Genomic DNA, 115,001 nt, shown 5'->3' with positions numbered 1-115,001 from the left:
TTGAAGTGCTACAAAGTTATTTTGGGTTGGACTTCGATCAGGCCAGTCAGGTGATGTTAACAGTTCATTATGAAGGTAAAGGCACTGCGGGTATTTATCCACGAGATATTGCTGAAACAAAAGCAAATCAGGTGAATAACTATGCCAGAGCTCAAGGTCATCCTTTGTTATGCCAAATCGAGCCTGAGCAGCGTTAATAAAAGCAACGCTTTTTAGCTGTGCAAGTCGAACAGCTATGCTGTGAGTGAAGGCGTTAATAAAAGCAACGCTTTTTAGCTGCGCAAGTCGAACAGCTATGCTGTGAGTGAAGGCGTTAAGAAAAGCAACGCTCTTGCGGAATATATTCCTCATGCGCAAGACGAGCAACTACGTTGCGAGTAACATCGTTAAGAAAAGTAACGCTCTTGCACACCATAGTATGGCTCATAAATTACGAGTGAAAGCGTAAGAAAAGCTGCGGAATATCAACTTTGGGAAATCATATATTGCGAGTGGGTCTTGAAAAAGTAAGGCTATCTTTCGATATGTGATTTAAGCGGTAAATTAAGGCATATCTTGTTTTGTGCTAAAAACATGAAACAATATACTGAATATCAATATATTAAACTTATGAATGATTTGTTAGGCTTTAAGCAAGATCATGCAGTATTATAATTTTTCATAGGTTTAATATTGTTTCATAAATGAATAACAAATTCGCTGTCTTTTTGAGCGATTAGATAAGTCTTATTCTCTTTGTAATTGAATTTTTACAACAATACTTTGTTTTGAATCTTGACCAAGATAGTCAACTAATGCTAACAGTAGATTATGAAGCAAAGAGACTTGTAGACGTATATCCAATCACGGTTACAGAAGCTCAGCGGATCAAGTCAATAATTCGCTTTTTCATAAAAAGATTTTCTTTTTTTGATAGAGCCCAAGATATAAGGGGGTTACATGCTCAGTCGTCAATTAGAAGTATCGTTACGTTTGGCTGTTAGCATGGCTCGTCAAAAGAGACATGAGTTTCTGACAGTTGAACATTTGTTGCTTGCCTTGCTCGATAACGACTCTGCCGTAAATGCATTAAAAGCATGTGGTGCGGACATCGTTACCTTGCGTAAAGAATTAGAGGAATATGTAGAGCAACATACCCCAAAACTTGGTGATAATAGTGAACAGGCCCCTCATCCAACTGAGAGCTTTGATCGAATTTTGCAACGTGCAATTTTCCATGTTCAATCGAGCGGTGGTGATCGTACGGTTGAAGGTGCAGATGTTTTAGTTGCGATGTATTCAGAACGAGATTCGTTCGCGGTTTATTTACTTAAACGTCATCAAATTAACCGTTTAACTTTGACTCAATACCTATCTCATGGCACACGCAAAGATGAGATTCAGGTTGAAGAAGAAGTGGAAGATATTGAAGGTGAAAGTGCGGCTTCAGCAAATGCTGGACCACTTGAACAATATACGTTGAACTTAAATATCGAAGCACAAAAGGGTAAAACCGATCCTTTAATTGGTCGTGAAAAAGAAATTGAGCGTGCAGCACAAATTTTATGTCGTCGCCGTAAAAATAATCCGTTGCTCGTCGGTGATCCGGGTGTAGGTAAAACCTCGATTGCGGAAGGCTTGGCTTGGTTGATTGTCAATGGCAAGGCACCGAAACCACTTGCCAATGCTGAAGTTTATAGCTTAGACATCGGTGCATTGGTTGCAGGGACTAAATATCGTGGTGACTTTGAGAAGCGCTTAAAACAATTGTTGAATGCGTTGAAAAAGAATCCAAATGCAATTTTATTCATTGATGAGATTCATATGATCATTGGTGCAGGCTCAAGCATGGGCAGTACCATGGATGCATCGAATTTAATCAAACCTGCTTTGGCAAATGGCAGCCTACGTTGCATTGGTTCAACAACTTTCCAAGAATATCGTCAAGTATTCGAGAAAGACCATGCTTTATCGCGTCGCTTCCAGAAAATTGACGTGAATGAACCAAGCATCAATGAAACAATTGAAATTTTACGTGGCTTGAAAAACAAGTTCGAAGATTTCCATCATGTTGAATATGATGATAAAGCATTAGTTGCTGCTGTTGAGTTGTCAGCTAAATTTATCAATGATCGTTTCTTGCCAGATAAAGCGATTGATGTGATTGATGAGGCTGGCGCGCAACGCCGCTTGAAAGCAGAAGTGGATGGTACAACGATCTCAGTTGAGAATATCGAAGATATCGTTTCCAAGATTGCCCGTATTCCACCGAAAACTGTGTCTAAAGATGACAAGTCTGTACTTGAGAATCTGGAACGTGATCTTAAACGTGTGGTATTTGGTCAGGATGAGGCGATTACAGCGCTTGCATCAGCGATCAAATTATCTCGCGCAGGCTTAAAAGCACCAGATAAACCAGTGGGTAGTTTTGTCTTTGCTGGTCCAACAGGTGTAGGTAAAACCGAGGTCACTAAACAACTGGCTAAATTGCTCGGTGTAGAGTTGGTTCGTTTCGATATGTCTGAGTATATGGAGCGTCATGCGGTTTCTCGTTTGATTGGTGCACCTCCAGGCTATGTTGGCTATGATCAAGGTGGTTTGCTAACCGATGCGATCCATAAAAATCCACATTGTGTACTGCTGTTGGATGAGATTGAAAAAGCCCATCCAGATGTATTCAACTTGTTATTGCAAGTCATGGATCATGGTGCTTTGACTGACAACAATGGTCGTAAATCTGACTTCAGAAATGTGATTATTGTGCTTACTACAAATATCGGTGCGGAAAGTATTGTTCGTGCAAGTATTGGTTTCACTGAGCAAGATCACAGCGCAGATAACCAAGATGCAATGAAACGCGCATTCTCACCTGAGTTCCGTAACCGTTTGGATGGTGTGATTCAATTTAAAGCACTTCCGACGACAATCATCGATTCAGTGGTAGACAAATTCTTAACCGAATTGCAAGCACAGCTCGACGAGAAACAAGTAGTTCTCGATGTTGATCAAAGTGCTCGTGACTGGTTATCTGCTAATGGTTATGACCGCCTCATGGGTGCTCGTCCGATGCAACGTCTGATTCAAGAACATTTGAAAAAGCCGCTTGCTGAGATGATTTTATTTGGTGAGCTTGCAGAGCATGGTGGCAATGTTGCAGTTTCTGTGAAAACAGAAAATGGCAAAGACGTCGGCTTAAAATTGGAAGTGTTTGAAGATCATATTAACCCGAGTGCTGAACCTGCTTAATGTTTGAATTGTCTTTCTCAATAACCCAAGTACTTAAAGTATTTGGGTTATTTTTCGTTACGGCGATTGCCGAAATTCTAGGTTGTTATTTTCCTTATCTTATTTTGAATCAAGGAAAATCACATTGGTTGTGGATTCCGACTGCATTAAGTTTAGCGGTCTTTGTTTGGTTACTGACATTGCATCCTGCAGCATCAGGTCGTATTTATGCGGCTTATGGTGGTATCTATATTTTTACTGCTTTATTGTGGCTGCGCTATGTTGATCAAGTGATGCTGACACGTTGGGATATTCTAGGTGGTCTTGTGGTTTTGTGTGGGGCTGGCTTAATCATTTTGCAGCCGCAAGGATTGGTGCGGTAAATTATTTATAGATTGAATTAGAATGGAAAAAAGCGAGATTTTCTTTGGTGAAATTAAAGTTGGTGATTTCATATTGAATGAAACTGATTTTCCAAATATTTTTGGGACTATTGAGTGTTCAGAAATCATTGACCCAGTGCTAAAGCAAAAGTTAATGAATTACATTGCTTTTTGGGTTGAAGTTGAAAAAATTGGAACGGATGATGATTTTGGTGATTGTTGGTTGACTTATATTGAACAGCATGAAATTGAGCATTTGAATTTAATTGACTCTGATCAATGGCGCTTGATTAAACCAGATGGAGTGATTTTTTCGATTACGGCACCTGTTTTTCATACAGAAAATCAAATTTCATTCAGATAGTTCTTGTCCAAATTTTTATTAGGGCTAAGAGCAATGCATAACCCTCAAGTGTGCTATACAAACTCAAGACAGAATGATATAGGCACAAAGAGGCTACATTTACGGCCTGTTATGAAAATCAGGCCGACAGAATACTGCTACGATTGATAATGATTTTTATTTTCATTGTTACAATCGAGTGTGTTCATGGAATCCTTAGTTTCCAACAGAAAATTATTTTCTCCCAGAATTTTAGTATCAGCGATTTCCTTGGTAATTGGTTCAGATGTGTGGGCAGCCGACATAGCCAATACATTGCCTACAATAACGGTTAAAGCGGAAAACAATCGTGATCGTTATACTGTTCAATCGAGCCGTAGTTCAGCCAAACTTGATTTAAATTTAAAAGATACTCCACAGAGCTTAACTGTGTTTACTCAACAACAAATAGAGGATCAAAATTTAACAGATATCAGCAGAGTTTTAGAGGAAACACCTGGGGTAAGTAAAAGTCAGCATGGACAAGAAGGCGCTGGATTTTCAGATTATTATGCTCGTGGTTTTAAGATTAATAATTTTATGCGAGATGGTATTCCAACCAGCGCGGCATCCTTTGGTGGAACTTATAACATTGGTATGGAAGACACGGCTATCTATGACCGTATCGAAATTCTAAAAGGTGCGTCAGGTTTGCTTGGTGGTTCTGGTAATCCGAGTGCAAGTATTAATTATGTACGTAAGCGCGCGGCCGAAGATACACAAGGTTCCATTAAAGTTCAAGCGGGTAGCTGGGAACGATATCGTAGTCAGTTTGATGTATCGGGTGGATTGAACGCAGATAAAACGCTTAAAGGGCGATTGATTGCGGCACATTCGTCAGGAGGTAATCAGCAAGATCGTTATCATAAAGATTCAACCTTACTCTATGGTACGGTAGATTATGATCTCAGTGATCAGACGACATTAACAACCGCACTAAGTTTGCAACAAAATAAAATCCATAATGCTGCACAACATGGTTTTCCATTTGTGAGTGGAGATGGTTTGAAGCAGACGACCTTTGGACCAAGAGATAATCCAGCAACTCACAACTCAAATCTTGCGGTAAATAATCTATATGCATTATTGGGTGTAGAGCATCAATTTAATTCAAATTGGAAAGGGGCGATTAACTATAGTTATTCCAAAACGGACAGCGATCAAATTAGAAACATAGCAGGCTATATTTTAAATTATCAAGATGAAAAGTGTATCGTGAATGGTACTGACTGGGAGGGTAACCCGATTATCTTAAAGCCTGGGGAAATGAGTGTTCATGGAAGTAAGTTTATCAATACACCAGAAGTTCATGCAATTGATAGCTTTGTTTCAGGGCAGTTTCAAGCACTTGGCCGCGAGCATGAGTTAAGTTTTGGGATCAACGGATACAAAGTAAATGCCAATGACCCTGCATATAAAGTTTGGCAGTTTTCATCTAGACCGATCCAAAACTACCATGGTGATGTGGGAGACTATATCAACTTGACGCCTATTGGGCGGACGATAACCGATGAATATCAGATTGGTGGATTTGCCTCGGCCAAACTACAGTTAGCAGATCCAGTAAAACTGATTTTAGGCTCACGTTTGAGTACTTGGGAACGCAAAAATACAGGTACTGAACAAAAACAAAGTAACATCTATACCCCTTATGTGGGTTTGATTTTAGATATGAACGATCAGATCTCTGCCTATGCAAGTTATACCTCTATTTTTAATCCATCTACTCGAAAAAATGTTACAGGCCAATTCTTAGACCCAGAAGAGGGAAATAGTGCAGAAATAGGCTTAAAAGCAGAATTCTTTAATCAACGCTTAAATACCAGCCTTGCTTACTTCGAAACCAAGCAAGATAATTTTGCTGTTCGGGATGGTGAAAAGTTTACGACCGATGGTGATTTTGCTTATATTGCAGTGAATGGCGCTAAGGTAAAGGGTGTGGAGTTATCGATTGCTGGTGAATTGAGTCCTGATTGGCATATTTCTGCTGGATATACTTACACAGATGCAAAAGATCGTGATGGAAAAACCTTAACAACAGCTACAGGAAGTTCACTTCCACGGCAGACTCTGAAATTGTTCACAAATTATCAATGGGATAAATTGACATTAGGGGCTGGGGTGAATTGGCAAAGTGAAATTTTTGATACACGTGCACGCGGCATAGCAACTCAGTTTAATCGACAAGATGACTATGTTCTATTGAACCTAATGGGAAGATATCAGATCAATCCAGATCTCAGTCTTGCGGTCAATGTTGATAATGTCGGAAATACCGTTTATAAAAGAACGGCAATCAATACTTGGGGGGAGCTACGTAACTTTATGGCGACCCTTAATTATAAATTTTGATTTAACTTTTTTGAATTGTAATGCAATTGTGTTGATTTAAATGATTGTTTTATTCAGGCATGAACATGGTTTTGTTATGCCTGAATTTGAAAATAAAAACCTATGTCAAGACATAGGATGTGGTCATCCCGCATGCTTCAACAAAAGTTTCATCATGTGATACCAGTATCACAGCACCGTTAAAAGAATGAATTGCTTGAGCCAGTAATTCACGAGATTCGATATCGAGATGATTTTCGGGTTCATCTAAAAATAACAATTCAACCGCTTGTAGCTTTAAAGCAAGTAAAGCCACTTTTAAGCGCTCACCACCACTTAGGGTAGAGATGGGCATCAGTGCTTTATCTCTCCTAATTTGAAGATTGCCTAATAAGGTTCGCCCTTGCTGTTCTGTTAGTTTGGAATCAATAAGCTGTAAATATTCAACTGCTGAAATAGTGTCATCAAGTAGTGAAAGTCTCTGGTCAAGATAAGTAGAAGTTACTTTGCAATAAACCTCACCTGTAAGTGGTGGAATTAAACCTTGAAGGGTTCTTAATAAGCTTGATTTTCCAGCTCCATTTGCACCACGTAAATGCAATTTTTCCCCGACCTTAACTGCAAGATCAATAGGGTTTGTCTTCGCATAAGCGAGTTGTAGCTGCTGGCATCGTAAGATTTCTCCTGACTTTCTGGCTGTATGTGCAAATTCGAAAGATTGTGATTTGAGATGTTCCAGTTGGATTTGCTTCTGTTGTAATTCATCTTTTGCATCTGCAAGCTGCTTACTTTGTTGTTTGCGTAGATGAGAAAGGGATTGCTCCGATTGTTCTTTCTTGGCATCCAATAAGATGGGTGCTTGGGATCCTGAGGCTCTTAACTTTTCACCAGTTTTTTGACGTTTTTGAGCTTTCATCTGACTTTGATGTTGCTGCTCTTTCAGTTGTTTTAATTCACGTTTTTCTTGCTGTACTGCGTGTGATAATGCTTCGACTTGTAATTGATGCTGCTGCTGATATAGCGCATAATTGCCACCATAATAATGTAGTCCGAGTTGATTTAAGGAAAAAATCCCCTGTACGTGAGACAGTAGTTGCCGATCGTGGCTAATGATGAGCCCGCCTGTAGGATGTTGAGACATTTGCTGGATTAACCATTCTCGTCCTCGAGTATCTAAGTGATTACTCGGTTCATCCAGTAATAGATAATGATCTTTGAGTAGAAATAAGCGACACAGTGCGAGTTTGGTTTTTTGGCCTTCACTCAAATATTGAATGGGGGTATCAAGATCTATTGGTAAATCCGCACTTTGCAAAAGCTGTTGCCATTCTGTTGGTAAATGCCACAGATGTTCGACTTGGTCATAATCGGCAAAAGCTGCAGTACCGTGCTGGATGCGTTTGAAGCATTGGTATAAATCCTCAATATGCAAGGCTTGAGCGATTGTATCTGATTGTACGCGCTGAAGCTGAGCCAGATATTGATGCGGACATTGCCATGAGATTTGGCCTGAATAGGGCAGTTTGAATTTTGTCTGTTCATGCAGAAGAGACATCAATAGCGATTTCCCTTGACCATTGCATCCAATCAATCCTGTGAATTGATGTAATGGAAGTTGAAAGCAAAGTGAGTCAAAGTGTATGAGCTGTGCGAGTTCAAGGGATAAGTTGGAAATAATACATGCCTGTTGAGTCATAAGAAGCCTCGTAAACAGGATATGCAAAATAGAGAGATCGAGATAAGTTTTAGAATAAAGCAGCGCTAAACGATAGCTAAGTCTATTTTGCACATCAAAAAGAAAAATGAACTTTGATGATGGAAATAGAACTTACTTCATTGGCGTGACCTCAAATTGGTTTATTTTTACACTATTCTATGGGGGAAGTGATGAAAGGTCAAATTTTAAGATTTTGAAGAGATGATTAAAAAAACATAAAAAGTGCTTGTCAAATGCTGAAATAGTGCGTAATTTAATAGTTAGACACCTTTTTTTAGATATTTGAAATAAATATGTTAAAGCATACTGTAAACACCAACGCATACTTTTACTTTTGGCAATATTGATCGTTGCCTGATGCGTTTCGGGCAGCAAAAGAGTTGCCCAACCAGTTAATACCTGATCGGCAACACCGATCAGGTTTTTTTATGCTTTAACAATCAGGATTTTAGGAGAAATACCATGTATACATTTAATTATTCATATTTTAGCAAGATTTCTTGGTTTTACTTTGCAAAAAAATCAACATCGCTTAGATCACACTTGCTCAAATAAATGATAGGACTGCGAAGAAGGCCAGTCCAAAGGAATTGAAAATGAATGCTTTAAATACTGCTTTGACACAACCACAAACACATACAAAAGAATCAATGCTTAGCTTGCCATCACAACTCAAAGCGCAGTATCCCTTGTCTGCCACTTTAGCGCAGCAAATTTCAAAACATCGTCAAACGATTCAGAATATTTTATCTGGACATGATCATCGCTTAATGGTGATTACCGGTCCTTGCTCGATTCATGATCCTATTGCAGTACTTGAATATGCTGATCGCCTACAACAATTACAAGAACAGGTTAAAGATCAGATTTTCCTTGTTATGCGTGCATATATCGAAAAACCACGTACAACCGTGGGTTGGAAAGGTTTCTTATATGATCCAAATTTAGATGGATCATCAGATTTACAACTCGGTTTAGAAAAATCTCGTCAGCTTTACTTGCAGCTAATCGAGAAAGGTTTGCCAATTGCAAGCGAAATTTTAAGCCCAATGGCGACAGGTTATTTTGATGACCTATTGGCTTGGGGCGCAATTGGTGCGCGTACCAGTGAGTCTCAAATTCATCGTGAAATTGCCAGCCATATGCCATACAGCATTGGCTTTAAAAACGGTACTGATGGTTCGATTCAAATTGCGTTGGATGCGATTCAATCAGCACTGCATGGTCATCAATTCTTGGGGATGACTCAGCAAGGTTTGCCTGCGATTTTACATAGTGAAGGTAATCCATTACCGCATTTAATTTTACGTGGTTCAAATCAGGGTACCAACTATGATTTGGCTTCGATTCAAGCGATGCATTTCAAGCACAAGCAATTACCTGCGTTAGTGATCGATTGTAGTCATGGTAATAGTGGTAAAGATCCATTATTACAGCCTCAGGTTTTACAGCAAATTATTACAGAGCGCGCTGAATCGAAAGTGCGTGGTGTGATGATTGAAAGTCATTTAGTGGATGGCAATCAAAAAATTTCCTGTGAGATGACCTATGGTCAGTCAGTTACCGATGGTTGCCTGGGTTGGGATAAAACAGCTCAAGCCCTATTGGATGTTGCTGAAAAAATGCGACATAAAAAATAAACCAGACATAAAAAAGCCAATCTCAATTGATTGGCTTTTTTCTTTGCGGTCGACTTAAGCTGCGTGGGTCGATTGAGCCGCAAGGAAGTGGCCAATCTCTTGGCTGAATTTTCTAGGTTCAGTAATCAGTGGTGTATGTCCAGAGCGTTCAAAATAAATCGCTGTAGCATTGCTTAAGCTTTCAGCAATCAATGTTTGTCCCGTTTCTGGATAAAGCGTAGATTCGCGACCAATAAAGAAGGTGGTTGGGCAATTCAGTTGACTGATGGCTTCACGATAGTCTTCATCATGGTTGAGATAATTTTCGACATACCACAGTAAATAGTCTAAACGCTGAATTGGCAGTAAGTATTTTTGCAGGAATGGGCGGTTTAGAGCGAGCTTGAGGATTTTAGGGCTATAATTATTGCTACCTTGCAGTTCAATAAAATCACCCCATAAGCTGACCAGCTTATAGCGGATATCATCGGGTAAGTCTTCTAGTTTCTGAGCATGTTTATAATCGAGTAATAGCGTTTGAATCTCAAGCAATAAACTTTTAAATTGAGGATGCTTTGGACCAAACAATCCGTATTGCCAAGAGTCATCAACTGCAATTTTAGGCGTTTGATCAATATGCAGATAGGCCTTAAGTTTCTCAGCTAAGCCACCATGCTTCATACCATGCATAGCTGTAGTTGCACCCATGGAATAACCCATCAGGATGAATTGATCGAGCTTTAATTGTTGGATTAGCGAGTCTACATCATTCCAATGACTTGAGATCGCATCGAGCTCTGGAATCGCACAATTCTTTGAGCCACCAAAACCACGCCAGTCGGGAATGATAAATTCATATTGTTTACGGTTGGCAAATAAGAAAGGGAGCCATTGCCAGCTTTGCATGCCCAGTCCGGATAAGACGAGCACAGGTTCGCCTTCGCCAACGCGTCGCACAAATAATTTTTCTTGATCGGGCATGCTATAGAACGGCATTATTTTTCTCCACTATTGTTGGCTTCTTCAAACTTTTTCAGTTGAGGAATCATTTGTTCCAACCATTTTATCCATTCATTTTCCTTAATGATACCAAGTTCCAGAATCATCTTATGGATAAACAAAACGCGATTGGTTGGTTGGTTATCTTTAAAATCTTTATCATGAATGGCTTGATAAAGGCTTAATTTTTCCTTATGTAACGACAAATGGCGTTCTAATTCAGGCAAAATATTATTGCCACCGAGTTGAGCTTCAGCTCTTAGCCTGACCATGAGGTCATCGCGCAATTGCGCGGGTTCACTTTGTTGTTCAATCCATGAAGCCAGTTGTATTCTTCCAAGTTGTTCAACTTGATAAGTTTTTTTACGGCTGTTGGCAGTTTGTTCTTCTAATGTCGAAATCCATCCTTTTTTCAGCATCCCGTTGAGTTCACGATAAATCTGCTGATGAGTCGCATTCCAAAAGAAGCCCATTGAACGGTCAAAGCGACGAGCCAAGTCAAAACCTGTACTTGGTTTTTCCAATAAGCTGGTCAGTAAAACATGGGCGAGTGACATGATGTTCCATAATAAAAAAATGACTCATCAGAATTATGCAATATGTTGCATAAAAATCAAATCTTGTTTATAACTTTATGCAACAAGTTGCATTAGCTAGCAGAGTGCGAGCCAAAGGAGAAACCATGTCAGCTTATCCACATTTATTAAAGCCGCTTGATTTAGGCTTTACCACCTTAAAAAACCGTGTCTTGATGGGGTCTATGCATGTTGGCTTAGAAGAAGCACCACAAGGTTATGAACGTATGGCTGCATTCTATGCAGAACGTGCCAAAGGTGATGTTGGATTAATCGTCACAGGTGGTATTGCTCCAAACGATGCAGGTCTTACCTTTGCCCATGCTTCTAAACTGGATAGCATTGCAGAAGCAGAAAAACATAAAGTGATCACCCAAGCGGTACATGATGCGGGTGGTAAAATTGCGATGCAGATTTTGCATACAGGGCGCTATTCTTATCAGCCTGAGATTGTTGCACCTTCTGCGATTCAGGCTCCGATTAATCCGATCAAACCAAAAGCATTAAGCTCTGCCGAAGTACAGCAAACCATTGATGACTTTGCCAACTGCGCCAAGCTGGCACAATATGCGGGCTATGATGGCGTTGAGATCATGGGCTCGGAAGGTTATCTGATTAATGAATTTATTGCTGCACGTACCAACCATCGTGATGATGAATGGGGGGGTAGCTATGAAAATCGTATCCGTTTCCCGATTGAAATCGTTAAGCGTACCCGTGATCTAGTCGGTGAAAACTTTATTATTATTTATCGCTTATCGATGCTGGATTTGGTTGAAGGGGGTTCAAGCTTAGAAGAAGTCATTCAACTGGCGAAAGCAATTGAAAAAGCTGGTGCTACCATTATCAATACAGGGATTGGTTGGCATGAAGCACGTATTCCAACCATTGCAACCAAAGTACCACGCGCTGCATTTACTTGGGTTACAGAGAAGTTAAAAGGTCAAGTTTCGGTTCCATTAATTACCTCGAACCGTATTAATACCCCTGAAATGGCAGAACATGTATTGGCCTCTGGTCATGCAGATATGGTGTCTATGGCGCGCCCAATGCTGGCCGATCCTGAGTTTGTATTAAAAGCCAGTGAAGGTCGTAGCGATGAAATCAATACTTGTATTGGTTGTAACCAAGCTTGTTTAGACCATATTTTTTCAATGAAAATTGCCACCTGTTTAGTCAATCCACGCGCTTGTTACGAAACTGAGCTGATCTTTAAAGAAGCCAATGCGGTTAAAAATATTGCGGTGATTGGTGCAGGTCCAGCAGGCTTGAGTTTTGCAGTATATGCAGCAAGTCGTGGGCATAAAGTCAAAGTCTTTGATGCGAGTAATCAAATCGGTGGTCAATTCAATATTGCCAAGACCATTCCAGGCAAAGAAGAATTCTATGAGACTTTACGTTACTTCAAGCGTCAAATTGAATTACAGCCAAATATTGAGCTAGTACTGAACCACACAGCGACTTATGAAGAACTTAGCAACGCAGACTATGATGATATCGTGGTTGCAACAGGGGTAACGCCGCGTCAGTTGCAATTTGAAGGCATTGATCATCCAAAAGTATTGAGCTACATCCAAGTGTTGAAAGAGCGTGTACCTGTAGGCAAGCGTGTTGCCATTATTGGTGCGGGTGGTATTGGCTTTGATACGGCAGAATATTTAACCCATGAAGGTGATAGTGGCAGCTTAAATCCTGAAAAATTCTATGCAGAATGGGGGATTGATACGGCTTATGAGCATGTAGGTGGCTTAAAACCAGCTGAGTTAGAAAAGTCTGAACGTGAGATTTACTTATTGCAACGTAAGAGCGCGTCAGTTGGTGCAGGTCTGGGTAAAACCACAGGCTGGATTCATCGCACAGGCTTAAAACATCGTGATGTAAAAATGATTGCTGGCGCAAGCTACGACAAGGTAGATGATCAAGGTTTGCATATTACCGTTGATGGTCAAAGTCGCGTACTTGAGGTTGATAACGTGGTGATTTGTGCAGGTCAAGAGTCGTATACCGCAATGTTTGATCAACTTAAAGCGGACGGTAAAAGTGTTCACTTGATTGGTGGCGCTAAAGAAGCAGGTGAGTTGGATGCTAAACGAGCAATTCGCCAAGGTGCTGAGTTAGCAGCAACATTGTAAACATGCTAGGGGGCATTTTCTATTGAGGGCGTGCTCCCAACTTATCCATTAAATCTCAAGGGAGAATAACAATGACATTGGAAACAACAAAACAAGCTTTAGAAAACTGGCATCAGATGATTAAAACAGGTGACCTATCCAACTTAAATGATTTGTTGGCAGACGATGTGGTGTTTCGTTCACCAGTTGCTTATAACCCTTATGAAGGAAAACACGTGGTTTTCTTTATTTTGACCAATGTGATTCAGGTGTTTGAAAACTTTACCTATCATCGTGAATTTTACACTGAAGATGGTGAAAATGTGGTGTTGGAATTTAGCGCCAATGTCAGCGGAAAATCACTTAAAGGCATTGATATGGTTCGCTTTAATGAACAAGGCAAAATCATTGATTTTGAAGTGATGATTCGCCCAATGAGTGGTTTGGCCGCATTGGCAGAAAAAATGGGTGCACGTTTTGCCAAGTATCAACCGAATTAATGTCTGCAAAATAGCCTAAGTAATATTAAGAGAATTAAAATGTGGTTAAAGCTTTCAACTTTTGCATTACTACCTGTATTAGTCATACAGGGTATGAAAGTTCGTAACAATACACCACGTCTTTCTGAAGCAAGTGGTGACCGCCACGGTATCGTAGGTCAGGGTCAGCCACTTTCTTTACTTATTCTTGGTGATTCGGCTGCGGCGGGTGTAGGTGTTGAAACCCAACAACAGGCTTTATCTGGGGCGATTATTGCTGAGTTACAGAGCGAATATCAGTTGCAATGGAAATTGCATGCTAAAACAGGCGATAGTACTCAACAGGTTTTTCAAGCAGTACAACTATTAGAGCAGCAGTGCTATGATGTTGTTATCACTTCAATTGGTGTCAATGATGTGACTAAACTGACTTCTGCAAAATCTTGGCTCAAACAACAAAAACAGCTATTCACTTATATACAGCGTCAGTTTCAACCTAAACTCATTATTGTATCGGGTGTGCCACCAATGCAGCATTTTCCGGCTTTACCTAATCCGTTGGCTTGGCTGTTTGGAAAATATGCGGAACAAATGAATCAGGCATTACAGCAATGGCTGGCGCCACAATCTCAGTTTCGATTTATTCAATATGATATTGAAGCTTTTCAAGCAATGGATTTGCCGATGGCAAGCGATGGTTTTCATCCAAGCAAAGAAATTTATGCCATCTGGGGACAACAGGTCGCAACTTTGGTGCGACAAACATTTACTCATGCTTAGATAAAGGCGGTTATTGAATATGGGTATATCTGCTTTAGATAAAATCAAAGTGCTAGGTTCAGAGCTTCTTGATTCAGTGCTCGGTGCTGAGCAACCCAAAATGTATTATGACCCGAAAGGGAAAATTAAAGATGTTTTGGAAAAATTACCGCAGTTAAAGCAAAAATATCGTCCTACGCCTTGGCTGAGTAATACACATCTACATTTATTGTATTTTGATGTGATTCGTAAGAAAACCATTAAACTTGAATATGACCGTGTTGATCGTTTGATCATGCAGGATGGCGGGATTACCGCCGTTGCGTGGTATGGATATGACTTGCCAGCAGAAACACCAACCGTTGTAATTATGCATACCATTACAGGGACACCTGAAAGTATGCGCGAACTGGTCAAAGATTTGCATGAATATAATGGTTGGCGAATTGCACTGTGTTTGCGCCGTGGCCATGCAGGACTGCCAATGCCAGTGCCTCGTATTTCACTGTTTGGTTCAACCAGTGATCTGAAAGAACAACTTGCACATATTCAAAACCTGTTTCCACAATCCGATCTATATGCAGTTGGCTCTTCCGCAGGTACTGGGCTCTTGGTCCGCTATTTAGGCGAGCAAGGGGTAGATACGCCATTCAAAGCTGCTTTTGCAATGTGTCCCGGTTATAACACTGAAATCGGTTTTAAAAATGTGCATCCTTTTTATAGCAAAATGATGACCAAGAAGTTATTTAAATACTTCATTTATCCTTATCAGAATACATGGAATCAAATTGCATCTGTAGAAAAAGTGCTAACGACCACAAGCTTGGAAGAGTTTGAAAAAGAATATTTTGAAATGGCAGGATTTCAGGATTATCAGAGTTATTGCCAAGCAATTAATCCAATCTATGTGTTCGAAAATGTCAAAATTCCATTGATGATTCTCAATGCAGAAGATGATCCAGTCTGTTCAATTAAAAACTTAGAACCTTATAAAGATGCCATTCAGCAAATGGACAATATTGCAGTTGTAACAACCAAAAAGGGAAGCCATTGTGGTTTCTATGAAAGTTTGACGGTGAAGTCTTGGGCTTCCCGTTTGATGGCAGACTTTTTTAAAAATTACTAATCTATAGGCACAAAAAAGCCAGTTGAAAGCAACTGGCTTTTTATTATTCACGAATGAATTAGTTATTTAAAGCAGGTGTTGCGGCAGCGATTGCAGCAGCGACAGCGTCATCTTCACTTTGAGCTGGTGCTGATGGTTTTGCAGTTTTCACAGGTTGTTCTGCTTTAGGCTGTTCTGTCTTTGCTGGTTTTTGTTCAGCTTTTACAGGTTTCGGCTCTTCTGCGCGCGGAGCTTCAGTTGGTGTTGCAGCAGGCGTTTCTGTTTGAGCCGGACGAGTCTCACGACGAATCTCGGTCGTTGTATTTGGTGTTTCTTCACGCGTTGTTTCTACAACTGGTGCTGGAGCTTCGTGTTTATCGACACTTTCTAAAGACTCGAACTCTTGGATTTTTTCAGGCTCAGGCTGGGTTTGAGTCTCAGTTGCGGTCTGTTCTTGCTGCTCTTCGTTTTTTGGTTCTTCTTTTTTCACACAAGCAGTTAATAAAAGACCAGTCGCAAGTGCTGCACAAATTAAAAGTTTTTTATTCGCCATTGCTAAAACAACATATTAAATAAGGACAGCAGCAATTATAACAGTAAATCTATGTGAAGAAATCCCTGTGAATTGTTGAGTTTGTTTATATTTTATAAATGCTTGCAATTAAACAGACGAGCAGCAAAGAATTTAAAAGTGATGAATGCAAGATTTTAGGTATCGCTTTAATTGATTTTGGCCTGTTAAACGTAATTTATGGATGAAAAATCCACAAAACCCGTAAATTTTTATCGAAAATGCTGATAGAATAGCCAGTTGTTTATAGTTCTTTGAATTGATGCGGTTTGACTTTGCTTTATAGGGGCAGAGTACAGTAAAATTGCCCAACATTGTAGGCCGATTTCGGCTCGATTGTACGAGAAACTCAATGACCCATTTTATTTTTGTCACTGGTGGTGTGGTTTCATCACTAGGTAAAGGTATTTCTGCTGCTTCTGTTGCTGCACTTTTGGAAGCTCGTGGCTTAAAAGTCACTATGGTAAAAATGGATCCATACATTAATGTCGATCCAGGTACCATGAGCCCATTTCAGCACGGTGAAGTTTTCGTCACAGAGGATGGTGCTGAAACTGACTTAGATTTGGGATATTACGAACGTTTCTTACGTCGTGCGAAAATGACCAAACTGAATAACTTTACCAGTGGGCGCGTATATCAAGACGTTTTAAATAAAGAACGTCGTGGTGACTACTTAGGTGGTACGGTTCAAGTTATTCCACATATTACAGACAACATTAAAGAACGTGTACTTCGCGCAGGTGAAGGTTACGACGTTGCAATCGTCGAGATTGGCGGTACAGTTGGTGATATTGAATCACTTCCATTTATGGAATCAGTACGTCAATTGATGGTAGAGCTTGGTCATAAACGTACCATGCTGATGCATTTGACTTTGTTGCCATATATCAAATCTGCGGCTGAATTAAAAACCAAGCCAACTCAACATTCTGTGAAAGAACTTCTTTCAATTGGTATTCAGCCAGATATCTTAATCTGCCGTACTGAATATGATGTTGACGTTGATACTAAGCGTAAAATTGCATTGTTCACGAATGTGGAAGCACGTGCCGTTGTGGTATGTAAAGATGCGAAAACGATTTATCAAATTCCACGTACATTCTACGAGCAAAACGTTGATGACTTGATCTGTGAGCGTTTTGGCTTTAATGATCTTCCAGAAGCAAACCTTGAAGATTGGGACAACGTTGTTGAAGCATTACTGAACCCTGAATACACAGTTCGTGTTGCGATGGTAGGTAAATATGTAGAACTTCCAGATGCTTATAAATCTGTAAATGAAGCACTTTTACATGCAGGGATTCAAAACCTTGTTAAAGTCCAGATTGATTATGTCAATGCTGAAGAGCTTGAACAGCAAGACATTAGCATTTTAAGTACAGCTGATGCGATCTTGGTACCAGGTGGTTTTGGTGAGCGCGGTACTGAAGGCAAAATGAAAGCCATTCAATATGCACGTGAAAACAAGATTCCATTCCTTGGTATTTGTTTAGGTATGCAATTGGCGGTGATCGAATATGCGCGTAACGTTGCAGCGATGCCAGAAGCAAGTTCAACAGAATTTAATCGTTCAACAAAATATCCATTGATTGGTTTAATTACTGAATGGTTAGATGAACGTGGTGAATTACAGCAACGTAGTCTTGAGTCTGATTTGGGCGGCACAATGCGTTTAGGTGCTCAAAAATCAGAACTGGTTGAAGGTACCAAAACTCGCGAAGTCTATGGTAAAGCTGAAATTACTGAGCGTCATCGTCATCGCTATGAAATGAATGACCGTTTTATTCCAGCACTTGAACAGGCCGGTATGAAAATTTCAGGTTATTCATCAGTACAACATTTAGTTGAAACTGTAGAAATTCCTGAACATCCTTGGTTTATTGCTGTACAATTCCACCCGGAATTTACAAGTTCACCACGTGATGGACATCCATTATTTGCTAGCTTCATCGAAGCTGCAAAAAAACAGCATCAAAAGTAAGTACTAAGTTTTAAATAAACTGGGAAAGTTTAAATGTCACAATTAAAACCACAAGAAGTTGTACGTTTAGGCGATATACAAATGGCAAATCATTTGCCATTTGTATTATTTGGCGGAATGAACGTACTGGAATCAAGAGATTTAGCATTTGAAATTGCTGAAACTTATGTTGATATTTGCAAACGCCTAGACATTCCTTATGTATTCAAGGCAAGCTTTGATAAAGCAAACCGTTCAAGCCTAAACTCTTATCGTGGACCAGGTTTGGAAAAAGGGATTGAATGGCTTGCGGACATTAAAAAGCATTTTAATGTGCCCATTATCACTGACGTTCATGAGCCTTACCAAGCAGCACCTGTTGCTGAAGTTGCTGATATTATCCAACTTCCAGCCTTTTTAAGTCGTCAGACTGATCTTGTTGAAGCAATGGCGAAAACTCAAGCCATTATCAATATCAAAAAAGCACAGTTCTTAGCGCCACACGAAATGCGTCATATTTTGCATAAGTGTTTGGAAGCTGGAAATGACAAACTCATTCTCTGTGAACGTGGTTCAGCATTTGGCTATAACAACTTGGTTGTTGATATGCTTGGCTTCGATACCATGAAAGAAATGAATGTGCCGGTATTCTTTGATGTTACCCATGCATTGCAAACACCAGGTGGACGCGCTGATTCTGCTGGTGGTCGTCGTGCCCAAATCACGACTTTAGCGCGTGCGGGTATGGCAACAGGATTGGCTGGTTTATTCTTGGAAGCACATCCAGAGCCAGAAATCGCAAAATGTGATGGACCATGTGCATTGCGTTTATCTCAGCTTGAGCCATTCTTGGCGCAATTAAAAGAATTGGATACTTTGGTTAAAGGATTCAAAAAGTTAGACACCCATTGATGCAATTATTTGCATCTTGTTTTTCATTCAACAGAGGAATTGTTCATGAGCCAAATCGTTGACATCCGCGCACGTGAAATTTTGGACTCTCGTGGTAACCCAACCATCGAAGCAGACGTTATTTTAGAATCTGGGGTTGTTGGTCGTGCATGTGCACCATCTGGTGCTTCAACTGGTTCTCGTGAAGCTTTAGAACTTCGTGATGGCGACAAAGCACGTTATTTGGGCAAAGGTGTTAAAACTGCGGTTAATAACGTAAATACTATTATCCGTGACGCTTTAGTGGGCAAATCAGTATTTGAACAAAAAGACATCGATAATACGATGATCGCGCTTGATGGTACTGAAAACAAAGAAAAATTAGGTGCTAACGCAACTTTAGCTGTTTCATTGGCTGCTGCGCGTGCTGCTGCAGATGAAAAGAAAATTCCTCTTTTCCAATATATCGCTGATCTTCGTGGTCAAACGACTTTGACGATGCCAGTACCAATGATGAACATCATCAATGGTGGTTCGCATGCAGACAATAATGTTGATATTCAAGAATTCATGATTGAACCTGTAGGCTTCACTTCTTTTGCTGAAGCATTACGTGCAGGTGCTGAAATCTTCCATTCACTAAAATCAGTTTTAAACAAAAAAGGTTTAAACACTGCTGTGGGTGATGAAGGTGGTTTTGCACCAAACTTGCGTTCAAACGAAGAAGCAATCACTGTTATTCTTGAAGCAATTGGTCAAACGGGTTACAAAGCTGGTTCTGATATTATGTTGGCACTTGACTGTGCTTCTTCAGAATTCTACAAAAATGGTCAGTACATCCTTGCTGGTGAAGGTAATAAAGCATTCACAAGCAACCAGTTCTCTGACTATTTAGCGGGTCTTGTAAACCAATACCCAATCATTTCGATTGAAGATGGTCTAGATGAATCTGACTGGGAAGGTTGGAGCTACTTAACCTCAATCCTTGGTGACAAAATCCAATTGGTTGGCGACGATTTATTCGTAACTAATCCTAAGATTTTACAACGTGGTATTAATGAGAAAGTCGGTAACTCTATTCTGATTAAATATAACCAGATTGGTACATTGACTGAAACTTTAGATGCGATTTACCTTGCAAAAGCAAATGGCTATAGCACTGTAATTTCACACCGTTCTGGTGAAACTGAAGATTCAACAATTGCTGACTTGGCAGTGGGTACAGCAGCTGGTCAAATCAAGACTGGTTCACTTTGTCGTTCTGACCGTGTAGCGAAATACAACCAATTACTTCGTATCGAAGAATTAACGAATGCAGCTTACCGCGGTAAAGCTGAATTCAAAGGTCTAAAATAAGGTCAAATTATCTATGTTGAATACTTCTGATCATCTTTCTTTACAAAAGAGAGAAACTCTGCAAATTCATAATCATATAGAATTTGCAGATGATCTTCCTTGTAAGAAGGATGTAGGGAATTTTTCATGATAGAGATGTTTCGATCGACCTCGAGTAAATTGATTCTAGTGCTTGTCATCGCTCTGGTGGCAAGCCTACAGTATCAATTTTGGCTAGGTGAGGGTGGTTATTTTCCTCACCAAGCTTTAACTCAACAAATTACGCAACAAGCAGAAATTAATACTGAGCTAAAAGAACGTAATCGTATTTTAGCGGCGGAAGTTTTTGATTTGAAAAATGGCAGCGAAGCCATTGAAGAACATGCACGTTTAGACTTAGGTCTGATTAAACCGAATGAGACGTTTGTACAAATGAGTACCATTAGTACCCATTACAAACCGATTTATATCGATCCAAACGCAAAAGAAGACACTGCAACCAATGAAAACCCAGACTAAGCTATGGGCGGTTGTACCAGCAGCAGGTTCGGGCAGTCGTTTTTCAAAAACTGAATTAAAACAATATCAGTATATTCAAGATCATACTGTACTTGAACATACGGTTAATCGACTGAATTCCTTAGATTTAGCAGGTTGTGTACTCGCCATTGGTGAGCAAGATAATTTCGCGAAAACCCTCTCTTTTCAGCACAAAGATAAGCTACATTTTTGCATTGGTGGCACTGAGCGTGTTCATTCAGTTTTAAATGCCTTGATCTATTTATCTGACATTGCTCATGAAGATGATTGGGTGTTGGTCCATGACGCTGCACGTCCATGTGTTACTTCGGATTGTTTAATCCGTTTGGTTGAATCTGCCCAACATTCAAATCAAAGTGCAATTTTAGCGATTCCTGTACGTGATACGCTTAAACATGTCGTAAGCCAAAATCAGATTGAAAAAACTGTCAGCCGTGAGTTTTTGTGGCAGGCACAGACACCACAAATGGCTCGATTACATGTTTTAAAAAGTGCAATTGAACAGGCCTTAGCAGACCATATTGTGATTACAGATGAAGCGAGTGCTTTAGAATATGTGAATGAACCTGTACAAGTGGTACAAGGGCGTTCAGACAATATCAAGATTACCTATGCAGATGATTTAGAGCTTGCTCGATTAATTCTGCAATCTCAAAGCCCTTCTTAATTTTCTTAAATTGATGCAATTTTTTTGGGTTATTGTAAAATAGCCTAAGTAAATTTAGATGAAATTTCTTATTTTTACACCATTCTAAATGACAAAATTTCTACTATTTGTTAAATTTGAATAACATACTTTATAACGGATCAACAAATGAAAAAATTATTAATTGCGGGCCTTTTTACTTTTTCTTTAGTTGGCTGCGCAACAACACCTCAACAGCCACAAGATACTGTACAGGAAACAATTCGCTATTCATCTAGCCCTTGTTTTGGTGCATGCCCAATTTATTCTGTTGAGATTACACCTGAAGGTGCTGTCCATTTCGATGGCAAACAATATACCAAGGTGACAGGTACTCAAGATTTAACAGTTGATCCTTCTGTTTATAAGAAACTGCAACAAGAGTTAAAAACTTATCGTCCTGCAACGGGTGCAAATGTAAAAACAACTGGTTGCCAAGAAACAGCAACAGACCAACCAAGTGCTTATTTCTCATGGAAAAAGCCTGATGGAACTGTAACAAAGCTTAGCCATTACACAGGTTGTATTTCACCAGCAAATACTGAGTTGAACAAAGTAATTGATAAATTACCAAAACTAATCGGTATTGAAGATTTAGTTCGTTAAACTCGCCGCTGCAAAAATAGACAAAACTAGCAGTTATGCTAGTATAGGTATAAGCGCAATCTAGCGGAGGAGTCTTTAATGACAGCTTTTACAATCATGAAAATGAGTACGCAAGAGGAAAGTCTTCTTCCTAAGCTTGCTGTAGAAGCATTTCGTAACGCGTTTGAAGAAGCAAGTGAATCCTCTACTGTGGTTTATGCTAAAGGTCATCAACTGTTAAAACAGCATCCAACTGGCGAGATTGAAGTGATCAAGGATATATCAGGCGCTTATACTACTATTGAAGCATCGCGTACTCTATTGAAGCGTAAAAAAAAGCAGGCTGTTGTATAGGTTAATGCGACAGTCTACGCCTAGAATTCGCATGTTTGCTGGTCCAAACGGTTCTGGTAAAAGTACGATTAAAGAATATTTATTGCCCGGACATATTGGGGCATATTTAAATGCAGATGAACTCGAAAAAACCTTAAATCAAACTCATCGCTTAGATTTAAAGATTTATCATGAGTCTCTAGATGCACTAAAATTGATTGCTTTTTTAAAAACCAAAAAGAAAAAATTGAATCAAAGAACCTGTAATTTATTAAGTCAAGAACCCGAATTGCTCGGTGAGCATCATATTCTTTTTGCTATTCAAGATATTGATTCATATCTTGCTGCCAGAATCATCGACTTTATCCGTTTGGAATTTCTAAGCTTGAAAATTAGTTTTACCTTTGAAACTGTCATGTCGCATATCAGCAAAGTTGAGTTTCTGAAAATGGCTCAGGAGCAAGGGTTTAAAACTTATCTGTACTATGTTTCAACGATTGACCCTGAAATCAATATTGCGCGGGTACAGTATCGGGTAAGTACAGGTGGACATGCTGTAGCAGAACCCAAAATTCGTGATCGTTATTACCGCAGCATGAACTTACTTATGCAAGCCATTGAGGCGAGTGATCGAGCTTTTATATTTGATAATTCTTCGAATGGTGAAAAAGCAGCTTTTTTTGCTGAAATTGAACAGGCTGATCGACTAAGAATCAATCCGATCGTGACAGTCTTTCATGTTTGGTTTGCAGAAAGAGTACTTGCTGAATTCGAGTAGTCACTCAGTTCAAGAAATAAGATGCTTGTTCAAAGCATGTTTTTATGCTCAATAGTCAAATTAAATGACTTAATTTTAGGAAATGCTTACCAATTTATGCCATTTTTCGTAAAAATAAGCGATTAAGCGCTAGTATTGAATAGATTTATTTAATTATTATTTAAAATGATATATTATAAAAATATATATTGATTAGTGAGAGGATGATGGCAAGTATTATTCTAGCTTTAATTGGTGGCGCGTTAATTGGATTAGCGGCTGTTGGTTATTTATATGTCAATGGGCGTGTCGCGGGTGTGAGTGGTTTGATTGCCCAATTATTACAGCCCAAAACATTTTTGCGTAGTTCGGCTTTTTGGTTTTTATTAGGCCTGATTATTACACCCTTTATTTATCAAATTTTTGTCAAGCCTGAAATTATTATGCAGTCGTCTCCGCTCGCTTTGATCATTGCTGGACTGTTGGTAGGCTTTGGGACACGTTTAGGTTCAGGTTGTACCAGTGGGCATGGGATCTGCGGGATTAGCCGTTTATCGCCACGTTCAATGGTTGCCACAATTACATTTATGATCGCTGGTTTTGTTACGGTGTATGTGGTGCGTCATATTCTGGGAGCAGCGTAATGAAGAATTTATTTGCATTGATTTTCGGTAGCCTATTTGCACTAGGCCTCTTGGTTTCTGGAATGTCAAATCCTGAGAAGGTATTAAGTTTTCTAGACATTTTTGGCGTGTGGGATATTAGCTTGATGTTTGTGATGATTGGTGCAATTGCAGTTGCATTTCTCCCATTTCAGAAAGCTTTACGCAATCCAAAAACATTATCAGGTGAGGCGATTGCTTTACCAAAGAATAATCAAATTGATAAGAAGTTGATCATAGGTGCGATATTATTTGGTATGGGTTGGGGAATTGCAGGCATTTGCCCAGCACCCGCAATTACTCTGATCGGACTGGGTTATTTTGAAGTTTGGTATTTTATTGGAGCAATGCTGCTCGGCATGTTGATCCATCGTCTTTGGGCCAAACAGTAGGAGAAATGCAGTGCAATATCCAGCAGTCAAAGCCTTTTTTGATGAGCAAAGTAATACCTTTAGTTATGTTGTACATGATGCTGAAACAAAGCATTGTGCAATTATTGATAGTGTTTTGGATTATGATGCTGCCTCGGCATCAACATCCACACAGCATGCAGATGAGATCATTGCTTATATTGAATCTCAAGCCCTTACCGTTGAATGGATATTGGAAACCCATGTTCATGCCGATCATTTAACGGCGTCGCAATATCTGAAATCTAAGCTTGGTGGCAAGATTGCCATGAGTGAGAAAATTGCCATTGTTCAGGAAACATTTAGTGCAATTTATCATATGGATATAAAATATTTTAATACGCATCAAGTGTTCGATTATCTGTTTAAAGACCATGAACACTTCCGTATCGGAAACTTAGCGGCATATAACCTACCGACACCAGGACATACACCTGCGTGCTTAAGTTATGTGATCGGTGATGCTGTTTTTATTGGTGATACCTTATTTATGCCCGATTATGGAACGGCGCGTTGTGATTTCCCAAAAGGCAGTGCGAATATCTTATTTGATTCTGTGCAAAAACTGTATCAATTGCCAGAACTTACACGTGTCTTTTTATGTCACGACTATAAACCAGAAGGTCGTGATACATATAGTTATGAAACAGATATTCGAGCACAGAAGCATAGCAATATTCACTTAAATGCAAAAACACTGAAGCATGAGTTTGTACAAATGCGTCAAGCACGTGATGCGACTTTGTCGATGCCTAAGCTTATTCTACCGGCAATTCAAATCAATATGGATGCAGGCCGATTCCCAGAATCTGAGTCTAATGGAATCCGCTACTTAAAGTTGCCTCTGAATTACTTTAATCAATCATAGAATACTTAATTGCTCAAAAGGATTTGAGCGATGTCTTTTTCACGCACATTAAGAATAAAAAATGAAGCTTAGGTTTTGTTTGAATACCCAATTGTTATGTTATAACATAACAATTAAAAATAAGGAGTTCAATGTGCGTTATAAAGCCTTGGCAATAGCCATTCTATTCATTCATCAGCAAGCATCTGCAGATGAGCAGGACAGTTCTGTCATTTTGCCAAAAATCAGTTTAAAAGCAGAAACAGATCTTTCAATCGGGAACAATATTGTTGTAGAGAATCGAAATACACAAAATCAAACTTTAGGGGATGCACTCAAGCAGGTGTCAGGTGTACAGAGTAGTGCTTTTGGTCCCAATGCAGGAGCACCAGTTATCCGCAGCTTAAGTGGCAATCGTGTACAAATTCTTGAGGATGGACTATCGATTTATGGCATGAATGCTATCAGTGGTAATATTGCCATTCCATTTGATCCTTTATTTAATCAATCTATTCAGGTAAATAAGTCATCGGATAGTGTGCGATACGGCGGAAATGCCATCGGTGGTAGTGTAAATGTAGAGAATGGTCTGATTAGCAAAGAAATTCCCAAGAAAGATCATAATTTAGAGTTGGCTGTGCGAAAAGGTTGGAATAATACAGATGCACATGGTTTTAAGCTGAATTTAAATAATCAAAGCAACTTTTCAACCAATTTTTTATTTTCTAAACAAGACATTTCTTCTTATAAAATTCCAGGTGACAGCAAGGCTGAGCAATGTAATAGCGCAGTATTTCCTGCAACAGGTGGTGTGAATTCAGCGTTGGCAGATGCTTGTCAAAAAGATACGCGCATACAGCAGATCTATAACACCGCATCGCAAAAATATATTGACCAATTTATGACTGAAAATCCAGATTGGGCAGATGGGAAATTTTCATTCTATACCGATAAGCCGTCATCTGTTTGGAGTGGTAAGACATATATCAACCCAGCAAATCCTGAATATATTGCTGATACACCCAAGTTTAAAGAAAACAGAATTAATAACGATGTGACACCAAATTACAATCGAAAGCTAGGCAATAGCTATTTGGAAAATCAGCATTATGCGATCGGAAGTACTTACTTTCTGCAAAATGGCTATATTGGCTTGAGTGCAGATTCCCAGAAAAATGCATACGGTGTACCAGGCTTTTCTTTAGAAAATAAGTCGTTTCAATCTTCTTATGATGATGGTCTACCTGTAGGAATAAAGACGGATCAACGAAAATATACATTGGATAGTCAATATAATTTTGATACACCATTTTTGAAGGGAATCGACTTCAAAGCGAATCAAGTGATCAATCGTTCAGGTGAATATCTCGGGACACAGTTAGCAAATGATTACCGCTTTGATACCAAACAAGCTGAAATACTATTCAGACATCAACCTTTGCCGTATTTAAATGGTCTACTTGGGCTGAGTCAGAGTAATCGAACTGTTGAAGGACAGGGGAAACTACGCTATTTACCCAATGTAAATACCAAGACACACGCCATTTTTGTTCAAGAGAAAATTGATCTAGATTGGCTTTCTTTCGATGCAGGTTATCGCCAAGAACGTATTGATCACTCGATCAAAGACAGTGATTTTAAAGTCTCTCGCAACTCGCCGAATTCTAAGTTGCAAGATACTAATTTCGATTTAGAAAGCTATAGTTTTGGTTCATATCTCAGAATGAATGACTATCTAGGCATGAAGCTTAGATATTCAGTATCAGAGCGTGCGCCTGAGCTGAATGAACTTTATGCCAGTGGTAATCACTATTCGATCATGGTTAATGAGCAAGGAAATCAAAAGTTAGCGCCTGAAAAATCTAAAAATACAGAGCTGACCGCTTTATTCAATTATCAAGATTTTAATCTTGAGGCTACCGTGTATAAGATGAAATTTGAAAACTATCTCTATCTCACTCATTCTGGCATGCAAACGGCGAACCGCTTACCACTCAAATACTGGACTCAAACAGATACTGAAATCACAGGTTTTGAAGTTGATCTAAAACAAAAAATTAATACACAGCATTTGGGGCTTTTTACCCTAGGCGTGTTTGCTGATTTTGTGAAAAATAAAAATTTAAATCCGAATCGAACGAGCTTGTTTAATGATGGCAATTATTTACCAAACATGCCAACCAGTCGCTACGGTGCAAGCGTAGAGTGGAGTAAAGGGGATTGGGCGGCACGTCTCTCAAGTATTTATTATGATAAACCGAAATACCTAGGCAAGAATGTTTCGGAGGAAGAGCCATTGCCAGCCTTCAATATGGTCGATATGCAGATTAGCAAGCATCTAAAATTTAAGAACTCTGATATTGACGTGTTCCTGAACGGTTCAAATTTACTGAATGAGGAGGCGAGACCGCATAATTCGCCTTTGAAATACATTGCACCATTACCAGGGCGAGGTTTTCAGCTTGGTGTAAGTATGAAGATATAAGGTGATAAAATCTGGCCACTGAAAGAAAATCGCTAGAAGCGCTTTCAGTGGTCGCCACTTAACACGATTGATTTAAATTTTTTAATGAATTTTTGACGATTAGATCATGTACTAAGGAGACCGGAAGCATATAAATCTTTCCAAAAAGATTGTAAGTAATCACACTGGTTGTGACGGTCAACTCATTCTCTTGTTCATTATGTTCCTGAAGCTGTAATGCGACCAATACGCTGAGATGTTTATCTGTAGATTGTAAATATAATTCCTTGTCCGTAATTTTCACCACATCAAAAAAATCCAACTTTTCATTGATCTGAACATTTTCGGGTTTAACTGAATTAAAGCCTTTGATCGGTTGAACGCCTCCAAACTTTAAACTTAAAAAATCTCTAATCCTAAAGGCGATACGTAGCCAAAAAGGTGGATGACCTGTCATTAAGTTATAAACTTGTATCACTGTCAGATTCTTGTCGATGTATTGATGTGCTTCATGCAGGTAGTTAAGCGATGCTAATGGAGCAACCAAAGGATGAAGATCATTCTGATGTTCCATTGCACTTATTCCTAGACTTATAGATATATGAAATTTATATTAATTTATAGGTGAATTACTGAATGTTTGTCAATTACATTATCTGACGATTATTTTAAATTTGGCTTGATATTCTAGTATAAAATGGCTTTTCTAATTGATATTTATTTTGCTAAGCTAAATTACATTTCACATAATTTATAGAAATTTAAGTACAGTAAGATTGATTTTATAAGATAGAAACTAAGTGCTTACTACGATAAAGACAGGCTTTTTTCGTGAAGTAGGCTTTTCAATTCCACATTTTAACGATTTATATTAAAAAGGAAAAATCATGCATCAACACAACTTCAACTTATCTGATCACTTTAAATTAGGCATTTTTGCCTCTAATTGTTCTGGAGGTTTAACACCTTCGACTCTAGATGATGGTTGGGATGCGAGTTGGAGCCAAAACTTGGAATTGGCACAAATGGCCGATGATGCAGGAATTGATTTCATGTTATCCGCGGCACGTTTTATTGGTCATGGTGGCAAAAAGGATTTTCATGGAACAGTATTAGAGACCGTGACATGGACATCGGCATTATTGGCAAAAACTAAAAAAATTCAGATTTTTGCGACATTGCATACAGTATTGAATCATCCAATTGTGGTCGCAAAACAAATTGCTACTATGGCTCAAGTCAGTGACAATCGTGTTGGTCTAAATATTGTTGCAGGATGGAATAAACATGAATACGATGCGTTGGGGCTACATTTGCCTGATGATCATGAAACTCGATATGGCTATGCACAAGAATGGTATGAATTAATTAAAAAAACTTGGCAAAGCACTGAGCCATTCAACTGGGACGGTAAATTTTTTCAAACACAAGGCACTTATGGAAAACCAGCTCCTCAAGTTTTTCCACCCATTTTTAATGCCGCTGGTTCAAAAGAAGGACGTGAGTTCGCCATTAAAAATTCAGATTTTTTATTTACGCCTGCTGCCGATCTAACACGTTCAATGACAGAGATTAAAGAACTTAAAGATGAAGCCGAAACCTTAGGTCGGAAAATTAAAGTCCTGACCTTTGCCCATGTGATTTGCCGTGCTACTGAAGAAGAAGCCAAAGCTGAGTGGGATCGACAATTAAATAATGCAGATCACGGTGCTATAGAGCAATTGATGGATACTTTATTTTCGTTTTGCAAATCTTTCCCAGCTGATTTACGTGAACAATTACGCCAACGTATTGCCGTAGGTCATGGTGGTTTTCCGTTGGTCGGGACGCCTGAACAAGTAGCAGAAGGGCTGATACTGTTAGATGAAACAGGTTTTTCAGGCAGTACCTTATCTTTTCTCAACTACACCCAAGAATTTCCATATTTTAGGGATCATGTTTTACCGATTTTAAAGGACAGAGGCTTACTGAAAGCTTAGACTGATGGGGTTTGAGATGATCTTTTGATGTATCAAAGATCATCTCAATTTGTTGTGAGTCCTTTATTTATATGAAAAAAATGATGGATTTTGAGTAAGCATCTTTACTTTTTATGTTATAAAAATAGCTCAATAATTAAACTTGAGAATAACAAATGTCTGAACAGAAATATCATTGGTACTTAATTGCTTATACATTTAATGATAAGAGTAATAATGGCAATACAAGAAATTTCAGTATTCAGTTGCCTTTAGAAACATATTTACCTCCTGTTTCAAAGTCAAAGCTTAATGAATTGAATATCATTGGCGCCGAGTGGATCCAAAAGAATGATCCCACGACTCAGCCAGAGAATTTATTTGCGATCTCAATTTGCTATTTAGGTGAAATGACTCAATCACAATTTAATGCTTAGGTTAGATGTAAAAGAAGGCCCTTAAGGGCTTTCTTTTTATAATTAAAACAAATTTTTAAGTTCTTAAAAGGGTAAAAGATGAGTGACTATATCAGTATCAATAAGCATGCTTGGAATTTAAAAACAAATGCGCATATCAAGAGCGAGTTTTATGACAATATTTCCTTTCTAAGAGGAAGAAACACGCTAAACCCAATAGAACTGGGTATTTTAGGAGATATTTCAGGAAAATCCATACTACACCTACAATGTCATTTCGGACAAGATTCTATGTCTTTGGCTCAACTTGGAGCTAATGTTACAGCTATAGATTTTTCAGAAGAAGCCATTAAAAAAGCAAAAGAGTTTAACGATGAATTGGGTTTAAATGTAGAGTTTATTTGCTCCAATATTTATGAACTACCCAGTATTTTAGACAAAAAATACGATTACGTATTTACAAGTTATGGCGTTATAGGATGGTTAGAAAATTTAGATTTATGGGCCAAGGTGATATCCAATTTCTTAAAAATTGGAGGTAAATTTTTAATTGTTGAATTTCATCCAGTCATATGGATGTTTGATGATGAAATTAAAAATATAACATATAGCTACTTCAAAAATGACCCTATAAGTGAAACATCTACAGGCTCTTATGCGGATAAATCAGCAGAAATAAACTATCAAGCCATCACTTGGAATCATAGCCTGAGTGAAATATTTACAAGTTTAATCAATCATGGAGTAAATGTTCTGGAATTCAAAGAATATGATTACTCATTCTATAACTGTTTTGCCAATATGACGAAAGAGAATGAAAAATATAGGGTTGAGCATTTTGGTAAAAAATTACCATTGATGTTTTCGATACTGGGTGAGAAGAACCAATAAATTTATTAAATATTAATAACTTATTCTTTAATTTTTTTAATGTTTTATGAAAAAAGTGATGGGTTTTGAGTAAACCTCTTTACTTTTTATGATATAAAATTAACTTAATAATTAGACTTGATAATAACAAATGTCTGAACAGAAATATCATTGCTACTTATTTGCTATTTAGGTGAAATGACTCAATCAAAATTTAATGCTTAAGAAAGTAGATGTGGTAAGCCTCTAATTTAATAAAATGCCAGTTTTAAAGATTGCTGTTTTATTTGGTATAAATAAAGACTATGAGGCAAGTTCGTTAGTAAAGAAAGATTTTTTAAGGTTAATTCACCTAATTTTAAAATACTTGATAAATAAAGGTTAGATTAGTAATGTTGATTTGAACAATAGAGCCTAGATAGGTTTTCATTAATCAATAGATTCAATAAGTTGCTGTGGAATTCAATGGATGTGACTTAGGTTGTATCGGTGTATATTTCAAAAAAAACAGAAGAAAAATTTTTAGTTGGCCTAGAAGTAAAAAATATTCCATCCATTTTAAATATTATAAGTAATTAATTTTATACGGAACTGGTCACTGGCCGCTCTAAATTACAGAATATCTATCCAACAAGAGTAAAAGATATTTGTGGAAATATTATCTAGGTATAAACACTTAATCCATATCATCTAAACTTTAAAAATGTTACATTTCCTTAAAAATGATCGTGTTTTTAGGATAAATTAGATGAATGCAAAATTTAAAATTTTAATGATATTAGTTCTATTCATGGCTCAGTCGAGTTATGGTAAAGAAGAATTTACTAAAGATGAGTTTTTTATGAAATCAGAATTAATAAAATTAGCTTTTAGTTGTTCAGAATTAAATAATATTGCAAAAAACGATGATAATGCAAAAAGGTTAGGTGTAATAGCTATGGCTCACGGATTTGAAATTTCTAAATTTACAATTAAAGAATTAAAAAAAGATGAAAAAGTTGATCGATTTTTAATGGATTTGAATACACACTATAAGATCAACAATGATGTATATGCTGGTTTTTTGCTTGGTAAACAACAAAATGAGATAGAAAATAAAACCAATCAATTAGTGAATGACTTGAGCGAAAATAATTATGATAAAAGAGAAAGTGTGGCTAAGCAGTTGATTATTCATAAACAATGTAATTTACTATAATAAGTTCAAAAGTTTCTTCACTCAATTTAAAATTTGGCTCTTTGTATAAATGACTGATATAGAAATAGAAACACATCCATTACAACCTTTTTTACCTGCGACTGCAAAGCTACTAATGTTGGGCAGTTTTCCGCCGCCGCAAACTCGTTGGAAAATGGATTTTTACTATCCTAACTATCAAAATGTAATGAAGTAAAATTAAATTAAAACATTGATTTATATCAATTATAGCTATAAAAAACAGTTCTTTTTAACGCAAAAATGGGACTTATAGAAATCATAGAAAACAATAACTTATAAATCCCATTTGTTAAAAGATTTTATGTCATTCCAGCAAATGGCAGAGCGATCCCCACATCTACATCATTCCAAACAATTTCATGTCCTGCTTCATAATGTTCTGTCATTTTTACTGAGCTGTGTCCAGCCAATGCCTGAGCACTACGACCTGCTTTTTTATGCAGAAAATGATGCGCGCCGAGATAATTTACCCAAAATATTGAGATAAATCGAATAAATAATAGTTTCACCATTTGAAACCATTTTTCATAATTCAACCCATCACTATGCAGTACGTCGCCAGCGTAAATCAACAATAGATGGCTGGACAATATTATGAGCCACTCCACCACCAATCGTTTTAGATTTCATCGTACCGTAAGAATCTGACGTGCTATCATTTGCAAACCCACTTGTTTCACCTCCATAAGTCCAGTCACCTTCAGATGCTACATAACCAGCTCTAAACATTGTTGTTTCAGCTTTATGTTCAGGTAACTCGTTAACTGATAATGTATGTTGATATTCTCCAAATACTGTACCGATAACCTTAGTCCAAGCTGGATCGTTCGCTTGCGTTGATAAACCAACTGAAGCTTTACCTTCACCGTGTCTGACCCAAGTCGTACCGCTGAAGTGGCTGTTTGGATTAAAGTTCACAGCGAACTCAATGATTACACCAACAGGGTAAATTCGATCAATGATCGCACCAGCAAAGGTTTCGAGCGTAGAGATGCGCTGAGATAGTTGATTATCAGCTGTGGCTCTCGTAGTTGCCTCGTTATCAATTTTCTGTTGCGTAGCAGCAGCCAAAGCCACCACATCATCTTCAGTCGATAACAACTGAAAAAGCTGATCGCGTTGACCAGAATTTAATGTACGGCCATTCTTTTCAAGTAAAGCACACAGCTCTTCCTGAATGTGGTTGAGCCAGTCTGGTGTCAAGTATGTGGCATCTTGTCCAGAGATATCATTGTTGTCATGAAAACCTGTCTTACCAGCTCCATTGACGTTTGGACGTGCATTGATGCTATCAATTCGTTTCATTAGATCACCTCGATGTCATAGCGGATGTACGCTGGTAAATAGTTTTCGATAATGCAGTTGATGTCTGCATTAACTGGCGCTTTCAGCTTGAGTTTGACTTTGTAGCGAAGCACGTCTGTATTGACTGGAGAAGTACAAGGTGCTGTACATTGCATCGGCTTGTAGTTCACCAGTTCAAGCAAAGTAATGCCAAACTGCGCCAAAAGCTCTTTGACATACAAACGATTTAAGACGTTCTTCTTATCCATTACCCACTTGAGTGTCTGTATCCGCTCTTGCACGGTCTTCGTTGCGTTTACTGTGCATTTAAGTGGTAAACCATAATCACGCTCATACTCGGGCAATAACTCGACTGGAATATCCGTAATGACATTTAGCAAGCGCTTTGCATCCAGATCAGCTTGCGCAAATGCCAATGCATGCGCGTATATATCCTTTGCTAGTGTAGTTTTAGCAGAAGTGTCATATACACCAGTTGGCAACAATTGGCGTAAAACTAGGGCATATTGGTTTGCTGACTCTTGTAAATTCATCATGAGCCTCGTGTTACATTTAATGTGCCAAGTCTTAACCAACCTGTATGAAAGACATTGAGTGTCGGATCGACGTTATGGCTTGGGGTTAATACTAGGTCTGTAACACCAGATAAACTCAAGATACGGCCAAACAATTGACTATATGAATACTCAGCAACAGGCTTTAATTCAGCCATGTAGTTTTTAATCGTTGTCTTCACAGAATCTAAATCAACATTACCAGTGACCACTGCGGATATGTCAATAAACTCTTTGTCCAGTACATAAGCAACTGAATCAAAATAATGATCAGATACGTCATCTAAAATTTTTTGTACTTCAATAATTTGATTTGTGGTGGGCAACATTGGTGGATTGCCCTTTATTGTAAAAGCAATATCAACAGAGCCAAGACCACGCCGCTTTTTATAGATATAAACATCCTTCACATAAGAACGCTTTTTAATAGCTTCTTCCAAGTCTGCTGAACGATCACGAAAATAACCCAAGCGTTTACGCTCAAGCATTCTTGTGCGCCAATCCTCTAGTTCTTCACCATCCACACCACCATTAATAGTGACTTCAGTTGCAACACCGCTAAGACCAGCTTGTGGACTCACCCATAATAATGAGCCTGAAAAGTTCCAGCTTGCACCAATCTGCTCAGCCACAACTTCGATTGTTTTTGGTGTATTGGCTGATAACTCTGTTGTTGCTACGACAAGCCAGAAATGACCTTTACCATCAGTCAACTTGCTGCCAGCTTGAATGGTTAAGGTGATATTAGATGAAGCTGTTATTTGTCCTGAAGCTTGCGAACCGCCCAAACGAGGCACACCCAACACTTCAGCATGAATATAAAGGTAAGGCTCGTCTGCTGTTTCAACAAAAAGCTGCTTCTGTATATAGATTTGATGATGATACAAGCCTTCAACCACTGAGGCTTCGCCATCAGCGCGAATCGCGGCATCAGAGTCATCTGGTGCTGTGATACCCGTTGAATTTCGGATTTCTTGGATGATCAGATTACGAATCTGTTCAAAGTCTTTAATTGGATAAGCCATATCAACCACCTACAGCCACAAAATAAGGAATTGTCTGCTTTTCACCAGTTAATCGTATAATTTCAATATTTAAATCGACTCGACTTTTAACTGTTTGAGTTGCCGAGACTATAAGTGATTGTAGGCGCTCAGGGACTAAGTCTTCTAAGGCTTCTTCAGCATACTGTCGTACTGTTTGCAGCATACGAGGCACATCTTTAGAGCGACGCAGAGTAAAAAAACGACTACCTTTATTTGGATTTGCCCAATAACGACGACGACGCATATTCAAGCGAAAATAAACGGATTGAATGACATCATCACCAAATGCATCATTGAGACTACTCAGGACATAGTCTTTTGTTTCTAAATTAATATTGCCCATGTTCATCACTCCATTGGTTCAGATGGCGGTGGACTGCTGCCATGTGTATGTGGGTTATATGCATCACGCATTGCTTGCATTGAGCTTGTTTTGTCTGTGATCTCAGCTTTTGATTTAATGTCCTTCTCAACAGTCAAACCGCCTCCAACGATTTCAACGTTGCCAACCATTTTTATGCCGTTTTCATGTAGCAAGACTTGATGGCCAAACTGGTCATAGACACAAGTTTCGCCTTCAGCCACGTTGACAAGCACTGCACCTCCAGTGGTTGCGATAACGACTGATTTAGCGGTTTTTCCCTGAAGCGGAATCACAACAACTTTTGCATCTTCTGGGATGTATGAGCTGAAGCCGACTTGTTGAATGAGTTCAACTTCATTGAGTGTTTCATCAGTTAAGCCTTTGACTTGCAGTAACTTAGAACTGCCACGTGCAATAATTCCCAAGATTGGGAAGCGCAATTGACCAAGAGCTTTTCTAATCGAGGCAGCGGTGATCATTGCTGTTCTCCCTGAGTTGTTGCCTTGGATTTCTTGCTGCGTCTTTTTTTGGGTTGTTGTTCTTTATAGATCAGTGGTTGCGCCCAATCGCCTTGGCGTTTGAGGTTTAAGCGCGTGGTTTTCCCTTCAGCACGTGACAGCTTCAAAGTACGGCCATGAACCGCCCACTTTGCTGTGGCACGACTTAATGCATTAGTCTCAAGATTCACATACCAGCCAGCACGCCAAACCTTGCCATCGATAACCCAATCATTCACAGTTGCAGTGAGGCTATAGGCTTCCAGATCGTTATCTTTTTTGATTTTTAGAAGTGCGGCTTCAGCTTCAGCTTGTGTTTCAACATCACCCAAAGTAATGATTTTGAGTCGATTAAATTTGTACTGAGTTTGCGCTGTGGTTTGTGCTAGTAGGCTTTGCGCATCGGAGTCTTGGCTCAATATCTTTAGATCAGTAAAAACATTAGACACATCATTGTCATACTGAAGACTAAGCACGTTATTTTCGTTATTAAGTGGCTTAATCAAGCGCAATGACTCTTGCACCTGATAGGGGTTTGCAAACGGATCACCAATGCTGAGCGTACCATCTGGCTCAAACCAAACATGCTGGCCAGTGACCTGAGCTGCTTTAATAATCGCATCCCAAAGCGCCTCGCTTGGCTCGACAGATACTTTATTCTTCAGCCAGCTATTATTTTGGATACGCACATCATGAATGATTGATCCAAAGTCACCAGCCAATACATATTGCTTTAATAACTCTTCTAAAGTGACTTGACGACCATTGAAAATAGGGACTGAACAATCAATCAATTGACCAGCTAAATCGCGGCCAGAAATTTCAAGACCATAACCATCACGATTGACCGCTTCAGAAATACGGTCAGCAATACCTGTTAAAACAACCTCATCACCATAAAAGAGCTGGACTTTTGCAGCACCTTGTACGCTGTCAGGCAATGCCTGACCGCCTTGGCGAAATAAAGTTAAATTCCAGCTATCGGCTGGAGTATCGATCTGACTGTCACAACTGACATTGTCCCAAGTATTGATTTCAATATCACCAATCACCAGCCGAATCGCTTTGCCTGAATTATCTTGCATAGACTGTCAACTCCATGCCGATCTGAAGTACTGCTGGATTAATCAAATCAGGATTTAAACGACGGATTTCTTCAGCACGATCCATGTCGCCATAGAGCGAATGAGCCAAATAATGCAAGGTGCAAGGCACTAAAATTGTGGTCTTGGTAATCGGTGGACGTACTTCAATCAGTTCTTGAATCTGCAAGTGAATCTGGTCAGCAACATCCCTAAAAACCTCAATTTGATGCACGGCTTCAAAGCCAAGCCCCAAACCTGTATTTGTTGATTCAGCAGCCTGTTTACGCTCAGTCTTAATGGCTTGTTGAATCTTAATGCGGCTTTGTTGGCGGATAATCGCAAGGTCAACTGGTGTAAAGCTGACTTGCTTATTTTCAGACATTTCCTTGCGTACTGAAGCTACAACTTGTTGAGTGATCGCAACCGTACTGGCAATTTGAGTTGCTCGCCATGTTTGCTTGAGTTCTGGCAAATCATCATCATTTTGAAAAAGCATTTCAAAACGCTGTACACGCTTAAACAGATCTCGCCATTTTGAAATCGCTGAAATATTGGTATTAAAGGTCGCCAAACGTGTGACATCATCAACAAGACCAACAATTGCATCGACAGGCGATAATGCTGACTCAATAGTATTTTTCACCATGCCAAGGTACTGACGTGCTGTATCTACACCATTTTGAATATTGTTGACGACATTAAAAAACTTGTTTGGGTCAGCTTTTTCTAGCTTTTCAAGTGCGGCTTCCAAAGCAGACGCTGGAGTATCTGAAATTGCACCAGTATCGATGGAGGTAGGTGTAGAAACGGGAATAAATAAAGGACGTTCTTTGTCTTCAGCTTGAATAAAATCAATCGAGATTTTGCAGCTATCAACGTCTTCAGCGCCATGCACAATATTGTAATTCTCAGCATGGACTTGCATCACACCATGAATCGGATGAATCAGTTCACCTGATCCAGTTGCTACGAGTGCTGCCCAAAGTGCATCCATCTCTGTTTTATAGTTTTCACCAGCAAAAACCGCCTCAATATTGATTTTAAGAGGATTGTTGCCCATGTCTTCGACTGAAGCTTTATTTGAATATGGTGCTTGCTTGATCGCTAGTGATTTAGAGCCAGCTTCATTGGTAGTCGTACATTCAAAATGTACACCACGAAAACACGCATCTTGCAGATCATCTTTCCAGCCCATAACAATAAACCTCACTTTTGTGAGGTTTATTGTGCAAAAACAGACTGCTTTATATTAGGCGGAAAGGCTTCCATTTATTTTTGACCGTAGGTGAGTAAATCTACACCATGTCGTTTTTGCTCAGTCTGAGCATGTTGTGAAATTTGTTCCATCAAACCACCGCCACCCATGATCACAGGTTTGTTTTGCTGGGTGACTGTAATCAACGTGCTCAATTTACTACTCAGGTCTTTACTCCATTGATTTTGTTCATCCATTTTTTTATTCTGCTCTTCTAAGGCCGCTTGCTGTTCTTTGCTTTTTTCCATTGCCATCTCGAAAAAGTCTGGGCGGTCTTCAGATGCACCAAAGAAACTTGCAATTTTTCCATAAAAGAAGTCATCCATTGGTTTAAAGGCTTCAAAACCTAAATAACCAGCGGCAGCGACTCCAGCAGTTTTTAATGCGTTGGATGCAACAGAACCACCATTAGGCGCAGGCGGTAATGGTGGTATATTACGTCCGTTCCGCATTGCTAAAGCAGCAATGCCACCAGCTGCACCTACAGCTGTTAAGCCTACAACAGCAGCGGATGCAGCAGCAGCGACATCAATATTTGATGCTGCATAATCTGCCAGACCTTGTTTAAGATCACCTAACCAACCAGAGATACCATTATAGTTTTCAACACGGGCATTAAATCGTGCAGTATCAAAAGAGCCATCTTTAGCATATTCCTGTGCTGATTGACGCTCATGTGACATTTGAATAGCACCTTCAGAATTATCAATCCCTTTTTCTACATATTCTTTAAATCCGCCTTTTTCCATATTCATGGTGATACCCATGAACGCCATCAAAGCTTGTTTATTATGGAAAATCTTACCGATTTCGGACTGTGCAGCAATTTGAGTAGCAGCTTGAACATTTTCTAAATACTCAGCATTATTGCCAGAAATCGCTGCTTTCTGCGCCTTGTCTCGATATTCCCGATACAAAGGACTCTTTTCCATTTGACGATTCATAAGTATTGCTGCTGCATCAACTTCACCGATACCTTTTTCACGCATATTGGCTGCGTAGGTTGTCCAGTCAAAACCTTTGCGCTTCTTACTTACGCCATAAGCTGCAATTGGATCACCATCGTCTACTTTGATGTGTTTAGCAAAAGACAACCCTAAGTGATATTGACTAAATGAACCAAGCAGATCTGATAAATTGACAGCTGCACCATCAGCTGTACCAGCGGTCTTTTTACTGAGCTGCATCATGACAAGTAAGTCTTTATAACCTTTCTCACCTATATATCCAGCTCCTTTACCTTGTGTGAGTAAGTCTGGCATATGCCGTGCCATGTCCCGCAATTCAAATGAACCGAGTTGACCAGCTTTCATTGCCTGATCATTGGCTCTGGTCAAATCAGTAAGCCCAAAATTACGTTGAGCAATAGTCATTGATGCTATGTGATCTGAATCTGCACCACTAGCGAAAGCAGTACGACTAACTAACATCAGGACATCTTTTAATTCTTTAAAGTCATAAACGTTGGAAGCAGTAAGGGTATTTAAAGCTGGCACCATTTGCTGAGGCACTGAACCACCACCAACAGTGGAGGTACGAACAAAACCCTCCATTTCTGCGACTTTGCTATTGAACTCACTAATCGGCATTTTTTCACCAGCGAGCACAGTATCTGTCGCCAATGAAATCTGCTTCATGTATTCGCGTGGGTCTTTTAGATAATTAGAACCAATCATTCCAGCTGCATAAGTACCGCCAGCAACAGCCGCAGCTGTCCCAAAGGCATTACCGCCAACACCTCTGGTTGCGTCCCGTTGAGCATTACCAGCTTGCTGTAACTGTTGACGCAGACGTTCAGCTTCACGTACTTGTTGACGTAATGAATTGATTTGTACTTGATAAGAGCGTTCTTGCTGTCTTAGCTGCTGGCTGATTAAGCTTGATGAGCGTTGTTGTTGCTGTAGCAACTGTGCAAGCAAACGATTGGTTTGCACCATGCTTTGACCAGTGCGCAACTGTTGTTGCCCATAGCGTCCGCCTTGCTGGACAGAAGCATTGATGCTGTTTTGGGTGCGTAAAATTTGATTAAGATTATTCTTTTGCTGCTGTTGACCTTGATTGATATTCAAGTTCAGACGTTGCATCTGTTGCTGAGCTTGTTGACCAACAATCTGCAACCGCAGTTGAACTGTACTTGTTGTCATTGGCACACTCGCTTAGTTGAAACATATGTTTTTGAGGTGGGTGGTGATGCTGCATGAGTTTGCTGTGGCCGCTCATGTTCGAGTCTAGCTTTTACTTTCTGCAAAGCATTCATTTTCTCTGACAAAAATGCCAATGCGTATTGCATTGGCATTTGTTCCGCAGTCTCTAAATCAATGCCTGCATTATGTAATATTGCAATCAGCTGGATTGGCTCTCTAAACTCTCGGCATTGAGCTTTGCTTGAAGTTGATAATCTAAATCTTCAAGTTTCTTAAAATTGGCTGAAGACATATCACGCAACATTTCATAAGTCACAGCATGTTGATTGCCTTTGTCATCCAGCAATTTTGCTTTAGCAACAAACTCAGCGATGGCAATAAATTCATTTTCTTTCGCTTGCTTACGTGCTTCAAAAAGCTCACCAGTAGTTACATCTGTCAATTCAACGCTTTTACATTTCACCGCCTTATTTGCAACTAAGACTGTCATCGCCACAGGGAGCAAACCACTAACACTTAATCTCATTTTATTTCACCTTAAAAAGTTTCGTTTAAATAGTCCATTGCAAATATGGTGAGATCACGCAGGGTTTCACCATCAACCGCATAGGCTTCTGATACCGTCATAACATTGCAATCGATGTATGTTTCACGGAATCCACCCGTTGGTGACTCAATCGAAATCCGTGCATCTTCAACATCCAACCAACTCACGGTGTCTTTGCCATCAGGAATTACAACAGAACAAGTAATGTCATAAACGCTAATACCTCTTGATTTGAATTTCGCTTTAAGTTTGCGATTCATAGTCAAGATACGTTTTATGCCTTTTGTTTTTGTGGGGTTAAACCGTGCACAGTCATATTCAAGACCATCGACACTCATCACAATCGTGCTTACTGCTTCTTCAGCCATTTCATAGACCTCAATAAATCATAAGGCTATTGTGCAAAAGACAATTTTTATTTATTAGGCGGAAAGACTTCCATAAATATTAAAGGCCGCTATTTGCGGCCTTTAATTTAGTGATTAAGTGTTAGTACACATCTAGCGTTCCAGCAATAACATGCATACCGCGTACCCAATTTGCAGGGATTTTTGCATTGGCACGGTAGCGATCATTCGCATCTTCAGTGACAAGCAATTGAGAAGCGCTTTCACGAACGTTCTGCAAAATCTCGGCATCATCAAGCTGTACCAAGCGCTTCAAAATAATTGAACGCACATTTCGACGCTGTGGTGCAGTGTTTTTGCGGCGACGTTCTTTTGCAAGATCTGAGCGAACAACTTTACGGGTGTAATCAATGACCAATGCGCCATTAATGTCAAGCATTAAGTCATCATCTGCGCCTGAGTCTGGATTGACACGGTAGCTCGATACAGCTCGCACGATTTCAGGAAAACCATCCGCACCCGTGTCGATCATGCAGACACCGCGATTTAATGCCAGTTCAATACGTTCAAATTTAAGCTTGTACTGGTCAGCCACTGGCGTGATGCCACCAAGATTGACACCGTTAAACGGCAATGCTGGATCATTAGAATCCGCTAAGGCCGCAGCCATTGCGCCAGAAAGTTCAGCTTCTTGACCAGTTGCACCGTGATAGCAAACACATAAAACGCGATAAGAGCTTTTCACTGGCGCTTGCGCTGCAAACGCTTCAGCCGCTTCAATATCAGAAAAAGGCACAATTAAAATTGCTGGTTTGTGATTGATGGCATCACTCACTGAATTTAAGTGCGTGATCCAAGCCAAGGTATCAGCACCAGCAGCTGGAGGCGCTGACACTGCGATGATTGTATGTCCCAATGGGGCGATTGTGTCTAGAGTTGTTTTAAGCGTCATATTGATATCCTAAGCATTTGCTTCTATAAAAACCATGATTGGGTCATCTTCTTTTTTGCAGACCACTTGATATTCGTATTGCCCATCTGTAATGAAGCAGATTTTTTGAATACGATCTCCAGTTGCTTCTTCTCTGCAAGATACAATTTCAAAATCTTCATAATTCATAAGACATTACCTTTAATAAGATAAGATATCGTCATAGCTGATCCAGTCTGGTTAGCTATATAAATTTTTCCATCCGTGTGAGTTGAGACAATGAGATTTCCAGCAGGGCCATTTGTTCCATCCATCACTCCAGTTGTTACCGCGAAATTTGCATGTCCGCTAATTTTTGAAGTGTTTGGACTTGTTCCAGCTCTAAACTCGGCTTTACCTTTCACACCTGCATTTGCAGCATTAAAGATTTCGATCTCACCAAAAACATAAGCGAGAGAAGTACTTTTAGATAATGTAATCACACCGCCATTTGATAGCGCTGTGTAACCTGTATGAATCGCGCCATTTAATTGAGCTGACGGTGTCGTGCCAAACCCAGTGACAATTCCTCCATTCGATGTAACGACATTGTTCGGGCCATAATTTCCTTCAGCATAACCACCAACACCAATCACCTGAGCAAGATGCTGCGAACTCACACCTGATTGACCATTTTTACTTGTATAAAAGTTTCTCGAAGCAACTCGTGCACCGTCTAGTGCCAAAAGTCCCGTGCTTGGGTTTCCTGTTGATGTCCCTGCAAACAATGCGACTTGTGAGTTGTTTGCAACTGTGCCAGATCGACCAGTTAATGCGCCTGAGCCAGAACCTGTTGTCCAGCATTGTCCTGCTTCAACTACAGATGCAGTAAATGACATGCCATGATTTTTATTACATCCAGCCAATAATCTCGTATAACGTCCTGATCCACCATTTTGCGTATTAACTCCATTGCCGCCATTACACAGAGAGAAGCCATCCACAAACTGACCACCACTAATATTGACAGCCATAATTCCATGACTGCCATTACCATAAATGAACCCTGAATCAGAGTAATAATTGCCTCCAGCATCTGAACGTAATGCTTGAGATTTAGAACCAATTAGACGACAAGTTGATAATCTGACATAGCCTCCAGCAATGAATACACCCATTCCGCCTGCGCCAGCGACAACTGAGCCTCGTAGATACCCTGAACCACCATCGCCAAGATGCACAGAATGCGAATTTGAACCCACGAAGTGGGCGGACGGGGAATGAATATGTGATTTATTAAACCCCCACACGGAGAAATTAAATCCGCATACTGCAACATTTGCTCCCAAGATGATATTTGAGTTTTTCGCATCATAGGCAGCACCTTCACCCTTAAGTAAAATTCCAGTGCCAGACACTGTCCCATCCAGCACAATATTATTAATAAACTGTACTTGTCCGCCTTGTTCTCCAGCAAAGCCATGTCCACCATATTGGTTTTGCTTCAATACAGTTTTCATAACTTTAACGTCTGCACCTTTCCAACCTTTGACCGTTGGTGCAAAGCCTGCAAATTTATTTGCGACTGTATTCGTTTCAGGGTGATAACCATTCCAGCACTTGAGTTTAACAGTGACGTTATTTCCTGATTTTGCGGTTACTTTCCAAGTTCCCTCATGAGCAATGAGTCCAGCTTTAATGACGGAATAATCCGTCAAAGCAATATTATGCATGCTCAGATTGATCGTTAATTGAGTGTCACTTTCAACTGATTTGACTTGAACCATAGAACCATCGACTAAAATAATGTCTCCATCATTTACAATCGCTGTAAAATTTGTATCAACGCCAGTTACATTAGACCCTGCGACACTAATTTTCCCTTGATTAGGTTTAGTTACATACCACCACTGGTAACGGATCGAATCAGTATCAAACTCATCTTCAGCGCTTCCAGAATCAAATGCAGTTGCTACGGTAATTGTGCGTAATGCATCGTCGAATGCTGTGATTTTTCGAGTTTGGCCTTTAAAGTGAATTAGGTCGCCAACATCTAGCCAGTTGCTTGGAAATCCATTCGGGCCAACAGAACTAAGCGTGATTTTATTTCCGCTGGTGGACGCTGTACCCATTTTGTTCATGCCAATATTCAACTCGCCCAACATAGTTTTACGGATTGGACTTGACTCAAACCATGCCGATCCACAAGCGACTTTATCCAACTTTATATAATCGTTTAGTTGGATATTTGAAGCATCTGCAAACTCATACGTTACATCCCAAAGGCCATCACCACCTGAAGCGCTGACTACAGAGTTAATGGTTGCAGCAATTGGTTCAGTTCCAACAATTTTTAAAAGTGCATGGTCTTTTGTGTACTTAGCGATGTAATTCGAGTTGAACTCGACAACCATTGGAGGAAGTGTAATTGTCGTTGGAGCACACACAATTAAATTTTCAAGTTTGCTTAGAACACGTCTGGCTTGATCTGTAGTCGTTAAATTGACTAAAACGTTTTCACGAATCTCGATTAATTTATCTGTAGAAAGTGCATTGTAGAGCTGCTCGGCGGTATCAATACCAGCAAAGTCTTTAAGCGTAGCAAATTCTAAATTTTTCTCACGTTGAGATCTGTGGTTAACTGTTGATACAAGTAAATCAGTCCAGCCTTGACCATCTGCAACAATATCAAGTAACTCTTCAATAAATTGATAAATTGCATCAAAACTTAAACCTTCGACCACTTTCTCAACATATTTCTTCATGCTTTCTGTAAGAATGAATAAGTCAGGAAGCTTGAAGAAGTTACGTCCATCGTAGTGATATTGACCATTAATGTCGTTTTTTTCAGCATCGTTGGATGGGTCGTCTACAACAGCAGTGATGCTATCGGCAGGGATATTAGCAGCGTCTTCCATCATTAAAGCTTTGGTACGATAAGCCTTATAAACACCATTGTTTCGCATTAAATACATCGAATATTCAATACGTTCAATACGTTCATTTTGCTCGTCAGATTTATTATCTACATGCTCAGTCAGCTCATTGAGTGCCCCAGCACCAGCAAAATCACTCACTGAAGACAGTGCAGCAGAACCCAAATCTTTAATAAAAGCTTCAAAAATTTTTGATCTTTTAATTTTACGGGTCATGCCTCCTTGGACGACAGGCATAACATCATTTGCACCAAAGCTTGCCGTCTCATTCAGTTCACTGATTTTAATGCCAATATCCACATCGATAACATCCGTCATACATTAACCCTCAGTATTCAGATTTTCGTCATCTTCAGTATTTAAACCTTGGCCTGATTCAGTAGTGATCAGCTGTGGAGGTACTGATTGATTCAATGAATAACCCTGCACATCAACAAAACGATTGGTTTTGATAGCAGCAGTGATCATGCGTCCAGCTTGACTGTTTTCACCATAATGCGTGTCTGCCTGCGCTTTGTCATAGAGGTTGACTGGCATGTCTTCAGTTGCATTAGGGTCAGTTGTAATAAACAACACGCGATGATCGTTGGGGGGTAAACCCAAACGGACGGTATTGATATTTACTTCCAGATAATTCCCTGGCGTCTTGATTTGAGGAATAGTCATTAAGTATTTTCCTTTAATTCAATTAAATCAGACTCATCCTTAAAGCCGTCATCAGGCTCAAAGTGATAGTCGACATTAATTCTGATCAAATCAGCATCTATTTCTTCTTCTTCGCGCACGCGATCTGAAGCAGTAATGGTGAAATGAGTATGAAATTCTTGAGATAGAACGCTCATCGAATGACTTCGCGTTTTTGAGTTAAAAATGGTTTTAGTACGCCCAAGGCTGAGTGATGCAAGGCCAGTTACACCAACTGAAGACAGGTCATTTCCAATCAAGAGCTTTTGGATGTGCCACAACATGAGATATGTGCCAATGTCACGACCAGCGCCATGCCGCTGAGCTTCTTCATTCCTTAGTGAACGAGCACCGGCTAAAACCACAAAAGTGACTGGATACTTGGTCTTATCATTTGAGATTTTTTCAGGCGTACCAGAACCTTGAAAGGTCACCCAAATTGCTGGAAAAGTTTCAACCCAAGCAAGCGTCCCATCATCAAACTCACCACCATAGGTTTTGATTTCCCGAATCCAATCCCAGATTTTGTTTTTAACTTGTTGAGCTAAGACATCCTTGATGCCTTGTTCAACAATTGAAAGATTAAGGTCTACCATCCACGACCTCCAAAATCACGACGACCAACGCTAAAAATAACGTTATTCGATGAAGACTCAGTTGGAGCAGACTCGCCAGCTGGCGCACCACCTAAACCAATTTCACCTTTACTAATGGCTTTAAGTTTTTTGCAGCCATCTTCATAGCGAACCTTAATAGGATCGTTTTCAACAACTCCACGTGTACAAGCGTAGTAACGAGCCAAGTCACAACCAAGACTGATTAAAAATGGTGGAACAACTTGTAACGGCAGTTTATAGCGCCCCATAACAGATCCATCTATTTCACTGTTTGCTGCATTCATTGCCGCATTCAACTTGTCATAGTTGATTACGTCTTGATAAGGAGCCTCATTGTCAGTGAGCTGAATGATTTCACGCTCACCAAACTTGGCAATCATTGCCTCTGCCGTTACATACATGGTTTATGCCTCCGCGCCAGTCGATCCATAGACCGTTTGCCAGAAACCATAACCAGCTGCACCACGTGACTCGACACCAAAGTAGAAAACGCCTTCCATAAATACAGAAGGTGATTCCATGCTGGTTTGCTGAACGAATACTGGTTTTTTACGCACCTGATAAACAAATGGTTTCACTGGCTTGGTGGTGTCCAACAAGAACCATGCATTGTCATCAGTCAAACGAGCAGACACTTGAACCTTAGCTGTGCCTTTGTACGGGTTTGGCTTGCCATCTTCAAGACGATCTACAGTGACCAAAGCGTTAGCAATATCTTCAAGCGCAGCTGGCACTAATAGCGTTGTTGGAGTGATATTAAGTGGTCGACCTGATTCATCCTTAAATTTGCGCATTGCTGTACGAGCAGCACCAAATGAAGCTTGAGCTTTGGCTAAAGTTTCAATTGAAAGTTTTTTTGTGCCTTTGTTGCTGACGGTGGTTTTACCCACTTTATGACTGGTCGAAATCATGGCTTGGCCGTCATAGCATTTTGCAGAAAATGCTTTATTTACAGCTTCAAAAACCAATTCGTCAGGGTGTTGCTTAGCCGACCATGCAGCCGATTCTGCTTGAGGCTTGTAGATGCCAAGTTGATCATCTTCAATATCGTTTCGACGCACTTCAATCGTTGCGGAGAAATCTTTGTTGCGGATGACATAGTCATATTCTGCAAGCTTAGTAATGTGTTTTTTGCCGATCCATTCTTTCATCTGTGGAAAGTTTTCTAACCAGCGATAATCAACATAAGCACCATTACTAGGCACTACCATTGCAATAGCTGGATATTCAACAACGACATCATTTAGTGCATTGTTATAAACTGTCTTCAGGTTTAAAAAGATTGCGTTAAGTGCTGCACCGTTTACGTTCATTCTACCCATACTCCATTTTCATCAATACCAACGACACGACCAGCTGGAGACAACGTTCCACCAGCATCCGTTTCAGCAACTGTTTGCCCATCTTGTAAAAAGCAAGGCTTACCAAAGGAAGCTTGCGTTACAGGGTCAGATGTACTGTTAGCAAACTGGAAAGCACAATCATTACGCACCAACACATACACATCGCCATTTGAACCAGCAGTGTTGTCGACGCTGTCTTCATAACGACCTAAATAAGTCAGATCAGCATTGACAGTGACTGGCACGGCATAACCCGTAGCATCTACAGCAGCGGCAAAGCCAGCTACAATGACGGCACCAGCTTTGACTGGTACACCAAACAAACCCTTTTCACGGAACGGGGTTTGACGTTCTTCCTGATTTAAAATGCTGCTCATTATGTTGTAGCTCCTAAATCAATCCCCATTTGTGCTGCAACGGCTAAAGCTTCAGGGGAATGTGCTTGACCACCACCTTGTTGGTTATTGCCAGCGAGGTTCACAGTTGTTGTTTGTTTTTGATTCAAAGCTGCAATTTTTGGCAGGCTTTCAATATGTTTTTTAATAAACTCAGGATTGGTCTTTGCCTGATCTTTTGCCCAATTAATGGTTGCATCACCCGTCAAACGACCATCCGAACAAGCGGCAACAATGAGGTCGTCTAATTCTTTGCTGGCAGCATTCGCAGCTACAGCTGTCGCGCTGGCAATTGCTTCTTGATAAACCGCAATCGGTACATATTGAGTCAGATCAGGTGCTTGGCTATTGGCGGCAGTCTTTACTTCAATTGCTTTTCCAAAAGCATCAGTAAAAGTTTGACCAGCTGACAGAGTTGTTCCATAAGCACCATCAATCTGTGCAAATGCACTATTGGCGGCAGTAAAAATCTCTTCTTCTGTGGCTGTTTCAGGCAGCCCTAGACGCTTACGCATGAGTTCTAAAAACTCTTTCATTGTTGAGTCCTCGTTGGAGTGTTGAGACAAAAAGTCCTGAGCCGCAGCAGCAAGACGTGCTTCGGGCAAGGTGTCTAAATTCGGAGTATTGGTTAAGGCGAAGCTATGAAGTCCGAGGACTTCACCAGCTTGGTTGTAGAAGAAAACAGGCGAAGTGTATTTATATTCCTTAGCCTCGATATATCCCTTGGCTTTTTCAGTCCATTCAAATTGAGTGCTACATAGTCCAACTCCATCTACATATTGGAATCCAGCAGGCTTGAGCCAACCAGACGCTGGTGCAGGATCACCAGACTCTTGAGCTTTTAAAGTCGCGTGTTCATAGTCCACCACTAGATCGATAGAACGCTGATTTAATGCAGCAGCAATTTGACGACCACGTTCTGGAGTAAGTTCCCAGTGTGGGGCATCGGTAGGACGACCATCGATACCACGAAAGATTCCTTCAGGAATCAAAACGAGGTAAGTCGATGTCGCATCAATGGCGAATGAGCACGCGGCTACTAATAAGGTCTTTTTCATGCTGGCAGCATCGCACTGCCAGTTTCTTTTTATTAGGCGGAAAGGCTTCCGTTTATTTTTTAGGGATTAAAAATCTTTTGCCAATAATGATCTACATCAAAGAAAATCTCTTGTTCAGCTTCAGTTTGCAAATTTCCTTCAGTATCCATCGGCATAAACATCCTTGGCTCAATATCGCCGAATGGAATTGGTGCACCACGCTTTGTTCTTCCTGAAGCGCCTTTTTTAATACCGAAATGCATGGCAGCGGCATAAGGCATATTGTTGCTAATGATGGCTTCATCTTTGGTATGGCTGGTTACAACTCTTGATCGAAGATCACCAGAACGATGCAAGATACCACCGTAGCTGTAACCTTTATATTCATAAATTTTAATTGTTGACGGTTTGCGGCCAGCCCACTTGGGGCGACCTTGTTGTTCAAAGTTTTCATCAACAACCGTTCCCAATGATGCAGCAATTGCAGCCGCCAAAGGACTCGCATTAGTCAAACGACGACCTACTTGCAGCAAGCGATCCGCCAACATCTCATCATTGATTTTGATAGCAGTCATTCATTACCTCGGATCAATTCAAAGTTTGTCATCAGTGACTTGCTTGATACTTTTGCAATGTCGGTCACTTCCATAACGCCATCTTTGGATTGTACTGATACTCGAATTACTTTCTGTCCAGCGTCATCCAAAACGGGTACAACGAACGCCATCTGACGTTTTTTACTATCCCATAAGACTTTTTGAATCTGCTGAAGTAGCTTTGGTAATGCCAGCCATTCTTCAGTGCTTAGTGCATTTGTAGTTTGACCAACTAACAAGCGATCCGAAACCGTCATAATTGGACTTTCAACTGCAATATTTTTTGCAGTCAGAGTTTTAATATCATCCATGCCAACAACACCAACCGTGCTGGTCATATTTTGGGGTTTGGCAAAGTTTAAACTGTTTTTGACAAAAGCCTCATGCGCCTTAATTCGTGGCGGACTCAATAAAATCTGTTGAACTTGCTGAATTGCTAACTGTGCCCCCACGAGATCAGCCGCACGTTTAGTCAATTCTGTATCAAGTAAATAGCTCGACGCTGGATGACTGTTAAAGCCAGCTGCTGGAGAGAAGTAAGTCACTTGACCATCATTTTGACGAACACGAATGCGTGTCCGGAGAGCCACCGCATCCTGACCTGTAAAACTACTTTTACCAATCACGACTTGGAGCTGTTCAATATCTTCAGGCAAAGTTTCGACTTGCCGTAAACCTAAACGCTCAACGTCACTTACGCGACGGCCACGTACTGTACATTTACAACCAAACTCTGTTGGTGGGTAGGCATAGAGCCAAAACGGATCATCGTAATAACGTGTCTCACCATTTCGTGCTAAGTGTGCTTTGCGTGGGTTTGTAATCGAAATATGCACCCATTCCCAAAGAGGACGAGTGTCAATTGATGCCATCAATCCTTTATAACGTCCAGCCGCCAAGCTCTTATGCACGTTGGTATCAAAGATGGTTTTTAAACGTCGTGGACTACCAAGCTGCACTGTTTGCTCGATACCAGCTGGATTGATTACGGTCTGTTTTCCCCACCAGCCTTTTTCGCGTAGTGTGGGAATAATAGATGCTTTCCATTGCTCCAGACCTTGACCTTTTTCCAAGGCGGTAATCAATGAGCTTTTAATATCTTGAAGTAAATCCACCCGTGCAACTTTGGCAACGGTGAACGCTCGACTATGTGCATGATCAAGGGTTTCGTGCCAGTCCCAGCCAATCTTAAAACCTTTCGATTCCAAGTATGCAATCGCATCTTTAGGGGGGAGTTTAAACAGCGCATTCAGCTCTGGCCGTTGCGGTACTTTAGCCATTTTCAGCCTCTGCACTTAAACGCCCAAACACTTCAGCAGCAAAAAACAACTTCGTTAGTTTGCCTTGCAAGGCTGGTTCGTCATCACTCGGATATAACTCAGCTAAGACAGCCAACACATCTTCATCATTCTGACCTGCTTGGATTTTAGCAATCAGGTCTTGTGTCCAATCTTCAGCGGTTTTTTGCGCTTGCTTAGTTTGATCATTGAGCAGCAACTGAATTGCTTGTACATCCAGTGGCACTTGATTATTGGCTGCAATCAATCCATTCAACAATTGAGGCACATACATATTTGCAGCAAGGTTTGGTGTTGCTGGTGCAACTGGCACTGTATAGGCCAACACGTCTTCTTTATCATCCGCAGGCTCAGGAATACCAAGTTTTTTGTGTCCCCAAGCACGCGGGATCTTGAAGCCAATTTCAACCAACTTCGGCAAAGCTTCACTAAAGACTTCTATATCTTCAGTATCAGTGGTATCAAAATAAAATGATGGGTATCGATCTGGTGAAATGTTCGGATAATTCAGACGCATCAAACTGCAAACCAAACTATCTGTAATTGAGCGTGCAAGCTGCTTAGCATCCGACTTGACCAGCTTATCAAACTGTCCCTCATGGGTTTTACTTTGCGCATTGGTACTAGTTTTACCATCTGCTTGAGAGAGCAACGTACCACCGACAATAACTTTGGATTGGGTTTGTTCACACCATTTGACTAAATCAAAATGATTTTTTGTGTCCCCGTCAGTAGCGGCTTCAAAATCAATACTCATACCGTTGGGGATGATACCGCCAGCATTGCGCCCAATCGACATCACAGCACGAAGCAAAGTTAATTTTTCTTTTTCTGTTGCTCCAGATGGATATTTACCAATCTTGCTTGGTAAGCCATAAGACTCCAAAAATTCCAAGACATCACGAATACCATAGTTTTTAAATAAGAACGGCCATGTAAGAACACGGTGCAAACCAGCGCGAGGAATATAACCAGACTTGGCTTTGTGCCGATGGATAAACCAGCCAAAATCCCAGAAGTCTGCGCCATCGGGCGAACCATCATTGAGCTTGAGTATATTCGGCTGATTATATGGGGTCATAAAATTGCGAGGGTTTACATGCTCAAAACTTTTAGGCAACCACAAACTGCCAAGTTGATGCCACTCAATCTCTTGGCACGAATAGCCATGACCAACACCGTCCATTGCATCAAATAAGAACATCTCAAAATCAGCAATATCATCAATCCACTCCGCAACTTCTTCAGCATTTTTGCGCTCAGCTTCGCTGGCATTTTTGGGAGGGTTCACACCCCAAGGTAGACCATTGACACCTTTCTTGCGCTTATCCATTTCACTAAAGATGTGACCATCACGTTCTTCCATGTCACAGAACAAGTCTGCTTGAGCTTGAAGGTTGCCTTGTTCTGCATCAGTCATCAATTGATGCAAACGCCTTGGGGTTAAGCCTACAACTGGATGGTCTTGCCACTGATTGGTCAGCCAAGCGATTTCTGCGGTTTGGTTTGATTCAAGTGCGGTTCGGTCTTGAGTTTTGGATTGGGGTTTTTTCTTAGCCATAGTGCAAATACAATTTGAGGATTTTGCACCATTATTGTTTTTTGACTTATTTAAAATTAGGCGGAAAGACTTCCATTTATTTTTGATTTTTTAATTGCCACAGAATGGGCGATTTTAGCGATCTAAAAGCAAACACGGCTCATTGTTGCAGAATTGCCTTTAAATCGCTAAAAACGCATTTATAAACGTTTATAAATCTATAAATCCGCCCGACTAATAATTGGTGATGATGAGTTCCTGTTTTTCGCCGCGACTCGCTCCAACTTTACCGACGGAGTAATTAATTTTTGTGGTGCTGATATTCAGGTCTGCAAAAGCATCTCGAATATCAGGATGATCATTAATTGATAGCATGACTTTACTTTGACAAGTTTTCATCAGCTCAGCCATTTTCAAATAATGCTCCCATCCGAACTCTACACCATAACCTGCAAGCTTCCAGTAAGGCGGATCAGCGTACATAAAACTATGGGGTCTATCATACTTCTTCAAGCAATCATCCCAGCTTAGGTTCTCAACAGTGACACCTGAGAGCCTGTAATATGCATCGGTCAAGTGGTCTTCTATTCGCAGAAAGCTTGGTGCTTTCGCTGTTGTAGCAGTTCCAAAAGTTTGACCAGAGTTCTTTGCACCAAATGCGGTATGTTGCAAATAATAGAATCGTGCAGCTCGCTGAATATCAGTCATTAAATCAGTGCTGGCAGCTTTTAACCACTCAAACATCTGGCGGCTTATGATTGCCCATTTAAATTGCCGAATAAATTCTTCAAGATGGTGCTGTACGACACGGTATAAGTTCACCAGCTCACCATTTACATCATTAATGATTTCAAATTTTGATTGTTGTTCACGCATAAAAAATAATGCTGCACCGCCAGCGAACAACTCCACATAACATTGATGCTCTGGCATTTTTTCGATCAATTGCGACACCAGACGACGTTTACCACCCATCCAAGGAACGATTGGCTTGGTTTTCATGTTTTCACCCACTGCAAAAGCTTTTCATTTTCTGATAGCCTCGAATTACTCTGTACAGGGTAACGAGGCTAAGCCTGCGGTAGTCACTTACCAAAGGGGGCGGTTTCTTGTAGGGCAAGAGGCCGTCACCTCGTTTTTAATGATGACCTTTTAATACATTAGCTATTAGGGGGAAGGAGTTCCGATGAGCGAGTTAGTTAATACAACACTTCCAGAAATCACCAAACAAATAAGAGAAGGTGAATTTGAAACAATATTTGGCATCAATATTTGGAGTAGATATGACGATGATACTGAGCTTTATCAAATGCTCCAATTTTGCAAATATGTTAATAAAATCGGACTGACAGAATGGGTGGATGAAACTTTCTATGATTCTAAGGCCAGTCTTTGTTTTATAAAATTAATTGAAATTGATGAAGATTCAAATTGTAGCTATGAGATTGATGCAATTAGGACTATGGCGGCACTCACAATCGAACAATTTGAATTGGAAGGTATCATTGGACATCGAAATCCCTACTTAAGCAGTGCAATCAAATTCCAACTTTAGTTATATACAACCAGCTTCACTAAACCAGCCATCATAATCATCACTATTCATTTCCAACTCTTCACGAGTTGGAAGTCCTATAAACTCAATAGGACTTGATAGGTGTAGACTAGCAAACCATCCAAGAATCATTGCAACTGCACCATCGCCATGACGGTATAAATCTGGGTCTTTTAAATCTTTTTTCCGTGCTTTAGATACCATGTGAATACCATCAACTTCCTCAATCGCTGAGCAGTCATTTTTGAGATTGTCATCACGTGGCAGATCAATCATATCCTCTTCAAATGCGGTCACAAGCTTTGGAGTCCACAGGCTGTACCAGTTACGACTCAATTTAATTTGATGAACCATGTGCTCACCAAACTTCTCAGCTGTATCTTCAGCCAGCGTTTCACCCGTACCAGTTGCATCCATTGCAATGCCACCAAATCGAGGTAATCGCTCCAACATATACCAAAGGATTTTTTTCTGCATACGTGCTGGCACGTTATGCATCTCGATGGCAAACGGTGCGATCCGACGTAAATCTGGTGCAATATAGAATGGCAGAATAAAACTAAAGTCCCGATGCCGTGCATAGTCTTGACCAGCACAATGCTGGCGACGCTTATCCAGTTTTTGCAATTCAGGCTCTAAGTTCTGCTGAATCCATTCATCAATATATGCGTCACGTTCCTCGCTAGTCTTTTCAGTGAAGTCATCTCCAAGCGTTAATCGCAAGACAGTGCGCACTTCTGGCATTGCACGTTCAACCCAAATACTTGGCAGACACACAGATGATCCATCGCGTGGAATGGCATCAAGTTCCTCACGCATTGCAGCCTTGCGGCTCCCATATGCACGACGAATTTTTTTGTACCATTTCTCTTTACCTTCAGCAGTTGCTTTTTTTCCCTGCATAAAGCAGACACGCTCATAAAGACCATTAGCAACAGCATCGTCAAAAGTGACTACAAGGGACTGAGCATCCTCACCATAGACACCATTCTCAATATCATTCACCAATTGGTTGAATGCATTGTTTTTGCCGTTGTGTGAACTAATGATGGCAATACGACCACCCCAAATCAGCAAAGCCGTAGCCGCTTCGATTACCCCTTGGACATTAGGATGGAAGGCAGCCTCATCAATGACGACTTTACCTTGCAGACCACGAATGTTTTCAGGTCGACTGGAGAGAGCCACAATCTGGAAACCGCTTGAATATCGAATACGGAAAGCCGTGATCTGCCGTGTATCACCTTTGTCATTTTGATCTTCAAAAAGAAATTCTTCAATTTGTGAAATGCCTTGACCTTGGGCTTCAGCAATTACACGCGAGAACTTGGCGCAATAACCAATAAATTCAAGACCTTTTTCTTTGGTATCACCAATATAATAAACACTCATTCCGCCAGCTTCTTTGCTGGCAGCAGCAAGTAGTACATCATCAAAACTTTCGGCAAATGTGATGCCAGTACGTCGACCTTTCGGACAAACTTTAATATCCGACTTAATCCGTAGCCATTCGACTTGATGCTTCATCAGAACACCAGCATCGAATGGATTTAGATTATTCGGGATATTACGTGCGCTTTCAGGAAGTTCATCCCAATCAACCACACGAACAGTATCTTGCCGAGGTTTTAATGCTGTCATTATTTAATACCTAATACTTTTTCACGCCAGAACTGAATTTGCTCAGCACCCATACCTTGTGAGACGGCAGCTTTCTGTAGGTTTTCATCTTGTTCTCGAAGCAATTCTTCACGCGCTTGGCGACGAATCTCATCACGGTTTTCCATTGCCTTTGACTTGGTCATGATGGCTGCACGGGCAGCACGTGCCAAAGCACCGACATCATCAATGCCCATCTGCGGCTTGAGTGGATCATCACCGGTATTGGTCAACTCATCCATTGCACGTTTAGTGACTACAGCTTGAACAGCCTGAGCCAACAACATGCCGCCCTTGTCATCGGGGTCTTCGCCAAATTCTTTGACCAAAACTTCAGACATTGCAGCGATCTGCCTAAACTCTTTAGCTTCAGCGATATAGTTCTGCTTTTCACGACCTAAAGCGGATCGACTGGGAATACAGTCCGATGGAAACTCAGCACGAATTTCGTCCAGCATTTCATTCAGTGTTAGCTTGTCTTCCTCAAGCATCTTGTAAATGAATTGACGTTGTTCATCGGTAAGATTACGCATAAATGATTTGCTCATGCTTCACCCAATTATGCCGATGGGCGCTTTACGCCATGAGTAACAACAAGACCTTTAGCAACATCAGCGCCTCGTTCTGTGAGCTTTACAACAAGCACTGTGTCCAAGTTTTCTTCAATGACCAACAAGCCTTGCTCAGTCAACCAATGCAATTCGGTACGCAACTGATCACGGCTGAAGCTATGTCCATAACGAGTGACAAAGGCATGCAGCACTGATGAGTTTGAGCGATACGTGGGTAATTCTGATAATGAGCGCAACACAACGAGGCGCATGTCTTCTTTTAAATGATCTGCAAAGCTCATATTTATTAATCCTTGTGGTGCAGCAGATAATCATTAACGCGATCCACTGCCTTGGCTAAAGGGGCTATCACGTCTTTTAACCCCGCTACTGATTCTTTAAGGGCTTTCATATCACCAGCCATATCACTAATCACTTGATGATCAGGCATGTTGCTGACACGCTCTTCTAATCGACTTAATCGCTCTTTTGTTTCTTGCAACTCTTTATCTTTTGCGGCCTGTCGATTTGAAATAAAAACATAGACCGCGAGTCCAAAGTTAAAAAGAAAGCTGATCAAAGTAATACCAATAACGATATAGCTGGGCTGCATTATTTCCCTCGGCTTTGATTGATAAAGCGACCAATAAAGCCAAGTATGGCAATGGCTGCCGTGACTTTTCCTTGTGATGCTTCAGGGATTAATGCAAGTACTTCTGGTGGAACACCTGAAATTGACACATATGCAATCGCTGCAAATGCCCAAGTGGATAACCACTTCCAGAACGTATGAGAATTTTTAACCAATAATCCTGTGTGCTTTACTTCTTCCAAAGTGCCAACCACATACTCAGGGACTATTGATGCTTCAGCTTTGAGTTCTTCAACTCGTTTTTGATGACGCTTGGCTTGATCTAAAAGCTGTTGTTTTAACTCAGCAATAGTTTCAGGATTATCTACTTTTTCTTGATCCACTGTTTCGGTAACAACAGCAGAAGTACCAACATTTTTCGGCGATGGCACTAGGTTACGAGGTCGTTTAAATTGAGTTTTTTTCATCGCATATCATCCGCAGCATAACGTAGGTTGCCAGAAACACGACTCATCCAACCTTTACCAAATGTGTTAAAGGTTTTGATGCGTGTATAGAATTGAATGCGCTCAGCATTGAAAAGATTGATCAAAGCAAACTGCGGTTGTTTACGAATTTCATTGAGTGTAATTGCGCCAACAATACCGTCATCTTTTACACCCAACGCACGTTGCAGAATCTTTCGAGCATTGACTAAGCCATGATTAACACCAGCATCGAAATATTGGTATGCGAAAGAGTATGGGAAGCTATCGCAACTTAAAGCATCCCAAAATTGATTTTTATAAATACGTTCAACCATATCCATTGGGATATTTTTCATTGAGCCTTTGTACCCATAATTTTGCGCTGTAGCTTTGGTGATACCGTAATTAGTTTCCCCACCCGGATCAGAAGGATGGTTTACATAACCACCTTCATGTTGAAGCACTCGCTTTAGTGCAGTTTGAAAAGTCTTGTTCACAAAAAAACCTCATCAAATGATGAGGCTAGTTTGTCTAGTTGGTACTTGTAATATTAGGCGGAAAGGCTTCCGTTTATTTTATTGCTTAGACTTAATTTCAGCTATGCAATCCTTTTTAGCTTGATTGTAGGAATCTAAAAACATTTGTTGTGCGTGATCTTTATATTCTTGAGAAGTGGATGCCTTTGAATATTTCCCCCACCATAACTCTCGTGCAAATGACACCATAGAAGTACAATACCGATATTTATTTGAAATATCCATCGAACCATAAACCGCTTCAGCCTCTTCAACCAAAGCATTGTATTTTCGGCTTTGACGAGCAACATCTGGGGTATATTCCAAATTTACACTTGAGTCAGTGGCCTGAAGCTGCTCAACACGATCAATAAATTTCTTAGTTTGATTTAGACTTAGTGCTTCATAAACAGGTGGATTATCTTTAACTTGTTTAGCCTCTATTTCACCTTCAATGATTGCTAGAGTAGCCTGATTAAGCATTTCATCATATTTTTCTTCCTCAGATAGATTCTGAGAATTATGTGAAACTTGATTAAGTTCGCTGTTAACATTAATTTCAGTTCTATTGTTTTGTCGAAGATAGGCTATGGCAACTAAAATACCAACAATAAAGAATAATCCAACCCATTTTAACCATTCAAAATCTTTATTCACACCCATCCTCCCAATACAGTCCTATAGATTAATAAAAAGTACCACGACTTGGGGGAATCCATTTCCCCATAATTTCGATATCTGAAGCTTCATTCAAATCAAGTGGCATTGGCGGATATGTTTTATTATCTGAAATTAACAAAATAGACCCATCTATTTGACGCTGAATACGCTTCACCCAAAAGTGCTCTCCAGTGCGAATAACGTAAATAAAACCATCTGTTAAGGAGTGATCTAATGTATTTACAAGTAAAGGTTCCTTATCTTGGATTGTAGGAAACATAGAGTCTCCAGTCGCATAAACAATTATTAGATCTTTTGCGTAAAAACCATGTCGATGTAGCCAGTCTTTTCTAAAAGCCAATCTACTAACTGGTTGAGCTTCGCCAGCACAGATTGATCCATGACCAGCCGAGATAGCCACATCATAGACATTGACTAAATCAAACTCATCAGCAAAGTCATTTTTCATATTCACGGATTTATTTAGCCGATTACCAGTAATCACATAGGTTACGTCAACACCAACCTCTGATAGTGCAGATAACTGCACTGCGGTTGGTGATGAATTGTCTTTTTCCCATTCAATCACTGTACGCTTTGATGCGCCAGCTATTGCACCGAAATCAGGTTGATTTAGGTCAAGTCTTGTTCGCTCTTCTTTGATTCTTGCACCAATCACGCAAAATACCTCACCAACATGTTGAATAGTGCTTAAATCTGCACTATTATTAACTTAAATATGCACCTATATGTGAATATAATCGCACTTAAGAGGTTAGAGACATGCAATTAAAATCACTTAATGAAGTTAAGAACACCTTCGAGTCTTCAGGTAAAACCGTTACAGATTGGGCTTCTGATCATGGTTTTGACCGTAATGATGTTTATAAGGTGCTTAACGGTCAGCTCAAATGCAAACGCGGCAAAGGTCATGTAATCGCAGTTGCTTTGGGTATCAAAAAAGACACCAACCAGACTGCTAACACCTAGCAATCTGCACATTTTTGCACATTTCTGCACACAAGGAAAGAATCATGAAAGCAGATTTTCTCACCATACTATTTCTTATAACGACAATTTTCGCATTCACTCAATGGTGCTTCGCGGAAAACGACAACGAGATATTGCTACAAGAAAACAAAATTTTGTCCATTCAACTTGAGGGCATGAAGAATGAGCACCGTTAAATCAGCCTCGAAAGTTCTCAAAGTTTTAAAGGCTTTACGTGGGCATAGCTTGCAAGGCGTAAGTAATCAAGAGCTTGCAAGACAATTGGATGAATCACCAGCACAGATTCACCGTCAATTACAAACCCTTGTTGCTGAAGGCTTAGCCAAGCAAGAAGAAGACGGTTCATACACATTAGGTACGGCAGTTGTTCAGATCGCCAAGGCGCATGACACAGAAATGGAACGTGCAAAGGCACGTATTGCTGAAATTGAACAACGTACTAGAGTTTTTTAAGAGGTCATCATGGATTTAGAACACGCAGCAGAAGTCATTCCTTCTGATTTTGCAAAGAAAGTTGGTGGCTTAGCCACATCTCTTGGCTATGAAGGTGCTTTAACCGTTGGCGCACTTGAAGATGAAATTCGTTTTTACCAACAACGTTCAGTTGAAGCAGTGCTGGAGCTTGGTAAACGCCTTTTGATTCTGAAAGAGATTACTCCACATGGAGAGTTTACCAAACGCATTGAAATGCTTGGTATTAGCAAACGCACAGCACAGCGTTTTATGTCTGTTGTCCTAAAATTTTCAAAAACGACATCGATGTCGCTTTTAGAAAAATCAGGCAACGGATCAAAATTGCTTGAGTTGATGGTTCTAGATGATGATGACATTGATGTCATTGAACAAGGTGGAAGCATTGGTGAAGTTTCTCTAGACAGCATCGAAACCATGTCTGTACGTGAGTTAAAAAAAGCTTTACGTGAGGCAAAGGCCGATGCTGAGAACAAAGCTCAATCTCTTCAAACCAAAGATCAAATCATTCAGAAGAAAGATCAAAAAATAAATGAACTTGATGAGAAAGTCACCAAAGCTTATAGCCCACCTGAAATCCAAAAACGTGAAGCGACTGAAGCTGAGCAGCTACGCCAACAGGCATTGCAACTCATGCAAAAGGCTGTACTTACGTTTTTAGATGCAGCAAATCAATTCAATGCAGACATGAACGCAGCTGTTGATTCATGCATGGATTCATTTGTAGTCGAGCAATACGAAGCAAATATTCGTATGACTTACCAAAGCATGGCTCAACGTTGCAATGAAGCTGGACTACCTATCGACTTTACACAAATGGTCACACCAGATTGGCTGTCTGAAGTCTTATTGGAGAATGAAACTCTAGACACTGAGCTTCAAGGAAGTGAGGTGTAAGTCATGGCTGCCAAAATAGATACTGTTGAATTGGCGCAAGCCGAATATTTAAAGGAAGTTAAGCAAAAACTGGAGACTTCAGGTTTTGGCAGCAAGGATGAAATTGTTTCTGAAGCAGCGGCATTTTTGTCGATTGGCCGCAATGAGCTATATCGCAGACTTAAAGCAATTGGTTACACCACTGGTCGCAAAACCCGAAGCGATAAAGGTAAAAGTGTAGTCGATGCTGATACAGCAAAGCTTATTGGTGGTTTGGTTTATGAAGCGACCCGTGCAAATGGTAAGCGTACAACCAGTATCAAAGGTGCTTTAAAAATTGCGCAGGCAAATGGCGTTGCACCCGATGTGAGTGCGGCAACCATTGGCAGACGCATGAAGCAAGAGCTATGTCATCCGACCATGCTTGAAGCACCAACACCACATCAAAACCAACGCAGCTTGCACCCGAACCATGTATGGGAGCTAGACGCATCAACTTGCATTTTGTTCTACCTTCCCAAAGAAGGTGGTGTGCGTGATATGCATCCTAGCGAGTTCAATAAAAACAAGCCAGAAAACCTAAAACGCATTGAGAAAGACATGGTGACTCGCTATGTGATCACAGATCACTACAGTGGCAATGTCTATCTTGAATATGTTCGTGGAAGTGAGTCGGCTCAAAACCTGATCAACATTATGTTGAATGCTATGCAGCGTCGAGACAATAAGAATCCTATGCATGGCGTACCAATGATCATCTACACCGACAAAGGTAGTGCGATGACCAGTGGCTTATTTACGAATTTACTTGATCGTTTGGACATCCAAATTATTGACCACGCTAAAGGTAATGCACGCGCCAAAGGTCAAGTTGAGAAGCACCAAGACATTATCGAATGCGAGTTTGAAGGCCGTATTAAGTATATGAAAGACAAGATCACAACCTTGTCTCAACTCAATGCCTTCGCCTCGAAATGGACTGCTCATTTTAATGAGACCAGTGTTCATTCTCGCACGGGTAAAACACGCAATGCCGTATGGCAAACAATTAAGCCTGAAAAATTACGAATCGCTCCACCAATTGAGTTATGCAAAGAACTGGTGACAACGAAACCTGAATCTAAAACAGTCACTGGCAACTTACGTGTGAAACACACAATCAATGGATATGGTTCGTATGAATATGATGTAAGTCATGTATGGGGCGTGCATGTCAAAGCAAAATTTGATGTGGTGGTGAACCCATTCCGTGCGCCTTGCATTGACCTATTAGGTACAGATGAACATGGCAATCCAATGGTTTACACCATTGAACCTGATCAAATGGATTTAATTGGTGGCTGGAATGAATCAGCAACAATCATTGGTGAAACACCACGCGCCAAAGCTGACAGCCAACTAGACAAAGTGCGTAAAGAAATTCGCCAAAAAGCATACAACGTCAACACAGATGAAGAAGTTGAAAAAGCCATCAAGCAACGTAAAGGCGCTTTTTCTCACATCATCGATCCGATGGCAGATGTAAATCAAACCGTAGTACCAGATTACTTGCCACGAGCTGGTGAGCAAATGACTACACCTGATCAACGTCGTCAAGTTGCACCAGTCAATTTAATCCAAGCAGCAAAACAAATTCGAGGTGTTGTCGGTGATCTCTGGACACACGACCACTATAAGGCACTTCAAAAATCTTTCCCTACAGGTGAAGTGCCACAGGAAGTCATTCCAGAAATCATTGCTGGCATCCAAAACGAATCCACAAAACCTAAATTACGTGTGGTTGGAGAGTAATCATGAGCGCATTAAAACAACTGCTTAAACAACACAACGTTGCCCAAAGCTCACTCTGTAAACCACTAGGAGTCAGCACAGCAACGGTCAATATTTTTGTTAATCACGGTCAACGACCAAAAAAGAACCCTGACCAATTCCAGTCAAAGTTCATTGAGCTTTTAGAAGCGAAAGGAATTGGATCAGATCAAATTTCACAAGCATTAACTACTGCACAGACTCACACCAATAACGACCAAGCCTTGGACAGTGAGTGTGCAGCAGACCCATCAGAGGACGAGCAACTTATGCTACTACGTAAACAGACTCTAACACCAGCAGCCAAAAAACACTTCAAGCTGTTCAAGAACCCATTCACTGAAAACATCCGTAGTTCAGATGAATTATTCACCAATGCAGACATTAATTATGTTAGCGAATCAATGTGGCAAGTCATTAAAGGAAACTCTTCCTTTGTTGCGGTTGTCGGTCAGTCAGGATCAGGTAAGTCTACTTTACGTCGTGGACAGATTGACCGCATTGAACGTGAGCGTGAACCAGTCATTGTGATTGAGCCTTATGTACTTGCGACTGAAGATAACGACATTAAAGGTAAAACCCTTAAATCACTACATATTGCTGAAGCAATATTGGCGGCATTAGCACCAAGTACCAATGCAAAACGTTCACCTGAAGCACGCTTTCGCCAAATACATGAGCTACTCAAAGAAAGTATGCGTGCTGGACACCGTCATGTCTTGATCATCGAAGAAGCGCAAAGCCTACCGATTCCAACACTGAAGCATCTCAAGCGATTCCTTGAGCTTGAAAATGGATTCACCCCCTTAATGGGCATCCTATTGATTGGACAAGATGAACTCAAAATCAAGCTTGCTGAGAACAATCCAGAAGTTCGAGAAGTGGTGCAGCGTTGTGAGATTGTCACGCTTGAACCGTTCACACAAACCAGCCTAGTTGATTACCTCAAACACCGCTGCAAGTCGATAGATCGCAAGCTTGAGGACTTTATTGATGAATCTGGATTGGATGCTATCTGCACCAAGCTTACTCGCAATGTTGGGCGTAAAAATCAAAACGAAAGCCTTTTATATCCTTTGGCAGTTGGCAACCTGATCACAGGTGCAATGAATGTGGCGGCTGAGTTAGGTGCACCAGTCATTACTGATGACTTGGTAATGGAGGTCTAACCATGTCAACAGAACGAGTTTTTCTTATTGGGCTAATCATTTACTTCTGCATTGACACAATTTGCGGCCATTTAGCAAAAGTTCTAGGAGCATGTCATGGCTGATTTTGCAGATGTAGCAGCAGATATTGCTCAAACCGATCTTGACCACGCTTTGCACAATGCAAAGCGAGTGGAATTTACAAGCTACTTCGATTGCGAAGAATGCGGTACTGAAATTCCAGAACAACGACGCAGACTTGGCAGCGTGACTTTATGTATTGGTTGTCAGTCTGCACTCGAAGCAAAACAAAAACATTTCCGAGGCTAATTATGAAAACTAATTCAAAAAATAAACCTGAGCTTAAACGTGTTCAGTTCAATAAAGATTTAGACAAATTACTTAGTGGTGATTACGTCCTTGTGCCTAAACAACCAACAGCTGAAATGGAAAGAGCTGGTATGGCAGTTGGTGGCGGCTTCTTAGCAATCAAAATCTTTAAAACCATGTGCGCAGCCGCTGAAGGAGCAAACGCATGAAAACTAGATGCCCAGCTTGCGGAGCAACTTGCAGTCTTGATGCATTGCTTGGTCATAGTGATGCAAGTAAAGCATTTGTTTCAGCACTAAGCGTAACTGGTGATTTACAGCACCCATTGATCAAGTACTTGGCAATGTTCCGCTCTGAAAGCCGTGACCTGACTTTTGAGCGTACAGCAAAACTGATCAGTGAAATTGCGCCTGATATTACTGCAAAGGAAATCAAACGAGGTCATCACACTTATCCAGCGCCTCGCGCTGCATGGGTGTGGGCAATCGCCACAATGCTAGAACGTCGAGATCAAGGCAAGTTGCAATTGCCACTCAAAAATCATGGCTATCTATATGAAGTCATTACTTCATTTAAACCTGAATATGTACCAGCTCAAGATGCTACTCCACGCCACGGATTATCACGCACAAAAACCGAATCTGAGCGTGCTGCGGATCAAGCTGAGCACGAACGTCAGAAGCATGAGCGTCCAGCTTTCTCCCTTTCGGAACTGATCAATAAAACCAATGCCGAACGCAAAGAGATCGAACAAAGCTCACTTAAAAACATTCCACAAGAGCAACTATTTGCGTATGTCGCACAGAACAAACGCGATGGTGAAACTCACAAACAATGCTTTGACCGCTTAAAAGCTGCGGAATTAGCACAAGAACCAACAACTCAAGGAGCAACACAATGACAACTCACACCAAACCAGAAGGCTTTTGGGAAAACTCACAAGGCGCATTTGTTCCTGAAGCAAACGTCAAAGAAATTGACAAATTGCGTGATCAAACCGTTCGCAAGCTTTTTGAAAAAGTTAATGAACTACATGAACTCTTGAAAGATTTCAAAATCCAAAGTTTTGAAGATGTAGCCAATTTTTGCGCCATTTCAGCTGACCAATACGGTGTAACTGTTGGTGGAAATAAAGGCAATGTCACTCTCATGAGCTATGACGGACGTTTAAAAGTCCAGCGCAATATCGCACAGACCATCAACTTTGATGAACGTCTTCAGGCTGCTAAAGAACTGATTGATCAGTGTCTTGAGGAATGGACTGAAGGCAGCCGCGATGAAATTAAAGTCATTATCAGTGCCGCATTTAATGTGGATAAAAAAGGAGAAATCAGCACAGCCAAAGTACTCGGTTTAAAACGCCATGAAATCAATCACCCCAAGTGGAAGCAAGCAATGCAAGCCATTTCGGACAGCATCAACATTATCGGCAGCAAAGCTTACTTACGCTTTTACAACCGTGATGACGCAACTGGTGGCTACTTACCACTTTCACTCGACATCGCATCCATTTAAAGGCTTAGCAATGAAAGAACTTTCTATTGCAATTGTTACCTGTGGATTTATCGCAGGAAGTTTACACACAACAGGCTGGCCAGAATTTTTATATGTGCTTTTTGCAATTCTGACAGCTAGTTCAACTCACTTAAAAGGTTAATACACCATGAATAAATCAGAACTTATCAACCACATCGCGGCTTCAGCTGGCATTTCAAAAACTCAAGCAACAGCTGCTCTTCAGGCAGTTGAAACAGGTGTCATTGATACCTTAGCAAATGGCGGTCAAGTCGCGCTTACTGGCTTTGGGACATTCAAAGTTACTGAACGTGCAGCGCGAACTGGCCGCAACCCTAAAACGGGTGAAGCGCTTCAAATTGCAGCATCCAAAGTACCAACATTCAAAGCTGGCAAAGGATTAAAGGATGCAGTCAATGGATAAACAGCAAGAGGAGTTTGTGGCTGTCATCAATAACTTTAAAGAGTGGTTTGATGAAGTAGTTAACACCATTACTGGTGCAGCAGACTCTGGTGCCAAAACCATTTCTTTTACAGCCAACGGTGGTGATGAGGTCGCCAATATTGAAGGTCGTGATAAGGACATGTTTCTTCTCGGTATGAAATCAGCAGTTCAATGTATTGGTAAATTTCCATTTTCACTGACTGATGCCGACGATGTGTCACTTATTAGTACAAATGACTCTAATAGATTGGAATTCCTCATCACCAACCGCCTACGTGTTGAGAAATGGTGTGTAGGTCAAGGTACAGAAAAATACTTTGTCTATAACGATGAAGATGAGCTAGTTGCTCAAGGTTTCACAAGTCGTGAGGCTATTGATCTTGCAATTCAGAAGTATGAAGCACCTGAAGAGACATAAGCGAAACACAGGCATCCGTGCCTGTGTCTGCTGGATGTCGTGATCCAGTACTGACGAGCAGCGAGGAAACCATGTTGACACACGAAGAACTTGAAAATTTACCTGAAGAAATAAAGTTTAGCCTTGGAGAGATTTCATGAATAAAAAAGAAGTTATTGAAAAAATTAAAAAGTGTTTAGCGTTGAGTAAGTCAGCAAATCAACATGAAGCAGCAACAGCATTGCGTCAAGCTCAAGCATTGATGGAAAAATTTAACATTGATGCAGACGATGCCGAACTGTTAGGTATTATTGACGCTGAAATCACTGGCAGCGGCTCTCATAAGCCACCTGTATTTGAATCAATGCTTGCTCAAGCAGTAGCAAAAATTATGGATTGCAAAGTTTTTCTTAGTTACCGAGCAGTTAGAACTCCAACCATCAAAGTTGTCACTGTCTGGAACTTTGCAGGCTTTGATCCAGCACCTGAGATTGCAAGCTATGCTTTTGATGTGCTTTATCGCCAACTCAAGAAAGCTCGTACCAATTTTATCAGCACAAAACTCAATCGAGTTCAAATCCGTAAAAATAAAATCAAACGTGCTGATTTGTTTTGTGAAGGTTGGGTCATTGAAGCATCGGAACAAGTTCGGCGCATTAAACCTGATGTGGAAAAACTTAAACAAATTGAGGCTCATATTAATAAAACTACCGAACTAACTAAATTTCAGCCTAAAAACCGTAATGAAAAAACCAACCTTGAATCTAGTCGCAGTCGCAATGATTATTGGTCAGGTCGTCAGGCTGGTAAAGATGCCAAAATCAATCATGGTATGGATGCAGGTAAACAGGTTGAAAAGCTAGGAGCAAGTTCATGACAGAAATTATGAATTGCTTAAGCGTATTGGCTTTGTTTGCAGTTTTTGGCATTGGTTTAGTGACTTGCTGCACTGAAGCAAAAAAGGCTTGGTCAGCACGAAAGATTACTGGTCAGACAGTCTTTGAACGCAAAGCTTATGGCCTTAAAGCTGGATCATCTTTGTGTCTTGCAGCACTGGCTTTGATTGGACTTGCTGATGCAGCTAAAGGAGTGTTCTGGTAATGGCTAAATTCAATAAAAAGCTGAATTTGATCAAGCTCATTCATGTAGCTAAAACAAAGCTCGGTCTAGACGATGATGTATATCGTGACATTTTAAAAAGTACGACAGGTAAAGACAGTTCTAAACTTTTAACTCCAGCACAACTTGAAGCTGTACTGGATCGTTTAAAACAACTTGGCTTTGCTGTTGTACCTAAAAATAAAGACGATATTAAAAACTTGGCAAGCGACTCACAAAGTAAATTAATCCGTCATTTATGGCTTCAGTTGCACGAAGCTGGTCACGTTAAAAATGGCAGTGAAAAAGCACTGGCACAATTTGTTGAAAACCGTGTTGAAGTGAGTGCATTACAGTTTTTGAGCAGCAAACATGCAGACATGATCATTAATCACTTACGCCAGTGGTGCAAACGTTGCGGCATTGAGCGTGTCACTTTAGAAGTATAGGAGGTATAGATCATGGCTTATCGTCCGCACATCACCGATGCACAGCAAGTTTTCACAGACGATGAGATCATTAACCTGATGCCTAAAAATTTCATCTTCATTGCACGTTTGATTAAGGTCGAAAATGCGCTGAATTTAATTGATGCCTTCGGTGGTACTAAAATCTACATTCCAATTCGTCAGGCTTTAAACGTAAATTCTGAGCTTGCGCAAGTGATAGGCTTGAGTAAGCTTCAGTTGCTTGCAGATCAGCTTGGCAATGATCACATTGAAATTCCAATGGGCACACCGATCACTGTTGCCATGCGCAACAGAGCGATCCGTGAACAAGCACCAACAATGTCTAAAGAAAAGCTTGCTCGTAAATTCAGCGTGACACTGCGGACGATTCGCAGTATCGTAAACTCTGAAGAGAAGCTTAATGTTCAGGAAGACCCCAATCTTGACTTATTCGATGAATAAGAAAAGCGGACAAATAGTCCGCTTTTCTATTTCATAGGATGTAAAACCTTTTCAAAACTCATCCCATTCAATCCCACAATATCCCGTCAAATCCCACAATTATCTCGTTACTCTTATATATTTATATTATTAGGTATCAAGAAAAATAGCCAATGCTCGTATTTCATGAAAAGTTGGAATTTGCCTACCTTTCAGTTCTGGATATGCCTTAGCACGTTTAACAATCCTCAAAAACTCTTCGGATAAATATTGAGGGAGAATTTGGGTCCAATGCTCTTTATTTACATTTTTGGTTTTACGCTTAGGGATTTGATGAATTACAAACGGAGTAACGACTTTAGCGGACTTACATCGATCTAAAACCTTTTGCAGTTCTGCATCAACTTTAATTCGCACATACCCAGCACCTTCCATCACCTCAAATTCATCGAATGAATCAGTCGTGGTTTTCTGTTGTGCAATATGAATATATCCATCATAAATATCATCCCAACGTAGAGCCACAATATCCGTACGTCTTTGTGTGGTTAAAAGAGATAGGTCAATTGCGTTCTGAAGCCACAATGGGGAATGAGCCCTAATCTGTTGTAGTCCCGCAACTGTATGGCGCTTTCGTTGTCTCTGAACGTGCTTTGTCAAAGTAATTCGGGCAGGGTTATCAGGGCAGATACCTTTACTCATCGCAACATCAAAAATATTACAAAGCAAGCTTCTAAGCGCCTTTCGATTTGATGGTGTCAGCTCATCTAATTGATCATTTACCATTTTTAAAGTAATGGAGTCTAATGATTTATTACCCCAAACTTTGAAAATTCGGTTCAACTGAATCTGATAATTCTTCTTTGTATTGTCTGATATAGGCCGCCCATCTTTGCGTCTTTTTTCTTCAAGAAACTCTTCGCAAAATTCTTTGAAAGAAATAGTTTTACCTGTGACGCTAGAAACATAATCTTCTTCCTGAATCAGTAATGAGTTAAGTTTACGTGCTGCTTGAATTGCTACAGTCTTATCACACCCCATAGAGTGAAATTTTCCAGTGACAGGGTGGCGATACCTCCATGAATTGCCATTAGCCGACTGCCAATTTATGTGCACGATGATGGTAAAGAAGTTGGGTTTGATGCTGCTCAGGCAGTAGGAAAGATCAGCTCTTTAAATGCGGAAGCTAAAACTCATCGTGAAGCAAAAGAAGCAGCTGAAAAATCACTTAAAGTCTTCGAGGGGCTAGATCCTGAAAAGGCTAAAACCGCATTACAAACAGTGGCTAATCTTGATGCTAAAAAGCTTGTGGATGCAGGTGACATTGAGAAAGTCAAAGCTGAGCTTACTGATGCACTGAAAAAATCATATGAGCCACAGATTCAGCAACTTACCCAAGAACGTGATTCAGTTCAGGCTCAACTACATAAAGAGCTGATCGGTGGTGGATTTGCTCGTTCAAAGTTCATTCAAGAAAAAATTGCAGTACCTGCTGACATGATCCAGGCAACCTTTGGCAATAACTTCAAAATTGAAGAGGGCAAAGTGGTTGCTTATGGCATTGATGGCCAAAAAATCTATTCACGAACTAAGCATGGTGAAGTTGCCGATTTCGATGAGGCCTTGGAAACATTAGTTGGAGGATACCAACACAAAGACTCAATTCTAAAAGGCAATCAAAGCTCTGGTGGTGGGTATGGTGGTCAAGGTGGCGGGGGAAATAACAACAATGTCGGCAACATGGGCGGAACAATCCAAGAACGCCAAGCCGCCATTGCAGCCAAATTTAATTTAGATAAGTAATTGGAGAGATTATGTCTTTAACTCAAATGCAGGTGTTCAATGAATACATCATGCCTGCCACAATTGAAACCTTAGCCCAAATGGTGCAAAAGTTTAATGCTGCATCAGGCGGTGCAATTCGATTGACCACAGAAGGCTTCACTGGTGACTTTTTACAAGAGTCATTCTTCGCATCACTTGATGGTGCGCAGCGTCGTGTAGATCGTTATGCAGCAAATGGAACCGCAACAGTGACTGATCTTTCAGAGATTAAACACTCAAGCGTAAAAGTTGCCGGTGGTATTGGCCCTGTGCGCTATGAACCATCTCAAATGACTTGGTTGCAGCGCCCAACTGCACAAGGCATTGAAGTTGCATCACGTACCTTTGCAAGTCTAATGCTTAAAGATCAACTGAACACCGCAATCGCAGCTCTAGTCGCAGCAATTTCGAACCAGCCAACAGCAACCAATGATGTTTCGGCAACAGGTGGACTTACATACAGCGCCATGAATGGTGCACATGCTAAGTTTGGTGACCACTCAGGCAACATCATTACTGATGTGATGAATGGTACTGCGTATCACAAATTGATTGAGAAAAACTTGAGTAATGCTCAGCAGTTATTCCAATCAGGCAATGTCCGTGTCATTGATATTCTTGGCAAGTTGGTTGTTGTTACTGATGCACCTGCTTTGTATACGGCAGGGACGCCAAATAAGCTTAAAGTGCTTTCATTGACTGATGCAGCTGCAATCGTTTCAGATGGTGGTGATGTAATCTCAAACATTGAAACCACAAATGGTAAGGATCGAATTGAAACTACACTTCAAGTTGATTATTCATTTGGTGTTGGTTTAAAAGGCTATACATGGGATGAAGCCAATGGTGGTAAGTCACCAAGTGATACCGAGTTGGCAACAGGCACCAACTGGGATAAAACAGCAACTAGCATCAAGCATACAGCAGGTGTAATCACCATTGCGGATGCAGCACAGTAATGAATAGGCAGCCTTCGGGCTGCTTTGTTTTTGGAGTTGAGAATGAGTAAAGAGCAGAAAGTAATTTACGAACCACATCCCGTTAGCCCAGAGCGAAAGGCTGAACTTCGTGGACAAGGCTATAAAATCCTTGATGCAGTGTTTAAACCAGAAGAACAAACTGGAAAGCGAAATACACGCACTCCTGAGCAACCAAAGGAATAACCCATGACCTTTATCACCATTGCGGATGCAGAAACAATCTTAGGGGCTGACTTTGCACCAGATGGTGATAAGGCTAGATTGGTTCTACTTGCAAATACTTGGATGAAAAACGAGATTGGGTACGTACCTGATCCAGTAACAGACAATTTAAAGCTTGGTTCTTGTGAGATTATCAAAGGCATTCTGGCAAATGAGATTTATAGTGGCAAAGAACAAGAACTAAAACGCAAGAAAGTTAAAGCTGACACTGTAGAGTCAGAGAAAGAATATCAGGATGGAAGCTATTCATTATCAAGCTTTGAGCAGATTGCTTTAGCTCTGATTGAAGCTGAAGGGCTGCCTAAACATAAGTTCTTTACCATCCCTTTAATAAGGAACTGATATGGGCCTACGTGATGAAATTCAGACTGATATTGCAGAAGCCTTCAATACTGATCTAGCTGATGCGGTTTATTCATTCACCTGTGAAAGAGTCACTCAATCAGGATGGGACCCAGTCACAGAAACGTCTACTGAGGTTAAAGTGAATTACTCGGGGCGTGGTGTTCTTTTTGGCAAATACAGTGCTTATGAGATTGCCAATTTAGGTATCGAAGCAACAGATAAGAAAGCTACCTTGCTTCAAAACGAAGTGACAAATATACCTCTGATCAATGATGAATGGGTAACGCCTCAAGGTAAGTTTAAGGTGATTCATGTTGCTCAAGATCCTGCGAAAGCGACATGGGTTTGCCAGTTGAGGATGGTTTATTAGTTTATTTTATAAAATTTATAAGGCTATGCCTATTTTACAAATAAAAAATTTAAAATATTATTGACTAAATTTAATGATGGATTTTAAGGATCTCATGGCACTTTTAGGATTTAATTTAGAGGAAGCTGAACAGGCTAATAAACAAATAAAAAAATTGAAAAACCTTATTAAAAAAAATAAAGATTTTAAGGAAAGTCTATTAACAGATTCTGAAGAATATAAAGAAGTAAAACGTTACTTTAAAATCCTATGTTCATATTTAATGTATAGATGCGATTCAATAAAACAGGGAACTAATTTCTATCGAGTCAGACCATTGGGGTTGGATGAGGAAGTAACTAGCAAATCGGGATTACTCTATCCAACTTTAGATGTGGCAACTTCGGGCAGGATGAACAACAAAATCTTTAATGTTATGTATACCTCGTTTAATGAATTCACTGCATGTATGGAAACAGGTATTTTTAAGAAAAAAATAGGTGATAGATTTCAGTTAACAAGATTCAAATCTAATAGAGATCTAGGTGTTTATAGGTTAGGTACGTTTTCAGAAATATATTTTAATCTGCCAAGAGACTCGGAGGCTTTTAATGCTAAAATGGAATATTATAAAATCCCAAGTCAAAGTACACTTAAGGGATTTTCTGCATTAGAAAACTTGTTATTAGGAGTATTGTATTCTAAAGATGATTCCTCTTATTTATTATCTTCAATATTAGCACATGCTATATTTGAGAAAAATGAAGAGTATAGCCCTAACCGTATAGATGCGATACTTTATCCATCACAACAAAGCACGCATGGAATAAATTTAGCTTTCAAGACTAGCGTTGCTGATGAACTAGAAGTTACCTTTACATGTTTGAATAAGTTAGAAAAAAAGTATACCAATAAAATGATCAAATATTACACTCTTAAAGAGTGTATGGAAATCACCTCAGATGAAATTCTTTATGATGACGTTAAATCGAATTGTATCTGGCGTTAGAGTTTTATATTACTTTTGAGGTGATCTATGACTTGGAAAGGGAAGAGGCCGACTAACTTTGCTTTTCAAGTCAAAGATGCGTCAAAGAACCTTGTTCAAGATATTGCAATGGATATGGTACAAGGTTTGATGGTCAGTAGTCCTGTTATGGATGGAACGTATAGAGCTTCACACATTGTTTCAATCAATAGTCCTTCATACTCCATAAGCAGCTCATCAAGTTCGGCACCCAAAGGTAGTATCGATCCTAAAGCATTTAGTGATGCTGCCAAAGCAATAGCCCCTCTTAAGCTTGGCGATATTGTCTATGTGCAGAACAACTTGCCTTATGCAGAACGCTTGGAAAATGGACACTCAATGCAAGCAGCTGAAGGTGTTTATGGTGTGGTCTATAATTACATAGTACAAAAATACGGTGGCTAACATGGCAATGACACTAGAACAGACAAGACAAGCCATTGTTGGGCGAATGCAGTCATTTACAGGCATCACTCAAGACCGAATTCAGTATCCTAATGCACCAAACTTTAATGTGCCTATTGATGGGTTATGGTGCCGACTGAATATTATTGGTGGGCCTAGCATTATCGCAGGGTTAACTGATTCCCCATGTACACGCAGAACAGGAACTATCAATATTCAGTGCTTTGCCAGACCTCATAAGGGCGAAAAGTCGATTACTGAATTATGTGATTCATTAATTAGTCACTTTGAATACTTTACCTCTGTCCATCTTGAGTGCCTACAAGGTCAAGTGATTAATGCAGGAACGGATAAAGACTTCTTGCAGTACAACGTCACAGTGAGCTACCGGGTAAACTAAACGATTAAATTCAATATACACCACCTTTCGAGGTGGTTTTTTTATGCCTATAAGGAGTAAAAACCATGTCGAGTGGTTCAAAGATTCGCCTCTATTATGCAGAGGAACAAACCCCTGAAGTATTACCAACAACACCGGTATGGAAAACGGTACGACGAGTTACTGATGGACTAACTGAAAATGTCACAACTGAATCATCAACAAGTGTAGTTGACTCTCGTTTTCGTCAGGGTGGTATTGCAACCGAAGCGGAAATAACAGGTTCACTTGAAGTTGAATTATCAGTAGGGCTGTTTGATGACTTCTGGTCAGCTGTTGCTATGAATAACTGGGCCAGTGATGTTCTTAACTTTGGTGGTGATGTTCGCAAGACTTTCACTTTCGTTAAGGTTTACTCTGACATTAACCAGGTATTTATTTACCGTGGTGTTCGTATTAACGAAGCAACCATGAACATTGCGACAACGGGCAAGATCACGGCTACATTTGGACTAATGGGAACCTTGTTTGAGAAGACCACAACAAATCCAGTAACTTCGCCTTTGCCAGTACCAGACTTAGCACTTGTATCGTCACTGAATGTTGGCGACTTGAAAGTTAATGGTGCAACTGTAGTTGGAACGGCTTGTATGCAAACACTCGCTCTAACTATTAACAACAATATGGAAGCTATTCGCTGTATTGGCTCTCAGAAGCTCTCAGCAACGACTTACTTAGAAAAGATTGTAGATATCACAGTCAATACTCAATACATGTTCTCAGCGCAATCTGCGGGCTATATCGACTTTATTAAAACACGGGACACGATGCCTTTAGAGTTCTCTATTGAAGATTCTGCTGGTAATGGCTATGCATTCCAATTCCCTCAGTTAGAAGTTTCTGAGGCAGCACATCCTGATGGCGGTGGTGAAGACACCATCACAATCGATATCAACTATAACCACATTCGTGTTTCACCAGTTATCACTCGTGTGATTGCCCCATAAGAAATATGGCAGCTTTAGGCTGCCTTTTATTTGGAGAACACCATGGCTTTAGAAGTCAACATTCAAACAAACAAAGACGTCAGCCTATGGCGCGAATATAAAGATAGTGAAGGAAATGTTCTTGCTGAATTTAAGGTTCGAGGAATTGGGTATAAGCCTTATCAAGTAGCATTGGAGCGAGCAAATCATCAAATTACGTCAAAAGGCTTTGATGTTAAAAATGCTACTAAGGAAGATAAGCTATATCATGAATTAATCCTTGAAGCTTCTGCATGCCATTTAATTGAAGATTGGAAAGGCGTGGTCTTCGTTGAAGAAAATACTGGTGGAGAGTTAATTAAGACAGAACCAAGCTATGACAGTGAAAACGCTGTAAAACTTCTCGGAATGGGTGATGTAGGTGTTTCTATCTGGTTATTTATTAAAAGTGAAGCTGAAAAAATCCAGTTAGAAGCGGATGCATACAAGGTTGAAGTTGTGGGAAAGTCACAACCCTCTATAAATACTCCAGTCAATACGCACGTCTCACGGACCACGAAAAAGCGCAAAGAAAAGCCTTAGGCCTTCCTGAGATTGAACCACCTGAATATTCATTCACAGCAAATGCCATTCTTTCAGCTTACAACACCATTGCTCGTTCTAGACGATACGAGCAGGGTGTTCCTTTGGCTTTAGACATAGCAGCTATCAATGCGTATGTTGAGCAGTACGATCTGCCAGTAGAAAGATACATCTTCAATGAATGCATCTTCACACTAGACAATCTATTTCTTGATGAGTCGCATAAGAAGGCTAAGGCAGAAGCAACTAAGAGGATTACATGATGAGCATGGTGGGGAGGTAATAAGCCATAAAATATGGCTATTTATTGATAAAAAATAAATTTAATTGTAATATTTTGTAAGTAAAATAAAGTTCAAAAAACACGGTTTTTGATCATTTTGATCATTTTGTTTATTTTGGCAATATTTCGCAATAAATAGCAATAATAAAACAGTGCATTGAAGGTGCTGGGCGACAAGATTTAACGCACTTGATTGGCAAAGAAGTAGCCATTTAACCTTAACTCAATTATGATCAACTTATTCAATGAATTCATAACGATTTTAATGAGTCATTGATAAGTAAAAACCCGATGTTGACGCATCGGGTTTGGGAAGTGAAGTTGACGCTTCACTGAATGTTTTTAATCGCCGCGGATGGCACAAAACTAAAGAGACTTTAGAAATGTAAAACAGTTAAAAACAAGTTTTATCGGAACTCCGATAGGTAAAGCTGGCTTTACCCTATGGGTAAAACTATAGATAGATTTATCTATGTATGCAAACAAAATGTTTACTTTTTTGAACATTGATTGTGTGCATAACTCTATTAATTAGGTTTATTTCATTGTTTTTAATAAAAATATTTATAAAATCTCAAATAGTTGTGTCTGGCGAATCTCATAAGAGGTACGTTTAGATGACTACATCTAAGAATAATCAAGTTGAACCACGACTAATCCGTCGTAAAGAAGTGCAAACTAAAACTGGCCTAGGGGCTTCTTCAATCTACGCCATGATGAAAAGTGGTGAATTTCCACAATGTCTAAACCTATCTGAGCGTCGTGTTGCTTGGATTGAGTCAGATATTAATCAATGGATTGCCAACCGCATCGCTGAACACAAAGCAGTGCAGGGGGTAGTTTAATGACTGCAATAGTAAAATTAAAGTTTGAAGAATTTGAACAATCATTTGATAGCCATGGTTGGTTTAATGCAACAGAAGCAGCTAAGCGGTATAGTAAAAGACCTAACGATTGGCTAAACCTTGCGGAAACTAAAGAGTATATCCATGCTTTGGCTGAAGTGATGGAAATTCCAATTACCAGTAAAAATGGTAATTGCACCAACTTGATAAAAACAAAACGAGGTAAAGAGGATGGTGGTACTTGGCTACATCCAAAATTAGCTGTCCCATTTACACGATGGTTAGACGTTCGTTTTGGGGTATGGTGTGATGAACAAATTGACAATCTTATTCGCACCAAACAAGCGCCTATATTTATTCAAGATATGGTTCGACTAATGATATTACCTAAAGCTACAGTTTGGGAAAAACGCTTTCCAGACTCATTTTATAAAGCTTTAGCAAAAGTTACTGGCACCAAGTTCAACAACCATATTGGTGGAACACCCGCGATTTTCGGCGATCTAACAAATAAGTGGGTCTATGGGGTAATAATGCCAAAAGATGTGTTGATTGAGTTACGTGCTAATAAACGAGATGGAGAAAAAATGCATCAGTGGCTTACAAATGGTGGTGAGAAGTTGCTTACTGATCAGATTAATAAGGTCGAGGCGATTGCTAACTCATCAAATGATTATGCTGATTTTATTAGTCGGTGTTTTCAAGCTTTTTCAGCAGCAAAAGGGCAATTAAGGTTGATATTGCCACAAAGCAAATATTGTTTAAGTTAAGCCTAAACACAATATATCTGCTGCATCGAGTTTTTTAATACCTAACTGTTTATGTTATAAATACCCTCAAATAAGAGGGTATTTTTTATGCCACAACAAAAAGATTTCACTCGACCAGAATATGCTAATCCAATAATGGATATGTGGGAGTTCTTTGCTGAAAACCCACAGTTTACGCTAATAAGCCATGAACCTGTTAAAGGTGGGGTTAGAGCATTTTATACGGTGGTGGGTTAAATTATTTATATCCTTCTTCATAGTTTTTCACTAAAAAGTAAAATAAACTATATGAAAATAAGGGGGAATAAATGAAAAAACTATTTTTATTAGCAATATTATTGGGTTTGTCGGGGTGTGGTGATAATAACCAGAGCGATACTCAAACCAATACACAGACAAGTACATTACAGAAAGCAGAAGCGACTCCAATTGTAGCAAATTATAGTTTAGCTGCTTTACCACGAACGTTTGGGGCCATTGCACCACTAGCTGGATGGAATGTTACTAAATCAACTGTAATGGGTGCTTCAACATTAATCGATGCAGCAAAAGGGAGTATGACATCAGCAGCATTAATCACACCAAATGCAAAACAAGTTGCAGAGGTATTGAGAGGTGGGGCTGCTGGGATTGCTTTAAGTATCGCAGTTGATCAATTACTTGATGCTGTTGATTGGGTGTTAGATCCTGAAAATAATCAGATTAAATATCACGAAAGAGATCCAATTAAGCCGCCAAATCTGCCATTTTATTATAGAAGTAGTTTTCCACTCGAAGGCAATTATGTATACGGAGCTACTAAAGTCCAGTTATGTAACAAAATGGTTGCTATAGCAAACGGCATTAATAATGGATATAGCTATGAACTGACTGGTATAAATGGTCAGAATTCGGGACAGTGTGTTGTCAAAATGACTCGAATTCGTGATGGTGAAAAATCTAATGGTGCATTTAGTTATACTTCGATAGATAATAATTCCTATGATCCAAAAAAATTAGATAAGGCTTTATCCCTTGAAACTGTTGCTGAACAAGTAATTTCCAATGCAGACGCAGGCAGCTTAGATGCTCAAGTTGCTACTAACCTAGCCGCTCAAAATATTCTTAATGATGTGGTTCAAGCTGAGCCAGTTGTTCAGGAGTTGGAGAATAATGCTGATGATAAATGTCCTAGTGGAATAGTAAAAAATGGAAGCTGTTGGGTATGTGAAAGAGATCAATATTATCCAATGAGCAGAGCGACCAGGGATGCTAAAACAGCCACAAGAGGAAAGAGCTGTAAGGATGTAACTGATACAGCAACTAAAACTGCAAATGCAGCACTTTTTAGGAATTTAATAAATGCAAGAATACAAGAAAATGCTTGTTGGTCACCTCCTGATCCTAACCATGCTATAGCACTTGTTGATGCGCAAAATGCATTAAGTCTATGTGAAAATTAATTATGGGTATCAATATTAAAGAGCTTCTTGAAAGCGTTTTCCCTCCGTTCCAATTAGGGGAAATTCGGACCCTACTAGAATGTGATTTTTATGACACTCATTATAGATATTTCGACGAAATAGATGACGATTATTTATTTGCTATCGAAATGTTAGCAGAAGATCTACTCCTTGAATTTGGTTTTGATTGGCCTGACTTTTACCTTCAAATTGGACTAGAAGCAGCTCGTTCACGTAGTAGACCACAAGAAGGTATCCAGACTTGGAAGGATGTAAGTTATGAATACTTATATTATTTTGGGATAGATTGTAGCTACTTAAGCTCGAATGGTTTTAAATTCTTTTTAGCAGCTGCTATTTATCACTTCCTAACAACAGATAAAAACAAAGCTTTTATAGATAGCTTTGTTTTTAGATTGCAAACACGATGGGAAGAAGATAATCACGTTTTTAATGATGATCAAAAAGAATTTATTGAAGAGTTCTTAAGAGTAAATAGTTAAGCCATAAAAGCCCCTCGTGGCTTTTTTACACCCAAAATCTAACGCGCCTTTAGGCGCTTTTTTATTGCCTAAAGGAAAGTGATATGACTCAAGAATCGCGCTTAGTTATTGTGATTGACTCAAGAAACGCAGAAAGAAATGCCCGCAACTTAAGCGATGAACTAAATAGCATTGAACGAAATGGAGACTTTGCTACTCGTTCTATTGACAGACTTAGTGTAGCGACACGTCAACTTGCTGGCTATATAGCTGGTCTAGTAACTATAGGAACGGCAGTATCGAAAATGGATACTTATACAGGCCTGCAAAACAAACTTAAATTAGTCACAGATTCGCAAATTGCTTTGAATAAAGCAATGCAAGATACGTTTAAAATTGCCCAAAATACAGGGCAGGCTTGGGAATCAGTATCACAGATTTATCAACGCTTTTCAGATAATGCAAAAAGACTTAACTTGAATCAAGCCAAGACTGCAGAGTTAACAGATACTGTTTCAAAAGCTATTGCAATTAGCGGTGGATCGGCATCATCTGCCGAAGCAGCTTTAATTCAATTTTCTCAAGCACTCGCTTCAAATGTACTCAGAGGTGAGGAACTGAATTCTGTTATGGAGCAAGCTCCTGGACTTGCAAAAGCTATTGCTCAAGGTATGGGTATCACAGTTGGTCAATTAAGATCTGTAGCTGCTGAGGGGAAAATTACAGGTGACGTACTTGTTGATGCATTGGGTAAAGCTAAGGCATCTGTAGACGATTTGTTCGGTAAAACAGATTTTACAATTGCTAATTCTTTCACTCAGTTAAGTAATGCTATTACAAAGTTTGTGGGAGAAGCTGGGAGTGGTAGTGGCGCTGCACAAGCAATTTCTGCATCCTTAAGTGGGCTTGCCAAAAATCTCGAGACTGTGACAAACATCGCTATGATTGGTGGTGCATATTGGGTGGGTACATTAATCCCTGTAATGTATAAGTCTGTTGTGGCGAGTGGTGCAAAAGTTAAAGCCTTATTTGAAGAGATTCAGGCAACCAATGCAGCCATTGTTCAGATTCAGCGAAAAGCACAAGCTGAATTTAATGCAGCACAAGCAGAAATGTCGTCTGCGCGGGCTGCTGTTTTAGCTGCTGAGATAGAAGTAAACGCAAATCGTGCAGTAATTCAGTCAGAAATTCAAAGAATGCAGGCGACTATTGCTGCAACGAATGCGGAAAAAGCCCAAGAAGCACAGCGATTAAAATCACAAATTACTGATCAAGGTCGAGCAATGTCTATTAGCCGTATGGCAACATTGCAACAGACTCAAGCCTTAATGACTGCTGAACTGACGGCCTTAGAGCAGCGCTTAGCATCAACAACTGTTGCTTCTTCTGCTGCATATACATCTGCTAGAAATGCACAAACCGCAGCCACTGGACGTTTAACAGCTGCAACTTCAGGGCTCAATGTTGCCAACTCTTTGACAACAAGATCAACTTTTGGATTGTTAGGTGCTTTAGGTGGTCCAGTCGGTTTAGGTCTAACAGTCGCAGGTGTTGCAGCATCTTATTTACTACTTCGTGATAATACAGAGAAGGCTACAAAATCACTAAACGAGCAAGGTAAAACAATTGATGAAATTATTAAGAAGTATAGAGAATTAGATGAGGCTCAAAAACGTTCGCAATTACGTGTTGAGACAACTAGCTTAAGCGAGCTTACCAAGAAATATCGGGAAGCTAGCGATACTTTATTTAAGTACACAATCAATATTGAAAAGTATGGATATGTGTCAGCTGAAGCATCTGAAAAAATAGGAGCATTGGCTCTACAGTATGAGCAGGGTAAGATTTCCGCATCAACTTTAGCTTCAAAAGTAAATGCTTTAACCGGCGTTAGTGAGAAGGCTAAAGCGAAAATTGATGAACAAACAGGTGTTGTTGCTAAACTAAGAAATGAACTTCAGTTACAAAAGAACGTTACTGAAGAAATGATTTCACAGTCTAAGAGATCAACACAATCAACTGACGCAGAAACCAAAGCCATAAATGCTAAGCGAATTGCACAAGAGATGTTAACTACAGCTCAAAAAACGGCATCGTCTGAAAATCTTAAAAACCAGTTCTTAATTAACACTATTCAGCGAAATGGCAGTAATAAAAGTGCTGTGGATTTTGCAAATTTTATGGCTAGTTTCCGCGAAGCCAATAAAATCCCATTCTCAGAAACTCTTTCTGCAGAAATGCTTAAAGTAGCGCAAGCTCAGTATGCTATTGAACAGCAAAGGAAGAAGCTGATTGATGGTATCACTGATTCTGAGAAGGACAGAACTAAAGAACTAGAGAAACAACTTAAGGTGTTACAGGTAAATGCAAAGGTTCAGGCTAATGCATCCAAATATAACTTTGGAGGGTTAGAGAACAAGTATGGCTTGCCTAGCGGGATGTTATCAGCAATTCATATGATTGAATCACGAGGTAATACTAAGGCCTATAATAAGGATACGGGCGCAAGTGGTGGATTCCAATTCCTGTCAGGAACAGCAAAACAGTATGGGGTTAAAGATCGATTTGATTTAGGTCAATCTGCTGAAGGTGCAGCAAAGTATCTTCAATATCTTCTAAAATTATTTAATGGTAATGTCGAGAAGGCAGTCCGAGCTTACCATGCTGGTGAGGGTAATGTTCAAAAGGGCAAAAACCTAGGTAAATATAATAATCAATATATCAAAGATTATTATGGTTATATGGGTGGCGCTATCGGTTATTCAGGAGATGAGAAAGACTTTATTTCTCTAATGAATGATCAGGTCAAAGAACGCCAAAAAACACTTGCTGAAATCAAACAACTGCAAGCTCAATTTGATACAGAAACCATTGCTAGAAGCAAAGCCCGTGATGAACAGATCGAAATGGCAACTGCTTTGGGCCAAAAACAACTTATTCCTGAAATCAAATTACGCTATGAAACTCAAGAGAAGATTGCAAAACTGCAATTGGACAATGAACTAAATGGCTATAAGTGGACGGAAGAACAGAAGCTTGAATTTTCAAAGCAGATCAACATTCTACGCTTAGATGCCGAAGGTAAACTTTCTGATGATCAGAAGGCTATTGCTAAGAAGGCTTATGATGAGGGCTACTCATACCAAGCTGGATTGATTAAGTTGGCAAGTGAGCAACGTATATTTCAAGCAAACCAAGTTATGTATTCAGAAATGGATCGAATCAAAAAACGTTATGAGTTTGAACGTTTAGAGATTATGAAAAACTTGGATTTGAAAGAGCGTAGTGCATTACTAGCTGCATCGTACATTAATCAAAGCCAAGAGGAATCAAAACTTAGAGATAGTGCTATTGGCGATTATCGATCAGTGATGGGATTGGAAAATTCCCCACTTGTAGAGCAGTTTAAGATTATTGATAAATTGCGTGAAATAGATCTAGGAAATGAAAAGATCTATCAGGAGGCAAAATTACAACTTCAAGCCAAATATACATCTTCTTATTTGAGTGGCATGTTTGGTGGTTTTGCTGTGCTGGTAGATGAAAACTCGAAAACCTATGCTGTTTTGTTTGCGGCTCAAAAAGCATTTGCAGTTGCGCAAGCAATGTTAAACATCCCACAAGCATACTCAAAAGCCTATGATGCTGTAGTCGGCACCCCTTATATTGGCCCATATATAGCTCCAGCAATTGGAGCAGCTGCAGCTGCATTACAAGTAGTACAAGCTGCAAGTATTAAGAATATAAGCATGCCTGGTTATTACAAAGGTGGCTTACATTCTGGAAGCGGCTATGTTCGAGGAGCTGGATCAACTACTAGTGATTCAATTAATGCATATTTATCTGATAAGGAGTTTGTAACAAACGCATGGGCGACTGATAAAATCGGGTTAGCAAATATGCGCTATATGAACCGAACCGGCGAGTTACCACCAAACCGTGAGGAGGCTCAATTAAGTGCAATCCAACGGCAACAGCGCCAAACTGATTTAATCAATACATCGATTAGTCAGAGAAATACAGGCGCCATTCAAAATGCTGTGCCAACAGTAGTTGATAATCAGATGAAGGTTGTAATTCTTGATGATCGATCTGCAGTTGAACAGGAGCTAATGGGTCCATCAGGAGAAAAAGCTTTCTTGTACCATTGGAACCGGAATAAAAGTAAGCTGCGATAAATATTGGACTAAAGCTATCTATATGGTAGCTTTAATCTAATTTAATTATTAGTAGTAGCAAAATAATGAAGAAAATTATTCTTATGGGGATCTTGTTTGGATTAACTGGTTGTGCTTCGGATTTAATGTCAAAAGCAAACGTAACAACTAGTAATTTTGATAATTCTAAAAATATTAGTGCACGAGAAATGCCCGCATTAGCACAAGATAAATGGCATCCTAGTAATGTTTTTTTTGGTGCACGATGGACTGATAGAGTACCTGACTTTGTGGTTTTAGAGGTCAAATATATGCACGATTATCAGAACTTAAATAAATTAGATTTTAACGTTGATGGGCAATTATTTTCAGCTAAACGTATGGATGTTTTAACAGATTTAGAGCGTAATGCTTACTATAGAGCTAGTAAAGCACCTTTTGTTATTACAGTCGATCAGGCTAAGAAAATCCTTAACTCAACAAATGCTAAATTTAGAATTACAACGCTATCTGGGCAATATACAGATGGTGCAATTGTGCTAAATGGCGATAAATCTATGGCATATAAAAGTATTAAAAATGTAGTTGATCAAATTCAGTAAAAGTAGGTAAGTAGCCAATTTTATAGATTAAGAGCACGAAAAATGACAATGTGTGTATTGATAAGAAATGCTGGTTCTTTAGTGATGGCAGCAGATAATAGATCTGTTTACATGCAAAATGGCAAAGTAATTCAGGTTATTTCTGATGAAGTAAAAAAAGTTATTGAATGGAATGGTGGTTACATTTCTGGATGTGGTAGTGCAGACATACTAGAGGATGTGAAATCATTTGCTGCTATAAATCCCATTACTGATGTCTACCAAATAGTTGAGTATCTTGAGAAATATAAAGCTAGTAAGAAAATTGATGACTATTGGATAGACACCACTCATCTAACAGCTATCTATCTAACTGATGTTGGTGAAAGGGCAATATATATCAGCGCAAAGAATGTACAGCCTAGAGCATTAGATGACTCAAGTGTCTTAATACTGGTTAAAGATGTTGATACTGAAAAGTTTAAAGAACTTATAATGGCTGAGTTTCATGAAAATGGGTTTAATATTGAAAATGTTATCGAAATATTAAAAGAACTTTTTGTGTTTGTATCAAAACGAAACGAGACAGTTTCAAGTTCATTTGACTTCGCATTCCAAAACCATGAAATGCGAGGATTGATTGCATTAAATTAAATTTATAAGGCAAAAATATGAGTGAAAATGAATGCTCACTTCGCGAGGATTTTGCAATTGAAATAATTGGCTCTATATCTCAAGAATTACATGACTATTATTCGACATTGATTTGGGAAGCAGTTCGGTTTCTTTCAAAAAACTTAAACCTTGATCGTTTGGATGGTATGACATTCACATATGGTGATGAACTATTTCGTCAAAAGTTAAAAGAGTTTGATGAAAGACTAAAGCCATCTGCGGATGAGGGTTTTGGTGTTGCCATGACAATATCAAGCATTAATGGAGACTTTGAAAGAAATTACATTGTTGTAAATCTACAGCCTTTTGGGGTTGAATTTCTGCAGGAATCTTTTTCAGAAGAGTATGATTCAAAATCAAGAAATTTAATATATAATCAATTTATTCATACTATCTATCATGAATTGTGTCATGTTGCATGTAATAAATTGATGTATGATAAATTTTATGATTTTGCGACAAAGTTAACTGTTAAAAATGAACTTGAACAAGTGCATGTTCATACTACAAACTCTAGCTGGAATGAGTTTTTTGTTTGTAGCTTGGCAAATGAATTTGGACTGGATCAAGAGAAAAAATATGAATCAATTCTGCTTGATGTAATGAATAACTTTGAAGAAAATCTTAATTATATTTTTAAAAGTTACTTATCTAGATCAAATCAAAACGACAACACTATTTACTCAGACCTCTTCCATAATACTTATGCTTTAATACATAGGCTTTTCAAATACTCTTCCTATTACTTAGGTGATATTTTTACAAAAGAAAATGTTGAGATAAGCCAATCGATTAAAAATCATGAGCTTTGGCAATACGTTAATAGACTTAACTCTATTTTAAAAAACATATATGAAAAGATTTTATCTGAAACAGCTGAAGAAAGTGATTTTCATAAAATCGGAGAGCTGGCAGAAGAATTTGCGGGATATCTAGGTCTTATCGCTTATCCAACAGAGGGAAATGGGTTGTTTGTAAATTTAAGCATACCAACTCAAGCTAGATTGCTGAACTCTTAAAATAGAAACCCCTAGGATCTTTTATTTTTTCTATCCTTGACTTAAATATGCTCTTTGGTACATTAAAGTCTTTAATAATTTTAATGAGAAATTACAATGAGCTGGACAGATAAAGTTGAATTGAAAGAAGGCGAAAAGATCCAAAGAGGTCAGAAACGAGTGAAAGGACATTTGGGACAAGAAGAAATTTACCCATTCACGATTGTTGATTCAGAAGGACAAGAGGTTGGGAGTGGTAAATATACTGAACATTTTGCAGTTCGTGGTCTTCATAACTCGTATCATCTTGAATACACAAAAAAAGATGGAAAAAAATTTAGTGAACAATGGTCATAGGTAAAAGCATTTAATAAAAAAAGCCCCGTCAGGGGCTTTCTATAACCCTTCAAACAAAATTTTTTATTCCATAAAAGACAATCGTTAAGTAATATGTCGTTTTATCTTAGGGGATTACAATGTGCTGTGAGCAGTTAGTAAGTACAATTAAAACTTTGAAGCGTGATATAGCTTTTAAGGAGTTGCAATTAGAAGAGTTAAAAAAGAAACCTAGAACACCTGAGTTGATTGATGAAATTCAAAATCTAGAAGACGAAATAATAAGTCTGAAACAAGATCTTATTAGATCGAATACTCAATACAAGAAAAACTGCCAATAACAAAAAAAGCCCCGAGGGGCTTTCTTTGTTTTGATCCATTAAATTTTTGAATCTTTAGTTTCTTTAGCAGACATGATTTTCTTAAGTTCACGCTCAATCTTCTGGATTCTTTCTAATAGTTCTTGAGGTGTATTGTCTTCATATTCTTTATTAATTTTTTCAATTTCCTGATTCATTAGATTCATTACAAGCAAATATGTGAAATCTTCTAAAGATCGACCATTTTTTTCTGCTTGTGTTCGCAGAGAAGCCACAAGCTCAGCAGGAAACTCTAAAGTAACTTCAGCAGACCTGTCTTGATTTAGAAGCTCATCGTCAGTTTTATTCTTCTTCTCTGGATAGAGCTTAAATGGGGAGATGCCTAATGCACTAGCCAGCTTATGCACAGTACTAAGCCGTGGTCTATTTTGTAAGCCCATTTCAAAATCTGAAATTTGTTTTCTACTGACTCCCGATAGTTTCGATAGCTCTTCCTGGGTGATATTTAAACCAGAACGAAAATATTTCAAACGTAAGCCAAAACTATCATAAAGATCGGTTTTATTTGGAAGAGTAATTCTTCCAGTTATTGCATCTTCATCACTTAGGAGATCTTCTATGCTAATTTTAAATGCATTTGCAAGTTTGGTTAAAGTCTCTGCTTTAGGGTTTTTTTGAATTTCCATCTCAAAATCAGATATTTGCTTTCGGCTGACACCAGAAAGCTCTGCTAACTTACCTTGTGTTAGCCCAGCAGCTACGCGGTGTTTTTTTAATTTTGCACCAAAACCATCAATCATAATTAAAGATTTCCTATTGACTTGCACTTAAAAACTACTATTATGATAGGTATAACGATCATTTTAATAGGATTTGATATGTATACCTTTACTGTAGAAGATGAAATTGCTGATATTGTCAAACAAGCAGCAGAAGACGATAACCGTACAACTCGTGGGCAGTTCCGTCACTTTTTAATTTCAGCCTTAAAGAATGAGGGATTATACCCTCAAAATCAATCAAAAAGTGTAATGCAAACTATCACACAACAGGGAGTTGAGGCATGAACGCAGTTGTAAAGATTGAGAGTCAAGATTTAAACATTGTTGAGTATCAAGGTAAGCGTGTTGTTACTTTTGCCATGATTGACGAAGTTCATCAACGTCCAGAAGGAACGGCAAGAAAGCGCTTCAATGATAATAAGCATCATCTTGTTGAAGGGGAAGACTTCTATTTTATTGATTCATCTCTAAAGTCCGAATTTCGGACATTTGGAATTCAAGTTCCTAATCGTGGTTTGATAGTGCTTACTGAATCAGGATATTTGATGCTAACAAAATCATTCACGGATGATTTGGCTTGGCAAGTTCAACGGCAGCTAGTTAATGGCTATTTTAATGCTAAAGATTTAGTAGCCAACATTGCAAAAAAGGAAATGCAGTTCAATTTGGGTTCAGTTGCTCGGCAATGTGTGACCATGGCAAAAGCTTTTGGATTAAAAGGGAATCAGATTTATTTGTCCGCAGATCGTGCAGTTAAGCAGATAACTGGAGAATCACCTTTAGAACTACTTGGAACGACCCATTTACATGCACCAGTACAAGAACAAGTATTTACTCCAACTCAGATTGGTGAAATGTTCACCCCTAAATTAAGCGGGCAAAAAATTAATAAAGTGCTTGCTGATTTGGGCTATCAAACCAAAGAAGGTGACGTTTGGTTGTTAACTGAAAAAGGTCAGGCTTTTGGTGAATTATTTGATACTGGCAAGAAACATAGTGATGGTGTTCCCGTTAAGCAACTCAAGTGGAATCAATCGGTTATTCAATTTGTAAAAGGAGCAATCGCATGAACGAACCAAGTAAATTAATGTGTCAGCTAGCATCTATAAGCCGTGGTATGGATATTGAGCATCCTGAATATAAGAGAAAATCAAGAAGTGATTTGGCGATTAGACTACGCAAAGTTATTAAATCAGTTTCAGATCTTGAGAAGCAGGAACTCGACCAATCTTTTAGCCTCCATGCTGTAAATGATTGTGTAATAACCCTATTAGATGCAATAGAGAAAAGTGCAGATCTAGAAACAATAAAAGAGCATGCGCTGGAAATCTTTAAAGCAATGGATGAAGAACAATGAAATCAATAGGCAACAAAAAAGCCCTATCGAAACTTGGCGGAATCAAGGGCTTTAGCGTCGTCACAAAGGAGATGTAACTAAGATGAATATACCATTCGAATTCAATAATGACAAGGTTCCTGATCTACAGGACTTGTTGCCGAGTATGCCAATTGACCTTCTTGTAAAGGTCGCAGATAAAAAAGAATTCGTTTCACAAGACGAGGAAGAATTTTTAGTGAAAGCGAGCCGTGCTGCTGAGAATGCAAATGTACCCGTTTTAAAAGGGTTGAGTGCAATTGGCATGTTACTAGCCAACGCAACTGAAGAAATTCCACTTGAGACTTTTAATGATATTGGTTGGTTGATCCAATCTTTAGGAGAACAGGCAGCAGCTCTGCAACGTGTTCAAGGAGAGGCCGAAGCAATTTTAAATGCCAGTAACTTGAATAAAATCGCTAAAGGCAATGGTGGATTGATGTCTTAATTTAAGCATAAAAGGTACCCTAAGGTACCTTTTATTAGTGGATTACTGTAGTACATTCATAGTCATAAGTACTTTTAGAAAAGCTGTTGATGAATGTATTGTGAGGACTATCATTACCCAGCAGAAAAGTATCTTTACAGATAAATGCTTCTGATAAAGTTCAAGAACTTTCAACAACACCATCAAGGTGCTAAGATTCATATAATTGATCTCCTATAGAGAAGTGGGATTGATTAAATCGCCCCATGTTCTGCCAGGAATGTCTGGGGCGATTTGCTTAAGATATTATAGTAAGTAGTTTCTTATATTTCTCAGTTTGAGCGATAATCATCCACATGGCTTTGTATGGAACACAGGAATAGTGACCCCATAATAACCATAAATATGACTTTACTCATGTGGGAAAGATGACTCCTATAAAATCTTAATGACACTAACCTAGTGCCATTGCATTAACAATACAATGCCACTATAATAGTGTCAATGGGTGTGATGGAGATTTATTTAAAAATGAAAAAAATTAGAGTTCTTAATCAAGATGATTGGAAACGTACGCAAGTGCGTATGCCATTAGATCAATATGATGATGTTGTTAAATATGCAGAACAGAATAGTTTATCTCTTAATTCGGCTGTGCTCGACCTTGTCAGTAAAGGTCTGGAATATGATATGAAATTCGACCCTAGTAAATTCCAAAATGGGGGGGATATTGAATATGAGGTTCTTGAGCACTTTAAAAAAATCGGGAAACTCTTGGAAGAAAGGGATTATTTAAAATCTCCAGATCAAGTAAATGATAATTTGAGAAATAGCAAGTAAAAGCTAATGGAACATTAGCTTTCGCTATTTGGGGTTACTTTGATGTGGTTTCATCCTACGAAAGCAAGCATTTAAAGAGATATAAGCAGCTGCCTAAGTGGGCTAATTAAGACAAAAGTAAGCTACTTTCGAGTAGCTTTTTTCTTTTAAATTAGTATGATAATTCACTAATGAAAATTCAGATTTGATTATTATATTGAGGATTTTATGAAAGAATCAACAATCAGCAAGGAAGAGCATGAAAAACTTTCTCAGTTATATTTCTTTTTGCAAGACATTTCTTTAGAGCTACAAGCTGATTCTGCGATATTTAATATTGTAGAACAGACATATGATAATAAAGAGTTCGTAATGTTTGAAGATAATGTTTCTGCAAAAGGGATTCCGCTCATACATGTAGGATTAGGCGCGTTTAATAAAAATGTTTTACCAATATTAGCAAAAGTTGCATTTCAAAATATCATTTTATGCATTTGTCGAGCTTATGAAGCAGTAAATAATACCAATAGTGGTAAGATTTTAAATAAGTATTGTCCTAAGTCATTGAGAATATTGCATAAACAGTTGAATGATAGCTATGACAATGTTGTTGGGTTCCGAAATTCATATGTTGCTCATCCACTTGACGGTGAGACCAAAAATTTTGTTCCAGTTGATCAATTAGTTGCTCAAAGTAAAAAAATTATCGGAGTTAGTGAAGATAAGAAAATATCTATAGGTGATTTTTTGAATTATGTCAAAAAACTACATTTTATGAATGAGACGGATCCAAATCATTCATTCACATGGGCTATTCGCAACATGCATGATGAGTTAAAAGAAAATGGGGTAACACCTAAGAGATTTTGAGGAATTATAGTTTTACATATAAAACTGACCAATTGATGTCGGTTTTTACTGCCTAAAATTCAGAAGCACACGTATAAGAGAGAAGAAAAAGTAGCTGCCTTAGGGTGGCTTTTTTCTTAATTACAGAAAAGTAAGCTTTTTTTTTGAAGTTTGGTAGAATGATTTAGACGAGTGAGTGTTGAAATATGACAAGACCATTACCTGAAACTAAATTTAATGAACTTGCTGATGCTTTAAATGGATTGAGGCCGAATGAAATTCTGTCTGAATTCAAATATGCTCGTCTTAATCGTTTACTATCCTCTTTGGATGGCATACTACCTTATGATCAATATCAAATTCTGAAAGCTATAATTGAGCTTCATAATGATAAAATAGTTGATGCTTACAGAATTGCACAGGATGTCTTATCAATTTCTGAGACACAGTATGTTTTAGAGCAGATTTTTTATATTTTTGATAAGGTTTTTAGTGTAAGAGAGTCACTTGAAGTTTTAAACAAAATTGCTCAAATAGCTGATAAGTTGTGTATCAACATTAAAGAAGTAATGCCTAGAAGTACAGAACTGGTATTGGCATTTAATGATTACAATAACAAAATAAATTTTGACTGGAATCTGTTACATGCAAAAGAAGTAAAAAATATTATTGATTTAAAAACTGCTTTGGACAATTTGCAAGTAGATAGAGAGAACTTAAATCAATTAAATGAAATAGTGCACAAGATACTTATTGGTAATAATGTTAGATGCATCTCTACCGAGTATTTCTCAATGGATGGTGAATTACTTTTTCTGTTTTATATTGATCAACCACTCCATGAAATCACTAGATTAAATGATATTTTACTTGAAACTTGCTTATCTGAAAATATATTGGATTCTATTTACCAGTTGTCTTATTCCTATGTTCCATATGATGGAGTAAATGAGATTGAATAATTTAGATCATCTCGAATATTGCAAGCAAATATTTAACATTGAATCCGAATATAAAGAAATTAATTATAGAAATGTTGTAACTAAATCTTATTATTTTGCATTTTATGAAACGGTAGATAAGTTAAATTTATTAGGGTGGAAAAAAACAGTCGCCAAAGGCGGGGTTCATGCTATCGAGGTTAGCCGACTATTAGGTTTTCCAGAAAAACAATTGACTGATATAGAAGAAAAGTTGGCAAAGAAGTTACATTACAGAATAACTGCATTAAAAAAATTAAGAACTAAAGCTGATTATAAATTGGATCAACCAATTTCAGAAAGAATGGCACAGTATTGTATTGTTGAAGCTGAAGATATAAGTAATCAACTTCAAAATATAAATTAGTTAAATATTTAAAAATTAATGACTAAGACCCGCGTTTAGCGGGTTTTTTATGGGTGAAATATATGAAAGTCACAGTAAACGGGCATGAATATATCTTGCTCACGAAATGTCCATTACTTGAAACAACAGAGCGATACGAGTTTAAGACTGATGTGCATCAAAGTTTCGACGCATCGAGCGAGGAAAGGATTCCATTGCTTGATGCAGCACGTCAGTCATTTAACTGGTCCATGATGGCATTTAGAAATGAAGTGCCTGAAATGTTCAATGATTTATATTCATGGATGCGTAAAGACTATTTGGTGCCACAGCCTTTAGAAAATCAATTGGTAGGCAATCTATCAGATGACTTTATCGAGACTGATACAAACAATCTAGGTATCAATGTGGGAACTTTGATCCTTGTGCAGGCTGTAGGAGTTTTAAAGGTTGTAGAAGTCACTGAAATAGGGCGCTATGAGGTGATTGACGATGAACCTGTATACATTGACGGTTATCGCTTAAATGAGGCTGTAGCGGCTTCTGATGCGAAGATAATCCCATTGCGGAAGGTGATCATTGCAGGTAATCCGACTTCACAAGCCAACGGTTTGATGTTCAAGCCAACAATAGCATTGCGTGTTACTGACAATGTTGAATACCCAATGGGGGATGCACAGCACATTCAATAAAAACCAATGTCAGTATTTCGGTTTGCTTGCAGTGTATGCAAGAAAATGTGTAGTCATTTTACTTGCTGCAAAATATATTTATTTTTGATAACTTTGCGTCCTATTGAATAATTTTTAAATTAATAGGGGGTTAACATGATTATTGAGGACATGAAAAAAGATCTAAATAAATTTATTAAAGAGCATCCTTTTGTATTTTTTGGTTTACTTGTCTATCTAGGAGGTCTAGCTATTTATTGTTTTGGTTTCGCAGAAATTAACCCTTTATCTCTTAATGAAGTTGGCGACTTTCTAGCTGGAGTATTTTCTCCATTAGCCTTTTTATTTCTGTACATGGGCTACAGACAAAATAGTAAGTCCTTACAGATACAAGCAGAAGAATTAAGGCAAAGTACAGAAGCATTGCAATTACAAGTTAGAGAAATGCAAGCCTCTGTAGCAGAGCAAAAAGTTATGACTGAACTTGTTAAAACAGAACTTGAAGAGAAACATAATGCTGTTAAACCTATATTAACTGCTATTTGTTTAATAGAAGTGAATCCAGTACCTGGACAAACGCTTTTTCGATTAGAAATAAAACTGGAAAATATTAGTGCTAATGATGCTCGAAGTTTAAAAGTTTCAATTGATGATACTTTATGCAAATCTTTTGAATTGCTTCATGGGAAGGAATACAAAGAAATATTTCTACCCTTATCCCAAGAGAAATTTAAGAAGTATAGGTCTTGTTTAGATTTTGATTATATTATTTCAATTGAATTTGAAAATGTTCTTGGTAAAGCTTTAAAGCAAGGATATCTATTTACATGTTCCTTCGAAAATGGGAAAAAACACTGTCAAACTATCAAAGGGTTTTAAATAAATTTTATTTCAAAAGCTCGCAAAATTTTGTTTATGCAATTGTAACTAATGTAGAGCTGGAAGAGCTAATATATCAATTTTAAACTCAAGCTAGTTTATGGTTAATTCACTCGCAATAGCTCTTCCCAAGCAAAAGGATTCTTACTCAATTTATCCCGACTCATTGACCAATTTCGATTGGGGACAAAACAGGGCCCAATTCCTATCTTTTTCTTTCCAAATTTCTGGTGAACGCATTCCATGGCTTTCATCAGCCTTTCTTTCTTTTCAATTTCATCAAAATCTGTAAGTAGGTCATATGTGTGACCACTTTTTGGCTCAAGACAAGTCAACAACACACCACATTTCTTATATTTGATTCCTTCTTTGTAGATATGGTTCAACATTAATGTGGCAGCCTTCGCTAAGTCAGGTGCAAAGTCTGTTGGTTCTGGAAATGTATAGCTGACCGACTTGTTATAGAAAGGTACATTTTGGTCAAAAGGGCTTGATTGAACAAACGCAATAATACATCCCACCAATAATTCTTGTTCTCGTAATCTGATGCATGCTTCTTGTGCATGCATTCCAATAGCCTCTTTTAGGTCATTTAGTTCAGTAACACGTGCCCCAAATGAACATGATTTGATAATCTGCTTTTTATCAGGTGGAGTATGCTCAACCTCAATGCATGAAATCCCTTGAAGCTCAGCAACTGTCCTTGCCATGACGATAGAGAATCGTTTCTGCATCTCACGTGGATCTGAGCTTGCTAGGTCCAGTACAGTGTTAATGCCCATTGTCTGAAGCTTCTTCGATATTTTACGTCCGACACCCCAAACTTCTGAAACATCGACATGTGACAAGTAATCTTCTTTGTTGCATAGATCCATATTCACAAGATCACAAACACCATTAAAGCTTGGATTCTTCTTAGCGATGTGATTAGCTATTTTTGCCTCAGTCTTCGATCTGCCAATACCCACACAAACAGGTAATCCAATCCATTTTAGAATCTTTTGGCGCATGTCTTGGCCATACTCGTTCATGTCATAGTTTTGATAGTAGGCGGTTAAATCCAAGAAACACTCATCAATAGAGTAAATTTCTTGCTCAGATTCCGATACATATTGACCAAGTATTTTATGGAAGCGTCTCGACATTTCTGCATAGAGTGCGTAGTTGCTTGAAAGCACTTGGACATTATTCTTTTGCACAATTTCTTTAATTTGAAATAGGGGAACACCCATTTTAATGCCTAACGCTTTCGCCTCATTCGATCGAGCAACAGCGCAACCATCATTGTTACTGAGAACAATAACTGGTTTATCAATAAGGCTTGGATTAAACATGCGTTCGCAGCTGACATAACAGTTGTTTACGTCAACCAATGCAAATACTTTATTTTCGTGTTTCATTACTTTCTAGCTTTCTTCAAGATAAAAGTAACAACACCCCATATGATCAGTTGCTGTCCATCAAACAGATGAATATCTTCATAGTCTGGGTTTTCGGCCTTTAACCAGCTTCCTTCAGGTTCTATTTTTAGTCTTTTTACAGTGAAATCATTGTCGATTAAAGCAACTACAATATCGTCATGCTTAGCATCAATACTACGATCAACAATCAATTCATCATCAATATCAATACCTGCATTTTTCATTGAAAGTGACCCAACTTTAACAATGAACGTTGCACACTCATTACCAATCAAATGTTCATTCATATCGATCTTTTTGTCGATATAGTCTTGGGCTGGGGAAGGAAAACCTGCTGAAACCTTTTCTATTGCAACTGTAATAGCCATGCGCATAGAAGGCTCAATAACTATGATGGAAGATACATCAGAGAGTAAATCACGCCTGAGATGATTCTTGATTTCGATGATTTGATTTGAATGGCTCATGGCTATCACTTGAATTTGTAACATATTCAAGTGATATTGTAGATTTGGCCTAAAATGTTTTCAATTTTTAAATTTTCTGATGAAACAATGATAAGTCATAACTTGTCGCAGGTTAGTGTGCGTTTGGTCGGAATTTATGCATTTCTGATTTCGGTGCAGCAGTGTACTCATCCACAGGCATCTCAATTAAAAAGTCTTTAGCTTGATCATGGCTGCAGGAAAGCCAATCATTGCGTCTTCCTTTGGGTATCACTACGATCGACCGTTTCTCATCATCTGGTGCGTGAAATTGGTTCATAAATGGGTGGTCATCAGCATTTATGGTTAACATGCTCATTGATATAACCGGTTTACCGTCCACTGTCGCATGTTCATAAATACCGGCTACGGTGAAAGGCATGTCATCTTCACGGTAAATCCCGTACCAGTGCGATTTGCCATCTATGTATTTCGGTTCAAAAATCGTTTCAACTGGAATTAAGCAAAATTGATTTTTAGACCAGGCATGTTTAAAGCTCGGCTTACTGGCGACAGTTTCGGATCGAGCGTTATATGTGTTTTTTACTTTTTTCAGATCATCAGCCCAGTTCGGCACTAAACCAAAGCGGGCAGACCGCCACTCTAAACCGTGATCTGTTGTGATGATGATAGGTCCATCATAACCAGGGAATAGGTCTGCTTTGTACTCGAATGTTGGCTCATATAGATTTAGTAATTGAGTACGGTTTCTGGCTATAGGTTGGTAGTTTGCACACATGTTCTAATCATCAAATATGTAAGAAATTCATCTTTTAGATTGTTCTTTTTTGAGCAATAATTAAGCAGTTAATTTGTAAAATAGAGCTATTAATCTATGTCATTTTAGTCAATAAAAATTTTAACTAAGAAAAAGATATTGTTAAAATTTTGCTAAAATTTTGTTAAGGCGAAATTTTAACCAACAAAAGACCCAAGCAAAAAACCGCAAAACTCTATAAAATAAACGAAATTTTTCGCTCAATTTAAAATTTGGCTCTTTATATAAATGACTGATATAGAAATAGAAACACATCCATTGCAACCTTTTTTACCTGCGACTGCAAAGCTGCTGATGCTCGGCAGTTTTCCACCACCGCAAACTCGCTGGAAGATGGATTTTTACTATCCTAACTATCAAAATGATATGTGGCGAATCTTTGGTCTGATCTTTTTTAATGATAAAGATCACTTTTTAGATTTGCCCAATAAAAACTTTAAAGAGCAACTGATTCGTGAGTTCTTAACTCAAATTGGTGTAGGAATTTTTGACACAGCCTATCAAGTGAAACGTTTGCAAGGTAATGCTTCTGATAAATTTTTAGAAATTGTCACGCCTACAGATTTATCCAAATTACTGGAACAAATTCCAATGTGCCATACCATCATGACTACAGGCGATAAAGCAACAGATACGCTGATGTTACACTTTCCAGAGCAAGCTAGTAAGCCTATGATTGGACAGTCGGTGCAGGTAAATTATGCTGATCGAGAGCTGAATTTATACCGATTACCGTCATCATCGCGAGCCTATCCATTAGCACTGGAAAAGAAAGCTGAAGCCTATAAGCAATTTTTTGAACAAATTGGCTTGGTATAAATATAAATAAGGGGGAAATAAATGCAGGATGTCGCAAGCCCAATTGATTTAAGAAATTTCGCTGATGCTTTGGAATGGCAAGAAACGGCGAATATAAAAAGGCCGTGGCGCAAGGACTTCTTTGAGTATTATGCCAATCTCATTAGACAGCATGTTTCTGAACAATATCAGGTACTAGAACTTGGTTCTGGGCCTGGTTTTTTAGCCCAACATTTGCTCTCACAGCTTACTAACATTGAATATACTGCTTTTGATTTTTCAGAAGCGATGCATCAACTGGCACAAGAAAAGCTCAATACCGCTGAAAGAGCACGGGCAACCTATATAATTGGAAGCTTTAAAGAAACTGATTGGCAGAGTACATTTTCTCATAAGTATGATTTTATTATTATCCATCAAGCATTACATGAGCTTCGACATAAATGCTATGCAACAGATTTCCATAAAATTGTAAAAACTTTATTGAAACCCAAAGGCCATTATTTAGTGTGTGATCATTTGTGTGCAGCACATGCGATGCAAAATGATCAGCTTTATATGACCAAACAAGAGCATTTGGATGCACTTGAACAGGCATCTTTTACACAGATCAAGATGCCGTTAGAGATAGAAGGGCTGTGTTTGTTTGAAATGAATATGAATTAAGTCGTTATAACGAGCCTATATCAACTCGCTATACGTTTACATCATCCATTCAACGGGAAAATAAGACACAAAGTGCATGGTAAAACGTTGGAATCTGGTACTTTCAGGGTCATGATGATGTTCAACTACTTCACCATTTTCCTTATGTTCATACCACACAATATTACCGTTTTGATCTAATTTGAGTTGATAAGCCACTTGTAGCAAATGCTGATCAAGCATGGCGGTAATTTGGTCTTGTAAATGATCAGATTCCACCACTAAACCAACTTCTGTATTTAAATGGGCAGAGCGTGGGTCAAAGTTAAATGAACCAATAAAAACTTTTCCATCAACATCAAAAAATTTGGCATGCAAACTTGAGCGATTCTTGCCTTTAACCGGGATCACGCTCCCTGTCGCAATTTCATACCAAGTCCGTTTTTTACGTTCAATATTCGGTTTAAACTCATACAGTTGTACGCCATTTTGTAAAAGTGGTTTACGGTATTGGCTATAAAAAGAATGCACCACGGCGACATCATTGGCCACCAAGCTATTGGTCAGAACACGCACTTTAATGCCGTCTTTAGACAACTGGTTGAGGTAGGCAGTTCCTTGTTTTGTAGGTACAAAATAAGCGGAGACCAGCTCCATATGCTGTTCAGGTTTACCCATAATTTTCAGAACTTGGGCATATAAAAGTTCCTGATCTTTGGCTTGTCCTAATGCTTTATTCGGATGATCTGCGACAAAATGCGCTTTTGCCCATTGGATCGGATAGTTTTGTAGACGTAATTTTAAATAATCTTGAGCGGCTTCGAGTTTATCTTCGGTGGGTGTATCAACCTGATCTAAGGCTTTATAAGTATTTCTTAAACTTTCCAGTTGTTGAGGCGTACCAGAACCTATTAATTGTTGTGTTGAATAGCTGAGTTTATCTGACCAGAATTCATCGAAAACCTGTTCCGTGCGATCAACGGCTTTACCGTAAAATAAAATGTCCATGTCGCTAAATTGAAACTGGTCGCTGGCATCAAAATATTCACTACTGATATTGCGCCCACCCGTTACTGCGATTGAATGATCGGCAATAGTGAGCTTATTGTGCATACGATGATTAATCTGTTTCAGTCTAAATACATAATCAATAAAACGTAAGTGCCTAAACTTATAAGGATTGAAAATACGGATTTCAAAATTTGGATGCTGGGCGAGGGCTTTTAAGGTTTTATCTAGTTTTATGCCATTCTGATCATCAATCAATAAACGGACTTTTACTCCGCGATCAGCTGCTTTGAGCAACTCATGCAGCATCATGTTGCCAATGGCATCGTCATTCCAAATATAATATTGTAAATCCAATTGATGCTTGGCATTTCGAATTAAATGAATACGGGAAGCAATACTTAAAAAGGCATCATCCAATGCTAAAAATGCAGTTAAACCTTTTTCAATATTAAGATCGGCTTGTGGATCATTCATCCACTTTGTTTTCGTATGCAAGGAGTTACTCCGATCATGGTTCTGATTGGGTGGCAAAGAACAGCCACCAATTCCTAACATGATAACAAGTGTCATTATCTTAAAATGGTATGAATTGTTTATCATTTTATTGATCAAGCGTGTGGATCCAACAGTAATGTATAGATGATTGATTTTCTTATATATCTAAATGCCGTTTTGTTCCAAGGGTGAAATGTAATTATAAAGATAATCAATGGGTTATCATTTTAATAATCTAATTTTCTATGTAAATACACTCCAATGGACACAGCCTTAATAGAATCTAGATCAACAAATATTGAGCTTAAGTACTATACTGGTGTATAGTATATTTTTAGATTTAATGTGGTCAACATTATGCCTAAACAGTTAGAGGATAAAAAAAAGATTCTCACGCGTGTAAGACGAATTCAAGGTCAGGTTCAGAGTGTGGAACGTGCATTGGAAAATGACACAGAATGTGCTGATATTTTGCAGCAAATCTGTGCAGTTCGTGGAGCATTAAATGGTTTGATGACGGAACTTCTCGAAATTCACCTCAAAGATACCTTAGTTGTTGGTGAATCGTCCGAGTTGCAACGCAGTCAAGAGCTCATTCAAGTCAGTAAAATTCTTAAATCTTATTTAAAGTAAAATTCAGGAGTGTCATTGTGATTAAATCTCGTGCAGCCGTTGCCTTTGCCGCAGGCGAACCATTACAAATCGTAGAGCTTGATGTTGAACCACCTAAAGCGGGTGAAGTCCTGATTAAAATTACCCATACAGGAGTGTGCCATACCGATGCCTTCACTTTATCAGGTGATGATCCAGAAGGTGTTTTCCCAGCAGTGTTGGGTCATGAAGGTGCTGGAGTAGTGGTGCAAGTTGGTGAAGGTGTGACCAGTGTTGCAGTCGGTGACCATGTGATTCCGTTGTATACCGCTGAATGTAAGGAATGTTTGTTCTGTAAATCGGGAAAAACCAATTTATGCGTTGCTGTTCGTGCAACTCAAGGTAAAGGTGTGATGCCAGATGGCACAACACGTTTTTCTTATAATGGACAACCGATTTATCACTATATGGGTTGTTCAACCTTTAGTGAATATACCGTCGTTGCAGAAGTGTCTTTGGCAAAAATTAATCCAGAAGCCAACCATGAACAAGTGTGTTTACTCGGTTGTGGTGTAACCACAGGGATTGGTGCGGTACATAACACGGCGAAGGTACAAGAGGGCGATAGCGTTGCTGTGTTTGGTTTGGGTGGTATTGGTCTTGCTGTAGTACAAGGTGCACGTCAGGCCAAAGCTGGACGTATTATTGTAGTAGATACCAATCCAGATAAATTTGAACTGGCAAAGCAGTTTGGTGCAACTGACTTCTTAAATCCAAAAGATTATGATCAGCCAATTCAACAAGTGATTGTTGAAATGACAGGTTGGGGCGTTGACCATTCTTTTGAATGTATCGGCAATACCAATGTGATGCGTTCAGCTTTGGAATGCGCACATCGCGGTTGGGGACAATCGGTGATTATTGGGGTTGCAGGTGCAGGTCAGGAAATTTCAACACGTCCATTCCAGTTGGTGACAGGACGTAAATGGATGGGAACTGCTTTCGGTGGGGTAAAAGGCCGTAGCCAATTACCGAAAATGGTAGAAGATGCAATGAAAGGTGAAATTGAGTTGGCACCATTTGTAACGCATACCATGCCGTTGGACGATATTAATCATGCCTTTGACCTAATGCATGAAGGTAAGTCGATTCGTACCGTGATTCACTTCTAATTTAAAAATGATAGGATTTGATGATGTCAAATACATCATCAAATCTTGGGTAATATGCAATGTCAAAAGCACAATTAAAGTTACACGTGCGAATCTTATCTGATGAGCAGATTGCTTTCGGTCCGGGTAAAGCTGAGCTACTTGAAGCAATCCATCGTACAGGATCAATATCCCAAGCCGCGAAATCTATGGATATGAGTTATCGCCGTGCATGGCAATTGGTGGATACCATGAATCAATGCTTTCATTCCAATCTGGTCGATACCCAAACAGGCGGAACGCATGGTGGTGGTGCAGTGCTAACCGAATTGGGGCAAGTGGTGCTCAAGAAATTTAGAGCAATGGAGCAGCAAGCAATTCAGGCTGTTGCAACTGAGTTTGAAGATTTAGCCAATTATCTAAAAGTAAATAAATAATCTTATAAATATAAATAATTTAAACAGTATTTCATCATCTTTGTTTTGATTCTTTCTTTCTCAATAAAAATTTGCTGAGTTATAGCGCATACATATTCTTGTCGGATCTTTTTAGCACCATCAATAAACCATTCAAACGAACTAGTATTTTAGTTTTTTACTAAGTTATTAATTTATATATTAAAAATATTTTTGGCACGCTTTCTGCTTTTATCTATTCAAACTTGTATACAAGATAGGATTCATAAAGTGAGCGAAATAAAAACTTTAGGCTGGACAATTTCTGAATGGCAAACAGCGTATTTAAAGCAAGAAATTCAACTCGATATTTTGCAGGAGTTAGTTTCAGCACTTGATCCTAAGGACGTTGCTTGGATTTCTCTTGCGAGTGCAGATTTAGTTGAGCAACAAATTCAATCTTTAAAGCAACTGACTCAAGATGCTGACAATCTGCAAAAACAATTTCCTCTCTATGGTGTGCCATTTGCAGTCAAAGACAATATTGATGTGGCTGGTTTTGTTACCACAGCAGCATGTAAGGCATTGAATACCGTTGCAACACAAGATGCTGAAACTGTTCGTTTACTTAAACAAGCCGGAGCGATTGTCGTTGGTAAAACCAATCTTGATCAATTTGCCACAGGTTTGGTTGGCACACGTTCACCATTTGGGGCAGTACCGAATAGTTTTAAACCTGAATATGTCAGTGGTGGTTCAAGTTCAGGTTCTGCCAGTGTGGTAGCAAGAGGTTTAGTTCCATTTTCTTTAGGAACTGATACCGCTGGGTCAGGACGTGTGCCAGCAGCATTTAATAATATTGTCGGTTTAAAGCCAACCAAAGGCCGCTTTTCTAATCGTGGTCTATTACCCGCAGTAAAGAGTATTGATTGTATTTCAATCTTCGCTCTCACAGTGACTGATGCTGAATTGGTTGCTGCTCAAGTCGAAGCTTATGACGCTTTAGATAGCTATTCACGTCAACATCCTAAAAACGTACCTGCTCGTTTTTCCAGCAAATTGAAATTTGCCATTCCGAATAAATTAAATTTCTTTGGTGATGAATCGGCCGAAAAAGCCTTTCAACACACTATTCAATTACTTGAAAGCTTAAATGCTGAAATTACACCGATTGATTTTTCTGCTTTTGAGCAACTTGCAACACAACTTTATCAAGGTCCTTGGGTGGCAGAGCGCACTGCAGCGGCTGCCGATCTCCTCAAAACCAATGCTGCTGATTTTGATCCGACCGTTTTAGAAATTATTCAACAAGGTGAAAAGTATTCTGCGGTGGATGCCTACAATGCTGAATATTTAAAACAGGATTTGACTCGAAAAATCCAAGCTAGCTTGGCTGAGTTTGATGCCTTGATCGTGCCAACTTCACCAACGATTTATACCATTGAACAAATGCAACAACACCCGATTGAGTATAACGCGCATTTCGGCACGTATACCAATTTCACCAACCTCGCTGATTTAAGTGCCTTGGCATTACCTGCAGGCTTTAGAGCTGACAACTTACCTTTTGGTATCACCTTAATTGCACCTGCTTGGCATGATGCAGCCTTGGTGCATTTCGGCAAAGCATGGCAGAACTATTTAGCACTGAAACTCGGTGCTTTAGATAAGACATTAGCTGTAGCAAGTGCACCGACTTTGTTGTCTCCTCACCATATTCGTGTTGCGGTTGTAGGGGCACATCTAACGGGGATGCCACTGAATTTTCAGCTCACCACGCGTGGTGCCGTGCATGTCGAAACAACTAAAACCTCTCAGGATTATGCGCTGTATGCCTTGAATGGGACAGTTCCGCCAAAACCTGGTTTGGCTCGTCAGCAAGATGGGCAAAGCATCATTGTCGAGCTCTGGGATGTACCAACAGCACGCTTCGGTGAGTTTGTAGCAGAAATTCCAACCCCATTGGGTATGGGCAATGTCGAACTTGAAGATGGCCGTTGGGTTAAAGGCTTTATTTGTGAACCCTATGGCTTAGGCGATGCAGAGAATATCAGCCATTTTGGCGGTTGGAGAGCGTATATCCAACATCGCAATAACCAAGTAGCAAATGCAGCCAATTAATTTTTAGGGGGAAATCATCATGTTTAAGACCGTACTTATTGCAAACCGTGGTGAAATTGCTGTTAGAGCAATTCGAACGCTGAAAAAATTAGGCATTACCAGTGTCGCGGTTTATTCGGACAGCGACCGTTATGCACAGCATGTACAGGATGCAGATGTCGCAATTGCACTAGATGGTTTAAAACCAGCTGATACTTATTTGAGTATCGAAAAACTGATTCAAGCCGCTAAACAGACTGGAGCAGAAGCAATTTTTCCGGGCTATGGTTTTCTGTCTGAGAGTGCAGATTTCTCTCGTGCTTGTGAAGAAAATAACATTGCCTTTATGGGGCCAACTGCAGAACAGATTCTAGAATTTGGTCTAAAACACCGTGCACGTGAACTTGCCGCAGCGGCGCATGTACCAATGACTCCTGGTACAGGCTTGTTGGACAGTTTGGAGGAAGCATTGACTGCGGCTGAGCGGATTGGTTATCCAATCATGCTCAAAAGCACTGCTGGTGGCGGTGGTATTGGCCTGACCCGTTGCGACACCCCACAAGCACTAGCAGATGCTTATGAAAGTGTGAAACGCCTCGGTGAGCAGTTCTTTAAAGACGCAGGTGTTTTTATTGAATGCTTTATTGATAAAGCACGTCATGTCGAAGTACAGATTTTTGGGGATGGTAAAGGTCAAGTAGTTGCGTTTGGTGAGCGTGATTGTTCATTGCAACGTCGTAACCAAAAAGTGGTTGAAGAAACACCTGCGGCGAACTTACCTGAAGCAACCCGTAAAAAGCTCCATCAAGCTGCAGTTGAACTGGGGCGCTCTGTGAATTATCGCAGTGCAGGAACGGTTGAGTTTATTTATGATGCCAAGCGGGATGAATTTTATTTCCTTGAGGTGAATACCCGTTTACAAGTAGAGCATCCAGTAACGGAAATGGTGACAGGTCTTGACTTGATCGAGTGTATGCTCAAAGTCGCGGCTGGCGATGCATTGGATTGGGACTATCTCAGCAATATCCAACCGCAAGGGGCTGCGATTGAAGTCCGAGTTTATGCCGAAGATCCAGTGAAAAATTTCCAGCCAAGTCCAGGTGTGCTTACAGAAGTGTCATTTCCAGAAGGTATCCGTGTAGATACTTGGGTGAAAACAGGGACTGAAATTTCTCAGTATTTTGATCCAATGATTGCCAAGATTATTGTGCATGCAGAAGATCGAGCGACTGCAATTGAAAAATTAAAATCAGTTTTGGCTGAAACGCGTTTAAATGGTATCAGTACCAACTTGGATTATGCACGAGCCATAGTCTCAGACCAGCGTTTTGAATCGATGCAAATCTGGACACGCATGCTTGACGATTTCAGCTATTCGCCAAAAGTGATTGAAGTGATCCAAGCAGGTACACTCAGTTCAATTCAAGATTATCCTGGGCGTACAGGTTATTGGGATATTGGTGTACCACCATCAGGTCCTATGGATGATTATGCATTTCAACTAGCCAACCGTATTGTGGGTAATGATGCCAAAGCAGCTGGGTTTGAATTTACCTTGGTGGGTCCAAGCTTAAAGTTCCATGCTGATACCACCATTGCACTCACAGGCGCGAGCTGTACTGCTGTGCTAGATGATCAACGTATTGCTTTTTGGCAACCGATTAAGGTCAAAGCAGGTCAAACTCTGAAAATTGGTCAAGTGGCTTCCGGCTGCCGTACTTATCTAGCCGTACGTGATGGTCTGGATGTACCCCTATATTTGGGTAGCCGATCAACCTTTGCATTGGGTAATTTTGGTGGTCATGCAGGACGGACTTTACGTGTTGGCGACATGATCAAAATGGTCGATGCACAATTTGCCAGTGCGGAATTACCGCTTGCGATTGATGAGCCTCAAGCCTTATCCAAAGATCTCATCCCTGAATATAGCAATGAATGGGAAATCGCCGTGTTGTATGGACCGCACGGTGCGCCTGATTTCTTTAAACCTGAATATGTGGAAGAGTTCTTTGCCTCTGAGTGGACGGTTCACTTTAACTCAAACCGTTTAGGCGTCAGACTTTCAGGTCCGACACCAAGCTGGGCTAGAGAAAATGGCGGTGAAGCAGGCTTGCACCCATCCAATGTACATGACTGTGAATATGCAATTGGTGCGATCAACTTTACCGGTGATTTCCCTGTGATTTTGGCAAAAGATGGCCCAAGTTTAGGTGGCTTCGTTTGTCCAGTAACCATTGCCAAAGCTGAACTGTGGAAAGTAGGTCAACTGAAAGCCGATGACAAAATCCGTTTTTATCCAATTACGGCAGAGCAAGCCAATGCGTTAGAACGGAAACAAATCGACAATATCCAGAACTTTGCAGATGCCACCAAAGTCGCTGAAACCATTGAACCTGCTCAAGATGTCTTTACCACTATTCTGGCTCAACGTGAACCAACAGCATTATCGCCAAAAACAGTTTATCGCCAAGCAGGTGATAGCTATATTTTATTAGAATATGGTGAAAATGTTTTAGATTTGGCGCTACGTTTACGAGTGCACCAATTGATTCAAATGATTCGTGATGCCAATCTTGTAGGTGTTTTGGAACTGTCACCAGGTGTGCGTTCCCTACAAATTAAATATGATGGTCTGGTGATTTCTCAAGCTGATCTCATTCATCAATTGCTTAAACTTGAAGAGCAAATGGGTGATTTAAGCCAGCTTAAGATTCCATCACGTATTGTTCATTTACCAATGGCATTTGAGGACAGTGCGACTTTAGGTGCAGTAGAGCGTTATCAAGAAAGTGTTTGCGCCAAAGCGCCGTGGTTACCGAATAACGTTGATTTTATCCAACGTATTAACGGGCTAGCACATCGTGATGAAGTCAAAGATATTATTTTTGATGCTAACTACTTAGTGTTAGGTTTAGGTGATGTCTATCTGACAGCGCCATGTGCGGTACCGATTGATCCACGTCACCGTTTACTCAGCTCTAAGTACAATCCTGCACGTACTTTTACTGCAGAAGGTACTGTTGGTATTGGTGGGATGTACATGTGTATTTATGGCATGGATTCACCCGGTGGTTATCAGTTGATTGGACGGACGCTGCCGATTTGGAACAAGTTTAAAAAGAACAAGCAATTTGGTGATAAGCAATGGTTCTTGCAATTCTTTGACCAGATTAAATATTTCCCTGTGACTGAAGCTGAATTGAATGAATGGCGTGCAGATTTTGAAAATGGTCGTGCTCAGATTCAGATTGAAGAAACCGAGTTTGACTATGCAGATTATGTGCAGTTCTTAGACAAAGAGGCTGAAAGTATTGCGGCATTTAAGGAGAAGCAACAACAGGCCTTTAGTACTGAAGTGAGTCGTTGGAAAGAAGAGTTTGCTGCGCAACCTGAACAACATATTGAGCAAGCCAATCATGTTGATTACAGCCATCTTTCTTCTTTAAATGCATCAATGACAGGAAATATCTGGAAGATCTTTGTGGAACATGGTCAAGAGATCAAAAAAGGTGAAACTGTTGCGATTATTGAAGCCATGAAAATGGAGTTACCTGTCTATGCGGAAGAAGATGGTATTGTTAAGGCCATTATTTGTAGAGCAGGGCAAACCGTACACAGTGGTGAACCATTGGTCTATATGGAATAAGCTTGGATGAAAGAAGCGAACATCAATATAAAAAACTCAAGCAAAGGCTCAGACAATCTGTCTGAGCTGGTTTACCAACGTATCAAGAATGATATTTTTGATTTCAAATTGATGCCAGGTGAACGCTTTACTGAGTCTGAAGTTGCCAAAGCCTATGATGTGAGTCGTACCCCAATCCGACAAGCTTTGTATCGTTTGCAACAAGAGGGCTATGTTGATGTGAGCTTTCGAAGCGGCTGGCAGATTCGGCCACTCAATTTTCGTTACTATGAAGAGCTTTACGATGTACGTATTGTTTTGGAAAAAGATTCGATTCGTAAACTCTGTCAGATTGACCACCACAATTCGGTTGAGCTGTCAGTGCTAAAAGACCTCTGGTTAGTACAACCTTCTGAATATTTAAAAGACATTAAACAGTTGTCTCAGCAAGATGAGGATTTTCATTGTGCTTTGGTCCGAGCTTCAGGCAATAATGAAATGGCGCGGATTCATCGAGACTTAAGTGAGCGTATTCGGATTATTCGCCGTTTGGATTTTTCTAAAGATTATCGGATTGAAGCAACTTATCAAGAACATCAAAAAATCTTGGGTTTTATTTTCGATCGACACACTGAACAAGCGATCAATGCGATTGAAGCGCATATTATGCAAAGTCGTGATGAAGTGAAAAAAATTACTTTACAGATGTTGGATTCAAGTCAGTTTTATTAGAATTAGATTGTTTTTTATATGTACTGGGGTATCCGTATTTATATGATGAAGCTAAACTAAATTATCGAATAACATAGATAAGAAGTTAGTAATGTCTAAATTGATTCAGTCTGAGCAGGGTGATTAAGACATAATAGCTATAGAGTTTATTGTATAAGAAATACATTTTAATATATTGAGTTAGATGAAGTATTTAGCTCTTAAGTTAAACATATCAAATTTTTTCAATATGATGGAAATAAAGATAGGAAGGCATAAGAGCTTAGAGAGCTGGCATGGAAGAATTATCGAAAGAAAATTTAGAACAGATTTTAGATGATTGTTCGAAAACGACTGAAGGACCTTGGTTTTCGTATGTAGAGGGAAGAGATCATGAGTCTGGATCTAATTTTATTATGACAGGTGGTGATGATATTGAATTAAAAGGAGCAACTATTGCCGATCAGGATTTTATTGCAAATGCAAAACAAGATATCCCAAAGTTAATTTCAGAAATTTTTAGACTTAGAACACTTTTAGAAATGGATAGAAACAATAATTTGTGATGGTGATAATTGGTGGTTTTTTAAAAGCCAATAACGCATAAAATTAAGTAATTAATCAATTTTAAAAAAGGGGTTTTATGGATAACTGGGATTATGCTTTTATAGCATCGATTGTAACTGTAGTTGGAATGAGTCTGGTTTCTATACTCACTGGTTTTAGGCTCTGGAAGGTATTCATAAGTATTTTCTTAGTATCAAGTATAGGTTTCTGCATTCTTGTTGTACTAGGACGCCGTTCGGATAATAGAGGTTTTGATGATGGTCCATGGGGAGCACATGGTGTATTGATGGAATTTCTGAACCTAGAAATAATTATAATTAGCTTGGGAGTAGGTGCATTTATAACTCTAATCTTCTTCTTATCCATTCTTTTGTCTGATAATAAATAATAATTGAATTTTAGCATCATGATTAAGCTGTTAGTTTGTTTTTGCGGATCTACCTGACATAGGAACGTAAAACTCTCTTTTCCATGCCTAATTCTGCATAAAACTAACAGTTTTTATGGCTTTGCTATTTAATAATAAAAATCATATTTCAAATCATCAGATGACACATGATGAATGACCAAACACTGATCAATTTATTTCTAAAACTCATTCAAAAAGAAGGCTTTTATGCCACTTCGATTGATGGCATCACCTTAATGCGTGTCGATCACAACACACCACCGATTGCGGTGTTGCAGGAACCAACCCTCGTGTTTGTATTGCAAGGGCAAAAACGTGGCTATATCGGCACAGAGACTTATTCATTCAAGCAAGACGAATGCCTAATTGTCTCTGTTTCAATGCCATTTGATTGTGACACCATAGCCAGTCCTGAAACACCGATGATTGCGATCAGCATGAAATTAGAAGCAGATATGGTGAATGAGCTACTGGCTAAAACCTATTTTGAAAATTACCAGTTTAAGCCACTCACCACAGGAATGAGCGTGATCCAGTATGATCAAACGATATCGAATGTCCTCATCCGTTTATTAAATGTGCTGACCTCTGAACAGGATGTATTGATCTTGGGAGATCAAATTAAAAGGGAATTGCTTTATCGCGTTATTCAACATTCAGGTGCGGATGCCTTAACAGGCTTGGTCGCTCAGGGTAATCTCAGACCGATTTATAAAATTTGTGAATATATTCAACATCATTTTACCGAAAAATTAACAGTAGAGATGTTAGCAGAACAGGCCAATATGAGTACTTCTGCATTTCATAAGGCCTTTAAACAAGTCACACAATATTCACCATTGCAATATTTGAAAGTGGTTCGGTTGCATAAGGCAAAACAATTGTTGCAAAACGCAGACCAAAGTGTGGCTCAAGCGGCTTATGCTGTTGGATATCAGAGCTCTTCTCAATTCAGCCGAGAATTCAAAAAGCAATTTGGTTTTCCTCCCAAACATGCCGATACTAATACTCAAATGGAGTCATGATTAAATGAATCAAAATAGCGTAGAAAAAATGAAATATATCGAAATTACACAAGCGGGCGGTCCAGAAGTATTACAAGTGACTCAAGGACCTCGACCAGAGATTAAAGCAGATGAAGTACTCATTGAAGTCTACGCAACTGGAATCAACCGACCTGATATTCTACAGCGCCAAGGGTTATACCCAATGCCTAGAGGGGTCACACCTATCCCTGGGCTAGAAGTTTCAGGAGTAATTAGTCAAGTGGGTGATGATGTCACGCAGTTCAAGGTCGGTGATAAGGTCTGTGCACTGACCAATGGTGGTGGTTATGCGGAATACTGTGCGGTACCTGCCAATCAAACCTTAAAAATCCCCAAGAATTTGAGTTTTGTTGAGGCAGCTGCTATTCCTGAAACCTATTTTACCGTTTGGGCCAATTTATTTCAGATTGGACAGTTGAAAAAGAATGAAACCGTACTGATTCATGGTGGAGCCAGTGGTATCGGTTCCACAGCAATCAGCTTATGTCATGCGATGGGCATCAAAAACTTCTCCACTGTTGGAAGTGATGACAAAGTTGAAAAATTAGCTTCAGTATCACAGGTAATTAACTACAAAACCCAAGATTTTGAAAAAGAAGTTTTGGCCCAAACCGATGGTAAAGGTGTAGATGTGATTTTGGATATTATTGGCGCCGCTTACTTTAATCAAAATCTGAGATTATTAAAGCGTGATGGTCGATTGGTGATTATCGGTTTTATGGGGGGACGAAAAGTCGATGGCTTTGATATACAGGAGTTAATGTTAAAACGGGCTGTTGTCACAGGTTCGACCATGCGTGCTAGAACCAATGCTGAAAAAGCTCAAATTACCCAAGAACTTGAGCAGTTTGTCTGGCCTTTAATTGAAGCGGATCAATGCAAGCCAATGATCTATAAAACTTTTGCATTTGATGAAGTGGCTCAGGCACATCAATGTCTAGAAAGCAGCCAACATACGGGCAAAGTTGTACTCGAAATTAAATCTGAATTTGCCTAATTGTGTTCAATCCATGCCTGTTCATACTCAAAACTTGAGTGTGGCAGGTGACTCAAGCAGTATGCATATAAACATAACGACCTGATGAGGAATCTCAAAATGACAACAAATCCTGATGATCGCAACCCAAGTCCAGACCATGCAGAAGATAATGCTTTTTTCCCATCGCCATATTCGCTGAGCCAATACACCTCGGCAAAAACAGATTACGATGGCACGACTTACCCAAATCCATACCAAGGCGACAAACGGATTTTAATGATTGCAACAGATGAACGTTATATCTTGATGCAAAACGAAAAATTCTTTTCTACGGGAAATCATCCAGTTGAAATGTTATTGCCAATGTTTCACTTGGATAATGCGGGCTTTGCCTTTGATGTGGCAACACTTTCGGGTAATCCAGTTAAGTTGGAAATGTGGGCGATGCCGAATGAAGAACAAGTGGTCTTAGATACTTATAAAAAATATGAAAAGCAACTCAAAGCACCGCTCAAGTTAGCAGATATTCTGGAACAAGCCTTAAGTGCAGATTCACCTTATGCGGGTATCTTTATTCCGGGTGGACATGGTGTTCTTGCTAAGATTCCAGAAAGCAAAGAAGTCAAACAGCTATTAAAGTGGGCCATTAAAAATGATAAATATGTGATCACGCTTTGTCATGGGCCTGCTTCATTGCTTGCAGCAGCTGTAGATGAAGATCCGCAAGATTATATTTTTAAGGACTACCAGATTTGTGTGTTCCCTGATTCCCTAGATAAAGGTGCAAATATTGATATCGGCTATATGCCAGGACAATTACCTTGGTTGGTGGGTGAGAATCTTGAAAAACTAGGTGTCGAAATCTTAAATAAAGGCATCACAGGGCAGGTTTATCAAGATCGTAAACTATTAACAGGTGATAGCCCATTGGCTTCGAATAATCTTGGAAAACTTGCCGCGACAACTTTATTGGCTGATCCTAATCTTCAATAAACCTTGTTATTGGAATATCTAAAAGCCTAGCTTAATTGCTGGGCTTTTATTTTTTATGAACTCGGCGAAACGTCTTAAAGCATCTTTTTGCAGACCTATCTTGCTCCAAAAGCTGAATTTTTATATTGATCTATTGCAGAAATGAACATTGAAATGACACCAAAATTACATTTATGTCATTCAAAACTATTTAAAGTTGTACAACGTTATTATCTTCTTAAGCAGGGCTTTAACAGGTTTAAGATGAAAATATTACTAGTCGAAGATGAGCAAAAAATAGGGAGTTATCTTAACCAAGCATTATCAGAAGCAGGTTATATGATCGACTGGGTCACAGATGAAATAACAGGTAAGCATCTCGCGCTATTGTTTAATGAATATGATTTAGTGGTATTGGATGTCATGTTTGCTGGTTTAAATGGCTGGAACATTCTGCATGATGTTGGAAAGAATGGAAAAACTATGCCTATTTTATTTTTGATTGCGCGAGATCAAATTGAAGAGAGAGTGAAAGGGCTTGGCCTTTCTTTTACCTTGGTCGAGCTTCTCACACGGATCAAAGGTCTATTGAGTAGAGAGCAGTGGAATCATGAAATCAACCGAATTTGTGTTGCCGACCTTGAACTTGATATATGGAAACGCAGTGTCAGCCGAGCGGGAAAACGGATTAATCTTACAGCTCAAGAATATGCATTGATTGAGCTATTCATGAGTAGACGTGGTGAAGTCCTACCGAGAGCATTAATCGCTTCACAGATATGGAATATGAATGATGATGCAGACACTAAAATGATTGAAGTCGCGATTAGTCGTTTAAGAAATAAGATCGACCGTAACTTTCTTCCTAAACTCATCCATAACATTTACGGAATGGGGTATGTATTGGCAGAATGGCATGGAGCACTAAAAAGTAAAGAAAAAGAAGATGTTTCTGAATGAGCATGACTTAATATTAAATTCTTTGCTTAGAAATAAATTTGTCAGCCAAGTGACAACTTGACTTCATATTTTGGGTTAAAGTGATGTTGTTAAGAAATAGAATCCAGCAAGGAAAATGAATGAAAGTATGTATTTATGGGGCTGGAAATATTGGATGTTATCTTGGTGGTCGTTTAGCTGCAGCAGGAGCCAATGTTGATTTTATTGTACGCCCGAGAATACAGCAACAGTTGCAACAGTATGGGGTAACTGTTTCGGACTATCTAGGTGAAAAGAATAGTGTTCCAGCGAGTAAGCTGCAACTGAGTACTGATCAAAACATTGCTGCTCAGGCTGATATCATTTTTGTCTGTGTGAAGTCTGCCGCAACAGAACAAGTTGCACATGAGCTAAAAGAAATTCTAAAGAAAAACACCATCATTATTAGTTTTCAGAATGGTTTAAGTAATGTTGGTATTCTAAAACAAGTGTTGTTTGGCCATACAATTCTTGAAGGCATGGTACCTTTTAATGTCGCGGCTTTAGGAAATGGCATTTTTCATCAAGGTACAGAAGGGGCTTTGTATGTGAAAAAACATGCAGGTTTGAATGAGCTTGTTGCCGCATTTAATGGCGCTCAGCTTGAACTGAAACTTGAAGATGATATGCAGGCGATTCAATGGGCAAAGTTACTACTAAATCTGAATAACTCAGTGAATGCTTTATCTCAGCTACCACTCAAACAGCAACTTTCAATTCGAGCCTATCGTCAATGTTTGGCAATGGCGCAGATTGAAGCCTTAGGTCTTCTTAAAATTGCTAAAATTCAACCTGCTCAACTGACTGCGATACCAGCGCAACTTGTCCCATATGTATTAAAACTGCCAAATTCTATTTTCAATCTGCTGAGCAAGAAAATGCTGGCGATTGATCCGTTGGCACGATCATCAATGGCAGATGATCTTATGGCGGGGCGAGCAACGGAAATTGACTGGATTAATGGAGAAGTTGTTCGTTTAGCAACGCAACTAAATTTAAAAGCACCAATCAATCAAAAGCTGATTGAGTTAATTAAACAAGCTGAAATCACACCAAAAGCATGGTCAGCCATAGCACTTAGAGATCAGTTGGAAACTAAACTTGAAGAAAGATAGTTTGGGAGATATTAATTGTTAATATATGCCAAATTATAAAAATCCAATTAAATTACTTATTTTGATGTTATAAAAAAGCTAAATTAAAAAAGTGTTGGTAATACTGATGAAGCTTACTTCAACTGAAATTTTTAAAAATATTAATTTCCCAGAAATACAAGAATATAAGGATGCTCTTTTTTTTGATTTTTCTGCATCTAACTGTGATTTCAACGGAGCAGTATTTTTATCGTGTAGCTTCAAAAACTGCATTTTTAGAAATTGTAATTTAAGCAATTGCCGTTTTTTTTCGAATGTTATTTTCGATGGTTGTATCTTTGAATACTGTGATTTTAGAAGTGTGGGTTTGCTTGGAACAAAATTTGAAAAATGTTTTTTTGAAAAATGTGATATGAGGGGCTTAAATTTAGATAGTGCAAAATGGACTAAATGTGAAATAAAAAATTGTAATTTCAGGGATATTAGTTTGCATTCCTGGAATTGGATTGAGTGCAAATTCTCTGGAACTTTGAGAGAAATTAAATTTTTAGGAAAGAATAATTCAAAATTTTTTTTGGATTTTAGTGATTGTAAACTAGATTGCGTAGAGTTTTTTGACTGTGATATCTCTAAATGCATTCCACCAAAAAATAAAAAACATCATTTTATTAATAACTTAAGTGTGTATATTGAGAAATCAGAATTTGTTGTAAAAGATATGCCAGAAGATGTTAAAAAAATTATTGAAAGAAGATTGAAAAAACTAAGAGGTATGAGGCAGTATATTTTTAATGTTGAAAGCTTAAAAAAAATAGAAGACAAAATGGTTGTTGATGCGTTATTAGAAATATTTGATTTATTTTAACTTAAATAGAGGTTGAAAATCATAATAAGTTAAATATTAAATCATATCATAGCGTATAACATTATACGCTATGATATTTTTTGTTATTGATAAATTTAGGCTTTTATCGT

134 protein-coding genes, 1 other RNA gene and 2 pseudogenes (2 of these 137 running past the window's edge) are annotated in these 115,001 nt (G+C 39.3%); 93 read left to right on the top strand and 44 right to left on the bottom strand.

Translation table 11 applies throughout. The annotated features are described in order from the left end of the window. From clpS to F902_RS12770, 6 genes and pseudogenes are all read left to right on the top strand, one after another. Nucleotides 1-197: the end of an ATP-dependent Clp protease adapter ClpS gene (gene clpS, locus F902_RS12790; protein WP_004806784.1), read on the top strand. It extends 217 nt beyond the left edge of the window; 197 of the gene's 414 nt are visible here — the last part of the coding sequence; its start codon lies beyond the left edge, outside the window; it ends in the stop codon at nt 195-197. A gap of 537 nt (nt 198-734) precedes the next feature. Continuing rightward, nucleotides 735-913 (top strand): annotated as a pseudogene (locus F902_RS23120) (ATP-dependent Clp protease adaptor ClpS); the annotation flags it as partial. Nucleotides 914-939: 26 nt separating this feature from the next. Further along, on the top strand, nt 940-3,225 hold the full coding sequence (gene clpA / locus F902_RS12785) for an ATP-dependent Clp protease ATP-binding subunit ClpA (RefSeq protein ID WP_004806787.1): 2,286 nt from the start codon (nt 940-942) through the stop codon (nt 3,223-3,225). After that, nucleotides 3,225-3,587, top strand: coding sequence for a YnfA family protein (locus F902_RS12780; protein WP_005204046.1), 363 nt, complete (start codon nt 3,225-3,227; stop codon nt 3,585-3,587). Before clpA ends, F902_RS12780 begins: the two co-directional genes overlap by 1 nt. Nucleotides 3,588-3,660: 73 nt before the next feature. Continuing rightward, nucleotides 3,661-3,951, top strand: a complete 291-nt coding sequence (locus F902_RS12775; RefSeq protein ID WP_227505269.1) for a hypothetical protein — start codon at nt 3,661-3,663, stop codon at nt 3,949-3,951. A gap of 186 nt (nt 3,952-4,137) precedes the next feature. Beyond that, nucleotides 4,138-6,321, top strand: coding sequence for a TonB-dependent siderophore receptor (locus tag F902_RS12770; RefSeq protein WP_005204042.1), 2,184 nt, complete (start codon nt 4,138-4,140; stop codon nt 6,319-6,321). A 100-nt stretch (nt 6,322-6,421) separates the two neighbouring features. Here the strand turns inward: F902_RS12770 and F902_RS12765 are convergent, their stop codons facing one another. Beyond that, the gene (locus F902_RS12765) at nt 6,422-7,996 is read right to left on the bottom strand and encodes an ATP-binding cassette domain-containing protein (protein ID WP_005204035.1); all 1,575 of its coding nucleotides are present in this window, start codon (nt 7,994-7,996) and stop codon (nt 6,422-6,424) included. Nucleotides 7,997-8,613: 617 nt separating this feature from the next. Between F902_RS12765 and F902_RS12760 the strand changes: the two genes are divergently transcribed. Further along, complete coding sequence (locus tag F902_RS12760; protein ID WP_005204033.1) at nt 8,614-9,657, top strand: 3-deoxy-7-phosphoheptulonate synthase; 1,044 nt, start codon at nt 8,614-8,616, stop codon at nt 9,655-9,657. Nucleotides 9,658-9,711: 54 nt separating this feature from the next. On the opposite strand, the gene F902_RS12755 is transcribed toward F902_RS12760, so the two are convergent. Further along, on the bottom strand, nt 9,712-10,632 hold the full coding sequence (locus F902_RS12755) for an alpha/beta fold hydrolase (RefSeq protein ID WP_005204031.1): 921 nt from the start codon (nt 10,630-10,632) through the stop codon (nt 9,712-9,714). Then, complete coding sequence (locus F902_RS12750) at nt 10,632-11,192, bottom strand: PadR family transcriptional regulator (protein ID WP_005204030.1); 561 nt, start codon at nt 11,190-11,192, stop codon at nt 10,632-10,634. The genes F902_RS12755 and F902_RS12750 overlap by 1 nt, the downstream gene beginning before the upstream one ends. A gap of 125 nt (nt 11,193-11,317) precedes the next feature. On the opposite strand from F902_RS12750, the gene F902_RS12745 reads away from it, so the two are divergent. The 4 genes from F902_RS12745 (at nt 11,318) to F902_RS12730 (ending at nt 15,685) form a co-directional block, all read left to right on the top strand. Beyond that, on the top strand, nt 11,318-13,342 hold the full coding sequence (locus F902_RS12745; protein WP_005204028.1) for an NADPH-dependent 2,4-dienoyl-CoA reductase: 2,025 nt from the start codon (nt 11,318-11,320) through the stop codon (nt 13,340-13,342). 71 nt (nt 13,343-13,413) lie between these two features. Next, nucleotides 13,414-13,821, top strand: coding sequence for a nuclear transport factor 2 family protein (locus F902_RS12740; protein WP_004653729.1), 408 nt, complete (start codon nt 13,414-13,416; stop codon nt 13,819-13,821). Between the two features lie 39 nt (nt 13,822-13,860). Next, entirely contained in the window at nt 13,861-14,580 is a 720-nt protein-coding gene (locus F902_RS12735) for an SGNH/GDSL hydrolase family protein (RefSeq protein WP_005204025.1), read from the top strand. A 19-nt stretch (nt 14,581-14,599) separates the two neighbouring features. Beyond that, nucleotides 14,600-15,685 carry a YheT family hydrolase gene (locus F902_RS12730; RefSeq protein ID WP_005204023.1) on the top strand — a complete coding sequence of 362 codons (1,086 nt, stop codon included), beginning with the start codon at nt 14,600-14,602 and terminating at the stop codon, nt 15,683-15,685. A 58-nt stretch (nt 15,686-15,743) separates the two neighbouring features. On the opposite strand, the gene F902_RS12725 is transcribed toward F902_RS12730, so the two are convergent. After that, nucleotides 15,744-16,217, bottom strand: a complete 474-nt coding sequence (locus F902_RS12725; protein WP_005204022.1) for a hypothetical protein — start codon at nt 16,215-16,217, stop codon at nt 15,744-15,746. Nucleotides 16,218-16,587: 370 nt separating this feature from the next. Between F902_RS12725 and F902_RS12720 the strand changes: the two genes are divergently transcribed. The 12 genes from F902_RS12720 (at nt 16,588) to F902_RS12665 (ending at nt 27,728) form a co-directional block, all read left to right on the top strand. Then, nucleotides 16,588-18,219: a CTP synthase gene (locus tag F902_RS12720; protein WP_004806814.1), complete on the top strand. Its 1,632-nt coding sequence runs from the start codon at nt 16,588-16,590 to the stop codon at nt 18,217-18,219. Between the two features lie 33 nt (nt 18,220-18,252). Next, on the top strand, nt 18,253-19,110 hold the full coding sequence (gene kdsA / locus F902_RS12715; RefSeq protein WP_005204020.1) for a 3-deoxy-8-phosphooctulonate synthase: 858 nt from the start codon (nt 18,253-18,255) through the stop codon (nt 19,108-19,110). 45 nt (nt 19,111-19,155) lie between these two features. Further along, a complete protein-coding gene (gene eno / locus F902_RS12710) occupies nt 19,156-20,445 on the top strand; it encodes a phosphopyruvate hydratase (RefSeq protein ID WP_004653721.1) in 1,290 nt (429 codons plus the stop codon). Nucleotides 20,446-20,571: 126 nt separating this feature from the next. Continuing rightward, entirely contained in the window at nt 20,572-20,943 is a 372-nt protein-coding gene (gene ftsB, locus F902_RS12705; RefSeq protein WP_004653719.1) for a cell division protein FtsB, read from the top strand. After that, nucleotides 20,927-21,631 (top strand): 2-C-methyl-D-erythritol 4-phosphate cytidylyltransferase, encoded by a 705-nt coding sequence (gene ispD / locus F902_RS12700; RefSeq protein ID WP_005188215.1) that lies wholly within the window; start codon nt 20,927-20,929, stop codon nt 21,629-21,631. Before ftsB ends, ispD begins: the two co-directional genes overlap by 17 nt. A 147-nt stretch (nt 21,632-21,778) precedes the next feature. Further along, a complete protein-coding gene (locus F902_RS12695) occupies nt 21,779-22,255 on the top strand; it encodes a DUF6438 domain-containing protein (protein ID WP_005204016.1) in 477 nt (158 codons plus the stop codon). 78 nt (nt 22,256-22,333) lie between these two features. Then, entirely contained in the window at nt 22,334-22,588 is a 255-nt protein-coding gene (locus tag F902_RS12690; RefSeq protein WP_005204015.1) for a hypothetical protein, read from the top strand. Between the two features lie 4 nt (nt 22,589-22,592). Continuing rightward, complete coding sequence (locus F902_RS12685; RefSeq protein ID WP_005204014.1) at nt 22,593-23,345, top strand: ATPase; 753 nt, start codon at nt 22,593-22,595, stop codon at nt 23,343-23,345. Nucleotides 23,346-23,551: 206 nt separating this feature from the next. Beyond that, a complete protein-coding gene (locus F902_RS12680; protein ID WP_005204013.1) occupies nt 23,552-23,968 on the top strand; it encodes a YeeE/YedE family protein in 417 nt (138 codons plus the stop codon). Then, nucleotides 23,968-24,378 (top strand): DUF6691 family protein, encoded by a 411-nt coding sequence (locus tag F902_RS12675; protein ID WP_005204012.1) that lies wholly within the window; start codon nt 23,968-23,970, stop codon nt 24,376-24,378. Before F902_RS12680 ends, F902_RS12675 begins: the two co-directional genes overlap by 1 nt. Before the next feature lie 10 nt (nt 24,379-24,388). After that, nucleotides 24,389-25,264, top strand: a complete 876-nt coding sequence (locus F902_RS12670; protein WP_005204011.1) for an MBL fold metallo-hydrolase — start codon at nt 24,389-24,391, stop codon at nt 25,262-25,264. 133 nt (nt 25,265-25,397) lie between these two features. Further along, nucleotides 25,398-27,728 carry a TonB-dependent receptor gene (locus tag F902_RS12665; RefSeq protein ID WP_005204010.1) on the top strand — a complete coding sequence of 777 codons (2,331 nt, stop codon included), beginning with the start codon at nt 25,398-25,400 and terminating at the stop codon, nt 27,726-27,728. A gap of 58 nt (nt 27,729-27,786) precedes the next feature. Here F902_RS12665 and F902_RS12660 read toward each other — a convergent pair whose 3' ends face one another. Beyond that, nucleotides 27,787-28,281: a DUF2867 domain-containing protein gene (locus F902_RS12660; protein ID WP_005204009.1), complete on the bottom strand. Its 495-nt coding sequence runs from the start codon at nt 28,279-28,281 to the stop codon at nt 27,787-27,789. A 313-nt stretch (nt 28,282-28,594) separates the two neighbouring features. Between F902_RS12660 and F902_RS12655 the strand changes: the two genes are divergently transcribed. From F902_RS12655 to F902_RS22145, 5 genes and pseudogenes are all read left to right on the top strand, one after another. Further along, a complete protein-coding gene (locus F902_RS12655; RefSeq protein ID WP_005204007.1) occupies nt 28,595-29,686 on the top strand; it encodes an LLM class flavin-dependent oxidoreductase in 1,092 nt (363 codons plus the stop codon). A gap of 155 nt (nt 29,687-29,841) precedes the next feature. Beyond that, the gene (locus F902_RS12650) at nt 29,842-30,102 is read left to right on the top strand and encodes a hypothetical protein (RefSeq protein WP_005204006.1); all 261 of its coding nucleotides are present in this window, start codon (nt 29,842-29,844) and stop codon (nt 30,100-30,102) included. Between the two features lie 78 nt (nt 30,103-30,180). Then, nucleotides 30,181-30,972, top strand: a complete 792-nt coding sequence (locus tag F902_RS12645; protein ID WP_005204005.1) for a class I SAM-dependent methyltransferase — start codon at nt 30,181-30,183, stop codon at nt 30,970-30,972. 727 nt (nt 30,973-31,699) lie between these two features. Beyond that, nucleotides 31,700-32,149 carry a hypothetical protein gene (locus F902_RS12640; RefSeq protein ID WP_005204004.1) on the top strand — a complete coding sequence of 150 codons (450 nt, stop codon included), beginning with the start codon at nt 31,700-31,702 and terminating at the stop codon, nt 32,147-32,149. 49 nt (nt 32,150-32,198) lie between these two features. Continuing rightward, nucleotides 32,199-32,339 (top strand): annotated as a pseudogene (locus F902_RS22145) (G:T/U mismatch-specific uracil/thymine DNA-glycosylase); the annotation flags it as partial. Nucleotides 32,340-32,469: 130 nt separating this feature from the next. Here F902_RS22145 and F902_RS12635 read toward each other — a convergent pair. The 24 genes from F902_RS12635 to F902_RS12525 form a co-directional block, all read right to left on the bottom strand. After that, nucleotides 32,470-32,682 carry a hypothetical protein gene (locus F902_RS12635; protein ID WP_017401883.1) on the bottom strand — a complete coding sequence of 71 codons (213 nt, stop codon included), beginning with the start codon at nt 32,680-32,682 and terminating at the stop codon, nt 32,470-32,472. Nucleotides 32,683-32,713: 31 nt separating this feature from the next. Then, nucleotides 32,714-33,475, bottom strand: coding sequence for a phage baseplate protein (locus F902_RS12630; RefSeq protein ID WP_005204002.1), 762 nt, complete (start codon nt 33,473-33,475; stop codon nt 32,714-32,716). Further along, nucleotides 33,475-34,008, bottom strand: coding sequence for a DUF2313 domain-containing protein (locus tag F902_RS12625; protein ID WP_005204001.1), 534 nt, complete (start codon nt 34,006-34,008; stop codon nt 33,475-33,477). The genes F902_RS12630 and F902_RS12625 overlap by 1 nt, the downstream gene beginning before the upstream one ends. After that, entirely contained in the window at nt 34,008-35,054 is a 1,047-nt protein-coding gene (locus F902_RS12620; RefSeq protein ID WP_005203999.1) for a baseplate J/gp47 family protein, read from the bottom strand. Before F902_RS12620 ends, F902_RS12625 begins: the two co-directional genes overlap by 1 nt. A 1-nt stretch (nt 35,055) precedes the next feature. Next, a complete protein-coding gene (locus F902_RS12615) occupies nt 35,056-35,418 on the bottom strand; it encodes a phage GP46 family protein (protein ID WP_005203997.1) in 363 nt (120 codons plus the stop codon). 5 nt (nt 35,419-35,423) lie between these two features. Further along, nucleotides 35,424-35,918, bottom strand: a complete 495-nt coding sequence (locus F902_RS12610; RefSeq protein ID WP_005203994.1) for a phage baseplate assembly protein domain-containing protein — start codon at nt 35,916-35,918, stop codon at nt 35,424-35,426. Continuing rightward, nucleotides 35,915-37,021 (bottom strand): phage baseplate assembly protein, encoded by a 1,107-nt coding sequence (locus F902_RS12605; protein ID WP_005203992.1) that lies wholly within the window; start codon nt 37,019-37,021, stop codon nt 35,915-35,917. Before F902_RS12605 ends, F902_RS12610 begins: the two co-directional genes overlap by 4 nt. After that, a complete protein-coding gene (locus F902_RS12600) occupies nt 37,011-38,216 on the bottom strand; it encodes a DNA circularization protein (RefSeq protein WP_005203990.1) in 1,206 nt (401 codons plus the stop codon). Before F902_RS12600 ends, F902_RS12605 begins: the two co-directional genes overlap by 11 nt. Before the next feature lie 74 nt (nt 38,217-38,290). Then, complete coding sequence (locus F902_RS12595) at nt 38,291-40,420, bottom strand: phage tail tape measure protein (RefSeq protein ID WP_005203989.1); 2,130 nt, start codon at nt 40,418-40,420, stop codon at nt 38,291-38,293. A gap of 199 nt (nt 40,421-40,619) precedes the next feature. Beyond that, complete coding sequence (locus tag F902_RS12590; protein ID WP_005203986.1) at nt 40,620-40,946, bottom strand: hypothetical protein; 327 nt, start codon at nt 40,944-40,946, stop codon at nt 40,620-40,622. Nucleotides 40,947-40,957: 11 nt separating this feature from the next. Continuing rightward, the gene (locus tag F902_RS12585) at nt 40,958-41,335 is read right to left on the bottom strand and encodes a hypothetical protein (protein ID WP_005203984.1); all 378 of its coding nucleotides are present in this window, start codon (nt 41,333-41,335) and stop codon (nt 40,958-40,960) included. 121 nt (nt 41,336-41,456) lie between these two features. Continuing rightward, complete coding sequence (locus tag F902_RS12580) at nt 41,457-42,266, bottom strand: phage tail sheath C-terminal domain-containing protein (protein ID WP_005203982.1); 810 nt, start codon at nt 42,264-42,266, stop codon at nt 41,457-41,459. A gap of 9 nt (nt 42,267-42,275) precedes the next feature. Continuing rightward, entirely contained in the window at nt 42,276-42,434 is a 159-nt protein-coding gene (locus F902_RS22665) for a hypothetical protein (protein WP_005203980.1), read from the bottom strand. Further along, nucleotides 42,431-45,478, bottom strand: coding sequence for an autotransporter outer membrane beta-barrel domain-containing protein (locus F902_RS12575; protein ID WP_005203979.1), 3,048 nt, complete (start codon nt 45,476-45,478; stop codon nt 42,431-42,433). The genes F902_RS22665 and F902_RS12575 overlap by 4 nt, the downstream gene beginning before the upstream one ends. 3 nt (nt 45,479-45,481) lie before the next feature. Continuing rightward, complete coding sequence (locus F902_RS12570) at nt 45,482-45,826, bottom strand: hypothetical protein (RefSeq protein WP_005203977.1); 345 nt, start codon at nt 45,824-45,826, stop codon at nt 45,482-45,484. Continuing rightward, entirely contained in the window at nt 45,826-46,440 is a 615-nt protein-coding gene (locus tag F902_RS12565) for a phage protein Gp37 (protein WP_005203975.1), read from the bottom strand. Before F902_RS12565 ends, F902_RS12570 begins: the two co-directional genes overlap by 1 nt. Continuing rightward, complete coding sequence (locus F902_RS12560; protein ID WP_005203974.1) at nt 46,434-46,862, bottom strand: gp436 family protein; 429 nt, start codon at nt 46,860-46,862, stop codon at nt 46,434-46,436. The genes F902_RS12565 and F902_RS12560 overlap by 7 nt, the downstream gene beginning before the upstream one ends. 3 nt (nt 46,863-46,865) lie before the next feature. After that, entirely contained in the window at nt 46,866-47,774 is a 909-nt protein-coding gene (locus F902_RS12555; protein WP_005203973.1) for a Mu-like prophage major head subunit gpT family protein, read from the bottom strand. Next, entirely contained in the window at nt 47,771-48,181 is a 411-nt protein-coding gene (locus F902_RS12550) for a hypothetical protein (protein ID WP_005203970.1), read from the bottom strand. Before F902_RS12550 ends, F902_RS12555 begins: the two co-directional genes overlap by 4 nt. After that, nucleotides 48,181-49,257, bottom strand: a complete 1,077-nt coding sequence (locus F902_RS12545; protein WP_005203967.1) for a phage protease — start codon at nt 49,255-49,257, stop codon at nt 48,181-48,183. Before F902_RS12545 ends, F902_RS12550 begins: the two co-directional genes overlap by 1 nt. 59 nt (nt 49,258-49,316) lie before the next feature. Then, nucleotides 49,317-49,811, bottom strand: coding sequence for a phage virion morphogenesis family protein (locus F902_RS12540; RefSeq protein ID WP_005203965.1), 495 nt, complete (start codon nt 49,809-49,811; stop codon nt 49,317-49,319). Further along, a complete protein-coding gene (locus tag F902_RS12535; RefSeq protein ID WP_005203964.1) occupies nt 49,808-51,112 on the bottom strand; it encodes a phage head morphogenesis protein in 1,305 nt (434 codons plus the stop codon). The genes F902_RS12540 and F902_RS12535 overlap by 4 nt, the downstream gene beginning before the upstream one ends. Further along, complete coding sequence (locus F902_RS12530; RefSeq protein WP_005203963.1) at nt 51,105-52,691, bottom strand: DUF935 domain-containing protein; 1,587 nt, start codon at nt 52,689-52,691, stop codon at nt 51,105-51,107. Before F902_RS12530 ends, F902_RS12535 begins: the two co-directional genes overlap by 8 nt. Nucleotides 52,692-52,904: 213 nt before the next feature. Then, nucleotides 52,905-53,672 carry a DNA adenine methylase gene (locus F902_RS12525; protein ID WP_005203962.1) on the bottom strand — a complete coding sequence of 256 codons (768 nt, stop codon included), beginning with the start codon at nt 53,670-53,672 and terminating at the stop codon, nt 52,905-52,907. Between the two features lie 184 nt (nt 53,673-53,856). Between F902_RS12525 and F902_RS12520 the strand changes: the two genes are divergently transcribed. Continuing rightward, nucleotides 53,857-54,225 carry a hypothetical protein gene (locus F902_RS12520; RefSeq protein ID WP_005203961.1) on the top strand — a complete coding sequence of 123 codons (369 nt, stop codon included), beginning with the start codon at nt 53,857-53,859 and terminating at the stop codon, nt 54,223-54,225. Here the strand turns inward: F902_RS12520 and F902_RS12515 are convergent, their stop codons facing one another. The 8 genes from F902_RS12515 to F902_RS12480 all read right to left on the bottom strand — a co-directional run bounded on the left by F902_RS12515 (nt 54,226) and on the right by F902_RS12480 (nt 59,348). Next, nucleotides 54,226-55,866 (bottom strand): hypothetical protein, encoded by a 1,641-nt coding sequence (locus tag F902_RS12515; RefSeq protein ID WP_005203959.1) that lies wholly within the window; start codon nt 55,864-55,866, stop codon nt 54,226-54,228. After that, the gene (locus F902_RS12510; protein ID WP_026057447.1) at nt 55,866-56,432 is read right to left on the bottom strand and encodes a phage protein Gp27 family protein; all 567 of its coding nucleotides are present in this window, start codon (nt 56,430-56,432) and stop codon (nt 55,866-55,868) included. Before F902_RS12510 ends, F902_RS12515 begins: the two co-directional genes overlap by 1 nt. Before the next feature lie 11 nt (nt 56,433-56,443). Continuing rightward, nucleotides 56,444-56,737: a VpaChn25_0724 family phage protein gene (locus F902_RS12505; RefSeq protein ID WP_005203956.1), complete on the bottom strand. Its 294-nt coding sequence runs from the start codon at nt 56,735-56,737 to the stop codon at nt 56,444-56,446. A gap of 5 nt (nt 56,738-56,742) precedes the next feature. Beyond that, nucleotides 56,743-57,048 (bottom strand): hypothetical protein, encoded by a 306-nt coding sequence (locus F902_RS12500; protein ID WP_005203955.1) that lies wholly within the window; start codon nt 57,046-57,048, stop codon nt 56,743-56,745. Next, complete coding sequence (locus tag F902_RS12495) at nt 57,048-57,494, bottom strand: DUF7940 domain-containing protein (RefSeq protein WP_005203953.1); 447 nt, start codon at nt 57,492-57,494, stop codon at nt 57,048-57,050. The genes F902_RS12500 and F902_RS12495 overlap by 1 nt, the downstream gene beginning before the upstream one ends. Continuing rightward, nucleotides 57,491-57,991, bottom strand: coding sequence for a glycoside hydrolase family 108 protein (locus tag F902_RS12490; protein WP_005203949.1), 501 nt, complete (start codon nt 57,989-57,991; stop codon nt 57,491-57,493). Before F902_RS12490 ends, F902_RS12495 begins: the two co-directional genes overlap by 4 nt. 78 nt (nt 57,992-58,069) lie before the next feature. After that, complete coding sequence (locus tag F902_RS12485; RefSeq protein WP_017401885.1) at nt 58,070-58,672, bottom strand: hypothetical protein; 603 nt, start codon at nt 58,670-58,672, stop codon at nt 58,070-58,072. A gap of 22 nt (nt 58,673-58,694) precedes the next feature. Next, nucleotides 58,695-59,348 carry an XRE family transcriptional regulator gene (locus F902_RS12480; protein ID WP_005203944.1) on the bottom strand — a complete coding sequence of 218 codons (654 nt, stop codon included), beginning with the start codon at nt 59,346-59,348 and terminating at the stop codon, nt 58,695-58,697. Between the two features lie 104 nt (nt 59,349-59,452). On the opposite strand from F902_RS12480, the gene F902_RS12475 reads away from it, so the two are divergent. The 17 genes from F902_RS12475 (at nt 59,453) to F902_RS12405 (ending at nt 68,680) form a co-directional block, all read left to right on the top strand. Then, nucleotides 59,453-59,659, top strand: a complete 207-nt coding sequence (locus tag F902_RS12475; RefSeq protein ID WP_005203942.1) for a DNA-binding protein — start codon at nt 59,453-59,455, stop codon at nt 59,657-59,659. A gap of 183 nt (nt 59,660-59,842) precedes the next feature. After that, entirely contained in the window at nt 59,843-60,133 is a 291-nt protein-coding gene (locus F902_RS12470; protein WP_005203941.1) for a helix-turn-helix domain-containing protein, read from the top strand. A gap of 9 nt (nt 60,134-60,142) precedes the next feature. Further along, the gene (locus F902_RS12465) at nt 60,143-61,048 is read left to right on the top strand and encodes a DUF3102 domain-containing protein (protein ID WP_005203940.1); all 906 of its coding nucleotides are present in this window, start codon (nt 60,143-60,145) and stop codon (nt 61,046-61,048) included. 3 nt (nt 61,049-61,051) lie between these two features. Further along, nucleotides 61,052-62,818: an integrase catalytic domain-containing protein gene (locus F902_RS12460; RefSeq protein WP_005203939.1), complete on the top strand. Its 1,767-nt coding sequence runs from the start codon at nt 61,052-61,054 to the stop codon at nt 62,816-62,818. A gap of 2 nt (nt 62,819-62,820) precedes the next feature. Beyond that, nucleotides 62,821-64,005, top strand: a complete 1,185-nt coding sequence (locus tag F902_RS12455) for an ExeA family protein (RefSeq protein ID WP_005203938.1) — start codon at nt 62,821-62,823, stop codon at nt 64,003-64,005. Nucleotides 64,006-64,101: 96 nt separating this feature from the next. Further along, complete coding sequence (locus F902_RS12450; RefSeq protein WP_005203937.1) at nt 64,102-64,314, top strand: TraR/DksA C4-type zinc finger protein; 213 nt, start codon at nt 64,102-64,104, stop codon at nt 64,312-64,314. 2 nt (nt 64,315-64,316) lie between these two features. After that, complete coding sequence (locus F902_RS12445; RefSeq protein WP_005203936.1) at nt 64,317-64,523, top strand: hypothetical protein; 207 nt, start codon at nt 64,317-64,319, stop codon at nt 64,521-64,523. Then, the gene (locus tag F902_RS12440; protein WP_005203934.1) at nt 64,520-65,215 is read left to right on the top strand and encodes a hypothetical protein; all 696 of its coding nucleotides are present in this window, start codon (nt 64,520-64,522) and stop codon (nt 65,213-65,215) included. The genes F902_RS12445 and F902_RS12440 overlap by 4 nt, the downstream gene beginning before the upstream one ends. Then, the gene (locus F902_RS12435; protein WP_005203932.1) at nt 65,212-65,829 is read left to right on the top strand and encodes a DUF3164 family protein; all 618 of its coding nucleotides are present in this window, start codon (nt 65,212-65,214) and stop codon (nt 65,827-65,829) included. Before F902_RS12440 ends, F902_RS12435 begins: the two co-directional genes overlap by 4 nt. 10 nt (nt 65,830-65,839) lie before the next feature. Beyond that, a complete protein-coding gene (locus F902_RS22990) occupies nt 65,840-65,971 on the top strand; it encodes a hypothetical protein (RefSeq protein ID WP_005203930.1) in 132 nt (43 codons plus the stop codon). Nucleotides 65,972-65,977: 6 nt separating this feature from the next. Then, nucleotides 65,978-66,253 (top strand): HU family DNA-binding protein, encoded by a 276-nt coding sequence (locus F902_RS12430; RefSeq protein WP_005203929.1) that lies wholly within the window; start codon nt 65,978-65,980, stop codon nt 66,251-66,253. Beyond that, nucleotides 66,237-66,692, top strand: coding sequence for a hypothetical protein (locus tag F902_RS12425; protein WP_228129737.1), 456 nt, complete (start codon nt 66,237-66,239; stop codon nt 66,690-66,692). Before F902_RS12430 ends, F902_RS12425 begins: the two co-directional genes overlap by 17 nt. After that, an RNA gene (locus F902_RS22140) (hammerhead ribozyme type II) lies at nt 66,691-66,759 on the top strand. Before F902_RS12425 ends, F902_RS22140 begins: the two co-directional genes overlap by 2 nt. Nucleotides 66,760-66,828: 69 nt before the next feature. Continuing rightward, nucleotides 66,829-67,548, top strand: a complete 720-nt coding sequence (locus F902_RS12420; protein WP_005203916.1) for a DUF2786 domain-containing protein — start codon at nt 66,829-66,831, stop codon at nt 67,546-67,548. Further along, nucleotides 67,545-67,772: a hypothetical protein gene (locus tag F902_RS12415; RefSeq protein WP_005203909.1), complete on the top strand. Its 228-nt coding sequence runs from the start codon at nt 67,545-67,547 to the stop codon at nt 67,770-67,772. The genes F902_RS12420 and F902_RS12415 overlap by 4 nt, the downstream gene beginning before the upstream one ends. After that, nucleotides 67,772-68,218, top strand: coding sequence for a gp16 family protein (locus F902_RS12410; RefSeq protein WP_005203907.1), 447 nt, complete (start codon nt 67,772-67,774; stop codon nt 68,216-68,218). Before F902_RS12415 ends, F902_RS12410 begins: the two co-directional genes overlap by 1 nt. 12 nt (nt 68,219-68,230) lie before the next feature. Beyond that, on the top strand, nt 68,231-68,680 hold the full coding sequence (locus F902_RS12405; RefSeq protein ID WP_005203905.1) for a Mor transcription activator family protein: 450 nt from the start codon (nt 68,231-68,233) through the stop codon (nt 68,678-68,680). Between the two features lie 129 nt (nt 68,681-68,809). Here F902_RS12405 and F902_RS12400 read toward each other — a convergent pair whose 3' ends face one another. Further along, entirely contained in the window at nt 68,810-69,775 is a 966-nt protein-coding gene (locus F902_RS12400; protein ID WP_228129736.1) for a phage integrase Arm DNA-binding domain-containing protein, read from the bottom strand. Between F902_RS12400 and F902_RS12395 the strand changes: the two genes are divergently transcribed. The 21 genes from F902_RS12395 to F902_RS12305 all read left to right on the top strand — a co-directional run bounded on the left by F902_RS12395 (nt 69,743) and on the right by F902_RS12305 (nt 86,668). Next, nucleotides 69,743-70,462, top strand: coding sequence for a DUF6651 domain-containing protein (locus F902_RS12395; RefSeq protein ID WP_171061046.1), 720 nt, complete (start codon nt 69,743-69,745; stop codon nt 70,460-70,462). The two genes, F902_RS12400 and F902_RS12395, sit on opposite strands and share 33 nt — an antisense overlap. An 11-nt stretch (nt 70,463-70,473) precedes the next feature. Beyond that, nucleotides 70,474-71,442 carry a major capsid protein gene (locus F902_RS12390; RefSeq protein WP_005203873.1) on the top strand — a complete coding sequence of 323 codons (969 nt, stop codon included), beginning with the start codon at nt 70,474-70,476 and terminating at the stop codon, nt 71,440-71,442. A 42-nt stretch (nt 71,443-71,484) separates the two neighbouring features. Continuing rightward, nucleotides 71,485-71,646 carry a hypothetical protein gene (locus F902_RS22660; RefSeq protein WP_005203872.1) on the top strand — a complete coding sequence of 54 codons (162 nt, stop codon included), beginning with the start codon at nt 71,485-71,487 and terminating at the stop codon, nt 71,644-71,646. 3 nt (nt 71,647-71,649) lie between these two features. After that, on the top strand, nt 71,650-72,027 hold the full coding sequence (locus tag F902_RS12385) for a hypothetical protein (RefSeq protein WP_005203870.1): 378 nt from the start codon (nt 71,650-71,652) through the stop codon (nt 72,025-72,027). 1 nt (nt 72,028) lies between these two features. Next, entirely contained in the window at nt 72,029-72,400 is a 372-nt protein-coding gene (locus tag F902_RS12380) for a hypothetical protein (protein WP_005203868.1), read from the top strand. Nucleotides 72,401-72,494: 94 nt separating this feature from the next. After that, nucleotides 72,495-73,388, top strand: coding sequence for an RES domain-containing protein (locus F902_RS12375; RefSeq protein ID WP_005203867.1), 894 nt, complete (start codon nt 72,495-72,497; stop codon nt 73,386-73,388). A 27-nt stretch (nt 73,389-73,415) separates the two neighbouring features. Continuing rightward, complete coding sequence (locus tag F902_RS12370) at nt 73,416-73,811, top strand: hypothetical protein (protein ID WP_005203866.1); 396 nt, start codon at nt 73,416-73,418, stop codon at nt 73,809-73,811. A gap of 1 nt (nt 73,812) precedes the next feature. Then, nucleotides 73,813-74,211: a phage tail terminator-like protein gene (locus tag F902_RS12365; protein ID WP_005203865.1), complete on the top strand. Its 399-nt coding sequence runs from the start codon at nt 73,813-73,815 to the stop codon at nt 74,209-74,211. Between the two features lie 65 nt (nt 74,212-74,276). Then, complete coding sequence (locus F902_RS12360) at nt 74,277-75,197, top strand: phage tail tube protein (protein ID WP_005203864.1); 921 nt, start codon at nt 74,277-74,279, stop codon at nt 75,195-75,197. Between the two features lie 42 nt (nt 75,198-75,239). Then, nucleotides 75,240-75,758, top strand: coding sequence for a hypothetical protein (locus F902_RS12355; RefSeq protein WP_005203863.1), 519 nt, complete (start codon nt 75,240-75,242; stop codon nt 75,756-75,758). Between the two features lie 900 nt (nt 75,759-76,658). Beyond that, nucleotides 76,659-76,886: a helix-turn-helix transcriptional regulator gene (locus F902_RS12350; RefSeq protein ID WP_005203862.1), complete on the top strand. Its 228-nt coding sequence runs from the start codon at nt 76,659-76,661 to the stop codon at nt 76,884-76,886. Next, entirely contained in the window at nt 76,886-77,656 is a 771-nt protein-coding gene (locus F902_RS12345; RefSeq protein WP_005203861.1) for a KilA-N domain-containing protein, read from the top strand. The genes F902_RS12350 and F902_RS12345 overlap by 1 nt, the downstream gene beginning before the upstream one ends. An 87-nt stretch (nt 77,657-77,743) precedes the next feature. Beyond that, a complete protein-coding gene (locus F902_RS22655) occupies nt 77,744-77,893 on the top strand; it encodes a hypothetical protein (protein ID WP_005203859.1) in 150 nt (49 codons plus the stop codon). A 71-nt stretch (nt 77,894-77,964) separates the two neighbouring features. After that, complete coding sequence (locus F902_RS12340) at nt 77,965-79,098, top strand: hypothetical protein (protein ID WP_005203857.1); 1,134 nt, start codon at nt 77,965-77,967, stop codon at nt 79,096-79,098. Nucleotides 79,099-79,100: 2 nt separating this feature from the next. Beyond that, on the top strand, nt 79,101-79,601 hold the full coding sequence (locus F902_RS12335) for a hypothetical protein (RefSeq protein WP_005203856.1): 501 nt from the start codon (nt 79,101-79,103) through the stop codon (nt 79,599-79,601). A gap of 83 nt (nt 79,602-79,684) precedes the next feature. Continuing rightward, a complete protein-coding gene (locus F902_RS12330; RefSeq protein ID WP_005203854.1) occupies nt 79,685-83,758 on the top strand; it encodes a tape measure protein in 4,074 nt (1,357 codons plus the stop codon). A 65-nt stretch (nt 83,759-83,823) separates the two neighbouring features. Next, a complete protein-coding gene (locus F902_RS12325) occupies nt 83,824-84,339 on the top strand; it encodes a hypothetical protein (protein ID WP_005203853.1) in 516 nt (171 codons plus the stop codon). 42 nt (nt 84,340-84,381) lie between these two features. Further along, nucleotides 84,382-84,972 carry a hypothetical protein gene (locus F902_RS12320; protein ID WP_005203852.1) on the top strand — a complete coding sequence of 197 codons (591 nt, stop codon included), beginning with the start codon at nt 84,382-84,384 and terminating at the stop codon, nt 84,970-84,972. A gap of 17 nt (nt 84,973-84,989) precedes the next feature. After that, nucleotides 84,990-86,012 (top strand): hypothetical protein, encoded by a 1,023-nt coding sequence (locus F902_RS12315; RefSeq protein WP_005203851.1) that lies wholly within the window; start codon nt 84,990-84,992, stop codon nt 86,010-86,012. Between the two features lie 96 nt (nt 86,013-86,108). Next, the gene (locus tag F902_RS12310) at nt 86,109-86,348 is read left to right on the top strand and encodes a hypothetical protein (protein ID WP_005203850.1); all 240 of its coding nucleotides are present in this window, start codon (nt 86,109-86,111) and stop codon (nt 86,346-86,348) included. A gap of 119 nt (nt 86,349-86,467) precedes the next feature. Further along, complete coding sequence (locus F902_RS12305; protein WP_005203849.1) at nt 86,468-86,668, top strand: hypothetical protein; 201 nt, start codon at nt 86,468-86,470, stop codon at nt 86,666-86,668. A 38-nt stretch (nt 86,669-86,706) separates the two neighbouring features. Here F902_RS12305 and F902_RS12300 read toward each other — a convergent pair whose 3' ends face one another. Beyond that, nucleotides 86,707-87,447, bottom strand: a complete 741-nt coding sequence (locus F902_RS12300) for a helix-turn-helix domain-containing protein (RefSeq protein ID WP_005203848.1) — start codon at nt 87,445-87,447, stop codon at nt 86,707-86,709. 78 nt (nt 87,448-87,525) lie between these two features. Here F902_RS12300 and F902_RS12295 point away from each other — a divergent pair, with 78 nt between their 5' ends. The 10 genes from F902_RS12295 (at nt 87,526) to F902_RS12250 (ending at nt 93,775) form a co-directional block, all read left to right on the top strand. Continuing rightward, nucleotides 87,526-87,714 (top strand): hypothetical protein, encoded by a 189-nt coding sequence (locus tag F902_RS12295; RefSeq protein ID WP_005203847.1) that lies wholly within the window; start codon nt 87,526-87,528, stop codon nt 87,712-87,714. Further along, entirely contained in the window at nt 87,711-88,499 is a 789-nt protein-coding gene (locus F902_RS12290; RefSeq protein WP_005203846.1) for an ORF6N domain-containing protein, read from the top strand. The genes F902_RS12295 and F902_RS12290 overlap by 4 nt, the downstream gene beginning before the upstream one ends. Continuing rightward, entirely contained in the window at nt 88,496-88,786 is a 291-nt protein-coding gene (locus F902_RS12285; protein WP_005203844.1) for a hypothetical protein, read from the top strand. Before F902_RS12290 ends, F902_RS12285 begins: the two co-directional genes overlap by 4 nt. 82 nt (nt 88,787-88,868) lie before the next feature. Next, entirely contained in the window at nt 88,869-89,252 is a 384-nt protein-coding gene (locus F902_RS12280) for a hypothetical protein (protein WP_005203843.1), read from the top strand. Between the two features lie 510 nt (nt 89,253-89,762). Then, entirely contained in the window at nt 89,763-90,071 is a 309-nt protein-coding gene (locus F902_RS12275; protein ID WP_017401890.1) for a hypothetical protein, read from the top strand. 207 nt (nt 90,072-90,278) lie between these two features. Further along, a complete protein-coding gene (locus F902_RS12270; protein WP_005203835.1) occupies nt 90,279-90,920 on the top strand; it encodes an integron-associated HEPN domain-containing protein in 642 nt (213 codons plus the stop codon). Between the two features lie 185 nt (nt 90,921-91,105). Continuing rightward, nucleotides 91,106-91,861: a hypothetical protein gene (locus tag F902_RS12265; RefSeq protein WP_005203834.1), complete on the top strand. Its 756-nt coding sequence runs from the start codon at nt 91,106-91,108 to the stop codon at nt 91,859-91,861. Continuing rightward, nucleotides 91,848-92,246, top strand: coding sequence for a hypothetical protein (locus F902_RS12260; RefSeq protein WP_017401891.1), 399 nt, complete (start codon nt 91,848-91,850; stop codon nt 92,244-92,246). The genes F902_RS12265 and F902_RS12260 overlap by 14 nt, the downstream gene beginning before the upstream one ends. Nucleotides 92,247-92,308: 62 nt before the next feature. After that, nucleotides 92,309-92,917 (top strand): hypothetical protein, encoded by a 609-nt coding sequence (locus F902_RS12255; protein WP_005203832.1) that lies wholly within the window; start codon nt 92,309-92,311, stop codon nt 92,915-92,917. Nucleotides 92,918-93,052: 135 nt separating this feature from the next. Further along, complete coding sequence (locus F902_RS12250; protein ID WP_005203831.1) at nt 93,053-93,775, top strand: hypothetical protein; 723 nt, start codon at nt 93,053-93,055, stop codon at nt 93,773-93,775. Between the two features lie 104 nt (nt 93,776-93,879). Here F902_RS12250 and F902_RS12245 read toward each other — a convergent pair whose 3' ends face one another. From F902_RS12245 to F902_RS12235, 3 genes are all read right to left on the bottom strand, one after another. Then, nucleotides 93,880-95,175, bottom strand: coding sequence for a Y-family DNA polymerase (locus tag F902_RS12245; protein ID WP_005203829.1), 1,296 nt, complete (start codon nt 95,173-95,175; stop codon nt 93,880-93,882). Further along, nucleotides 95,175-95,663 (bottom strand): LexA family protein, encoded by a 489-nt coding sequence (locus F902_RS12240; protein ID WP_026057449.1) that lies wholly within the window; start codon nt 95,661-95,663, stop codon nt 95,175-95,177. Before F902_RS12240 ends, F902_RS12245 begins: the two co-directional genes overlap by 1 nt. A 112-nt stretch (nt 95,664-95,775) precedes the next feature. Continuing rightward, nucleotides 95,776-96,420, bottom strand: a complete 645-nt coding sequence (locus F902_RS12235) for an SOS response-associated peptidase (protein ID WP_005203826.1) — start codon at nt 96,418-96,420, stop codon at nt 95,776-95,778. Nucleotides 96,421-96,687: 267 nt separating this feature from the next. Between F902_RS12235 and F902_RS12230 the strand changes: the two genes are divergently transcribed. Both F902_RS12230 and F902_RS12225 read left to right on the top strand, forming a co-directional pair. Further along, nucleotides 96,688-97,278 (top strand): uracil-DNA glycosylase family protein, encoded by a 591-nt coding sequence (locus F902_RS12230; RefSeq protein WP_005203825.1) that lies wholly within the window; start codon nt 96,688-96,690, stop codon nt 97,276-97,278. Between the two features lie 21 nt (nt 97,279-97,299). Next, nucleotides 97,300-97,923 (top strand): class I SAM-dependent methyltransferase, encoded by a 624-nt coding sequence (locus tag F902_RS12225; protein ID WP_005203824.1) that lies wholly within the window; start codon nt 97,300-97,302, stop codon nt 97,921-97,923. Between the two features lie 36 nt (nt 97,924-97,959). Here F902_RS12225 and F902_RS12220 read toward each other — a convergent pair whose 3' ends face one another. Further along, nucleotides 97,960-99,468: a phospholipase D family protein gene (locus F902_RS12220; protein ID WP_005203822.1), complete on the bottom strand. Its 1,509-nt coding sequence runs from the start codon at nt 99,466-99,468 to the stop codon at nt 97,960-97,962. Between the two features lie 297 nt (nt 99,469-99,765). On the opposite strand from F902_RS12220, the gene F902_RS12215 reads away from it, so the two are divergent. The 14 genes from F902_RS12215 to F902_RS12150 all read left to right on the top strand — a co-directional run bounded on the left by F902_RS12215 (nt 99,766) and on the right by F902_RS12150 (nt 114,891). Further along, nucleotides 99,766-100,041, top strand: a complete 276-nt coding sequence (locus F902_RS12215) for a metal/formaldehyde-sensitive transcriptional repressor (RefSeq protein WP_004653592.1) — start codon at nt 99,766-99,768, stop codon at nt 100,039-100,041. Between the two features lie 20 nt (nt 100,042-100,061). Next, on the top strand, nt 100,062-101,171 hold the full coding sequence (locus F902_RS12210; protein WP_026057450.1) for an S-(hydroxymethyl)glutathione dehydrogenase/class III alcohol dehydrogenase: 1,110 nt from the start codon (nt 100,062-100,064) through the stop codon (nt 101,169-101,171). A 59-nt stretch (nt 101,172-101,230) separates the two neighbouring features. Beyond that, entirely contained in the window at nt 101,231-101,587 is a 357-nt protein-coding gene (locus F902_RS12205) for a winged helix-turn-helix domain-containing protein (protein WP_005203818.1), read from the top strand. A gap of 249 nt (nt 101,588-101,836) precedes the next feature. After that, nucleotides 101,837-103,666: an allophanate hydrolase gene (gene atzF, locus F902_RS12200; protein WP_005203817.1), complete on the top strand. Its 1,830-nt coding sequence runs from the start codon at nt 101,837-101,839 to the stop codon at nt 103,664-103,666. A gap of 19 nt (nt 103,667-103,685) precedes the next feature. After that, on the top strand, nt 103,686-107,291 hold the full coding sequence (gene uca, locus F902_RS12195; protein WP_005203816.1) for an urea carboxylase: 3,606 nt from the start codon (nt 103,686-103,688) through the stop codon (nt 107,289-107,291). A gap of 6 nt (nt 107,292-107,297) precedes the next feature. Then, complete coding sequence (locus tag F902_RS12190) at nt 107,298-108,002, top strand: GntR family transcriptional regulator (protein WP_005203815.1); 705 nt, start codon at nt 107,298-107,300, stop codon at nt 108,000-108,002. A gap of 275 nt (nt 108,003-108,277) precedes the next feature. Then, nucleotides 108,278-108,547, top strand: a complete 270-nt coding sequence (locus F902_RS12185) for a hypothetical protein (protein WP_005203812.1) — start codon at nt 108,278-108,280, stop codon at nt 108,545-108,547. Between the two features lie 77 nt (nt 108,548-108,624). After that, nucleotides 108,625-108,936, top strand: a complete 312-nt coding sequence (locus F902_RS12180) for a hypothetical protein (protein WP_005203810.1) — start codon at nt 108,625-108,627, stop codon at nt 108,934-108,936. Between the two features lie 167 nt (nt 108,937-109,103). Then, complete coding sequence (locus tag F902_RS12175) at nt 109,104-109,982, top strand: AraC family transcriptional regulator (RefSeq protein ID WP_005203809.1); 879 nt, start codon at nt 109,104-109,106, stop codon at nt 109,980-109,982. A 4-nt stretch (nt 109,983-109,986) separates the two neighbouring features. After that, a complete protein-coding gene (locus tag F902_RS12170; RefSeq protein ID WP_005203808.1) occupies nt 109,987-111,000 on the top strand; it encodes an NAD(P)H-quinone oxidoreductase in 1,014 nt (337 codons plus the stop codon). Between the two features lie 99 nt (nt 111,001-111,099). Then, nucleotides 111,100-111,975: a glyoxalase III HchA gene (gene hchA, locus F902_RS12165; protein WP_005203807.1), complete on the top strand. Its 876-nt coding sequence runs from the start codon at nt 111,100-111,102 to the stop codon at nt 111,973-111,975. Between the two features lie 243 nt (nt 111,976-112,218). Continuing rightward, on the top strand, nt 112,219-112,914 hold the full coding sequence (locus F902_RS12160; RefSeq protein WP_026057451.1) for a winged helix-turn-helix domain-containing protein: 696 nt from the start codon (nt 112,219-112,221) through the stop codon (nt 112,912-112,914). Between the two features lie 119 nt (nt 112,915-113,033). Next, nucleotides 113,034-114,047 carry a 2-dehydropantoate 2-reductase gene (locus F902_RS12155; protein WP_005203805.1) on the top strand — a complete coding sequence of 338 codons (1,014 nt, stop codon included), beginning with the start codon at nt 113,034-113,036 and terminating at the stop codon, nt 114,045-114,047. A gap of 106 nt (nt 114,048-114,153) precedes the next feature. Further along, on the top strand, nt 114,154-114,891 hold the full coding sequence (locus F902_RS12150; protein ID WP_005203804.1) for a pentapeptide repeat-containing protein: 738 nt from the start codon (nt 114,154-114,156) through the stop codon (nt 114,889-114,891). Nucleotides 114,892-114,986: 95 nt separating this feature from the next. Here the strand turns inward: F902_RS12150 and F902_RS12145 are convergent, their stop codons facing one another. Beyond that, nucleotides 114,987-115,001 carry the 3' end of a bile acid:sodium symporter family protein gene (locus F902_RS12145; RefSeq protein ID WP_005203803.1) on the bottom strand. The gene runs 858 nt beyond the window's last position, so the window shows 15 of its 873 coding nt (coding positions 859-873); its start codon lies off the right edge, out of view — the gene reads right to left on this strand; it ends in the stop codon at nt 114,987-114,989.

The sequence above is a fragment of the Acinetobacter higginsii genome, assembly GCF_000369525.1.
GTDB classification, from domain to species: Bacteria; Pseudomonadota; Gammaproteobacteria; order Pseudomonadales; family Moraxellaceae; genus Acinetobacter; species Acinetobacter higginsii.
The sequence above is the reverse complement of the archived record's forward strand: the minus strand, read 5'-3'. Positions and strand labels throughout refer to the sequence as shown.

Coding starts and splice junctions, on each gene's coding strand:
- F902_RS12610 (WP_005203994.1), bottom strand. CDS start 35,918: ATGATCACCGCTGCCTCGATTAGAAAAGCTCTTGGTCAATTGCGCTTC.
- F902_RS12625 (WP_005204001.1), bottom strand. CDS start 34,008: ATGAATTTACAAGAGTCAGCAAACCAATATGCCCTAGTTTTACGCCAA.
- F902_RS12265 (WP_005203834.1), top strand. CDS start 91,106: ATGACAAGACCATTACCTGAAACTAAATTTAATGAACTTGCTGATGCT.
- F902_RS12650 (WP_005204006.1), top strand. CDS start 29,842: ATGTCTGAACAGAAATATCATTGGTACTTAATTGCTTATACATTTAAT.
- F902_RS12215 (WP_004653592.1), top strand. CDS start 99,766: ATGCCTAAACAGTTAGAGGATAAAAAAAAGATTCTCACGCGTGTAAGA.
- F902_RS12555 (WP_005203973.1), bottom strand. CDS start 47,774: ATGAACGTAAACGGTGCAGCACTTAACGCAATCTTTTTAAACCTGAAG.
- F902_RS12760 (WP_005204033.1), top strand. CDS start 8,614: ATGAATGCTTTAAATACTGCTTTGACACAACCACAAACACATACAAAA.
- F902_RS12340 (WP_005203857.1), top strand. CDS start 77,965: ATGAAAAAACTATTTTTATTAGCAATATTATTGGGTTTGTCGGGGTGT.
- F902_RS12405 (WP_005203905.1), top strand. CDS start 68,231: ATGGCTTATCGTCCGCACATCACCGATGCACAGCAAGTTTTCACAGAC.
- F902_RS22655 (WP_005203859.1), top strand. CDS start 77,744: ATGCCACAACAAAAAGATTTCACTCGACCAGAATATGCTAATCCAATA.
- F902_RS12740 (WP_004653729.1), top strand. CDS start 13,414: ATGACATTGGAAACAACAAAACAAGCTTTAGAAAACTGGCATCAGATG.
- F902_RS12685 (WP_005204014.1), top strand. CDS start 22,593: ATGCGACAGTCTACGCCTAGAATTCGCATGTTTGCTGGTCCAAACGGT.
- F902_RS12280 (WP_005203843.1), top strand. CDS start 88,869: ATGAATATACCATTCGAATTCAATAATGACAAGGTTCCTGATCTACAG.
- F902_RS12285 (WP_005203844.1), top strand. CDS start 88,496: ATGAACGAACCAAGTAAATTAATGTGTCAGCTAGCATCTATAAGCCGT.
- F902_RS12660 (WP_005204009.1), bottom strand. CDS start 28,281: ATGGAACATCAGAATGATCTTCATCCTTTGGTTGCTCCATTAGCATCG.
- F902_RS12735 (WP_005204025.1), top strand. CDS start 13,861: ATGTGGTTAAAGCTTTCAACTTTTGCATTACTACCTGTATTAGTCATA.
- F902_RS12560 (WP_005203974.1), bottom strand. CDS start 46,862: ATGTATGTAACGGCAGAGGCAATGATTGCCAAGTTTGGTGAGCGTGAA.
- F902_RS22990 (WP_005203930.1), top strand. CDS start 65,840: ATGAAAGAACTTTCTATTGCAATTGTTACCTGTGGATTTATCGCAGGA.
- F902_RS12260 (WP_017401891.1), top strand. CDS start 91,848: ATGAGATTGAATAATTTAGATCATCTCGAATATTGCAAGCAAATATTT.
- F902_RS12175 (WP_005203809.1), top strand. CDS start 109,104: ATGATGAATGACCAAACACTGATCAATTTATTTCTAAAACTCATTCAA.
- F902_RS12550 (WP_005203970.1), bottom strand. CDS start 48,181: ATGAGCAGCATTTTAAATCAGGAAGAACGTCAAACCCCGTTCCGTGAA.
- F902_RS12320 (WP_005203852.1), top strand. CDS start 84,382: ATGACAATGTGTGTATTGATAAGAAATGCTGGTTCTTTAGTGATGGCA.
- F902_RS12460 (WP_005203939.1), top strand. CDS start 61,052: ATGGCTGCCAAAATAGATACTGTTGAATTGGCGCAAGCCGAATATTTA.
- F902_RS12225 (WP_005203824.1), top strand. CDS start 97,300: ATGCAGGATGTCGCAAGCCCAATTGATTTAAGAAATTTCGCTGATGCT.
- ftsB (WP_004653719.1), top strand. CDS start 20,572: ATGATAGAGATGTTTCGATCGACCTCGAGTAAATTGATTCTAGTGCTT.
- F902_RS22665 (WP_005203980.1), bottom strand. CDS start 42,434: ATGAATTATGAAGATTTTGAAATTGTATCTTGCAGAGAAGAAGCAACT.
- F902_RS12750 (WP_005204030.1), bottom strand. CDS start 11,192: ATGTCACTCGCCCATGTTTTACTGACCAGCTTATTGGAAAAACCAAGT.
- F902_RS12315 (WP_005203851.1), top strand. CDS start 84,990: ATGAGTGAAAATGAATGCTCACTTCGCGAGGATTTTGCAATTGAAATA.
- F902_RS12415 (WP_005203909.1), top strand. CDS start 67,545: ATGACAGAAATTATGAATTGCTTAAGCGTATTGGCTTTGTTTGCAGTT.
- F902_RS12620 (WP_005203999.1), bottom strand. CDS start 35,054: ATGGCTTATCCAATTAAAGACTTTGAACAGATTCGTAATCTGATCATC.
- F902_RS12680 (WP_005204013.1), top strand. CDS start 23,552: ATGGCAAGTATTATTCTAGCTTTAATTGGTGGCGCGTTAATTGGATTA.
- F902_RS12730 (WP_005204023.1), top strand. CDS start 14,600: ATGGGTATATCTGCTTTAGATAAAATCAAAGTGCTAGGTTCAGAGCTT.
- F902_RS12380 (WP_005203868.1), top strand. CDS start 72,029: ATGGGCCTACGTGATGAAATTCAGACTGATATTGCAGAAGCCTTCAAT.
- F902_RS12520 (WP_005203961.1), top strand. CDS start 53,857: ATGAGCGAGTTAGTTAATACAACACTTCCAGAAATCACCAAACAAATA.
- F902_RS12475 (WP_005203942.1), top strand. CDS start 59,453: ATGCAATTAAAATCACTTAATGAAGTTAAGAACACCTTCGAGTCTTCA.
- F902_RS12430 (WP_005203929.1), top strand. CDS start 65,978: ATGAATAAATCAGAACTTATCAACCACATCGCGGCTTCAGCTGGCATT.
- F902_RS12325 (WP_005203853.1), top strand. CDS start 83,824: ATGAAGAAAATTATTCTTATGGGGATCTTGTTTGGATTAACTGGTTGT.
- F902_RS12770 (WP_005204042.1), top strand. CDS start 4,138: ATGGAATCCTTAGTTTCCAACAGAAAATTATTTTCTCCCAGAATTTTA.
- F902_RS12190 (WP_005203815.1), top strand. CDS start 107,298: ATGAAAGAAGCGAACATCAATATAAAAAACTCAAGCAAAGGCTCAGAC.
- F902_RS12645 (WP_005204005.1), top strand. CDS start 30,181: ATGAGTGACTATATCAGTATCAATAAGCATGCTTGGAATTTAAAAACA.
- F902_RS12765 (WP_005204035.1), bottom strand. CDS start 7,996: ATGACTCAACAGGCATGTATTATTTCCAACTTATCCCTTGAACTCGCA.
- F902_RS12330 (WP_005203854.1), top strand. CDS start 79,685: ATGACTCAAGAATCGCGCTTAGTTATTGTGATTGACTCAAGAAACGCA.
- F902_RS12360 (WP_005203864.1), top strand. CDS start 74,277: ATGTCGAGTGGTTCAAAGATTCGCCTCTATTATGCAGAGGAACAAACC.
- F902_RS12350 (WP_005203862.1), top strand. CDS start 76,659: ATGACTACATCTAAGAATAATCAAGTTGAACCACGACTAATCCGTCGT.
- F902_RS12635 (WP_017401883.1), bottom strand. CDS start 32,682: ATGGTGAAACTATTATTTATTCGATTTATCTCAATATTTTGGGTAAAT.
- F902_RS12180 (WP_005203810.1), top strand. CDS start 108,625: ATGGATAACTGGGATTATGCTTTTATAGCATCGATTGTAACTGTAGTT.
- F902_RS12500 (WP_005203955.1), bottom strand. CDS start 57,048: ATGCAGCCCAGCTATATCGTTATTGGTATTACTTTGATCAGCTTTCTT.
- F902_RS12675 (WP_005204012.1), top strand. CDS start 23,968: ATGAAGAATTTATTTGCATTGATTTTCGGTAGCCTATTTGCACTAGGC.
- F902_RS12270 (WP_005203835.1), top strand. CDS start 90,279: ATGAAAGAATCAACAATCAGCAAGGAAGAGCATGAAAAACTTTCTCAG.
- F902_RS12470 (WP_005203941.1), top strand. CDS start 59,843: ATGAGCACCGTTAAATCAGCCTCGAAAGTTCTCAAAGTTTTAAAGGCT.
- kdsA (WP_005204020.1), top strand. CDS start 18,253: ATGTCACAATTAAAACCACAAGAAGTTGTACGTTTAGGCGATATACAA.
- F902_RS12745 (WP_005204028.1), top strand. CDS start 11,318: ATGTCAGCTTATCCACATTTATTAAAGCCGCTTGATTTAGGCTTTACC.
- F902_RS12465 (WP_005203940.1), top strand. CDS start 60,143: ATGGATTTAGAACACGCAGCAGAAGTCATTCCTTCTGATTTTGCAAAG.
- F902_RS12640 (WP_005204004.1), top strand. CDS start 31,700: ATGAATGCAAAATTTAAAATTTTAATGATATTAGTTCTATTCATGGCT.
- F902_RS12205 (WP_005203818.1), top strand. CDS start 101,231: ATGTCAAAAGCACAATTAAAGTTACACGTGCGAATCTTATCTGATGAG.
- F902_RS12440 (WP_005203934.1), top strand. CDS start 64,520: ATGAAAACTAGATGCCCAGCTTGCGGAGCAACTTGCAGTCTTGATGCA.
- F902_RS12505 (WP_005203956.1), bottom strand. CDS start 56,737: ATGAGCTTTGCAGATCATTTAAAAGAAGACATGCGCCTCGTTGTGTTG.
- F902_RS12370 (WP_005203866.1), top strand. CDS start 73,416: ATGACTTGGAAAGGGAAGAGGCCGACTAACTTTGCTTTTCAAGTCAAA.
- F902_RS12600 (WP_005203990.1), bottom strand. CDS start 38,216: ATGGGCTGGAAAGATGATCTGCAAGATGCGTGTTTTCGTGGTGTACAT.
- F902_RS12590 (WP_005203986.1), bottom strand. CDS start 40,946: ATGAGATTAAGTGTTAGTGGTTTGCTCCCTGTGGCGATGACAGTCTTA.
- F902_RS12230 (WP_005203825.1), top strand. CDS start 96,688: ATGACTGATATAGAAATAGAAACACATCCATTGCAACCTTTTTTACCT.
- F902_RS12410 (WP_005203907.1), top strand. CDS start 67,772: ATGGCTAAATTCAATAAAAAGCTGAATTTGATCAAGCTCATTCATGTA.
- F902_RS12435 (WP_005203932.1), top strand. CDS start 65,212: ATGACAACTCACACCAAACCAGAAGGCTTTTGGGAAAACTCACAAGGC.
- F902_RS12485 (WP_017401885.1), bottom strand. CDS start 58,672: ATGGGTGTGAATAAAGATTTTGAATGGTTAAAATGGGTTGGATTATTC.
- F902_RS12455 (WP_005203938.1), top strand. CDS start 62,821: ATGAGCGCATTAAAACAACTGCTTAAACAACACAACGTTGCCCAAAGC.
- F902_RS12615 (WP_005203997.1), bottom strand. CDS start 35,418: ATGGGCAATATTAATTTAGAAACAAAAGACTATGTCCTGAGTAGTCTC.
- F902_RS12575 (WP_005203979.1), bottom strand. CDS start 45,478: ATGACGGATGTTATCGATGTGGATATTGGCATTAAAATCAGTGAACTG.
- F902_RS12275 (WP_017401890.1), top strand. CDS start 89,763: ATGAAAAAAATTAGAGTTCTTAATCAAGATGATTGGAAACGTACGCAA.
- F902_RS12235 (WP_005203826.1), bottom strand. CDS start 96,420: ATGTGTGCAAACTACCAACCTATAGCCAGAAACCGTACTCAATTACTA.
- F902_RS12305 (WP_005203849.1), top strand. CDS start 86,468: ATGTGCTGTGAGCAGTTAGTAAGTACAATTAAAACTTTGAAGCGTGAT.
- ispD (WP_005188215.1), top strand. CDS start 20,927: ATGAAAACCCAGACTAAGCTATGGGCGGTTGTACCAGCAGCAGGTTCG.
- F902_RS12365 (WP_005203865.1), top strand. CDS start 73,813: ATGGCAATGACACTAGAACAGACAAGACAAGCCATTGTTGGGCGAATG.
- F902_RS12420 (WP_005203916.1), top strand. CDS start 66,829: ATGAATAAAAAAGAAGTTATTGAAAAAATTAAAAAGTGTTTAGCGTTG.
- F902_RS12300 (WP_005203848.1), bottom strand. CDS start 87,447: ATGATTGATGGTTTTGGTGCAAAATTAAAAAAACACCGCGTAGCTGCT.
- F902_RS12450 (WP_005203937.1), top strand. CDS start 64,102: ATGGCTGATTTTGCAGATGTAGCAGCAGATATTGCTCAAACCGATCTT.
- F902_RS12155 (WP_005203805.1), top strand. CDS start 113,034: ATGAAAGTATGTATTTATGGGGCTGGAAATATTGGATGTTATCTTGGT.
- F902_RS12580 (WP_005203982.1), bottom strand. CDS start 42,266: ATGACGCTTAAAACAACTCTAGACACAATCGCCCCATTGGGACATACA.
- F902_RS12355 (WP_005203863.1), top strand. CDS start 75,240: ATGGCTTTAGAAGTCAACATTCAAACAAACAAAGACGTCAGCCTATGG.
- F902_RS12695 (WP_005204016.1), top strand. CDS start 21,779: ATGAAAAAATTATTAATTGCGGGCCTTTTTACTTTTTCTTTAGTTGGC.
- F902_RS12245 (WP_005203829.1), bottom strand. CDS start 95,175: ATGAAACACGAAAATAAAGTATTTGCATTGGTTGACGTAAACAACTGT.
- F902_RS12495 (WP_005203953.1), bottom strand. CDS start 57,494: ATGAAAAAAACTCAATTTAAACGACCTCGTAACCTAGTGCCATCGCCG.
- F902_RS12585 (WP_005203984.1), bottom strand. CDS start 41,335: ATGGCTGAAGAAGCAGTAAGCACGATTGTGATGAGTGTCGATGGTCTT.
- F902_RS12540 (WP_005203965.1), bottom strand. CDS start 49,811: ATGACTGCTATCAAAATCAATGATGAGATGTTGGCGGATCGCTTGCTG.
- F902_RS12250 (WP_005203831.1), top strand. CDS start 93,053: ATGATTATTGAGGACATGAAAAAAGATCTAAATAAATTTATTAAAGAG.
- uca (WP_005203816.1), top strand. CDS start 103,686: ATGTTTAAGACCGTACTTATTGCAAACCGTGGTGAAATTGCTGTTAGA.
- F902_RS12290 (WP_005203846.1), top strand. CDS start 87,711: ATGAACGCAGTTGTAAAGATTGAGAGTCAAGATTTAAACATTGTTGAG.
- F902_RS12605 (WP_005203992.1), bottom strand. CDS start 37,021: ATGCAAGATAATTCAGGCAAAGCGATTCGGCTGGTGATTGGTGATATT.
- F902_RS12690 (WP_005204015.1), top strand. CDS start 22,334: ATGACAGCTTTTACAATCATGAAAATGAGTACGCAAGAGGAAAGTCTT.
- eno (WP_004653721.1), top strand. CDS start 19,156: ATGAGCCAAATCGTTGACATCCGCGCACGTGAAATTTTGGACTCTCGT.
- F902_RS12185 (WP_005203812.1), top strand. CDS start 108,278: ATGGAAGAATTATCGAAAGAAAATTTAGAACAGATTTTAGATGATTGT.
- F902_RS12515 (WP_005203959.1), bottom strand. CDS start 55,866: ATGACAGCATTAAAACCTCGGCAAGATACTGTTCGTGTGGTTGATTGG.
- F902_RS12725 (WP_005204022.1), bottom strand. CDS start 16,217: ATGGCGAATAAAAAACTTTTAATTTGTGCAGCACTTGCGACTGGTCTT.
- F902_RS12545 (WP_005203967.1), bottom strand. CDS start 49,257: ATGAAAAAGACCTTATTAGTAGCCGCGTGCTCATTCGCCATTGATGCG.
- F902_RS12390 (WP_005203873.1), top strand. CDS start 70,474: ATGTCTTTAACTCAAATGCAGGTGTTCAATGAATACATCATGCCTGCC.
- F902_RS12310 (WP_005203850.1), top strand. CDS start 86,109: ATGAGCTGGACAGATAAAGTTGAATTGAAAGAAGGCGAAAAGATCCAA.
- F902_RS12565 (WP_005203975.1), bottom strand. CDS start 46,440: ATGGTAGACCTTAATCTTTCAATTGTTGAACAAGGCATCAAGGATGTC.
- F902_RS12535 (WP_005203964.1), bottom strand. CDS start 51,112: ATGGCTAAAGTACCGCAACGGCCAGAGCTGAATGCGCTGTTTAAACTC.
- F902_RS12780 (WP_005204046.1), top strand. CDS start 3,225: ATGTTTGAATTGTCTTTCTCAATAACCCAAGTACTTAAAGTATTTGGG.
- F902_RS12425 (WP_228129737.1), top strand. CDS start 66,237: ATGCAGTCAATGGATAAACAGCAAGAGGAGTTTGTGGCTGTCATCAAT.
- F902_RS12335 (WP_005203856.1), top strand. CDS start 79,101: ATGGGTATCAATATTAAAGAGCTTCTTGAAAGCGTTTTCCCTCCGTTC.
- F902_RS12345 (WP_005203861.1), top strand. CDS start 76,886: ATGACTGCAATAGTAAAATTAAAGTTTGAAGAATTTGAACAATCATTT.
- F902_RS12530 (WP_005203963.1), bottom strand. CDS start 52,691: ATGGCTAAGAAAAAACCCCAATCCAAAACTCAAGACCGAACCGCACTT.
- hchA (WP_005203807.1), top strand. CDS start 111,100: ATGACAACAAATCCTGATGATCGCAACCCAAGTCCAGACCATGCAGAA.
- F902_RS12375 (WP_005203867.1), top strand. CDS start 72,495: ATGGCACTTTTAGGATTTAATTTAGAGGAAGCTGAACAGGCTAATAAA.
- F902_RS12220 (WP_005203822.1), bottom strand. CDS start 99,468: ATGTTAGGAATTGGTGGCTGTTCTTTGCCACCCAATCAGAACCATGAT.
- F902_RS12150 (WP_005203804.1), top strand. CDS start 114,154: ATGAAGCTTACTTCAACTGAAATTTTTAAAAATATTAATTTCCCAGAA.
- F902_RS12525 (WP_005203962.1), bottom strand. CDS start 53,672: ATGAAAACCAAGCCAATCGTTCCTTGGATGGGTGGTAAACGTCGTCTG.
- F902_RS12630 (WP_005204002.1), bottom strand. CDS start 33,475: ATGAAACGAATTGATAGCATCAATGCACGTCCAAACGTCAATGGAGCT.
- F902_RS12720 (WP_004806814.1), top strand. CDS start 16,588: ATGACCCATTTTATTTTTGTCACTGGTGGTGTGGTTTCATCACTAGGT.
- F902_RS12255 (WP_005203832.1), top strand. CDS start 92,309: ATGAAAGTCACAGTAAACGGGCATGAATATATCTTGCTCACGAAATGT.
- F902_RS12170 (WP_005203808.1), top strand. CDS start 109,987: ATGAATCAAAATAGCGTAGAAAAAATGAAATATATCGAAATTACACAA.
- F902_RS12510 (WP_026057447.1), bottom strand. CDS start 56,432: ATGAGCAAATCATTTATGCGTAATCTTACCGATGAACAACGTCAATTC.
- clpA (WP_004806787.1), top strand. CDS start 940: ATGCTCAGTCGTCAATTAGAAGTATCGTTACGTTTGGCTGTTAGCATG.
- F902_RS12655 (WP_005204007.1), top strand. CDS start 28,595: ATGCATCAACACAACTTCAACTTATCTGATCACTTTAAATTAGGCATT.
- F902_RS12445 (WP_005203936.1), top strand. CDS start 64,317: ATGAAAACTAATTCAAAAAATAAACCTGAGCTTAAACGTGTTCAGTTC.
- F902_RS12240 (WP_026057449.1), bottom strand. CDS start 95,663: ATGAGCCATTCAAATCAAATCATCGAAATCAAGAATCATCTCAGGCGT.
- F902_RS12570 (WP_005203977.1), bottom strand. CDS start 45,826: ATGACTATTCCTCAAATCAAGACGCCAGGGAATTATCTGGAAGTAAAT.
- F902_RS12385 (WP_005203870.1), top strand. CDS start 71,650: ATGACCTTTATCACCATTGCGGATGCAGAAACAATCTTAGGGGCTGAC.
- F902_RS22660 (WP_005203872.1), top strand. CDS start 71,485: ATGAGTAAAGAGCAGAAAGTAATTTACGAACCACATCCCGTTAGCCCA.
- F902_RS12295 (WP_005203847.1), top strand. CDS start 87,526: ATGTATACCTTTACTGTAGAAGATGAAATTGCTGATATTGTCAAACAA.
- F902_RS12160 (WP_026057451.1), top strand. CDS start 112,219: ATGAAAATATTACTAGTCGAAGATGAGCAAAAAATAGGGAGTTATCTT.
- F902_RS12595 (WP_005203989.1), bottom strand. CDS start 40,420: ATGACAACAAGTACAGTTCAACTGCGGTTGCAGATTGTTGGTCAACAA.
- F902_RS12755 (WP_005204031.1), bottom strand. CDS start 10,632: ATGCCGTTCTATAGCATGCCCGATCAAGAAAAATTATTTGTGCGACGC.